At 35.9% G+C, this 86620-nt stretch carries 88 protein-coding genes, 1 tRNA gene and 1 other annotated feature (1 of these 90 cut by a window edge); of the genes, 16 read left to right on the top strand and 73 right to left on the bottom strand.

Features of this window, described 5'->3' with window-relative positions; all coding sequences use genetic code 11:
- Nucleotides 1-131: 131 nt before the first annotated feature.
- The 11 genes from U8521_RS02845 to U8521_RS02795 all read right to left on the bottom strand — a co-directional run bounded on the left by U8521_RS02845 (nt 132) and on the right by U8521_RS02795 (nt 10642).
- Nucleotides 132-1001: a DegV family protein gene (locus U8521_RS02845; protein ID WP_334351807.1), complete on the bottom strand. Its 870-nt coding sequence runs from the start codon at nt 999-1001 to the stop codon at nt 132-134.
- A gap of 352 nt (nt 1002-1353) precedes the next feature.
- Nucleotides 1354-2181 (bottom strand): SLAP domain-containing protein, encoded by an 828-nt coding sequence (locus U8521_RS02840; protein WP_334351806.1) that lies wholly within the window; start codon nt 2179-2181, stop codon nt 1354-1356.
- Nucleotides 2182-2272: 91 nt separating this feature from the next.
- On the bottom strand, nt 2273-3070 hold the full coding sequence (locus U8521_RS02835) for a CAP domain-containing protein (RefSeq protein ID WP_334351805.1): 798 nt from the start codon (nt 3068-3070) through the stop codon (nt 2273-2275).
- A 26-nt stretch (nt 3071-3096) separates the two neighbouring features.
- Entirely contained in the window at nt 3097-4884 is a 1788-nt protein-coding gene (locus tag U8521_RS02830) for an SLAP domain-containing protein (protein ID WP_334351804.1), read from the bottom strand.
- A 46-nt stretch (nt 4885-4930) separates the two neighbouring features.
- Nucleotides 4931-5719, bottom strand: coding sequence for an SLAP domain-containing protein (locus U8521_RS02825; protein ID WP_334351803.1), 789 nt, complete (start codon nt 5717-5719; stop codon nt 4931-4933).
- 185 nt (nt 5720-5904) lie between these two features.
- On the bottom strand, nt 5905-7434 hold the full coding sequence (gene yjeM, locus U8521_RS02820) for a glutamate/gamma-aminobutyrate family transporter YjeM (protein ID WP_334332730.1): 1530 nt from the start codon (nt 7432-7434) through the stop codon (nt 5905-5907).
- A 35-nt stretch (nt 7435-7469) separates the two neighbouring features.
- On the bottom strand, nt 7470-8900 hold the full coding sequence (locus U8521_RS02815) for a C69 family dipeptidase (RefSeq protein ID WP_334351802.1): 1431 nt from the start codon (nt 8898-8900) through the stop codon (nt 7470-7472).
- 9 nt (nt 8901-8909) lie between these two features.
- Nucleotides 8910-9236 carry a heavy metal-binding domain-containing protein gene (locus U8521_RS02810; protein WP_334351801.1) on the bottom strand — a complete coding sequence of 109 codons (327 nt, stop codon included), beginning with the start codon at nt 9234-9236 and terminating at the stop codon, nt 8910-8912.
- 378 nt (nt 9237-9614) lie between these two features.
- On the bottom strand, nt 9615-9791 hold the full coding sequence (locus U8521_RS02805) for a CsbD family protein (protein WP_334332733.1): 177 nt from the start codon (nt 9789-9791) through the stop codon (nt 9615-9617).
- A gap of 348 nt (nt 9792-10139) precedes the next feature.
- A tRNA-Gln gene (locus U8521_RS02800) sits at nt 10140-10211 on the bottom strand.
- Between the two features lie 140 nt (nt 10212-10351).
- Nucleotides 10352-10642 carry a hypothetical protein gene (locus U8521_RS02795; RefSeq protein WP_334333237.1) on the bottom strand — a complete coding sequence of 97 codons (291 nt, stop codon included), beginning with the start codon at nt 10640-10642 and terminating at the stop codon, nt 10352-10354.
- Nucleotides 10643-10917: 275 nt separating this feature from the next.
- On the opposite strand from U8521_RS02795, the gene U8521_RS02790 reads away from it, so the two are divergent.
- Together U8521_RS02790 and U8521_RS02785 are read left to right on the top strand one after the other, a co-directional pair.
- Nucleotides 10918-11802, top strand: a complete 885-nt coding sequence (locus U8521_RS02790) for a hypothetical protein (protein ID WP_334351800.1) — start codon at nt 10918-10920, stop codon at nt 11800-11802.
- Between the two features lie 77 nt (nt 11803-11879).
- Entirely contained in the window at nt 11880-12488 is a 609-nt protein-coding gene (locus U8521_RS02785) for a histidine phosphatase family protein (RefSeq protein ID WP_334351799.1), read from the top strand.
- 22 nt (nt 12489-12510) lie between these two features.
- On the opposite strand, the gene U8521_RS02780 is transcribed toward U8521_RS02785, so the two are convergent.
- Both U8521_RS02780 and U8521_RS02775 read right to left on the bottom strand, forming a co-directional pair.
- The gene (locus tag U8521_RS02780) at nt 12511-12753 is read right to left on the bottom strand and encodes a GlsB/YeaQ/YmgE family stress response membrane protein (protein WP_334333240.1); all 243 of its coding nucleotides are present in this window, start codon (nt 12751-12753) and stop codon (nt 12511-12513) included.
- A gap of 52 nt (nt 12754-12805) precedes the next feature.
- Nucleotides 12806-13318, bottom strand: coding sequence for a DJ-1/PfpI family protein (locus U8521_RS02775; RefSeq protein WP_334351798.1), 513 nt, complete (start codon nt 13316-13318; stop codon nt 12806-12808).
- A gap of 188 nt (nt 13319-13506) precedes the next feature.
- On the opposite strand from U8521_RS02775, the gene U8521_RS02770 reads away from it, so the two are divergent.
- Nucleotides 13507-14688: an acetate/propionate family kinase gene (locus tag U8521_RS02770; protein ID WP_334351797.1), complete on the top strand. Its 1182-nt coding sequence runs from the start codon at nt 13507-13509 to the stop codon at nt 14686-14688.
- 236 nt (nt 14689-14924) lie between these two features.
- On the top strand, nt 14925-15191 hold the full coding sequence (locus U8521_RS02765) for a SemiSWEET family transporter (protein WP_442885998.1): 267 nt from the start codon (nt 14925-14927) through the stop codon (nt 15189-15191).
- Nucleotides 15192-15244: 53 nt separating this feature from the next.
- On the opposite strand, the gene U8521_RS02760 is transcribed toward U8521_RS02765, so the two are convergent.
- The 4 genes from U8521_RS02760 to asnS all read right to left on the bottom strand — a co-directional run bounded on the left by U8521_RS02760 (nt 15245) and on the right by asnS (nt 20248).
- The gene (locus tag U8521_RS02760) at nt 15245-16771 is read right to left on the bottom strand and encodes an ABC transporter permease/substrate-binding protein (protein ID WP_334351796.1); all 1527 of its coding nucleotides are present in this window, start codon (nt 16769-16771) and stop codon (nt 15245-15247) included.
- Nucleotides 16771-17703 carry an ATP-binding cassette domain-containing protein gene (locus U8521_RS02755; protein ID WP_334351795.1) on the bottom strand — a complete coding sequence of 311 codons (933 nt, stop codon included), beginning with the start codon at nt 17701-17703 and terminating at the stop codon, nt 16771-16773. Before U8521_RS02755 ends, U8521_RS02760 begins: the two co-directional genes overlap by 1 nt.
- A gap of 136 nt (nt 17704-17839) precedes the next feature.
- A complete protein-coding gene (locus U8521_RS02750; protein WP_334351794.1) occupies nt 17840-18700 on the bottom strand; it encodes an SDR family oxidoreductase in 861 nt (286 codons plus the stop codon).
- 159 nt (nt 18701-18859) lie between these two features.
- Complete coding sequence (gene asnS, locus U8521_RS02745; RefSeq protein WP_334351793.1) at nt 18860-20248, bottom strand: asparagine--tRNA ligase; 1389 nt, start codon at nt 20246-20248, stop codon at nt 18860-18862.
- Between the two features lie 54 nt (nt 20249-20302).
- Nucleotides 20303-20538, bottom strand: a binding site (T-box leader).
- Nucleotides 20539-20616: 78 nt separating this feature from the next.
- Here asnS and U8521_RS02740 point away from each other — a divergent pair.
- Nucleotides 20617-21333, top strand: coding sequence for an alpha/beta hydrolase (locus tag U8521_RS02740; RefSeq protein ID WP_334351791.1), 717 nt, complete (start codon nt 20617-20619; stop codon nt 21331-21333).
- Between the two features lie 82 nt (nt 21334-21415).
- Complete coding sequence (locus U8521_RS02735; protein ID WP_334351790.1) at nt 21416-22093, top strand: hypothetical protein; 678 nt, start codon at nt 21416-21418, stop codon at nt 22091-22093.
- Nucleotides 22094-22716: 623 nt separating this feature from the next.
- Here U8521_RS02735 and U8521_RS02730 read toward each other — a convergent pair.
- The 11 genes from U8521_RS02730 to U8521_RS02680 form a co-directional block, all read right to left on the bottom strand.
- Entirely contained in the window at nt 22717-23886 is a 1170-nt protein-coding gene (locus U8521_RS02730; protein WP_334333252.1) for a MalY/PatB family protein, read from the bottom strand.
- 15 nt (nt 23887-23901) lie between these two features.
- Nucleotides 23902-24753, bottom strand: a complete 852-nt coding sequence (locus U8521_RS02725; protein ID WP_334333253.1) for a DUF3737 family protein — start codon at nt 24751-24753, stop codon at nt 23902-23904.
- Between the two features lie 105 nt (nt 24754-24858).
- Nucleotides 24859-26655 (bottom strand): ABC transporter ATP-binding protein, encoded by a 1797-nt coding sequence (locus U8521_RS02720; protein WP_334351789.1) that lies wholly within the window; start codon nt 26653-26655, stop codon nt 24859-24861.
- Complete coding sequence (locus U8521_RS02715) at nt 26648-28408, bottom strand: ABC transporter ATP-binding protein (protein ID WP_334351788.1); 1761 nt, start codon at nt 28406-28408, stop codon at nt 26648-26650. The genes U8521_RS02720 and U8521_RS02715 overlap by 8 nt, the downstream gene beginning before the upstream one ends.
- A gap of 197 nt (nt 28409-28605) precedes the next feature.
- Nucleotides 28606-29703 carry a lactate oxidase gene (locus U8521_RS02710; protein WP_334351813.1) on the bottom strand — a complete coding sequence of 366 codons (1098 nt, stop codon included), beginning with the start codon at nt 29701-29703 and terminating at the stop codon, nt 28606-28608.
- A 92-nt stretch (nt 29704-29795) separates the two neighbouring features.
- Nucleotides 29796-30956 (bottom strand): cation:proton antiporter, encoded by a 1161-nt coding sequence (locus U8521_RS02705; RefSeq protein ID WP_334333256.1) that lies wholly within the window; start codon nt 30954-30956, stop codon nt 29796-29798.
- Nucleotides 30957-31691: 735 nt separating this feature from the next.
- Nucleotides 31692-32861, bottom strand: coding sequence for an MFS transporter (locus U8521_RS02700; protein WP_334351812.1), 1170 nt, complete (start codon nt 32859-32861; stop codon nt 31692-31694).
- 28 nt (nt 32862-32889) lie between these two features.
- Nucleotides 32890-33417, bottom strand: coding sequence for a PadR family transcriptional regulator (locus tag U8521_RS02695; RefSeq protein WP_334351787.1), 528 nt, complete (start codon nt 33415-33417; stop codon nt 32890-32892).
- Between the two features lie 105 nt (nt 33418-33522).
- On the bottom strand, nt 33523-34710 hold the full coding sequence (locus tag U8521_RS02690) for an NADH-dependent flavin oxidoreductase (RefSeq protein WP_334351786.1): 1188 nt from the start codon (nt 34708-34710) through the stop codon (nt 33523-33525).
- Between the two features lie 107 nt (nt 34711-34817).
- Nucleotides 34818-35144, bottom strand: coding sequence for an AzlD domain-containing protein (locus tag U8521_RS02685; RefSeq protein ID WP_334351785.1), 327 nt, complete (start codon nt 35142-35144; stop codon nt 34818-34820).
- Nucleotides 35131-35838: an AzlC family ABC transporter permease gene (locus U8521_RS02680; RefSeq protein WP_334351784.1), complete on the bottom strand. Its 708-nt coding sequence runs from the start codon at nt 35836-35838 to the stop codon at nt 35131-35133. The genes U8521_RS02685 and U8521_RS02680 overlap by 14 nt, the downstream gene beginning before the upstream one ends.
- Before the next feature lie 109 nt (nt 35839-35947).
- Between U8521_RS02680 and U8521_RS02675 the strand changes: the two genes are divergently transcribed.
- The gene (locus tag U8521_RS02675) at nt 35948-36748 is read left to right on the top strand and encodes a fumarylacetoacetate hydrolase family protein (protein ID WP_334351783.1); all 801 of its coding nucleotides are present in this window, start codon (nt 35948-35950) and stop codon (nt 36746-36748) included.
- A gap of 24 nt (nt 36749-36772) precedes the next feature.
- Here U8521_RS02675 and U8521_RS02670 read toward each other — a convergent pair whose 3' ends face one another.
- The 3 genes from U8521_RS02670 to U8521_RS02660 are packed head-to-tail and all read right to left on the bottom strand — an operon-like array spanning nt 36773 to nt 38267.
- Complete coding sequence (locus U8521_RS02670; RefSeq protein ID WP_334333262.1) at nt 36773-36916, bottom strand: hypothetical protein; 144 nt, start codon at nt 36914-36916, stop codon at nt 36773-36775.
- Between the two features lie 44 nt (nt 36917-36960).
- Nucleotides 36961-37755, bottom strand: coding sequence for a DNA/RNA non-specific endonuclease (locus tag U8521_RS02665; RefSeq protein WP_334351782.1), 795 nt, complete (start codon nt 37753-37755; stop codon nt 36961-36963).
- An 11-nt stretch (nt 37756-37766) separates the two neighbouring features.
- Nucleotides 37767-38267 (bottom strand): ATP-binding cassette domain-containing protein, encoded by a 501-nt coding sequence (locus U8521_RS02660; protein ID WP_334333264.1) that lies wholly within the window; start codon nt 38265-38267, stop codon nt 37767-37769.
- A 995-nt stretch (nt 38268-39262) separates the two neighbouring features.
- On the opposite strand from U8521_RS02660, the gene U8521_RS02655 reads away from it, so the two are divergent.
- Nucleotides 39263-39574 (top strand): DMT family transporter, encoded by a 312-nt coding sequence (locus U8521_RS02655; RefSeq protein ID WP_334333266.1) that lies wholly within the window; start codon nt 39263-39265, stop codon nt 39572-39574.
- 56 nt (nt 39575-39630) lie between these two features.
- Here U8521_RS02655 and U8521_RS02650 read toward each other — a convergent pair whose 3' ends face one another.
- Together U8521_RS02650 and U8521_RS02645 are read right to left on the bottom strand one after the other, a co-directional pair.
- Nucleotides 39631-40677: a WxLIP family cell surface protein gene (locus tag U8521_RS02650; protein WP_334351781.1), complete on the bottom strand. Its 1047-nt coding sequence runs from the start codon at nt 40675-40677 to the stop codon at nt 39631-39633.
- A gap of 65 nt (nt 40678-40742) precedes the next feature.
- Complete coding sequence (locus U8521_RS02645; protein ID WP_334333268.1) at nt 40743-41360, bottom strand: WxL domain-containing protein; 618 nt, start codon at nt 41358-41360, stop codon at nt 40743-40745.
- 218 nt (nt 41361-41578) lie between these two features.
- Here U8521_RS02645 and U8521_RS02640 point away from each other — a divergent pair, with 218 nt between their 5' ends.
- Nucleotides 41579-42334 carry an NUDIX hydrolase gene (locus U8521_RS02640; protein WP_334333269.1) on the top strand — a complete coding sequence of 252 codons (756 nt, stop codon included), beginning with the start codon at nt 41579-41581 and terminating at the stop codon, nt 42332-42334.
- A gap of 156 nt (nt 42335-42490) precedes the next feature.
- A complete protein-coding gene (locus U8521_RS02635) occupies nt 42491-43651 on the top strand; it encodes an MFS transporter (RefSeq protein ID WP_334351811.1) in 1161 nt (386 codons plus the stop codon).
- A gap of 261 nt (nt 43652-43912) precedes the next feature.
- On the opposite strand, the gene U8521_RS02630 is transcribed toward U8521_RS02635, so the two are convergent.
- From U8521_RS02630 to U8521_RS02605, 6 genes are all read right to left on the bottom strand, one after another.
- The gene (locus U8521_RS02630) at nt 43913-44437 is read right to left on the bottom strand and encodes a GNAT family N-acetyltransferase (protein ID WP_334351780.1); all 525 of its coding nucleotides are present in this window, start codon (nt 44435-44437) and stop codon (nt 43913-43915) included.
- A complete protein-coding gene (locus tag U8521_RS02625) occupies nt 44434-44886 on the bottom strand; it encodes a MarR family winged helix-turn-helix transcriptional regulator (RefSeq protein WP_334351779.1) in 453 nt (150 codons plus the stop codon). The genes U8521_RS02630 and U8521_RS02625 overlap by 4 nt, the downstream gene beginning before the upstream one ends.
- Nucleotides 44887-44998: 112 nt before the next feature.
- Nucleotides 44999-45274 carry a hypothetical protein gene (locus U8521_RS02620; protein WP_334333272.1) on the bottom strand — a complete coding sequence of 92 codons (276 nt, stop codon included), beginning with the start codon at nt 45272-45274 and terminating at the stop codon, nt 44999-45001.
- A gap of 132 nt (nt 45275-45406) precedes the next feature.
- Nucleotides 45407-46054, bottom strand: coding sequence for a DUF6198 family protein (locus U8521_RS02615; protein WP_334351810.1), 648 nt, complete (start codon nt 46052-46054; stop codon nt 45407-45409).
- A 93-nt stretch (nt 46055-46147) separates the two neighbouring features.
- A complete protein-coding gene (locus U8521_RS02610; RefSeq protein ID WP_334333273.1) occupies nt 46148-46330 on the bottom strand; it encodes a hypothetical protein in 183 nt (60 codons plus the stop codon).
- Between the two features lie 2 nt (nt 46331-46332).
- Nucleotides 46333-47034 carry an NAD(P)H-dependent oxidoreductase gene (locus U8521_RS02605; protein WP_334351778.1) on the bottom strand — a complete coding sequence of 234 codons (702 nt, stop codon included), beginning with the start codon at nt 47032-47034 and terminating at the stop codon, nt 46333-46335.
- Between the two features lie 116 nt (nt 47035-47150).
- Between U8521_RS02605 and U8521_RS02600 the strand changes: the two genes are divergently transcribed.
- Nucleotides 47151-47585 (top strand): ACT domain-containing protein, encoded by a 435-nt coding sequence (locus U8521_RS02600; protein ID WP_334333275.1) that lies wholly within the window; start codon nt 47151-47153, stop codon nt 47583-47585.
- Nucleotides 47586-47865: 280 nt separating this feature from the next.
- Here U8521_RS02600 and U8521_RS02595 read toward each other — a convergent pair whose 3' ends face one another.
- The 8 genes from U8521_RS02595 to sufC form a co-directional block, all read right to left on the bottom strand.
- Entirely contained in the window at nt 47866-48633 is a 768-nt protein-coding gene (locus tag U8521_RS02595) for an alpha/beta fold hydrolase (protein ID WP_334351777.1), read from the bottom strand.
- A gap of 165 nt (nt 48634-48798) precedes the next feature.
- Nucleotides 48799-50226 carry a C69 family dipeptidase gene (locus tag U8521_RS02590; protein WP_334333278.1) on the bottom strand — a complete coding sequence of 476 codons (1428 nt, stop codon included), beginning with the start codon at nt 50224-50226 and terminating at the stop codon, nt 48799-48801.
- A gap of 69 nt (nt 50227-50295) precedes the next feature.
- Nucleotides 50296-50616, bottom strand: coding sequence for a metal-sulfur cluster assembly factor (locus U8521_RS02585; RefSeq protein WP_334333279.1), 321 nt, complete (start codon nt 50614-50616; stop codon nt 50296-50298).
- A gap of 12 nt (nt 50617-50628) precedes the next feature.
- Complete coding sequence (gene sufB, locus U8521_RS02580; RefSeq protein ID WP_334333280.1) at nt 50629-52020, bottom strand: Fe-S cluster assembly protein SufB; 1392 nt, start codon at nt 52018-52020, stop codon at nt 50629-50631.
- Entirely contained in the window at nt 52013-52459 is a 447-nt protein-coding gene (sufU, locus tag U8521_RS02575) for a Fe-S cluster assembly sulfur transfer protein SufU (protein ID WP_334351776.1), read from the bottom strand. The genes sufB and sufU overlap by 8 nt, the downstream gene beginning before the upstream one ends.
- Entirely contained in the window at nt 52456-53685 is a 1230-nt protein-coding gene (locus U8521_RS02570) for an aminotransferase class V-fold PLP-dependent enzyme (RefSeq protein ID WP_334351775.1), read from the bottom strand. The genes sufU and U8521_RS02570 overlap by 4 nt, the downstream gene beginning before the upstream one ends.
- Nucleotides 53654-54850, bottom strand: a complete 1197-nt coding sequence (sufD, locus tag U8521_RS02565; RefSeq protein WP_442886113.1) for a Fe-S cluster assembly protein SufD — start codon at nt 54848-54850, stop codon at nt 53654-53656. The genes U8521_RS02570 and sufD overlap by 32 nt, the downstream gene beginning before the upstream one ends.
- A complete protein-coding gene (sufC, locus tag U8521_RS02560; RefSeq protein WP_334351773.1) occupies nt 54843-55634 on the bottom strand; it encodes a Fe-S cluster assembly ATPase SufC in 792 nt (263 codons plus the stop codon). Before sufC ends, sufD begins: the two co-directional genes overlap by 8 nt.
- Nucleotides 55635-56058: 424 nt before the next feature.
- Here sufC and U8521_RS02555 point away from each other — a divergent pair, with 424 nt between their 5' ends.
- On the top strand, nt 56059-56895 hold the full coding sequence (locus U8521_RS02555; RefSeq protein ID WP_334351772.1) for a MerR family transcriptional regulator: 837 nt from the start codon (nt 56059-56061) through the stop codon (nt 56893-56895).
- Nucleotides 56896-56974: 79 nt separating this feature from the next.
- On the opposite strand, the gene eutM (U8521_RS02550) is transcribed toward U8521_RS02555, so the two are convergent.
- Genes eutM (U8521_RS02550) through eutM (U8521_RS02465) form a run of 18 tightly spaced genes read right to left on the bottom strand, consistent with a single transcriptional unit; the run spans nt 56975 to nt 70915 of the window.
- The gene (gene eutM, locus U8521_RS02550) at nt 56975-57256 is read right to left on the bottom strand and encodes an ethanolamine utilization microcompartment protein EutM (RefSeq protein WP_334351771.1); all 282 of its coding nucleotides are present in this window, start codon (nt 57254-57256) and stop codon (nt 56975-56977) included.
- Nucleotides 57257-57288: 32 nt separating this feature from the next.
- Nucleotides 57289-57951, bottom strand: coding sequence for a phosphate propanoyltransferase (locus tag U8521_RS02545; protein WP_334351770.1), 663 nt, complete (start codon nt 57949-57951; stop codon nt 57289-57291).
- 8 nt (nt 57952-57959) lie between these two features.
- Nucleotides 57960-59495 carry an acetaldehyde dehydrogenase (acetylating) gene (locus tag U8521_RS02540; RefSeq protein WP_334351769.1) on the bottom strand — a complete coding sequence of 512 codons (1536 nt, stop codon included), beginning with the start codon at nt 59493-59495 and terminating at the stop codon, nt 57960-57962.
- Between the two features lie 21 nt (nt 59496-59516).
- A complete protein-coding gene (locus tag U8521_RS02535; RefSeq protein WP_334351768.1) occupies nt 59517-60014 on the bottom strand; it encodes a BMC domain-containing protein in 498 nt (165 codons plus the stop codon).
- A gap of 20 nt (nt 60015-60034) precedes the next feature.
- A complete protein-coding gene (locus tag U8521_RS02530) occupies nt 60035-60607 on the bottom strand; it encodes a hypothetical protein (protein WP_334351767.1) in 573 nt (190 codons plus the stop codon).
- A gap of 11 nt (nt 60608-60618) precedes the next feature.
- A complete protein-coding gene (locus tag U8521_RS02525) occupies nt 60619-60882 on the bottom strand; it encodes a EutN/CcmL family microcompartment protein (RefSeq protein ID WP_334351766.1) in 264 nt (87 codons plus the stop codon).
- Nucleotides 60876-61184, bottom strand: a complete 309-nt coding sequence (locus tag U8521_RS02520; protein ID WP_246013772.1) for a BMC domain-containing protein — start codon at nt 61182-61184, stop codon at nt 60876-60878. Before U8521_RS02520 ends, U8521_RS02525 begins: the two co-directional genes overlap by 7 nt.
- 3 nt (nt 61185-61187) lie before the next feature.
- Nucleotides 61188-62030 (bottom strand): ethanolamine utilization protein EutJ, encoded by an 843-nt coding sequence (eutJ, locus tag U8521_RS02515; protein WP_334351765.1) that lies wholly within the window; start codon nt 62028-62030, stop codon nt 61188-61190.
- A complete protein-coding gene (locus tag U8521_RS02510; RefSeq protein ID WP_334351764.1) occupies nt 62027-62542 on the bottom strand; it encodes a hypothetical protein in 516 nt (171 codons plus the stop codon). The genes eutJ and U8521_RS02510 overlap by 4 nt, the downstream gene beginning before the upstream one ends.
- A 4-nt stretch (nt 62543-62546) precedes the next feature.
- Complete coding sequence (locus tag U8521_RS02505; protein WP_334351763.1) at nt 62547-63671, bottom strand: 1-propanol dehydrogenase PduQ; 1125 nt, start codon at nt 63669-63671, stop codon at nt 62547-62549.
- A 26-nt stretch (nt 63672-63697) separates the two neighbouring features.
- Nucleotides 63698-64648 carry a choline TMA-lyase-activating enzyme gene (gene cutD / locus U8521_RS02500; RefSeq protein ID WP_334351809.1) on the bottom strand — a complete coding sequence of 317 codons (951 nt, stop codon included), beginning with the start codon at nt 64646-64648 and terminating at the stop codon, nt 63698-63700.
- A gap of 24 nt (nt 64649-64672) precedes the next feature.
- On the bottom strand, nt 64673-67213 hold the full coding sequence (cutC, locus tag U8521_RS02495) for a choline trimethylamine-lyase (RefSeq protein ID WP_334351762.1): 2541 nt from the start codon (nt 67211-67213) through the stop codon (nt 64673-64675).
- A 24-nt stretch (nt 67214-67237) separates the two neighbouring features.
- Complete coding sequence (locus tag U8521_RS02490) at nt 67238-68665, bottom strand: aldehyde dehydrogenase family protein (RefSeq protein ID WP_334351761.1); 1428 nt, start codon at nt 68663-68665, stop codon at nt 67238-67240.
- Between the two features lie 16 nt (nt 68666-68681).
- Entirely contained in the window at nt 68682-68987 is a 306-nt protein-coding gene (locus tag U8521_RS02485; RefSeq protein ID WP_334351760.1) for a BMC domain-containing protein, read from the bottom strand.
- 18 nt (nt 68988-69005) lie between these two features.
- Nucleotides 69006-69302 (bottom strand): BMC domain-containing protein, encoded by a 297-nt coding sequence (locus tag U8521_RS02480; protein WP_135371212.1) that lies wholly within the window; start codon nt 69300-69302, stop codon nt 69006-69008.
- A gap of 17 nt (nt 69303-69319) precedes the next feature.
- Nucleotides 69320-69601 carry a hypothetical protein gene (locus U8521_RS02475; protein ID WP_334351759.1) on the bottom strand — a complete coding sequence of 94 codons (282 nt, stop codon included), beginning with the start codon at nt 69599-69601 and terminating at the stop codon, nt 69320-69322.
- The gene (locus tag U8521_RS02470; RefSeq protein WP_334351758.1) at nt 69601-70617 is read right to left on the bottom strand and encodes a DMT family transporter; all 1017 of its coding nucleotides are present in this window, start codon (nt 70615-70617) and stop codon (nt 69601-69603) included. The genes U8521_RS02475 and U8521_RS02470 overlap by 1 nt, the downstream gene beginning before the upstream one ends.
- Before the next feature lie 13 nt (nt 70618-70630).
- Complete coding sequence (gene eutM / locus U8521_RS02465) at nt 70631-70915, bottom strand: ethanolamine utilization microcompartment protein EutM (protein WP_334351757.1); 285 nt, start codon at nt 70913-70915, stop codon at nt 70631-70633.
- Nucleotides 70916-71561: 646 nt separating this feature from the next.
- On the opposite strand from eutM (U8521_RS02465), the gene U8521_RS02460 reads away from it, so the two are divergent.
- Complete coding sequence (locus U8521_RS02460; protein WP_334351756.1) at nt 71562-72275, top strand: VIT1/CCC1 transporter family protein; 714 nt, start codon at nt 71562-71564, stop codon at nt 72273-72275.
- Nucleotides 72276-72467: 192 nt separating this feature from the next.
- Here the strand turns inward: U8521_RS02460 and U8521_RS02455 are convergent, their stop codons facing one another.
- The 4 genes from U8521_RS02455 to gnd form a co-directional block, all read right to left on the bottom strand.
- Complete coding sequence (locus U8521_RS02455; RefSeq protein WP_334333284.1) at nt 72468-73169, bottom strand: DPBB and LysM peptidoglycan-binding domain-containing protein; 702 nt, start codon at nt 73167-73169, stop codon at nt 72468-72470.
- A 239-nt stretch (nt 73170-73408) separates the two neighbouring features.
- Entirely contained in the window at nt 73409-74761 is a 1353-nt protein-coding gene (locus U8521_RS02450; protein ID WP_334351755.1) for a gluconate:H+ symporter, read from the bottom strand.
- A gap of 73 nt (nt 74762-74834) precedes the next feature.
- Complete coding sequence (gene gntK, locus U8521_RS02445; RefSeq protein ID WP_334351754.1) at nt 74835-76370, bottom strand: gluconokinase; 1536 nt, start codon at nt 76368-76370, stop codon at nt 74835-74837.
- 83 nt (nt 76371-76453) lie between these two features.
- Nucleotides 76454-77353, bottom strand: coding sequence for a phosphogluconate dehydrogenase (NAD(+)-dependent, decarboxylating) (gene gnd, locus U8521_RS02440; protein WP_334333287.1), 900 nt, complete (start codon nt 77351-77353; stop codon nt 76454-76456).
- A gap of 140 nt (nt 77354-77493) precedes the next feature.
- Here gnd and U8521_RS02435 point away from each other — a divergent pair, with 140 nt between their 5' ends.
- A complete protein-coding gene (locus U8521_RS02435; protein WP_334351753.1) occupies nt 77494-78351 on the top strand; it encodes a MurR/RpiR family transcriptional regulator in 858 nt (285 codons plus the stop codon).
- Nucleotides 78352-78436: 85 nt separating this feature from the next.
- Here U8521_RS02435 and U8521_RS02430 read toward each other — a convergent pair whose 3' ends face one another.
- From U8521_RS02430 to U8521_RS02420, 3 genes are all read right to left on the bottom strand, one after another.
- On the bottom strand, nt 78437-78634 hold the full coding sequence (locus U8521_RS02430; RefSeq protein ID WP_334351752.1) for a hypothetical protein: 198 nt from the start codon (nt 78632-78634) through the stop codon (nt 78437-78439).
- 39 nt (nt 78635-78673) lie between these two features.
- The gene (locus U8521_RS02425) at nt 78674-79201 is read right to left on the bottom strand and encodes a GNAT family N-acetyltransferase (RefSeq protein WP_334333290.1); all 528 of its coding nucleotides are present in this window, start codon (nt 79199-79201) and stop codon (nt 78674-78676) included.
- 183 nt (nt 79202-79384) lie between these two features.
- Nucleotides 79385-81352 carry a PTS sugar transporter subunit IIABC gene (locus tag U8521_RS02420; RefSeq protein WP_334351751.1) on the bottom strand — a complete coding sequence of 656 codons (1968 nt, stop codon included), beginning with the start codon at nt 81350-81352 and terminating at the stop codon, nt 79385-79387.
- Nucleotides 81353-81554: 202 nt separating this feature from the next.
- Here U8521_RS02420 and U8521_RS02415 point away from each other — a divergent pair, with 202 nt between their 5' ends.
- On the top strand, nt 81555-84251 hold the full coding sequence (locus U8521_RS02415; protein ID WP_334351750.1) for a glycoside hydrolase family 65 protein: 2697 nt from the start codon (nt 81555-81557) through the stop codon (nt 84249-84251).
- Nucleotides 84252-84632: 381 nt separating this feature from the next.
- A complete protein-coding gene (locus tag U8521_RS02410; protein ID WP_334333293.1) occupies nt 84633-85991 on the top strand; it encodes an MATE family efflux transporter in 1359 nt (452 codons plus the stop codon).
- Nucleotides 85992-86056: 65 nt separating this feature from the next.
- On the opposite strand, the gene U8521_RS02405 is transcribed toward U8521_RS02410, so the two are convergent.
- Nucleotides 86057-86620: the 3' portion of an alpha/beta hydrolase fold domain-containing protein gene (locus tag U8521_RS02405; protein WP_334351749.1), read on the bottom strand. It continues 480 nt past the right edge of the window; the window shows 564 of its 1044 coding nt (coding positions 481-1044); its start codon lies off the right edge, out of view — the gene reads right to left on this strand; its stop codon occupies nt 86057-86059.

The raw sequence follows: 86620 nt of genomic DNA, 5'->3' as shown, positions 1-86620 counted from the left end.
CTTAAATTATAACAAAAAAGAAAGCGCTATCTAATCTTTGGAACGATTAGATGCGCTTTCTATCAAAGAAACTACTTTTTCAGCAGCCTCCAAAATTTGTGGAGGTTTTTTTACAATAATAACTAAATAATTTAATTTCTGAATTCAGGACCCATAGCGAAAGCCGCTACGCACCCAACTCCAGTATGGCTCGAAATTGTCATCCCAATTGGATAAATCTGAATATCCGCTTGGCTGATTTGGTCAATTATCCGCTCCTTAACGATTTTAGCAGCATCATAATCGCCACTGGTCGTGATAATAATTGGTTGTCCCTGATCACTTTGCATAGCAGCAACAATTTTATCCGCCAATTCGAGTAACGATTTCTTCCGTGTCCGCGTCTTTGAAACCATTCGTAACTTGCCATCAGCATCCACGTCCAAAATGGGTTTGACTTTCAACAGAGTCCCCAAAGCGGCTGAGGTTCTTGAAATACGACCACCGTGATACAGGTAATTCAAGTTGTCAACAGTAAACCACTGTTGTAAGCGTAATTTATTTAAGTCAAACCAGTTAACTAATTCATCCAGCGTGGCACCAGCTTTTTGGAGTCTAATCGCGGCTAAAACTAATTGCCCTTCACCACCACTAGCAGCTAAAGTATCAACAATTCTAATATCAGCTTGGGGATTTGATTCCAAAAGAATTTCTCTAGCTTGATTGGCGCTGGACAATGAACCACTTAAACCACCAGAAAATCCTACATAGACAATTGGAATATCCTTTTCGACATATTTTTTAAAGAATTCCAAATATTCCCCAACATTTACTTGCGTTGTCGTCGGCATTGCGCCAGATAAAATTTCTTGATAAAAATCATTAATGTCTAAACTTTGACCCAAGTCGTTGGCGAGATCTCGATCACCAACTTTGGTATGAAAGTAAATTACGTCTACCCCACTGTCTTTCAAAGTTGCCAAGGGTAAATCACATTCAGAGTCTGTCAGTATTTGATACATCTTTTCACCTCTTAAAATTAAGTTCATTTAAGCTAAATAGGTCACCGACTAATAATACCATTTATTTTAGTTATGTAAACCATATTATCTAGTTTTTAAAACTAGATTGTTGACAATTTAATATTTTAGCACAACAAAAAAGCCCAGAAATCAATTGATTTCTGAACTTTTAACTTGTACTACGGACACGGGCATGTCACATAGTCATAAACGATATAGAGGAAATATTCGGAATCATCTGATTCCATTAACAGTATACGACTTGCCCTCGTCACGATATGTCAAAATCCCAGTTTATCCGAAAATAATTGGATAAACTGGAACTTTTTGACTTTTAAACTCTAAACCTTAATTATTTAACATCGAATGATGAAAGCCATTCGTTTGTAGCAACACGATACATTGTCTTACCGTTAATAGTAGCAGTTTGGTCAGTTAACCAAGAAGTATTACCGGCTAAGGCACGATTATTAATCTTTTTGCCATCTTTTGTAAACAAAGCAGAATCCCACTTTGTAGTTACAACATTTTTACTATCTTTTTCTTGAACACCATATCGACTATCAATCCAAATATTTGTACCAATACGGTAATATGTTTCACCCATTCTGTACATCTTACGATCTACTTTCCAAGATGATCCAGCTGGAATATAAGTATACTCATCTGTTCCTGGCACGTTAATTCCATTTCCTTTATCATCCCAAGCAAATAACTTACGAGTCAAAGTTACTGTAGCTGAATAAGGTGTACCGAGAGTTTTATTTTTATTAATAGTCTCGGTAGTAGTTGGTATATAAGTTGGTGTGGTATATACATAAGCACCATCGTTATCAAGATCTAGTTCATAATAACCATCAGAATTATTTTTATAACCATCAATCGTTGGTGCAGCAAATCTAACAATACCTTTAGAATTTACTTTTAATCCTTCAACAGAAATAGGAATTGCATTTCCACTTTCAAGACTGTCCTCTGAAGTCCAAATCTCAGCATTGATAGTTCCATGTAAAGTGTAGGTTCCATCACCATTGTCAGTATAAGTTGCATCTGGTTTATCTAGAGTACCATCTGGTTCTGAGTATGCTTGAACAGTAGTCGTCTCGATAGGTGCAACAAATGGCGCAACAGTTAAAAGCATAGCTGCAGTAACTCCTAAATATTTAACAAATTTCTTCATAATGAAATTCCCCCATAAATATATAAATTTTTAACACATTAAAGATAACATTTGACCACGACACTACTTGTCATTGGAAAAAATAATTTAATTATTTTACAGAATCTTTGGAGATAAATTTGGTATTTGGATTTGTACCGATATAATTATAAACACTCATATATCCAGAATAATCATTTGTCCATTCAGAATTAAACGCAACTGCATTATCTGACATACCTAATGCTGCTGGTGAACCTGTATATATTAGCTCAGCACGATGCCCAAAATGTCCAACTTGATTTTTGGAAGTTATATTATTATATTCGTCATACCAAGCCTGAAAAATTTGCCAGGCAGTATCTTTATCAGAAACTCCCATCGCTAGGTAATAATCGAAGCCAGGTAAGTGTAAATTTTCACCCACGTTTCTTGTCCCAGTAGAGTGATCTAACGTATCACCAACTTGTTGATAAGCACGAAGATTAGCGTATTCAAACATATCTTCCGAAAATGCAATTTGTGGTGTTCCATTTGCAGCATGTAAGGCATTAACATATTTAATAAAATAGTCATTTATTCTACGAATATTAGGAATGTATTTAGGATTTGGATTACTTTTATCATAGATTTTTGTTGTAGATGATGATTTTAAAAACTCATTGGTTGCTACACGATAATACGTTTCACCATCGTGATAGAACACTCGATCAACAAGCCAATTTGTTCCTGGTGCTAAAGCCCTGTTTGTAATCAAATCACCTTTCTCAGTATAAAGCTTTGAAATACTGTTTTTAGTACTTGTAACTTTTGAAGCAGCAGCGGAGACGTCTTGTTGTGAAACAAACAATGCTCCGGTTAAGGCAATTGTCAATGATGCAGCAAGCGTGATTAGTTTATTAAATTTCATGGTTATCCCCTTTTCACAAAATTTTATTATTTAATATCTCTAGCAGCAATCCATTCGTCAGTTGCGACACGATACATCAATTGATTGTTGATTGTAGCCGTTCTGTCGGTTCTCCAAGCGCTGTTTGAGGCAAGGATGCGATTTGTAATCTTCTTACCTTGTGAATCGTACAATGCTGCATCGTTCTTAGTTTCGATAACAGAATTTATAACATTTACTTCTAGGCCTTTTTCTTCTTTGACCCATTCGTTTGTTGCTACACGATAATATGTTTCACCGTCGATAGTCTTTTCTTGGTCAACTCTCCAAGTTGAATTTGCACTAAGTTGACGGTTGGTGATCAATTTACCATCAGCTGTGTACAACTTTGTACTTGAGATTGTTGCATATACTGCGTGATGTTCTACAGCTGGAGTTGTTTTGTGTTCATCTTTGTTTGTTTCTGTTGTTTCGTTTTTATTATTATCTGTTGTTGGTTTTGTATTTGTATTAGTATTGTTATTTGTGTTTGTAGTTGTTCCTGTAGAACTACCTGTATTCGTATTATCTGCTACAGTTGTTCCGGTTGATCCTTCTGTTTTAATATTTGTGGCTTTACTGCCAGCTGGCAATACTACAACATCTTTTTTGGCGATTTGTTTTGACTTACCTTCTAAGTAATAATTCCAAGTACCATTTCCTTTAACAGGATTTTCTTGATAATGAATCCCAAAATGGAATGTAACTCCTTTTCCACCTTTTTGTAAGATAAGTGTATCAATTTCAGCAGCAGAAAGATTTCTTGTGAGATTGCCATCATTAGCTGTTGCTGTGGCAAATACCTCATAATGATCATTATCGAAGAATGGATCATTCGTATTATTAAATTTCATAAAGAATTTAGTAGAATCACCGAATTCTCCATAAAAGTCACTCTTTGGGGTTAAAGCATTCGTTGGCATATGGAACCAGCCATCTGATCCTACAATATAGATTGTATGGTAGTCATCCATGGTTAGAAAATCATCTTTGGAAAGAACGATAGAATCTTTCATATCATTAATCCATTTTTGAGCATGAGTCTTTTGTTCAGCTGTAATATTAGAAGAATTTGGAAGACTTTCTTGTCCCTTTTTATCTGAATATATTGGATCTACTGGATAGGCTTCTAGGTTCTCTGTTGAGGTAGATGTTGATGAATCATTTTTTGTGTATGTTGGAACTCCACCGGGTAATGTGATGCCTGTTGGCTTATTTGTTTTAGGATCTCTAACGACATTAATTTTTATATATTCTTGATCTGACTTGTATCCTTGAATATATGGTAATGCAACATATTCTCCTTCATAAAGAGTATTACCAACGAATCCCAATTCATCATAAGAAATTTGAATTTGCTTATTTCCTAACATTACTGGAAAGGTACCAGTAAGATAATTTATAGGTTGACCATCTTCGTCAGTATGATCTTGGCTATACCCTTTTGTATACGATGTTTTATAAACTCCACCAGCAACTTCATTACTTTCATTTGTTTCAGTAGTATCTTTTGTATCTGTATCTACTTCATTATTTGTATCTGATTCAGTACTATCTTTTTCTGAATCGGTAATAGCATTCGAATTAGTGTCAGTATTTTCAGATACATCCTTAGCATTATCATCTTTAGTTGTATCAACACTAGAATTACTTTCCTCAGTACTCTTAGCATTGGCATTTACTGTTGTATCAGCATTATTATCAGCAGCAGAAACTGTCATAACTGGTGCAGCGATTGGAGCAACTGCCAATAGTGTTGCGGCTGCGATTCCAACATATTTAACTCTTTTATCCATAAAAATAATCCCCCAAATTAACTTTTAATAATTTTTTAATAATTTTCTAAAAGAATCTAGCAACATTGCTAGAACTTAACCATTCATTGGTAGCGACACGAAACATTTCTTTTCCGTTAATCCATGCTCGTCTGTCGTACTTCCATCTAGTATTAGCTGCTAAAGCACGATTCGAAATCTTTTGACCAAACGAATTGTACAGGGCTGATTGTCCCTTAGTTTCCACAACATGTTTCTCTAAAGTCACAGTCAAGCCATCGTTAGAACTCAACCACTCATTTGTGGCAATTCTATAATAGGTAATACCATTAATACGTTTTTGTTGATCAACATGCCAAATAGTTGAATTCGACAAACTTTTTGATGTTGGATTACCATTGTCATCAAAGACTTTAGCATTCCTTGCAAGCTCAAATATGAAACTAATTTTAGTAGCCGCATCATTTGTAGTAGACACGTTGCCATTTCTCGTATAATAAAGATTAGTTATTAACGAATATCCTTTTGACGTTCTTAGAAAGGCAATTTGTTTATAATTTGGTACATATCCATTAATAAATGGTGCTGTCACACTATCAATTTCTCCAACTTTTGAAGCATAAACCCAAGTAGGTGTCCAAACTTTTTTGCCACCATCATCAGTCGAGGCATAAAATCCTAAATTAGCTGGTCCATTTTCAGCGACATCAATATCAAAATCCAAATAACTTTTCACGCCCGTGTTAGTAGCTTGCGTAATTGTTTCTGCGGAAACATTTGTTATCGGTGTTATAATAGGTGCAACCGATAACAACATTGCAGCCGCAACCCCTGCATATTTAATACGTTTATCCAATACTTAACCCTCCAATCATTTAAATTACACTAAGATATTAGCATTGAGGGTCGTCACTATATGACATTTGGAAATCAAAATGAAATTTTTTTTAAAAAAAACCAAAAAAATTGCTAAATAATTTTTTAAAGCAAAAAAAAGACCCAGAAATCATATAGATTTCTGAGTCTTTTTATATATCTTGGTTAATTTGTTGCATCTGCAGTTTCGGATGCTTTTTCTTTAGTTTTATGTTCATATCTGTAATACAGAATGAACCCGATTAATCCAAATACTACCGGTCCAATGATTGTCCAAAGGGCATCTGTATAAGCTCCTTCAACGATTGGTTGTACCAAGGTAAAGATGATAGCAAATGCGAGAACTAAGAACACGATAATACTTACGGTCCACATAGCTTTTTTATTCTTATAGAACAAATATGGCTTTTCGATATCTTTGTTTAAATTAAAGAATGGATAGGCACCAACTAAGAACAAATATGGAACTGTTGTTGAAACGTTAGCCATCAATGTCAAAACGTTGTATAGGGCTTTAGCATTCTTACCACCCATATCAACGATCAAAATCAAAACGATAACAACAATAGCTTGAATCCACATTGCATAAGCTGGCATACCGTGTTTGTTTAATTTAGTAACCTTTTCAGGCCAAAAGTCTTTTGGTGTACCTAACACGAATGACTTCAATGGTGAATAAATCAACACAAAGAAGGAACCCATGTAAAGGATAAACATGTCAAAACCTGTGAAACGTGCTAACCACTTACCAAGCGTTAAGGCAGCAGTTGTTCCCATTCCGGTATGGATACCAAATTGATATCCAAGGTTACTCATCATAACATAAGTAATATTTCCTAAGTTAACGTTACCTTTAGAAATAACTGAATTCCAGTTGGCACTCATAGCCCAACAAAGAATTGTCAATGAATAAAGTACGGTAATGATAATAGCTGAGATCAAAACACCACGTGGAAAATCACGTTTAGGATTCTTCATACTATCAGTCACACCACCGACTGATTCCATACCACCGTATGCGAAGATTGCATAAACGATGAATGAGACCATCCCGAGTGGTGAGGCAAAAGCAGGATTAGCCGAATGGATAAATGTATCTAATCCTTGAATTGGTTCTGCAGTGTGAAAGCCTGACATGAAAAGAACTGCCAAACTCAAAACGAAGAAAATAACTTGTAATAGGATCATCATGATACCACCGAAGTTAGAAACTTTAGTGATTTTTTCGATTCCTTGTGTAGCTGTAAATGTAACAAAAATGATCCAAAGAACGGCTAAAATACCGATAACTTGTGTGGCGCTAAGACCAAACATCCCCCAAGTTTGAGTTGTATCATGGCCTGCAAAAGTTGTAGACAACGGAATCCAAACTTTAGAAGAAGTTGAAACTAGCCAAACTTCCCATGAAGCTAACCACATGAATGTACCGATAAAAGCCCATTTTGCTCCAACAGCTCCATCGATCCAAGAATAAATTCCACCTTTTGCTTCATTAAAAGCGGAACCATATTCGGCCATCATAAATCCTACTGGTAGGAAGAAGAATACAGCCGCGAAAACGTACCAAATAATACTTGCCAATCCCATCTGTTCATAAGCAACAGTTGTATTAGCGAAACCAAAGATTGCCGTGAAAATCATCATGATCAAACTAAATAGTGTGATTGATTTTTTTGGCGAAACACTATCATTCATTTTTTTAAACCCCTCATTTATTTAAATGTATGAATCTATAGATTCATATCTGTTTTAAAGTTAAGAGGTGAAAAATCAGTCGAGTCCGTAATTAACTGAGCAATAAGCTCTTTATAGCCATCAAGTGAGATTTTTGCCATCTCAAATGAAGCCTTAGTTAAGTAATTAGGTAATTTATCATCATCTATTTTTAAGCTTTGGTTATCAAAATCCAACAACTTCTTGCGAAGCGTGATATTGATCTCCGCTTGCTTATCTTGGAACATTTTTCCAAGTTCTTTATAGTGGCCGTCCAATAAAACCCCAGCCAATTTATATGTCCAATAAGCTGACTTACTGTCGTATGGCAACTCACCTAGTTTGTATTCTTCTGGTGTGTCGGTGATTCCCATATAGAAAGGAACATAGACACTTTGCGAAGCTACACCCATGGCTAACCATTGCACACATCCAACTTCAGGTGCCAAATTAGGTCTGATTTGTAGAACATGTGATTCTTGAGTTTTAGCCAAACTAATTGGACGAAAACGTTTATTATCTTTTGATTCATTCAATGGATCATAAGGCGTCTTTTGGAAATGTGAAGACAAGAAGTATTGAGCATCGTCAACACTCAACAAGCGATTGGCTTTCTTGATGAAAGATAAGTTTTCACTCTCAGGACTTTCATCCGTCTTGCCAGAAAACTCTTGTTGTCCCCACCAAACACGTGGCGTACTATAAATCTCATCGGATAAATCATGTGTGCCAAATATTTCACGGAAGTTGAAAGTATTTGGACAGCTATTCAAATGATTTTTTTCAACAAATTCTTTAATATCTTGACGATATAAGAAATTATTTTCGTCATCAAAATCAATCTCTTGAATAGCTAATTGGTTGGCTACCACAGCGTAGCTATCGTCGGGAATACGCTGTGCTACCCAATAATGACCTGATCCACTTTCGAAGTACCAAACCTCATCTTTATCTGAGAATAAGACTCCGTTAGTTTCACAAGTTCCGTATTGTTCAATAATCTTACCTAAGCGTAAAACGCCTTGTCTTGCAGTCTTTACGTAAGGCAAAACTACCGTGATCATTGCTTCCTCACCAATACCATTTTCAACAAGGGGATCAACGCCTAAAACACGTTGGTTCGAATAAGCACTTTCGGTCGCACTCATACCAACGCCAAATTCGTTAAATCCATCCTCTTCAAACAATCCTTCTTTGAAGGTCCATTCAGGAGTGGCAGAATATTTATTGCGAATTTTAGGCAGGTCCATTTGAAAATCATTGGCTTTAGAAACAAATTTTTGTTCATCGGTATATTCTTTGTGAGCATGAATCACAAAATGTTTAGGCCAGGAAGCTTTAGCATCTTCATTTCGGCCAATAATAGTTGAACCATCAACTGTAGCTTTCTTACCTATTAAAATGCTCGTACATGCTGACAAAGAACTTTTATTATATTCTAGAGCCATTCAATCACCTTACTTAAATTTTACTGCGGTACCATATGCTGCAACTGTTTCCATATCTGCACTGATCGAATCGGAATCAAAACGCATCATTACTACGGCATCAGCTCCCATGTCTTGCGCGTTTTTTCTCAAACGACTAATTGCAATATCACGGGCTTCAGTTAGTAATTCTGTGTAAGCTTTGATTTCGCCACCGACAATGTTTTTGAATCCAGCACCGATATTTTTAACTACATTTTTGGATTGTGTTGTTAGTCCAAACACTTCACCAATAATTTCGTAATCGTGTCCTGGGATATGTTCAGTTGTAGTCACTAATATCTCGCTTTTCTCCATTAATTCACCTCACAAAAATATTTATTTCACTCCATTTAATAATGTAACACAATCTTTTGATTTTATGAGCAGTATCATGAAAAAACAAGCAAAACTTGTTGTTCTTTATTGAGGGGTAGTTAGATACCGTCTTCCGCAACAGACTAGATCCTATTCTTTGCTGTTAATTAGTAAATTTCTAAATAGATTCGACTCTATTCATAATTTGTACTTGAATAAATTTAACAGTACATAAGAATCAAAATTATGTATCTTCAATAAATATTTTTTACTTCTAAATTAATAAAACAAAAAAATCGTACTAATAAATTTCATTAATACGATCTTTTTGCTGTATTGCATAATAGATTAATCTAAAGAAAGATAATCCATATTTAATTATTTCTCATTAACTTTTTGGGCAACTTTATCAACTACCTCATCAGCTTTATCTTTAGCCTTGCCGATAGCCTCTTGAGCTTTACCCTTTAATTCTTTTTTATCATCACCAGAAGCTTTACCTACTACTTGATTCGTCTTACCTTTGACTACATCTTTTTTACTTTCAATACTCATAATAAAACTCCTCTCATATGTTTATGATTAAAGTTTATCAAGTTACCAGTAAAACGAGCAAAGTTTCTGCACAGACCTAATTGATTGTCAGGACAGCTTGACAAATGAAATAAATCACCACGACAACAATAAAAACTTTTACGATCATCAAATTGAAATTGACTCTCTCGGCCTTTCTTCTGCGATGTAATCTATCAACTCTCGTCATCTGTCACACCTACTTTCCTTATACAACTTTATTTTATAATAGTTATATTTTAACAGTGCTTTTTTAAAGAAAGCTTAAAAATTTCAATCAAAAAAATCGCTAGCTTTAACTAACGATTTTGAAATCACGCTTATTTAATATTGGGCATATTGGGTTCGAACCAATAAATTGCGGATTCAGAGTCCGCTGCCTTACCATTTGGCGAATGCCCATTAACAACAAAATGTTACAAAAAACACACTTCAATGTCAATAGAAATTCGTTATTAGGTATAAATAAAACTGTTTTTAGGTTAAAAATTACAAAAAAAAGGACCCTCATGACCTCTCAGTCAGATGAATCCTTCAAAAAATCACTTTTTATCCTCATTTGTATCACTTGCTGCATGTGAATCCAATATCTTAATTGATTTATCGATTGATTCAAATATATCGGTATTCAAAAGTTCAATAATTGGACTCAATCTTTTATATTCATTCGCTAACATATTTTTATTTTCATGCTCATCGTCAACGCGCTTCAGTTTTAAATTGTAATCCATCAACGCATTGATTCTGATCTTCGAGTCATCTAATTCACATAAAAGATCATCAATTTGATCCATATCATAAGTCCTGGTTGCTCTTTTTTCTTTAGCATCCATAATATAATTCCTTCTTTTATCTTCATTTAGAAAATTTAGGCTTCAGGTTTTCCTCCCTCATGTCTTTACACTTTCATTCTAGTATCTGATAGTGAGATGTCTAGACCATTCTCCATATTGTAAACTTACAATCAGTTTTAAGATATCAGTACTAATATTCCAATAATATATTAAAAATATTTACAATAATTATTTCTATATGTTAGAATTAGCTAGTTTTGCTGAAAAAATAAATTATTTTTTCAAGATTTTATTCAAAAGGGATTGAAAGAGACATGGATTTAAATACAATCGAGAAAAGAAATTATCTGATTGGATTCTTACTAATTATCTTTATGGTTGCCAGTGCAACTTTCTTAAATGACTTAGAAATTATTTTACCAGAAATTGGTGCTTTAACTGCCGGGACCTGGATTTACCAAAATGGCGGCTGGATCAATCAACCTTCGAAAATCTTCTTTGCCCCTTCCGGGACTGCCATTATCGGCTTCTTGATCAATCAATTGTCAATTTCATACGCTCAAAAAGTTCTTTTAGGTTTGATCCTAATGCTCTTGCTCTTAAAAGTATTGAAATCAAATTTGGCGCCATCATTTGCGACTGGACTACTACCTATAATTATCAACGCGACCCACTGGTCTTTTATCGTAGCTATTTTGTTATTTACTTTAATACTAACTTGCGGGGTCTTCATTCAAGGAAATTACAAACAAACTGACCCTAGCGCCGCTATCAAAAAGCACCATATGGCGCTCTTTTCAATCATGGCCGTCATTTGGGTCAGTGGCGTTTGGTTCTTTGGTTTCTCTCAAATGGCCGCTATCCCACCTGTGATGGTAGTTTTCTTTGAAGTCCTGCAAAAGCCTTCATACAGTTGGCAAATGGGAATCAAACACTTTATTGCACTAGTTGGTGCGGCAAGTATCGGCTTTTTAGTGCATAGCGTAATTGCTTCCTGGTTAATTACGACAATTATTGCTTTACCATTAGTTTTCTTATTATTACAATTACTGAAGATCAAACTTCCAGCTGCTTTTGCCTTTCCACTACTCGCTTTAGTTTTGCCAGCGAAGATGTTTTCGATGTTACCAATCACTGCAGCTGTCGCAGCACTCTTCTTTTTGGGCTCAGTTGTCATCATCAAAAATATTTCTAATTAAAAAATTAATTGCTAAGAAGTTTGCAATGTAAGCGTATTAATGAAATACTTAAATCATATTAATTAAGGAGAGGTATCATGGTCGAATTATACATTGTCAGACACGGTGAAACTGACACTAATTACACCGGTCGAATCAACGGCTCAGCAACAGACTTGAATTTAAACGAAACTGGTAAAAAACAAGTTAATTATTTGAAAGAACAATTGAACATTGCAGATTTTGATGAGATTATTGCCAGCCCCCTCAAACGTGCTCAAGAAACTGCGGAAATTTTGAATCAAGATAAATTAAAGATTCAAACCGATGACCGCCTGCGCGAAATCAATTATGGTGACTGGGACGGAGCCGTCGCTGCTGAGGTCGAAAAAGATTATCCACAGTGTTTCAGCGAAAATGGCTACTTCAAGAGCAATTACTCTGACTACACAAAGAATGCTGAAACATATCAGGAAGTTTTAGAACGCCTCCAATCATTCATCGATGATATGGCAAAAAAAGATAGTGAGAAAATTCTTGTCTCGTGTCACGGATTCGTTACTCGTTCGTTCATTCAATTAGTAACAAACGCCCCTGATATTGATGATATCCTAGAGGTTCCAAATGCTTCCGTAACTAAAATTAAAATTTCTGATAAAACGCATCGTACGTACTTAGGCTATGTTGGTCGTTTAGAAAGCATCTAAAAAAGGTAAATCCATTGTGGATTTACCTTTTTTCAAATATTACAGAAACAACTGCTACTAAGATAATCGAACCAATCAATGAAGGAATCAAATACATTCCTGCCAATTGTGGTCCCCAAGAACCGAGTAACCACTCACCTAGTGCTGATCCAACGATACCAGCAAGTATATTACTAAAACAGCCCATCGATTCACCACGATTAGTAATACCGCCAGCAATGGCACCAATGATAGCACCAACAATTAAGACCCATAACCAATGCATAATTCAGCCTCCTCAATGTTCTTATAATAGAATATTAATAAATTTCTGTAAACTAGACTGTAATACCGTATTTTTGACAATATTCAAAATAACCATTGTCGTAAAACTCAGCCAAAGCCTTGACCGTCTTATCTGAAGTGAAATCAACCATCTTTAAGACAGCATCAGCAAATTCGTTCCCCAAAGCAGTTTTAGCGGCAACCAAGTTTGACTCAGCGTACAGTTCATCTGTTAGTAAACGTTCACTCACTTGGTGATTGCTAACTAAGTAGTCAACTACTTCTCCGATTGCTGCGAGTGGTTGTTGTTTTTTGATTCTTAAATCGATTATTTCGCTCAAAGCAGGATCAAACTTGCCGCCAATTAGAACTAACAAGTCACAATCCTTTGGTAAATCTTCAATTGTATAATCGACCTTAGTTTTGAATCCCCCCGTTGAAACTATTTCAGAATTTGTGGCAGCCGTTTTGACTGTCCATTCTGAGTTTTGATTCAAACGACTAGATAAATATGGTCCCTCCCAGTCGACATTTTCATCTAGTACGAAAAAAACTGCGGTTTTCATTGTTAATCTCCCAAGATAAGTTTTTATAGCGCAATTTTAACTATAATAAACTTTTATGATTTTACGCAAGTGATATTGTTCGAAAAACAATTTTTTCATCAGTGACAATTGTTGCAATGATGAAGAGATTTATATAACATAATTACTGGTTAGATTTTCATTAAATAAAAGAAAAGAGTGGTTTTGTAATGCAAAAAAACTTAATTGTCAATGCTGGTAGTTCATCGTTAAAATGGAAATTATTCGAAATGCCCTCCGAAACAGTCCTTGCCAGTGGCGATGTGCAAAGAATCAACTTACCTGAGTCATTATTTAGAATCAAATATAATGGTAAGAAGAGTCAAATGACCAAAGATAAATTAACTCAAACACAGGCCGCTCAACTGGTCTTTGATGAATTACAAAAGTTAGCAATCATCCATGATCTTTCCGAAATAACTGCCGTTGCTCATCGAGTTGTTGCTGGTGGTCAAATCTTCAAACATGCCGTTGAGATCACTCCTGAAGTTTTAACACAAATCAAGCAACTCAGTGACTTCGCTCCATTGCACAATCCGATGGAAGCTAAAGGGATTGAAACAATGGCTCAGACCCTACCTAATGCAGTCCAATATGCCGTTTTCGATAGTCAATTCTTTACCGATCTACCTGAGAAAAACGCGATTTACAGTTTACCTTATGAATTGACTAAGAAATACCAAATCCGTCGTTATGGAGAACATGGAATTTCTCACACTTATTTGACCGGACGTGCTAGTGAATTATTAAAGATCTCACAAGATAAAATCAATTTAGTTACGATGCACTTGGGTAGTGGTGCCTCACTCGCCGCCGTCAAAAATGGAAAAGCTTATGATACTTCAATGGGATTCACGCCTCTAAATGGTGTTACGATGGGAACACGTTCCGGAGACATCGATCCAGCATTGATTCCTTATTTAATGAGAGAATTAAATTTAAGTGATCCTGAAGAAGTAATGAATATTTTCAATCAAAAATCAGGATTGCTTGGAATTTCAGAATTTTCTTCTGATATGCGTGATATCAAAGCTCAAGAAGATACTAATCCTCAGGCAAAATTAGCTATCGACGTGTTCATTAACCGAGTTGTCAAGTATGCCGGAAGTTTTCTAGCTGAACTACAACAAGCTGATGCATTAGTCTTCGCCGGTGGAATTGCCGAACACAATCCATGGCTACGAAAAAGAGTTATCGATGAGCTTGCAATTTTTGGTGTAAAACTTGATGACAAGCTCAACGAAGCAAATGATGAAGGCATCATCAGTAGCCCTGATTCAAAAATCAAAGTTATGTTAATTCCAACTGACGAAGAATTAATGATGGTTCGTCAAGTTGCTGCATTGCAATAAACATGTGATAAATTAATAGACCAAGGTAATCAAAAAAGATTATCTTGGTCTATTTTAATGGCCCCAGCTTTTGTTTCATGAAACATCGTCTTGATTGACAATACGATATGTCTAGTTTATATTGCATGGTGTAGTCAATATATTGGATTTAATTGTTAAAATAATGACTCGGTCCAAATAATCCTGAAGACAAAAAAAGCTGTGAATTCGGAAAGGAAGTCAATTATTTGCAGAGGATTAGTTCAGAAAAAGTAGATAGAATTGGAACGATTGCTAGTGCCATGTCCGTTCTAATGTATGTTTCATACATTCCACAGATTATCTCTAACTTGTCGGGGAGTAAGGGAAACCCTATTCAACCACTCGTTGCTTTTATAAACTGCACCATTTGGACAGCCTATGGCTTACTCAAAAAAGAAAAGGATTGGCCAATCATTTGGGCTAACATCCCCGGAATCTTTCTTGGAGCTGCAACATTTATCACAGCAATTTTTAATTTTTAAGAGCAAAAATGGAATCGATTTAGGAAGAAACTCCTAATTGATTCCATTTTTTATTATTTCAATAAACCATGTTTAACAAGATAATCTCTTGCGACAACACTGGCTTTTTTATTTTTAACTGTAACTTGATAATTCATATCTTGCATATCTTCCGTCGAAATCTTTCCGGCTAATTTATTCAAACTCTTAACGATACCAGGATTTTCTTTAGCAAATTTTTCATTCATCAAAGGTGCGCCTTGGTAAGGTGGAAAGAAATGTTTATCATCTTTTAAGACAACTAGGTCGTATTGTTCAACTTGTGGGTCAGTCGTATAACCATCGACTAAATTAACCTTCTTGTTGGCAATTGCCTTATAACGCAAACTTGGTTCCATCTTCGTGATTTGAGCAAAGTTAAGATGGTATTTCTTCTTCAAACCTAAATAACCATCTGGTTGATTAGAAAAATCGGGGTCAAAAGCAGCATGAACTTTATTATTGACCCTTTCCAAATCACTCAATTTAGTAACGTTATACTTCTTGGAAAATTCTTTAGTAACAGCTAAATCATAACCATTTTCATACTTCATCGGACGCAAGAAACTCATATTCTCTTGGGTTGCCAGCTGTTTTTTAGCAATCTGATAGATTTTTTCTGGGTCTTTTGGAGTCTTTTTATCGTATTTAACAAGTGCCTCCAAAACTGTTCCCGTGAATTCCGGATAAATATCAACTTGATTTCGTTTTAACGCCTTGTACAAGAATGTCGTTCCACCGAAGTTCGGTTTCAAAGTGATATCAACATTCTTATTGTCTTGTTCAATCAAATCTTTATACATATTCATCAGGATTTCTGGTTCACTACCGAGTTTCCCGGCGATGGTAATCTCAACTGGTTGCGGTTTGACAGCTTGATAAATTTTACTGCCACCAAGGCCAAGAATTAGTAACAAGACTACTATCCCACCAGCATAAATGTGTTTTTTTGACGAACCCATAAATTTTAATAAAGCACTGAAAATAAAAGCTAATAGTGCTGACAAGACACCACCAATAACTAAGTAGTAATTATTGTTCTGTTGAATCCCCAACATGATGTAATCACCTAAACCGCCTGCTCCGATAAAGGCAGCCAAGGTGGCAGTACCAATAATCATGACTAACGCAATTCTGATACCGGAAATTATCATCGGCAAAGCTAATGGAAATTCTAATCGTTGAAGCCTCTTCCATTTTGATAGGCCAAAGGCGACCGCTGCTTCTTCAAGGTTAGGATCAATATTAGTCAAACCAGAATAAGTATTTTGATATAGTGGCATGATTGCGTACATCGTTAAAGCTACCACAGCAGGGACTGTTCCAATTCCGACGATTGGAATCAGTAATCCTAACAGAGCAAGACTAGGAATCGTTTGAATGATCCCGGCAATTTGTAAACCAATTTCTCCAAAACGACGATGATTTCTCAATAAGATTGCTAATGGAATCGCAATCAGCATCGCAATTAATAGTGAAATAAAAGAAATTTCAATATGTTGATACAACGCTTTGAGAATTTCCCCTCGCTGCTCAACAATTGTCTGCATCAACATTTGCATTAGCGACTACCCCCTTCTTGTCCTAAATAAGCAACTAATTCTTGGGCAGTCATGGAATAACTAACATTCTTATATTGAAATTCAAAATGATTTACCTCACCCAATTGATTCATCAGTTGTTTAAATCCAGTAACCACAGGTAATGCATCATTATGAGGAATTTCTGTTAACAAACCTGATTCAATCAAAAATTCCATATCCCACCAATGTGGCGTCTTCGTATCGAAGAATTTTCTAACAAAGTCCGTTGCTGGATGTTGCATGATATCGTGTGGCGTACCGATTTGTTGAATCACACCTTTATTTAAAACCGCAATCCGTTGGCCCATCCGCAGAGCTTCTTGCATATCATGAGTCACAAATACAATCGTCGTTTGAAATTGTTGATGTAGTTTTAAAACTAAATCTTGCGACTTCTTTCTCAAAACTGGATCCAAAGCACTGAAAGATTCATCCATCAAAATTAAACTCGGTTCTGTCGCCAAAGCTCTAATAATAGCAATTCGCTGTTGCTGACCACCAGATAGTTCCGAAGGCATGCGCTTAGCATATTTTTTTGGATCCAACTCAACTGATTCTAGGAGTTCCGCTGCCCGTTGATGACGCTTAGCCTTAGAAACCCCCTTTTGTTCGAGTTGAATAGCAATATTATCTTCAACATTTAGATTGGGAAATAAACTGCTATCTTGGAGAACATAGCCCATATCCAGGCGTAATTTCTGGACATCGTAATCCTTAATTTTACGCTCATTGAAATAGACATCCCCATCAGTTGGAACCGTCAACTGGTTCAGCATTCTCAGCAATGTCGTCTTACCACTACCAGAAGGTCCCACGAGGACAAATAATTCACCGTCATTAATAGTTAAATTGATATCACGCAAAATTGTATTCTGGCCATATCTCATCCCAACGTTCTTATAAGTTATCAATTTATTTCCCCTCTCTAAACTTACTTACTTTCAATAATAAATATCTTGGAACTATTAAACAAAAAATTAGCACATTAATATTTCATTCATTTATTCTAAACAGAATAAACTATCCCCAAACGTTACAGTCAAGAATTTATTTATTAAATTTACTATCTAAGAAATCAATTAAATTAGTGGCTGAATGCCCCATGATTTTTTGATAATCATCACTAACTTCATTCAATAAACCGCGACCGCCAGCATCATACATTGAGGCTAACATATGTCCTTCATTTCCCTCGTTGTAAATCTGAGCAAATTTCTCAAGCGTGACTGGTTGATAACCAATCGATTTTTTTGCTACTTTGGACAAAACTTCTGCTAGTTGTGGCATCGTGTAATTGCGGTCTTGAGTTAGAGTGTAAATTCGACCGTTTGTGAGTAAGTCCTTACTTGAGGCGACTTTAGCAAAAGCTTTAGAACTATCCTCTAAGCTGATAAAACTCAAGGCTTGATCTTTCATTGGATAAATAACATTTTTACGTTCTACTAATTCGGGTAAATATGGTACCAAGGGATCGGCGTATAAAGCGTTACGAACGATAGTATAGGAAAGATTCGACTCTGCCAAACGACGTGGCAAATATCCATAAAAGGCTGATAAAGCAAAAGGATTATTGACTTGATCTGCGATAAAGCCCATTGCTAAAATATGCCCCACTTCAGCTTTTTGAGCCGCATTAATGACATTTTCCAATTCACTGACCCGACTAAAACTATCGTGACTCTTACTTGGCACATAAATTAAAACATCTTGATTTCTAAAAGCGGATATTAATGAATCCTCGCTGAAAAAATCAATTCCGACGACTTTAGCCCCAGTTTCCTCAAGGTGCTTTGCCTTCGATACTGTATGAACTGCTGCCGTTATATCGCCGCTAGGAACCAATTTATCTAACTCTTTAAAAATATGACCACCCAAGTGACCAGTTGCTCCAGTAATAATGTATTTCATTTTAATTACCTCAACTTTCTAGTACATGTTACTATATAATTAACAAGTATACAAATATTAAATTCCATTTCGTTGCTGATATACGAAAATAGCACCGGGTAATCGTTCTTTGATTACCCGGTGCTATTTGCCTTAATGCGTTATGTTCCGCTCTCTGTCTTAAAATTCAGCGTTTCCTGGTGTTCTTGGATATGCGATGACATCTCTGATATTTTCCATACCTGTGATGTACATTACTAGTCTTTCAAAACCGATACCGAAACCTGAGTGAACTGTACCACCGTACTTACGTAATTCTAAGTACCACTTGTAGTCGTCTTCGTTCATATCAAGTTCTGCCATTCTAGCTTCTAGTTTGTCCAAACGTTCCTCACGTTGTGAACCACCGATCAACTCACCAATTTCTGGAACTAATAAGTCTGCTGCAGCAACGGTCTTGCCATCGTCATTTGCACGCATATAGAATGCCTTGAATTCCTTAGGATAGTCAGTGATGAAGACTGGTTTCTTATAAACTTTTTCTGATAGATAACGTTCATGTTCTGATTCAAGATCTAATCCCCAATAAGGTTTAACTTCAAAATCAACATCGGCTTTTTCAAGAATATCGATTGCTTCTGTATAAGTAACGTGGGCAAATTCTTCACCAGCAGTTGCTTTCAAGCGGTCGATCAAAGTATTATCAACGTTTTCGTTCAAGAAGTCTAATTCTTCTTTTGCGTGATCCATCACATAGTTGATTACATATTTCAACAACTCTTCTGAGCAGTCCATCTCATCTTGAAGATCAGCAAATGCAAGTTCTGGTTCGATCATCCAGAATTCGGAAGCGTGACGTCCAGTATGGGAGTTTTCAGCTCTAAAAGTTGGTCCAAAAGTATAAACATTTCTGAATGCTAAGGCGAATGGTTCTACTTCTAGTTGACCAGAAACTGTTAAGTTAGTTTCTTTCTTGAAGAAATCTTGGCTGTAATCAACCTTGCCATCGTCTGTCTTTGGTACATTGTTCATGTCTAAAGTTGTTACTTGGAACATTTCACCGGCACCTTCAGCATCGGAACTAGTGATAATTGGTGTGTGAATATAAACGAAATCATGATGTTGGAGATATTCGTGAATAGCAAAAGCTGCTAGTGAACGAATTCTGAAAACTGAATAAAATGTGTTAGTTCTTGGACGCAAGTGAGCTACTGTTCTCATAAATTCATATGAGTGAGCTTTCTTTTGTAATGGATAATCTGAGTCTGATGAACCTTCCTCGATTACCTCTGTTGCGTGAATTTCAAATGGTTGTTGAGCTTTAGGAGTAAGTGCCAATTCACCGACAACTTTAATTGTTGTACTGATTGGATACTTAACTACTTCGGCATAGTTTTCCATGTCACTTGTGATAACTACTTGTACGTTCTTGAAAAATGAACCGTCATTTAATTCGATAAATCCTACTCGTTTTGAACCTCTAATAGTACGAATCCAGCCAGAAACAGTGATTTTATCACCGTCAGCAAATTCTTTTTTGTATAAATCTTTAACTAAAACTTCTTGCATAACTTTCTCCTTTTCCGGAATACTGTAAACAAAAAAAGATCTTCCATCCCTAATAAAAGGGACGAAAGATCTTTCCGCGGTACCACCCAAGTTTTTTGTTAAAAAACACCTCAAAAGTACATTAAATATACTCTCCAATGGTAACGTATTGGTTACGTCTAGTCCTACTCTTAAAAATTTCAGCTAGAGAAACAAAGATGTTTTTCCTGCATACCGACACGTTAAGTTTTCACTCACCTTAACTCCCTGTGGATAAAGTATACAGTACTCCTTCTTTTTAATATCTTTAGATATTTTAATTTTCTTAAATGTAGCATAGAATTAGCCATTTTGTAAAGTAAAATATAGATAGATTTAGGAGGGAACTTATGAAAAAAATATATAAATGGCTGATTGGAATCCTTATCACGCTACTAATAATCTGTGCTGGTTCTTTTTTCGTCATTAAAAGTAAAGAATATCAACCAAGCACTGCCGCAATGTCTGCCAGTAAGGTATCTACTACAACTGACAATATTACGAAATTTTCTGGAAATAATGCTAATCCAAATATAATTTTTTATCCAGGCGCACTCGTAGAACCAAAAAGTTACAGCATTTGGGCTGAAAAAGTCGCCGAAGCTGGCTTTAACGTTTATATCGTCAGATTTCCACTCGACTTAGCAGTCTTGAAAGTAAATTTAGCTGATAAGGTAGAGCAAACAAATGGATATGTCATCGGAGGTCACTCACTCGGAGGAACTATGGCCAGTCGCTATGCACACAGTCATCAAAAAAATCTCAAGGGAGTTTTCTTCCTAGCAAGTTATCCTGAAACTAAAGGTGATTTACGGAAAACCAACGTCCCTATTTTATCAATTACTGCCTCAAAAGATGGTGTTTTGAAATGGAATAACTATAAAAAAGCCAAAAAATTACTGCCAAGTAATACAGTTTATGAACAGATTTCAGGTGGCAATCATGCCGGTTTTGGAAGCTATGGTAAGCAAAAGGGCGACAATTCTGCAACAATCAGTAATCGTCAACAGCAAAATATTGTAAGTAAACTTTTAATAAATTGGTTAAATCACGAAATAAAAAAATAATTTAAAGCGTTTTCAATAATTCCCACAAAAGCGCATACATTTTTGTTATACTATCGTTAGTCGTTATATTTTTGGGGGAATTATGACTATTCTATTTAATAAAAAAATCACGCTGAGTGAGGATGCTCCAGCATTTTTTGAAAAATACATCCATTACGTTCATACAATCAACCCACAAGATTTATTTGAGGGTAAAAAGAACAAACAAATTCTAAAAAATAAATTCATTTTTAAAATTCATCAACTTGCTAACTTGGATTCAGCTAATCTTAGTCTCAAGACAACCGACAAAAATTTGGAAGTTTACGCAGAATTTCCTAGACAAGTTGCTGTTAAAATTGGAACTTATCCGATCAACCGTTACTTAAAACGAATCCTTGTTCAAGGTGCCTACCCTACTGTTCGCATCATGGGCGGTAGATTCAAAAAAGTAGTACCAACTGACTTTGACAAGGATATTATTGTCGATGGTGTTGAACCTTACGGAATCATTTTGGAACTGCATCAACCTGAAGTGGCTAATGAAAAAATCAGAAAAATCGATACACTCTATCACTATGTTTTCAAATCTGAGTATAGTTTGGTTAGTGTTTCAAAGATCTTAATGTGCTGTTTTGCTATTTTTGGTCTGGCACTTGGTTTAGGATTTATGTTTTTAGGTTTCTTTATGACTGGTCTAATGGTAATTGTTGCTTTCTTCGGGGTTAACTCTTACACTTTGATTTTGTCGGAAAATTATAAGCCTAAACGAATTGAATAGTTTTAAAAAGAAGTATGTCTGAAGCGGCATGCTTTTTTATTGTTTTTGGGTGTAGTATGTTGTCCTCCATAGCAAAGCCGATTTTGGCTGGAACGTGGTGGGCCGACTTGGAGCCAATTTCAAAACCGGAAATTGTCTTCAAGCTCGACCTTCTGCTAAATGCTAAAGCATTAAGCAGAATTTCACCACTGAGCCAAATCGGCTTTGCTATTCCGGACTGAATTTCACTCTTTTTGGGTATTTGCTTTCCATTCCTTTAAAAATAGTAATTCTATTCCGATTTAGGATTTTATATTTTAATGGATTATTGTGTCGCCTTATTCAAAATAGACATAATAATTCAAAAAGAAAGAGGACCTTACTAGACTGCATAATCTGCGGTTCTAGTAAGATCCTCTATTTTAATATCAATTTAAATTAATTAAAAATTGAAAAACCATAACGTATCCAAACTATAAACCAGTTCTTCGTCCATTTTAAGTAGAATAGTACCCACTTCAGAATTTACTGATCAACTGCAAAGAATCGGATTTAGTCTGGAGCAACAGCTCTGGAAAATGCTCAGTCGTGCCCACATCGTTCCAGCAATTTCCCAGAGCTGTTGCGGAAGACGGCATCTAACACTATTTCTTATAATCACTTACACCTTTTTGCAAACGATTTAAACCATCTTGAATCATTTCGGTTGGGCTTGCGATATTCATTCTGACAAAGTGATAACCGTCACCACGATAAACACTACCTGGCGTTAAGATCAAACCGGTATCTTTTTGGATGAAGTCGGTTAATTCTGTAACGTTTTCTGTTAATTCTGATACGTCAAACCACAATAGATACGTTGCTTCGCCTTTGACCCACTTGAATTCTGGCACATTAGTAGCTAGATAGTCTAAAACCAGCTTTCTGTTGGCCAATAGCTTTTCTTTTAAAGCCTTCAACCAGGCACTACCCTGTGTATAAGCAGCTATCGTTCCTGGAATCGCTACAATGTTTGGTTCTGCCAATTCCTCACTGTTGAGTCCTCGACTGACTTGTGCACGCAAATTATCATCTGGGACAATCACTGTTGAAGCATGTAGAGCGGCCACATTGAAGGTCTTACTTGGGGAGACGGCAACTACAACATTTTTTAATAATTCAGCCGGCAGTCCAAAAATTGGATTGTATCCATTTTCGGTGAACGTAATATCGCCGTGGATCTCATCACTGAATAATTTCACATCGTATTGCAAACACAATTGAGCAATTCTAGTTAATTCTTCTACTGACCAGATTTTACCAACTGGATTGTGGGGATTGCACAAAATCATCATGTTCGTCAATGGATCACTTAATTTCTCTTCTAGATCGGTGAAATCAATTGAATAAGAACGATCAGTTTTATCATAAACTAAATCATTCGAAACCACATGACGACCAGAATTTACGATTGAATTGTAAAAGATATTATAAACAGGCGCTTGTACCAAAACATTATCGCCTAAGGAGGTCAAACGACGAACTGCTGAAGAAATCGACGGCACGACCCCTGTGGCAAAAATCATCCAATCCTCTTGCGGGCGAACGTGGTGTTCACGCTCATACCAATCGGCGACCGCTTTTTTATAGTCATCAGGGATCTCTTCATAACCGAAAAGGCCCATTTCAATCTTTTTTTGGAGTGCTGAAATAATTTCTGGAGCGGTCTTGAAATCCATATCAGCAATCGTCATCGGTAATTCATTGGCACCAACATCCCACTTAGCTGAATTTCCTGCACGTGTTTTGTTTAGAGTTTCAAAATCGTACTTCATTATCATTTTCCTCCATTAAACTTTTTGTGACACACTAATAATAGTTTTATCTTTATCAATTTCTGGATCATCAAAGATGATTTTGTCGACAGACTTCACTTTGATTGAACCACTGATGGGATTTTTAATGCTCATAACATTTGTCGTGATTTCAGCATCGATATTAGAACAATATTCAAACGCTAAATCAGTTCTCAAAAGTTTGCAGTTGATCATCTTTAAGCCATCAAGATAACAAAGTCCTTGGTCACTTTCAATCGTGCAATTGACTAAAGTCAAATTCTTCGTGTTCCAAGCTAAGTATTCACCACTGATTTTTGAATCATAAATTGTAACATTTTCACAATTCCAAAAAGCATCTTTTGAGACAAAAGTCGAATTGTGAACTTCAATATTCTTAGCCCCATCGAAGACATAATTACCAACTACATTTAAATTCTCAGCATAAATATTTTCACTATCTTTGCCAAAATAATTTCCGTTTACTTGAACGTTATTCATCTTGATATTATTACAAGTCCACAAAGTTTCTTCAGCATCCGCAAAATGAACATTATTTAAAGTAATATCAGAAGCACGACGGAACAATTTTGGTGCTTGTAACGCTGAATTATTAATTTCAATATCCTCGGTATACCAAATACCAGAGCGTGACATTGTTTCAAAAATTGTATTATCAACTACGACATGTTTTGAATACCAAAGTGGATATTTCCACTTGAAAACAACGTCTTTCAAATCAATATTACGAGATTCTTTTAAAGGTGATTCTCCTTCACCAAATGTTGTATCAGAAATTTGGGCATCGTGCTCTTTAAAGAGTGGACGTTCACCATCAAAATATTCTTCATTTATTTGTTTTTTCATTAAATACCAAACCTTTTTGTTTTATTTACAAATACAATTGTTAACTAAATTGCTTGATATGTTAAATACTTATTTCAAATACTCTTTCATGCATATAAGTTATAGTTAATCATTTTCAACTGATTGTAACGCATACAATTCAGCATACTTGCCACCTAAAGCAAGTAATTGTTCATGAGTTCCCCGTTCAACGATTCGACCAGCACTTAAAACCAAGATCTGATCGGCATCTTGAACTGTTGACAGACGATGGGCGATTGAAATTGTTGTTCGATCGTCGCGCATCTTTTTCAAACTCTTAGTGATACTTTGCTCAGTTTGCGGATCAATATTAGCTGTTGCTTCATCCAAAATTAAAACTTTAGGATTTCTAACAATAGTTCTAGCAAACGAGATCAATTGACGCTGTCCAGTTGAAAAACTACCACCACGTTCTGTAACAGGTGCGTGATATTTTTCAGGAAGTTTTTGAATGAATTCATCAGCATCAACAAATTTTCCTGCTTGTTCAACTTGCTTGTCAGTGATCGAGTCATCAAACATCCGAATATTCTTAGCAATATCACCATAGAATAAATAAGGCTCTTGAATGACCAACCCGAGTTTCTGACGTAATTCCTTCGTTGAGTAATCACGAATATCATGATCATCAATCAAAATTTGACCTTCACCAAATTCGTAAAAACGCAACATGATATTAATAATTGAACTCTTACCACTACCTGTGTGACCAACAAAGGCAATGTTTTCACCAGGTTGAACTGTAAAGGAAATATCCTTCAAAACTGGTTCATCTGGATCGTAGCCAAAAGTAACGTGACGGAATTCAATTTTTCCCTCTGTGATTGTCTGTGAACTAGCTTCATTTTGTTTAGGAGCTAGTGTTTGATTATTAAACATACGCATAATTCGGTAACCAGCAACTAATCCATCTTGGAAAAATGACATGTAATTCATCACATTTCCTAATGGATTAAAGAAGTTTTGCTGATATGAGATAAAAGCATAGATCACACCTGCTGCTACGAAGGCATTCATACTCTGCAAACCAAAACCTAACAACGCAATCAATTCTGCCAAAGTGAACATCAAATTGATCATCGGATTCAATAAGAACGAATTAACATTGATCATCTGACGACGCATTTGATAATAAGCATTATTTTTATTTTCAAATTCAGAAGTTTTACGACCTTGTTGTCCGAACTGTTGAATAATACTGATACCCATCAGGGACTCGTTTAATTTAGTGTTGATTTGACTTAAATATTCACGCAAACGTTGATAGATTTTCGAACTGATATGTTGATAAACCCAAACGACTAAATAGAGCAAAACAACAAAAAACGCCGTTACAATAGCTAGCCAAATATGGACTGAAGCCATGGCAATAAAAGCCGAAATCATCGAAAATAGTGCCACGATGATCATTAAAAACAACGTCCAAAAATTATACAGTGTCTTTGTATCATTAGTTACACGAGATACGATTGAACCCGCCGGTGTAACATCAAAATACTTTAATCCCAAAGTGTGTAACTTATGAAATAATTTGCTTCTAATTCTTTCCAAAGTCCGTTCAGCACCCATCGCAAAGAAGAAGTTCTGCACAAATTGGACAATAGCTTGAATAATAGTTCCTAAGGCATACAAAATTGCAAAACCGACAATTAAACGCAAACCTGTACTCTGGTCAGTCAAATAATTATCCATATAATATTGCAACATTCGTGGCAGGAAAATATTAATCACACTCAAAACTAAAGCAAAACCAATTGCAATCGCAAATTGAATTTTGAACTCCCACGCAAAACTGAACAACCATTTTAAAATGTTATTGCGATCTTTTCGAGATAGAGAACGAACTTTTTTAAGTATATTCTCTTGTTCATTTTTATCCATTATTTAGCCTCCCCTCTAGCTCAGCTGTCTTTTCTTGAAGATGGAAAGTACTATAGTACCAACCCTTCTGTGCCAATAATTGTTTATGTGTACCCTTTTCAATAATAGTTCCGTTATCAATAACTAAAATTTGATTGGCATTTTCAACTGAACTCAAACGACTTGCAGCGATAATCGTTGTTGCTTCTTTTCTATTTTTAGCGATCCGTTGTTCAATATTACGTTCTGTTTTAAAATCGACCGCTGACAAAGAATCATCCAAAATCAAAAGTTTCGGATTACTCAAAATAGCTCGTGCAATTGCCAGACGTTGTTTTTGTCCACCTGAAAGAGATACCCCAAGTTCACCGACCTCAGTGTCATAACCATTAGGCATCTTTTCAATATCAGCATCCAAGTCGGCCACCTTACTAGCTGCTTCAACTTCCGCTTGACTAGCTTCAATATTGGCAAAACGAACATTATCACGAATATCCGTTGAAAATAGGAAGTTAGTCTGTGGAACGTATCCAATCGTATTCAAATAATTGTCAAGATTATATTTACGAATATCATATTGACCAACTTTAATAGAGCCATCATAATGATCGAAATCACGCATCAAAAGACTGATGATAGTTGATTTACCACCACCAGTTGGGCCAACAATTCCTAATGTCTGCCCTTCTTTTAATTGAAAGTGAACATCTCGTAAAGCTGTCGCTTGATCATCATCTGGATAATGAAATGAATGAATATTAAAATCCAAAGTACCATCAGGAACTTCTTCAATTTCGTGTTTTGGATGAACCAAAGAGGACTTTTCACCCAATAGTTCGCTAATACGATCATAACTAGCAGATCCACGTTCCAAAACATTAAACAAACTTCCAACCGCATACATTGGCCAAGTCAATTGTGTCATATAAGTAATGAAAGAAACCAACTGTCCAATTGTAATCTGATTGTGTAAGACTGATAAACCACCAAAAATGATTGTGATCACATAAGAAATCCCCATGATTAGAGTCGTCAGTGGATCAAACAAAGAATCTAAACGATAAGAACGTTTGTTAGCCGCAATGTTATCGTCGACATATTTATCGAAATCCTCTTCATCTTCACGTTCCTGGCCTAAAGCCTTGAGAACTTTTATTCCAACGATACTTTCTTGAGTTTTATTATTGATATTAGAAAACTCAGCTTGTGACTTAGAAAATGCATCGTGAACTTTGCCACCTAGAATATTAGCCATAATCCCTAATAACAATAGTGGTAAAACAGCCCAAAGTGTTAACTTCCAACTGATCATTAATCCCATGGCTAAAATTGTTGAAGTACCAGTAATAATTGAATCAGCTAAGGTCAAAATGCCTGGCCCGGCAACTTCACGAACAGCATCAATATCATTAGTAGCGTGAGCCATCAAATCACCAGTCCGCCATTTCTTATAAAAAGTCGCATCCATTTTCATGAATTGGCGATACAGACGACTTCTTAATTCACGTTCCAAGACAAAAGAACTGCCGAAAATCATTTTTCGCCATAAATATCTTAATAAATATTGTGCAATCGCTGTCACCAAAAAGATCGACATACTGATAATAAGAAAACGAACAGTCATATTTTTCTTACTGACGGCATCGACAACATCCCCAATAATTCTTGGTGGAATAACATTGAAGATAGCCACGACAACTAATGCCAAGACACCAATCAAATATTGTTTCCATTGGTTTTTAAAGAACCACTTTAAACGAGAAAAAATCCCCATATTTATCTCACCTTCAAATCTAAAATACTATATTAAAAAAAACGCATTACTAACACTTTACACCCTAAAGTTCACTCGAGGTCAAACGTTATTTACTTTCTTGCATTTTTTCTAATCAAATTACAAAAATTAGCGATATTCTCATAATTAAATAAGAATACCGCTAATTTAATGTTTTTTAAACTGTTTCTAATAAATTAATCTAGTAATTGTGTATTTTTTACATCATTAATTGTTTTAGTACCTGCCAATTGCATCGTAATCGACAATTCCATGTTGAGATGTTCAATTACATCAGTAACACCTTGGGCACCACCAAGATTTAAACCATAAATAATTGGACGACCGATAGCGACCAAATCAGCTCCACTTGCCAAAGCTTTGAAGACATGTTCACCACGACGAACACCACTATCAAAGACAATTGGAACACGTTTGTCAACAACACTGGCAATTGCTGGCAAAACATCAAATGATGCTGGTCCACCATCAAGTTGACGACCACCGTGATTAGAGATCCAAATTCCATCAGCACCAAAGTCGATAGCAAGTTGAGCATCGTCTGATGATTGAATACCTTTGACGAAAACTGGTAAACCTGACAAATCCTTAATCTTTTGAATATCTGAAGGTACGATACCTTGTTTGGCAGCCGCATAAATTTCAGAAATTCCTTTACCTTCGCCATCACCATTTGAATAGGCAGCTAAGTTTGGCATTGGTAGTGGGAATTGGAACTTGTTGATGATATCTTCTTCACGATATCCACCCAAAGTTGAATCAACTGTTAAGATAATTGCCTTAACTCCAGCCTTAACAGCTTTCTTAATCAAGAATTCATTAAAGTTATCATCTTTACTCATATACAATTGGAAAAATTGTGGAGCACCAGGAGCAGCAGCCGCACCATCTTCCAAACTAGTACTGCCATAAGTACTCATTGAAAAAATTGAACCAGCTTTGGCAACACCCTTAGCCGTATCAACTTCACCTTTGGCATGAGCTAAGCCATGTGCAGCTGATGGAGCTTCAATGATAGGAGTTTTTAAATCAATATCCCATAATTTGGTACTCAAATCTGCGTGATCGATACCTTGCAAGACACGAGGCATTATTTTCTTCTTATTAAAGGCTTCCGTATTTTGCTTCATCGTCCATTCATCTTCTGAACCGCCACGAATGTACCCAAAGGCACCTTTTTCATTACTCATGTGGTCACGAACACGATTTTCGAGACTAGCAACATTTACGATTTCGATATGTTTTTCTTCAGTACTTGCTTCATACTTTGCCATCATATCACCTTTCTATCTGTTACTTTTTATTTAACAGGTATAGTGTAACGCAACTTTATAAAAAAAGCACAAATTTGTTCTAAAAAGTATCATTATTTTTCTGTTACCGGTTCATGACTTAGTATTTTATTGAATAAAATTGGACAAATCAAGCAAGTGATAATTGCCGCCAAAGTGATTGCCCCTGACTGCGCTGTTGTAATCAATTTTAAATTGCGGCCAACTTCCAAAATTGGCAAAACTAGTGTGATGGTCGTTGAAGTCAGAACTGCCGCTGCCACTGAATAACGCTTGCCAAATTTTTTGCGGAATACTAGATAAACAATCGTCTTACTCAAAATAAAGGCAATGAAAAACACTGGAATTAATAGCAGTGCTTCTTTATTTGTCAACAGAGTCCGTAAATTCAATTTAACCCCTGTCGTAATGAAGAACACTGGGATAAAGAAACCATAACCCATTGAACTAAGTTTTTCCTCGGTGTCCTCTTTCGGACGCAGTAATTTCATAACTGCTCCAGCTAAAAAGGCTCCTAAGATATTTTCTGCTCCGATTTGTTCGGCAAAAGTTACTAAAGTAAAAATCAAGAAAAATGCTAATCGAATATCTAGTTGTGTCGTTGATTTATCGATTTTATCAAAGAAAACATAGATCCGATTGAAACGGCGTAACAAGATTATGGCAATCAGAAAAATCACCGGTAATCCAAAAACGGATATGTAGTTTTGACGTTTAATCGCCGCATAAACTGTTAAGGCTAACAATGGAATAAATTCCCCCATTGCCGATGTTAAAAGAATCGTCTGCCCATAGTTAGTTTCGAGCAATCCAACTTCTTTTAATAAGGAAATGATCACTCCCATGGCAATCGTACTGAATAAAATAACTGCCAAAATAAACTCATTAAAGACTCCAGTCTTATAGACTACTACACCCAGAATCAAGGACATGAACAAAATCGAACCGAATCCTGCTAAAGAGGTCCCTAACGGTGAATATTGATCCTTTTTAGGCTCTAATAAGGAGAAGTCAATCTCCATTCCTCCTAAGAAAATCAGCATAATAACACCCAAATTAGCGACATATTGCAAGCTAGAATCTGGTTGAACGATATTTAAACCGGTCTTCCCAATTACTATCCCCATCAAAATTTCAGAGATTGCTGTTGGCATCCTAGTCAAGTGGAATTTGGCCGTGATTAGCGGTGTGGCTAAAGCTGCAAACAAAACAATTAATAACGAAAATTTTTCCATATTTATACCCTCATTTATAAACGTTCGCAAAAATAATATAACAAATGGAATAATTTATAAAATAAAAAGGTTTTTGGAGGTGTGTGTAGTATGCCGTCCTCCATAGCAAAGCCGATTTTGGCTGGAACGTGGTGGGCACGACTTGAAACTACCGCAAAGTGCGCGGCATTTCCAAGCTCGGCCTTTTACGTAAGCGCTAAAGCGCTAAGTAAAATTTCACCACTGAGCCAAATCGGCTTTGCTATTCCGGACTGAATTTCACTTTCTTTAGTTATTTGCTTTCCATTCCTTTAAAAATAGTAATTCTATTCTGATTTAGGATTTATATTTTGATGGATTATTGTGTTCCCTTATTCAATAATTCAAAAAAAGAGGATCTTACTAGACTGCAGCAAATCTGCGGTTACTAGTAAGATCCTCTTTTTTTTATAATTTAAATTAATTAAAAATTGAAAAAGCATAACTTATCCAAACTATAAACCAGTTCTTCACTCATTCTAAATAGAATAGTATCCACTTCAGAATTTACTGATCAATTGCAAAGAATCGGATTTAGTCTGGAGCAACAGCTCTGGGAAATTCAGAAGCGAAATTTGTCTTGGTGCTTTAGCACCTAGACAAAGGCCAATCTTGGAGACAATTCCCGGGTTTGGAATTGGCTTCAAGTTGTGCCCACATCGTTCTGCGATTTCCCAGAGCTGTTGCGGAAGACGGCATCAACAACACCACTTTAAATTAGGCTTCTCTATTCAATTTCTCAGGTTCACCTAATACAAAATGGTCGATAACTGCAATAATTAAAAATACTAAGGCGACTAAGCAGACTCCGGACCAGCCAGCGTGACTCCATGCCCAGGTAGCGAAAAGTGTCCCGAAAGAGCCACCTAAAAAGTAACTGAACATGAAGATGGAATTATTACGACTGCTCTGTTTTCGATTGAGTGATTGGACAATTGCCTGGTTCGACACTTGACTAAATTGTGTCCCTAAATCTAGTAAGACGATTCCGACGATTAATCCTATCATCCAAAAACCGATTAGCCAAAATACTAAGAATCCTAATCCTGAGAGGATCATGCTTAAACCAATAGTTAGTTTTGGTGATCGTTCATCGACTAATGTTCCAACCCATGGTGCTACTAAAACCCCGGCAATTCCTAAGAGGCCTAGTAATCCGGCGACACTGCTGCCTAAATTATATTGGTCAGCTAAATAGAAGGCTAAGGTTGACCAAAGAACGTTTGACATCCCAAACATGCAGAATCCATTGACAGCTGAACTTCTCAGAGCTTTTTGAGTAGTAAACAACTTTGGTAAAGTTTTGATAACTGGTAAATACTTCAAATCTTGATGTCCTCGAGCATCTTTTGGTAAAAACAGATGCACAATTACTAGAAATACCAAATCGATTCCAGCCGCTAACAAATAAATATCTTGCCATGGCATTACACTACCTAATAATCCACTGAAAGACCGTGATAACAAGATTCCTGTTAACAAGCCACTCAAAACGATTCCTAAAACTTTCCCTCGTTGCAATGACGGTGCTAAATAGCCAGCGTAAGGAATAATAATTTGTGGTGCAACTGACGTGATTCCGATTAAAGCTGTGGCAACTGCAAAGACGGCTGCGTTTGGTGCTAGAAAAGCTAATAATAACGAAATAATTGATAAAATCATCATAAATTGAATTAAATTGTAACGATTAAAAATATCTCCCAACGGTACGATCAATAATAAACCCAAGGCGTAACCTAATTGCGTCACCATCGCCAGCATCCCAACAACTGATTTTGAAACACCAAAATCATTCGCAATTAAATTTTCGATTGGTTGAATAAAATTTAAATTGGCAACAATAACCCCAGTTACGACTGCCATTAATAAAATTGTCTTTTTCGACATAATTCGTGGTTCTTCCAAAATATTCCCTCTATTTCTCAAGTTTGTTTAATGAATCATTTGCCCATTTTAATGCAGCCTCAATTTTGACAGCTTTTAAATCATTGACCCACAATGCATTTTGCAGATCCGACTTCGAGATATTAGTCCGCGGCAAATCAGCCATCTGTTTTTGGAGCAAAGTTTTTTCCTGCGTTAAATATTGACAGTAATCACGCAATATTTGTTGACGTAAATTCTCATTTATTTGATGAAAATTACGAAACTTTACATTATAGGTGAATTCCAAATTAGAATTTACAGGAATCTTCTTTTCCATTAATTTAAAAAACTGTTGGCGTCCGTTCTCGGTTATCGTCGCAACCTTTTTAACCCGGCCGGATTCTTTGGTTTCATGCAATTCGATAAAACCGGCTTCATCCAAGCGCTTAAATAATGGATAAATCATTCCAAAACTAATCTTACGACTAGATCCGACTAATTGTTGCAAAATTTGCCGCATCAAATATCCACTCATTGATTCGTCCATCAACTGTCCTAAAACAAACAAGTCATACATTTTTCTCTCCTTGATATGTAACTAATTCAATATATATCAGCTTGATATATGTGTCAAATGCAAAAAAATAGCCCTGCAATCACAGGACTATTTATTTTAATGTATCTATTCGCCGCCACCAAAAATATGATCTAAGGCGTTATTAAATTTCTGACGACTTTCTTCAGTAATAGGTTCACTACTCAATTGCAACCCATCATGGAAGCCTTGCATCAAGAATTCCCAATAAGTTCCAACTAACCCTAATTCTTCATGATCTTCTGGTGAAATTTTGTAACGAATAGCTTTTTCATCACCTGCTTCAACTTTTTGAACCCACTTAGGTTCACGTAACATTTCACGACCCAAAGCTGCAAAGTCGATGCCTTCATCAAGAACTTTTTGTGCATCTGCTGGTGTTTGAATATCGCCAACACCGATCAATGGTAAATCTCCGATATGTTGTTTAATCGTCAAATTCAAAGGAGTCGTAATTGACTTGTCATTCAACGATTTTCTCCAAACATTACCCATTGAAACGTGTAAGTAATCAATCGGTGTTTCTTTTAAAACATCAATGAATTTCAAAGTATCATCGAAACGAATTCCAGGTGTTTCGATCTCTTCTGGAGAAATACGATACCCCATCAAGAATGGCTTGTCAGCATACTTATCAATAATTGCTTGAACTTCTTTGATAATTGCCAAAGGAAAAGCCATCCGCTTTTCAAGACTGCCACCCCACTTGTCAGTCCGACGATTTGAATTTGGTGAGAAGAATTGTTGAATCAAATAAGTATTGGCTCCGTGAATTTCTACCCCATCAAAACCTGCCAAAATAGCACGTTTTGCCGCTTGACCGAAGTCCTTAATTGTTTGTTCAACTTCTGCTTCACTCAAAGCTCTAGGAGTTTCGGAGTTTCTTCTGGTAGCCTTAACTGCACTGGCACTAACTGGTTGTTGCCCTCTCAAAATGGCCGTTGAAGACATTCTACCGGCACTAAAGATTTGCAAAATAGCTTTAGTACCATCTTTATGCATAGCATGTGCTAATTTTGTCAAACTAGGAATAAATCTATCATCCTCAGCACTAAGTTCACCCTCAAAACCTTTACCTAGTGCATTAACATTAGCCACACCGGTAATGAACATCCCTGCTCCACCACTGTGCAAATGATAATAACGGAGTTCATCAGTTGTAACTTCACCATTAGAAAAGCTCATTTCTTCTGTCATTGGTGGAATAACAATCCGATTCTTAACTGTCACGCCTTTTTTAAACGTAAATGGTGTTAAAAAATTATAGTCTGCCATCACAATAACCTCGCTTTCTAGTTCAGATTATCACAATGATGACAAATGTAAACCTTTTCATTCGAATGAGACAAAATTTTATAAACATCGCAAATATTGTTAAATAACTAAATAATTAGTCGAACTAACCCTAGTGAAACTATTCCCACGATGACAATTAGAAGTAACTTCTTAGTTAAGACTGCCGTTATAACGGTTGGGATTGATGCTAACAAATTTGGTAAATCAACTTGTGGCAGATGACCGATTTGCTGATGAAATAAGTTCTCAAACCATAACGCTGCCATAATGGTGATTGGCACAAAGCCTAAGAATTCTACGACTTTGGGTGGTAATGTAAATTTTTTTAGTAAAACGAATGGTAAGATCCGTGATAGCCATGTCGCCAGTCCGCAAAAAATCATTGTCCAAATAATAAAATTAGTCGATGGCATGTTTCAACACCACCCCAATTGCGCAACCTATTAAGGTTACGATTAAAATTAATAAATTACTTGAGATAAAAACTAAGCCAAAATAGACTAATGGCAGCATTATCAAGATTACTAATAATTGAACTTTTAATGATATCGATTTATCGCTAATCAATTGTAAGTATAACAACCCGATAAACATTGCCACTAAAGCAAAATCTAGTCCTAATTGCTCTGGATCAGTAATGACCTTGCCGAGCATTGCCCCGACAAAAGTTGATGCAGCCCACACTAAATAGGCTAAAACATTTACCGTATTGAACCACTTAAACGACAATTTACCATCAGTATAATTTAATTTATTCATACTCAGAGCAAAACTTTCATCGGTTATTAGACTTCCTATTAGGATATTTTCTAACATGGTATTTTTTTTGAAAAATGTGGCAGTCGTCATACTCATGAGAATCATCCGTGAATTGACCAAAAAAACTGACAAAACGATTGAAACGATTGGTGTCCCGATCACTAACAAACTAACTAAAATAAATTGTGCCGAACCAGCATAAACGATCAATGACATTAAAGTCGCCATTAAAACGTTTAAACCACTGGCTGCCGCAACGATGCCAAAAGACATGCCGATACCGATATATCCAAATACCGTTGGTAGAGTATCTTTAATTGCTGTCTTCATACTTAGACTGTTATCCATACGTATCTCCCTCCTCATTTATAAATAATTATAATAATTTTAATTTGATTATATGTCAATTACAGAAGTAAGTTATAGAATAGAGGTATTTAACGATAAGAGGGATAACATGAAATTAGCTATGTATAAAAATCGCGTTGCTCTGGTCAACGACGATAATATTCAATTAGTAAACGGCGTCAAGAATCTCCAAGAATTGCTACCACATCTGAATGATAAATTGTTTTTCAGTGAGAAAAGAGCTAAACCAAATATGCGTGATTTCTCACTACCAATTGCTGAGCCAAAACAAATTTTTGCCGTGGGGTTTAATTATCGTGACCATATGAAGGAGTTAAAAACTACGGCTCCAAAAGCACCCAACATTTTTACTAAATTTGTCAGTTCGTTGACTGGCCCTAATCCAACCGTTAAAATTCCCAGTCCCCAAACTGATTGGGAAACAGAGCTCGTAATTGTGATTGGTCAAGGCGGCCGCGACATAAAAGTAAAAGAAGCCTCTCAACATATCGCCGGTTTCATGGTCGGACAAGATCTATCAGATCGAAAGCTCCAATTTCTGAATGCCAATTCACAATTTTCACTTGCCAAGTCGTATCAAAACTTTTCACCAATTGGACCATGGCTAACGACTCCAGACGAAATAGACGATTTAGGAAGTCTAAGTATTACGACTCAAGTCAATGGTGTAGAAAAGCAGCATAGCCAGTTGAAAAACTTAATTTTTGACACGAATGATTTAGTCAGCTACCTTTCAAGTATTACAAAACTATATCCCGGCGACCTCATCTTCACCGGAACTCCTGGTGGTGTCGGTTCAGGTAGAAATCCACAAGAATTTCTTCAGCCCGGTGATCAATTGATCAGTAAGATCGACCAACTGGGACAATTGACGATTAATTTTAACTAAAAAAGCTTGATTCTTTTTTGAGAATCAAGCTTTTTTCTTCAAATCAATTAAATCACGCAAATTGTCAGTCTTAGCTAATTGAGCTTGGTACTGCGATTTAGTCTTAGAATCAACCAAATTTTTACCAGGAACGAAATGAATTTTCTCTATTTTTTCTAATTCACTCATACTTTCACCTCAGGTGTACTTTAACACTTAAACATATGTTTAAGTCAATAAGAATTACGATGATAGTTCTTTGACTGATAATGTTGTGTTTTAACTTCCGGAACTTGAAAATCTCTTTTCACTTGTGATCTTCCAGTTGCGTAATCAAATTGTACCTGGTCTTGAACATTCCAAAGATAGCGATTGAACTTAACACTACCATCATTAGAAATTCCTTGAACCCAAACACCACGAGCCATCAATTCTTGTCCTCGAAAAATTGGTGTCACTTGATAAACCATCTTTTTATTTCTTGCTAAAGCATTACGAACAGTCTGTTCTATTTCAACCATAGTTTTTTGATTTGAAAATTCAGTTTGAGTGAATAAATTATAGGGATTATCGATACTCCCTAATTGTCCTTGTTCAGCTTTACCATCTCTATTCAAATTAAAGGTCATCGTATAAGCAATCAAATGACCCCGATTTTGAGCAATCACTCTGCGACCATTAATATATTTCGGTTGGTTGTGCCAGCCAGTTGGTCGCCAAGTTTGTTCTGTCCGCGTGTACGAACGTCCTAAATTATTGCGAGTTAAGTAAGCAGTAGCTCTCTTAGTCCGATTTAAATTATCTAAGCCACCAAAATCAATGTGTGATTGCTCAAAAGATTTATAACTGATGGTCGGCTTATCCCCGTTGATTATTTTAACGGGTTTATCACCTGAATGATACGTCCACTGGCTGATTGTCTGAGCACTCACTTGATTAGTGGTATTTGTCGATTGATTGGGCGTTAAATTTGTACATCCAGTCAAAAACAGTGGCAACATCATAATAAATAAAATTGCTTTTTTCAAAATATTCTCCCCTAAAAAGCCATGCGTGACTTAATTTTTAAATAATTATCAGACAAAATTTCTTCAGAATTTTTTATAAAATTGACATTATCGGTATCTAAAATATTATCCAATTTATTAGTGGTCAGGATAACTGTCTTATCCTCTTTAATTAAAGTACGTAACCAATCGAAAATGATTTTTGAATGTGTCAAACTCAATCCCATCTCTGGTTCATCGAACAAATACAGTTGTTTATCAACCAATAAATTTAAATACACTAACAAAATTTTTCGATCACTGAAGACCAAATCACAGTATTTTATATCTAAAATTCGTTGTAGCGTTTGTGGCAGTGCCAATCTTCTAGCACTGCCCAATTGTTGAACAAATTCAATTATTTCTCGAACTGTCAACCCTATGCGAAAATGATTCTCTTGTGCTAAATAGGCAATCTCCCTAGCTTTAGGAAAACCTGTAAAATTAGAATTTTCTGCCGCAATTTGATCCAAAATGATTGATTTTCCACTCATTTTCTCTCCCAAAATGAAATTCAATTTTCCATCTTCAAAATAGAAATTAGCATCATGAAAAATCACATGCTTCTTATAATAATAACTAAAATTTTCTATCTTCATTTTAAATACCGATTAATTGAAATTTTTGGAAGTAAGATCCCAGCTATTGTTAAATACAAAATTGTACAACCACCAATCAAAAATTTTAACGTACTTGATGAGCAGTGAACAATATAAAGTTCGTAAATCATTTGGAAAGGATTTAAGATTGTTAAAAAATATTCCAAAATCCCATTTGGACGCAGTCCTAATAAGACAATCCCTAAAACGAATAAACTCCCAATTAAGAAATTAAACGAGTCCTGTTTCATCTTAATAAATAAGAACAAAACCATCATTGCTGCTGACAACAATGTGGCCAAAAAGGATGTTAGAAATCCATATAAAAAAGTTATTAGAGAAAGATGAGTAATGAATAAGGTCACAAAGATATTGAATAGTAAAATTTCTAATTGGACGATTATTAATTGAACAAAAATATTCGAAAATAAAATTATATTTTTCGACTCAACTAGAAAAATCAACGTTTTAAAAAAGCCACTTTCACGCAATCTAACAATATTTATCAAAAAGCCATTAAAAACCGTGGTTACAACAATGTAGGACCAATAAATATAGAGTGAATCATCATCTTGAAAATTTAAATTTTTATTCAAAAAAACCATAAAGATTGGTAATAGCAATGTATAAACAAAGTAAAATTTCTCTTTTAAGGCAATTTTCATTTGAACTTTAAAAATCGCCAGATCATTTTCAAATAACAAACTAATCCCCTACCCCCGTCAAAAGTCCTAATAAAATTAATATAATTTAATACTAATGTCAATCATAATTTGAATATAATTAAACATGATGAATTTAATATTAAATCATCAAAAATAATTGGTGTTTTTTTACAAAAAAGCGTGTATGATTATGAAAGAAATTTTTTTGATGCTGAGGAAAAGCTTATGAACTACTTACTATTATTGGTTTCAATTGGATTTGAAGTTCTAGGAACTTCTTTATTAAAGAAAACTAATGGTTTTACTAACTTATTACCAACACTGGGGACGCTTTTGTCATACTTTATTTGTCTATTCGTACTCTCCCACGTGTTGAAACGCCTGCCACTAAGTCTTACTTACGCTACTTGGGGAAGCGTCGGTCTGATATTAGTAACCATTGCAGGCATCGTCTTCTATCAAGAAACGCTCTCAATTTATTCAATTATTGGCTTATTTTTAGTAGTTACTGGTACAGTTTTAATAAATGTATTTTAAAAAAATCCTCAGCAATCAATCTTGATTACTAAGGATCTTTTTTTGTGTCACACATTTTAATTCAATTTGTGCTTTCTGTAGTACCAAATTACCAATCCACTAATTACTACTAAGCCAGCGATGATTCCGATAATTAAATCTTTAGAACCACGATCAACTGGAGTCTTCTTATTAATAGCTTTAGTTTCTTGACTTGTGACAGTAAATTTACGTTGTAAATTCCAAATATCTTTACCATTATTAGCTTTGATGTTTAAAGTCATTTGATAAGTTCCTGGCTTTAACCGCTTATTCTTATTCGTACCTACGACGGTATTAATATTGACCGGATAATTGAAATAGCTATTAGGTGCTAAATCCATATTAGCTTTTTTCGATTGTAAAACAACTTTTTGATTACTGTCTGTAACTTTACTATTGATTTGAACCCCGGATTCGATTCTTGGGACATCATTATCCAACAGTGCGTTCACAAACACCTGTCCATTTTTAGTTGTTTCATATGCCTTGATAAATTTTAAATTAGCCTTAACAGGTTTAGTATTTTGAAGTAGCTGTAAACCTAAGACATAATTATACTTATTCTTAATTGTGACACCTTTAGGATTCTTCTTATTAACTTGATCATCTTGTTCAACAAGAATACCTCCTAGTACGACTCCATTAAAAGTTCCACTCGGAGCATTAATGTTAACTGTAACTTCTTTAGAAGTTTTAGGCCCAACGGAAACCTTTTTAGGATAGCTAACTAATTTCTGGATATCATATTTCAAAGATTTATCAGGTTCTACTTTGCTATCGTTATATGCGATAACACCATTAGTATCAGTCGATGCACGATTTATCATAACGGTATAAGTATGCGCTTTAGTATCGTTATTGTTAATTTTAAAGCTTACAGATAATTTTTGATTAGGTGTTACTTTTAAATCAAAGTAAGTAACTTTCTTATCAAATTGATACTGAGATTGAATTGGCGTGACACTGTAATTAATTACTGGTTGTGCTGGAGTTTGTGCTGCTTTCACATCTAGTGTATTAAAAAAAACAAGCCCTAAAATACCAACCAAACATATCATGAAAGTCTTAAAGTATTTTTTCAAAATATCATCTCACCTGAAAAAAAGAGAGCGTGCGACAAATTGTCACAAGCCCTCAAAGATTTTTATTAAGCTGTTGTTGATGAAGTTGGAGCTGTTGTTGGTGCATTTGACAAAGTCCAAGTCAATGTTGAACTATATGATCCACCAATATTACCAGCTGGTACCTTCAATAAAGCGTCGCCGTCAGCATACGATGCAGTGTAAGCACCAACACCAGAACCACTAGCGGCACTCAAGACGTTAACTGGTGAATTAGACAACGTCAAATTAGCAATCAATGTAGGTGGAGTTGATACGTTATCTGCATCAACGGCCTTCACAGGTGTCGTAACATTATTATCAAGACTCAATTGAGCGTTCTTCAAAGAAGAACCATCAGTTGCCGTAAATGGACTAGCTGCAACACTAACCGTATAACCGGCTCCTGAACCAGCATCAGCCAAGGCAATGTCTCCTGTTACTGACGTTGATGTATACGTTGCATCGTCAGCTGAAGCAGGAACTGTACCAAAGCTAAAACTAGGAGCTGAGCTCAATGAAATTGTTCCAGGTGTAATATCTGCTGTAGCAGAACTGCTTACTGGAGTAGGAGTAGTTGTGGCAGCATCAACTACACTTCCTACTGAACCAACTCCGAGCACAGCGGCTCCAAGTAATAAGCTATTTCTTAAAAGTTTTTTCATATATGTTTCCCCCTCATGATCGATCTTTATCGATATGAGCAGAACCATCGATGATGACAATTTTGATTCTGCGGGTTTAAAAACTAATCATCACCTTAGAGACCTTCCTCGGTCTCTACTTAAGTTATAGATGGTCCTAACAAATTACACAAGGAAAAGTATTGGAACTATACCACAAGTCAATTATAATGGTGACAAATCAACAATGGAGGATGTCAATGAGTAATATTACAATCAATGAACATTTAAAAATCAGTATCGTCAATATTATTTGGAGTTTTGATACCGCCAGCAAAAAAATTCTAATTCTGTTAGTTAAAAATTCTCTGGGGCCTGAAGTCAATCGATGGTCACTCCCAGCAACTATTTTGCGAGCCGACGAAAATGCTGAACAAGGTTCATTACGATTGATAAAAGATAAAATTGGAATTAACTTACCTAATTTTTACACCGAACAATTGGCAACTTTTAGTGATATCAATCGATCAATCAAAAACCGTGAAGTTGCCCTTAGCTACATGACCTACTTGCCCTCAACGCCAAAACTAGTAGCCGGATTTGGAGCTAGCGATGCCAGATGGTTTAGCGTGGACTACGCTGATAATTTCTTCACTTTAAAAAATGGTGATCTGAGCTTCCAAACGATTAAAAAGCAAATTTCTGATGAAGACTTCTATAAAAATATTTCTCAGTACCGCAATGAGCAACATTTGAGTAGTGATCACGAACTGATCTTGCGTCACGCTTTTGAACGAGTAACTAATCGGCTAAATTATTCGCCAACCATCCTACTGATTTTAGGAGAAGAATTTACCTTAAAAGAAGCACGCGAAGTATACGCAACTTTTTGGAAAGAACCATATCAAAAAATCGACAATTCGAATTTTCGCAAGACTCATGCACCGTTATTTATAGAAGTTGGGATTGAGCATGGCAAAAGTGGACGTCCGGCAAAACTGTACAAATTAAAGTGAGTACTTGACCAATTTCAAGACTAATGATAGTCTTGATTTTCATTATTAAAGGTAAATTTTACCTTTAATAATTATATTTATTTTATATCATAATTTTGGGAGGTACTTTTTGTTTTGGATGCACAAGTAAAGGATAAGAGTGGCCTAAAGTTACTCATGGTCATTGGTACTGCTTGGCTCTTCGACGCTGCCGACGTAGCGTTACTTTCATTTATCATGCCATTAATAAAAAAAGAATGGCTCTTGAATGACAATCAAATTGGATTGGTTAGTTCAATCACCACCGTCGGTATGATGATCGGTGCGATTCTCTTTGGCTATTTAGCTGACAAATTTGGCAAGAAAAATATTATTATCATTACTCTATTATTATTTTCCGTCAGCAATTTAGTTTTATCTTTAACGGCTAACGTAGGACAATTCATGTTCGTCCGTTTCATAACTGGTATTGGTCTAGGTGGTGAACTACCAGTTGCCACAACGATCATTGCCGATTCTTTCTCTGGTCATAAGAGATCTAAAATGCTAATTTTAGTCGATAGTTTCTGGGCTATTGGTTGGATTTTAGCATCCCTTTTAGCTTTTATGTTCATGCCGATCTACGGTTGGCGTTTCACAGTCATTATCACTTCACTGATGGCACTTTATACGCTAGTTATTCGACGCCACTTACCTAAACAGACAAATACCAAGAATGAACGCTTGAATTTAAAAAAAGCGATGTCACAAATATTTTCACCTGAATATCGTCGAGCTACTATTTGTCTAAGTCTCTTGTGGTTTATCATCATGTTTACTTATTACGGAATGTTTCTTTGGCTACCGAGTGTTTTGATCAAACGTGGCTTCTCCATTGTCCACAGTTTTCGTTACACACTAGTGATGAGTTTTGCTCAATTACCAGGATATTTCCTAGCTGCTTATTTGATGGGTAAATTAACTCGAAAACGAGTACTAGAAATATACTTAGTTGGAACTATCATCGGAGCCTTTTTATTTGGAACTGCTCAAACAACTTTCTGGGTTGTATTCAGTAGTTGCCTATTATCTTTCTTTACACTTGGAGCTTGGGGCATCTTAATTGCATTGACCCCTACTCAATATCCCATTGAAATCCGTGGTGTAGGAATTGGTTTCACTCAATCCATCGGCCGCATTGGTGCAACCATCGGACCTTACTTAATTGGTTTTTCATTAAGTATCAATTTAAGTATCACCACAATTTTCTTTTACTTCGTCGGTTCACTAATTGTTGGAATACTGATCTTGATCTTCGGTATGATAGATAATGATCAAAAAGATTTGATTTTAAATTAAGAAAAGCGAAAGCGGGACATAACAGGGTCATTCGAGCATTAAGGCAAATATCACCGGGTAATCAAAGAACGATTACCCGGTGATATTTGTTTAAGAAGAGATTGCTATGTTATGTTCCGCGTTTATGCTGCAAATTTAGTAGTAAAAAATAGTTATGTCCCAAGCTCGTTTTTCAATTTGACCAGTAACTTGAAAGTACCCTTCTGATAATTTCTTTAATTTTTCAATCACTTTAGAGGAAATAGTTTCCAAAAACTATCGTCAATCATTAGTTGATCTCAACTCCTTTTTGAGTAAATAATCGGTTTGATTTGAATCCCCCATAACGAAATGATGCTGACTAAAACGTTTGAAACCTAATTTTTGATAAAATTTTTGAGCGGGATAATTATTTTCCCAAACACCCAACCAAATATACTTTTTCTTTAAATCACGTGCTCGTTGTAAGGCAAATTCAAATAATTTAGTTCCTAATCCAAGATGCTGAAACTCTTTTTTAAAGTAGATTCGTTCTATTTCTAAATAATCAGCTGGCATTGATTCAGATTGAGCATCCAAAATATTTAATTTCAGATACCCTGCCAATTTATCTTCATAGTAAACAAAATAAAAAGCAGAATGTGAATCACTCAATTCTCTAGTAAGAACTTGGCTGTTATAAGCTTCCTCTAAATACTCTTGCATATTTTCTTTCGTATTATCTTTTCCAAAAGTTGCTTGGAAAGTTTCTGAACTTAATTTTTGTAAATCCGTTAAATCATCTAAATTACATTTTCTAATTTTCAATATTGTCGTTTATTTCCTTTCTTCACGTATTCCCAGTCACTAGCAATATTTTCTTCGACTTTTTTTAACAACACAAAAATTTCTCTTTGTTCATTTGTGGTTAAACCATCTAATGCTACTTGATTTGAATAGAGATTTTCCCGATGAATAATTGGATAAGTTGTTTTACCTTTTTCCGTTACAAATAATTTCTTTTCCTTTTTATTATCAGATGACTGACGTCTTTCAATAAATCCATTTTTTTCTAATTTTCTAATAGCACGAGCGGCTGTTGTTTTATCAACCTTAATCATGTTAGCCAATCGTTCCTGTATTATTCCAGGATTTTCATAGATTCTGACTAAATATAAATATTGTCCTTTGGTTAAATCCAATTCTTTAAATTCGATATTACTAATTGAATCTAATGACCTTGCAATGACACCAATCGAACGTAAAATTTCTACCAATTGACTTACCTCTTTTCATAATAGAAATATTCTACTTCATTTTTGTTGCATTTACAACAAAAATATTAGTAAAAAAATAGCAGCTCCTTATGGCTGCTATTATATTCAAATTTTAGTTGATCGCGTAATTCAAATTACGGGAGAGTTGATCAATCTGCTCACGATATTCTGAACCATTATCCATACGTTTCAGAACTGATTGAACTTGACGATCATCTCGAAGTCGTCCAAATAAATATGCTTCTGAATAATTCTTATCTAATAATTTATATGTTTTCAAAACAAAATCTTTACTATAGTCATTTTTATCGAGTTCTTTTTCATTATTAATATCGGTATACAGCTCCGATAAAATTCTCTTTGCCTCTGTATTGTCTTTTAGTTTCATCAATACGCACCACCTAATTAATTATTAAAACTTCTCACAAGATACCGCTCAAATGTAAGCGCCTCCTAATCTTGTATATCCATTATACGACTTATAGTAAAAAAATTCAGCGAAAAACAAGATATTAAGATATTAATCTGTTTGTGTTTTAAAATTATGTTTTAATTGTGGCCAAATATATTTATCCGACATTGCAATTAAAATTCCATTAAAAATAAATGAGAACAATGTTGCAACATTCACCGAATAAACTGCGTGAATTCCAAAGGCAACAATAATAATGATAATAATTGGTGGCAAGAAATCAATAATTTGGGCCTTAGTTGAATTCCCCTTCAAATAGAAAAATCGTAAAATATTAGTCGTATCATCGTTTGGATGCATGACAATATTAGCTCGTTGATAAAGCGAAATTGCCACACAAAAGAAGACTACTCCTAAGCAGGACAAAAACATTCTTACCAGCATTGGCAAGTTAGGAACACCAATTGCTGTCAGTAAATTTGTAAAAACATTTACAAAATAACTAAAGAACATTACATATAAAATTTGTCCAACTAGTCGTTTTCCATCAAATTTTTTAATTAAAACTTGGTTAGTTAATGCATTGATAACTCCAAAAATAAATAAGATCAATCCAGTATTCCATGCAAACCATTTATTTAAATTAACCGCTGCAGCAGTCCAAAGACCACTTCCCATGTCAGCAGATATGCATAGGCCATTTCCAAAAGCGTTCAGGATCAGTCCACTAACTAGGCCGATGACTCGCGCTTGCATTGAATTTTTAATAAATATCACTCCTCACAGTATGTTTTTAATGGTACAACATTTTTGTGCCAAGTGACAAAAATTCTTGTTTTTTTTCAGAAATTACCACTGTTCATGATTCCAAAGTCGACCATCAACTTCACCTTTTAATAGCCTTAAACGATCATTTTGTTCTTCGACTGCTGTTTTCATAGCAATTAAAAAAGCTCTATTTTCATAATCTTTTTGTTTCTTAGAAAGTGCTTCGATCTGCTCTGCCAACCAAATACCAGTACTCTCTTCCATAACTATTCATCCTCCCCTTGTTTAATTAAGTCGATAGTGCTTCTTAATTGTTCTAAATCTTCCTTTTGTTGAATAAAAGTATCCAGAATCGTTTCACATTCCGAATAATTAGTTTCATCAAAATTCTTAAAGCGGTCGCTAAATTCGCGAATGAACCAATTCTGACGATGTTTAAGTGAATTAGGATATTTTTGAGTTAAATATCTTTGATAATCTATTAATAATTGCATTTGTTGGTTTTCTTTTAAATATTGAAATTGGGCAATTGTAAAGACTGGCAAAACTTGCATTTTTGCCCGATCGGCAATGGCTCGTAGTGGTGCCATTATTTGATCGATAGTGATATTTTCGCTACCACCTCTTTGAAAATCTTTCAAAGGCATCCCGGTAGTCACAACAATTCCAAATTCTTTATCCATTAAATTATCATTACCATCACCATAGATAAAATTTCTTGTCAAAACTTTATCTTCCCAGTCTTTTAAGCCAGCCGGCGCAGCGTACCAATACAGAGGAAATTGGAAAATTATTCGATCAGCTTCCATTAATAACTTCTGCTCTTTATCGACATCAATTTTTTCCAATCCTTCAACATGATGCCAAACAACGTCAAGCATTTTTGCTCCCTGCATCAAAAATTGTTGAGTTTGGGAATTATTTATCTCCGGATGAGAAACCACAACTAACGTTTTCAAAATTAACATCTCCAATCAATTTTAGAATAGCAGAAAAGCGCTGACATATACAGTTTCTTGTCATAAAATCACTAAATCAAATTGGCAAATGATATAATTTATACAACACTGTTAGGAGGGAAACAATGGAAAAATATTATATTGTCGATAGTTCAATTTTGCCCGAGTCATTCGATAAAGTGATTCAGGCTAGAAATCTACTTGAAACAAAAAAAGTTCATAACGTTAGTGAAGCTGTGAAAGTTGTTGGCATCAGTCGTGGGACTTATTATAAATACAAAGACTTAGTTTTCTTACCTGATGAAGAATTAAATGATCGAAAAGCTGTTATCTCAATGATGTTACACCACCAGCAAGGTATACTTTCCAAAGTTTTAGTCGATATTTCAGAATCCAATGCCAGTATCTTGACCATTAATCAAAATATCCCTATTCACGGAATCGCCACCGTTGTAATTTCACTAGATATTAGTCACTTGAATGGAACAATTGATGACTTATTAGACAAATTAAAATTATCAGATTTTGTTGATAATGTTCGACTCATCTCAATAGAATAAAAAATCCCATCTCCTAATCATTTGATTAAAGATGGGATTTTATTTTGGCCAGGCGATATACATCGCTAAAAGCACACTGAACGTTCCAATAAAGTAAAAAATTCGGGAAATTATCGTACTCTTGACGTGACTGCCCGACATCAAGAAGAAAATCCCCAGAACAAACACAATTGCCATAATTAAGAAATTCATCCTGTCACCTATTTTTCTTATTTTTACTTAATACTTTAAAGAACAAATGTGATGAAATAATGAATTTGTTATGTAGTTTATGTGCCTATCACTCTTGCCTATTCCATAAAAAATTTTCAATATCATGTAAAACCTTGGGATTCCTTCTAGTCAACGCACTGTGCTCAGCTTCAGGTCCAGTAAAAATTCGTGCTTGGTAAGTTTGATGTGGACCACGAAAAATTTTTTTCAACGATTTGGCCGAAGAAACCGGTACGGCTTTGTCAAAATGATCTCTTTTAGAAAGTTGTCCAATAATATTTAATTCACGAATGTGTAATCGCCTAATAGTCGAATCTGGAGTTGTATACTTTTGAAAATCCCTCGTCAATTGGTTCGAATAACGCCAATCATTTCGACGATAAATCTCACGACTCAAGACTTGCATTGGGGCGGCAATATTTACCAAGGAATCAATTTGAGGCTGATTTTTTCGTGAACTATATTTTTGTAAATAATAAATGATGGCATTATTACCCCAAGAATGTGCAACCGCATTGAAACGAGTCACACCATACCTTCTTTGCAACATTTTAACGACTGAATTGATCCACTTAGCCGTATGATGATAGTCCGATTCATGATTATTACCAAATAACACTTGAATTTCCGGATTCTTCGCATTTTGAGGCCAATAACCATCAATACTCAATTTTCCTTTTCGTGAAACGAAAATTGTCAAAGTTCGAGTTGCAAAGCCATCGGCCTGTGACTGATCAATCAAATAATCCATCGAATGCACTGTTCCTCCAAAACCATGGAAGAACAACGTTGGCATCTGCCTTTTTGAGCTAGCTGTTACCTTCTGCTGATTCAAAGTTAAGGCTCCAACACTAACTAATAAAATGCAGATTACTCGTAATATAAATCGATTTTTTTCATCTTGACCACCATTTTTGATTTATCTAGAATAATAAATCATTTAAGCATTTAGTCAACAAAAAAGCAGAGACATATTTTCTCTGCTTTTTGTTTCGCTATTTTATAGGTTTTGACCCTTTTCCCAAGTTGTCTTTGAAAGTAACAAACCTTTCTTGACTAGATCATTGAACAATTGATGTGTTCTCTTAGTAACCTCTTGGGCTGTCTTACGATTACTATCGGTCAAATAATGTGATGGTGATTCAGTAAATTCATCGATCACAACATCAGTTTCAGCGACTCTTTGACGGGCATATGATTGACATCCATCTAAATATGCGTGAATCATATCTGAATACTCGTGATAATGAGGTTCAATCATAACTGACAAAGTCTTTTCTAGCCAATAAATATTGTCGAGTGAAACTTCATTAGTAGTATTCTTATAATTTTCAGGTGTATCAGTGATGTTGGTATAGAAAGGAACATATGGACTATATGCGAAAAAGCCCATTGCTAACCATTGAATGGCTGCATGATCGTCATCGACATCATTTCTAATTTGTAAAATTGATGAAGCTTGATTTCTATCCATGGCAATGGAACGGAATTGCAATTGCTCCTTCTTAGTTCCTGAAGCAAACGTCCCAAATGGATCATACTTTGTACCATTATAATGTGATGACAAGAAAGCTTGAACATCTTCAATAGCTATCTTCTTAGCTGGTTTTCTAAGTAATGGCATGTCCTGTGAAGTTGGATCTTGTTCAATTTCAGGATTGAACATTTTTTGACCGTACCAAGTTCTTGGTGTGTTGTAATATGCATCAGCTTCACTTTGTGTACCAAAAATCTCACGGAAATTGAAGTGACCTGGTTGTGGATTTAAATGATTTTTTTCGACAAACTCAACTAAGTCAGTTGCTACTAAGAAATTATCTGTATCATTAACATCAATTTCTTGGACAACTGTTTGGTTAGGCACAATTGCATAAGTGTCATCAGGCAAACGCATAGCACCCCAATGATGACCACCAGCAGTTTCCAAAAGCCAAATCTCATTTTTATCATTGAAAGCAATACTATTGCATTCACCGGTACCATATTTTTCTAACAACTTACCAAGACGAATAACACCCTCCTTGGCACTCTTAATATATGGCAAAACTAACGTCAACATTGCTTCTTCATCAACGCCATCGTGAACTAGTGGATCATAACCTAATACACGGGCATTTGTAGCAGTAGTTTCAGTTGAACTCATACCAACGTTGAATTCATTGATACCAGCTTCTTCATAAACACCATCACTCTGGTCTGCCTGTGGTGTAGCAGTATAACGATATGCGTGCTCAGGTAGTGGTACTTTCACACCAGTAGTCTTTGACACATAAATGGCATCTTTTTGGTTTTTAGCTTTATGTGCGACAAATTTAATTGGATTAATTGGGCCATAACCGTCTTCATTGCGGGCGACAATGGTAGAACCATCCATACTAGCGGCTTTACCGACTAGGATTTCCGTACAATCGGAATTAGGATTTTTCATTTTTGCTTCCCCCTCTTTGACTACTAGTATAAGATTAACGATTATTTTATTCTAGTGGTTGAAATGGAATTATTCTCTGATTCCTAAAGAAATTCGTGCATATCGACTCATTTTGGAAATATCCCACATTGGATACCAAACTAACTCAACTTCACATTTATCAATTCCTTCAACCGATTCAGCAGCTTCGATAATCGAATCATTCAACATATCACTCAGAGGACATCCCATTGTTGTTAAAGTCATCGTGACAATAGCTTCATTGCCATTTCTAATTTCAACGCCATAGATCAAGCCCAGATTAACTAAGTCAATACCTAATTCTGGGTCAATCACATCCTCTAATTCAATCATAATTTGGTCTTTCTTTACTTGATCTTCTTCTGTCATAAATTTTATCCTTTAGCCGATCGAACCTTCCATCTCATAGCTAATCAAACGATTCAACTCAACGGCGTATTCCATTGGCAGTTTTTTCGTAAATGGCTCAACAAAGCCCATAACAATCATTTCAGTGGCCTTTTCTTCTGAAATACCTCGACTCATCAAATAGTACAATTGCTCTTCAGAAATTTTTGAAACTCTAGCTTCATGTTCCATCGAAACATTGGCATTGTCAATTTCATTGTAAGGCACCGTGTCTGATGAAGATTGGTCGTCCATAATGATTGTGTCACATTCAACGTGGGCCTTTGATCCGTCAGAATGTTTACCAAAACGTACAGTCCCTCGATAATCAACAGAGCCACCAGTTTTCGCAATCGATTTGGAAACGATCGAACTAGAAGTGTTCTTGGCATTATGGATCATCCGTGCACCAGAATCCTGATGAATTCCGTTACTAGCGACTGCAATCGACAACATCGTACCCCGGGCATTATCACCGTTCAAATAAACACTCGGATATTTCATCGTAACTTTTGAGCCAAGATTTCCATCGACCCATTCCATTGTGGCATTCTCCTCCGCAGCAGCACGCTTAGTTTCCAAACTGTAAACATTATCGGACCAATTTTGAATGGTGGTATATCGACAATAAGCGTCACGCTCTACGTTGACCTCGACAACTGCCGCATGCAGACTGTCGGAAGAGTAATTGGGAGCCGTACAACCTTCCACATAATCTACTTTGGCCCCTTCATCAACGATGATCAAAGTTCTTTCAAATTGACCGGAATTTTCCGAATTCAAGCGGAAATACGATTGAATCGGAATATCGCACCGAACACCTTTAGGAACATAAATAAATGATCCACCTGACCACACGGCTCCATTTAAAGCCGCAAATTTATTATCAGCTGGTTGAACCAATTTCCCAAACCATTGCTTGAAGAGTTTCGGATACTTCTTCAGTGCCGTATCAGTGTCCGTAAACAAGACGCCAATTTTTTCAAACTCATTGCGCATATTGTGATAGACCACTTCTGATTCGTATTGAGCTGATGAACCAGCCAAATACTTCCGTTCTGCTTCGGGGACTCCAAGACGATCAAAAGTTTGTTTCATCTTATCAGGAACATCATTCCAATCACGATATTTCTTATCAGTCATCTTTTGATAGTAGAGCATGTGCTCCAGATCAAGATCAGACAAATCAGGTCCAAAATGAGGCATATCAAGTTTTTTATAAATTTCATACGATTTTAAGCGGTAATCTAACATCCACTGAGGTTCATTTTTTTCTGCCGAAATTTTGCGAACAGTTTCTTCAGTCAATCCCCGTCCCGTAGAAAATTTAGGCTCAATATCATCATGAAAACCGTATTCATATTCTGTATCGTTTAAATCAATCATCGCTCTTTTCTCCTAACGATTTTCTCAAAGCCCACCAACAAAGGGTGGCACACTTGATTCGAGCTGGAAATTGCATAACGCTTGAAAGAATTGCCGCATCACTCAATTTTTCTAAATCAGTCGATGAATGCTTCTTTCCCATGACCATGTCGGAAAAAATATGGGCCATTTCTAAAGCTCTCGCACAACTTTTGCCAATAATAGCATCGGTCATCATACTAGCTGAGGCTTGACTGATCGTGCAACCATCACCAGTAAAAGCTGCGTCAACAATTGTGTCATTTTGAATCAACAATTCTAAGTGAATCACATCACCACAAGTTGGATTCTTCAAAGTCATATCCTGAGTTACTTTTTCCAATTTTTGTTTATGATGTGGATTCTCTGAGTGATCCAAAATCACTTCACGATATAAGTTACTCATTCCCATTAAACTCATACTTTGAAAAACTCCTTTGTATCTAAAATTGCTTGAATTAATTTATCAATATCTTCCTTGGTATTGTACAAATAAAAACTAGCCCGAACTGTAGCAACTACACCTAAATATTTCATCAATGGTTGTGCACAATGATGACCGGCACGAACGGAAACTCCATCCATATCAAAGGCTGTTGCCACATCATGTGGATGTAATCCATCGATATTAAATGATATAACGCCGTTATGAAGGTCAGGCTCTTTAGGTCCATATATTGTTAAACCGTCAATAGCTAATAATTTCGGTAAAGCATAGGCAACTAATTCATGTTCATAGTTGGCAATTTTTTGCATGCCAATCGACTGCAGATAATCAATCGCTTGACCTAAGACAATTGCTCCAACAACATTTTGAGTACCCGCTTCAAATTTCAGTGGAATATCTGCCCAAGAGCTTTGATATTCTTCGACAAAATTGATCATTTCACCGCCAAATTGATAAGGTGGCATCGCTCTTAAAAGATTTTCCTTACCATAGAGAACACCAATCCCCATTGGACCAAGCATTTTATGTCCAGAAAAGGCATAAAAGTCTGCATCTAAGTCCTGTACATCTACTGGAAAATGTGGAACTGACTGAGCTCCATCAACAACTATAACGGCGTTATGTCTGTGAGCTAATTGGGCAAGTGTCTTAATATCATTAGTCACTCCAAGTACATTACTAGCATGTGCTACAGCAACAATTTTAGTCTTATCAGTAATCTTTGCTTTAGCATCTGCCATATCTAATTGTCCATCTTCAGTCAACTCGATATATTTCAAAACAGCCTTCTTTTGTAAAGCTAATTGTTGCCACGGAATTAAATTACTATGGTGTTCCATATACGTGATGACTATTTCGTCACCGGCTTGGATATTGCTTTGCCCATAGCTTTGAGCAACTAGATTCAAGCTATCTGTCGTTCCTTTAGTGAAAACTATCTCTTCAGCATGTTTAGCATTGATGAACTTAGCCACCTTAACACGAGCGGCTTCGTATTGATCGGTTGCTTGTTGTCCCAGTGTATAAACTGAGCGATGAGTATTGGCATTTATCATTTGATAATATCGAGTGATTCCATCAATTACCGCTTGTGGTTTTTGTGAGGTCGCAGCACTATCCAAATAAACTAATGGTTCATCGTGGATCTGTTGATTGAGAATCGGAAAATCATCTTTGATCTGTTGCTTTATTTTGTCCATCAGCCAATTTCCTTTCAATAGTTTGGATTAATTCTTGGCGAATTGGTTTAGAAGGAATCGAGACTAGAACATCTCCTAAGAAACCACGAATAACCAATCTTTGAGCGGTCTTTTGATCAAGCCCTCGACTCATCAAGTAATAAAGTTGATTTTGGTCTACTTGACCGACACTAGCCGCATGACCAGCTAAGACATCATTTTCATCGATCAGCAAAATTGGATTTGCGTCGCCATGCGCATCACTAGACATCATCAAGACACGATTTTGTTGTTCAGCGTTGGCACCAGATGCACCTTTGATAATATGGCCAATTCCATTAAAAATCAGTTTCGACCTATCGGCGATAACGCCACGCTGATTAATGTTTCCTATCGAATGTTTACCATAATTAGTAACTCGCGTGTTGACTCCTTCTTGTTGGTCTCCAGTAGTAATATCGACGACTTTTATTTCTGAATGGGCCCCTTCACCAACTAAATCAGTATCGAAATCAGCTACAGTATTGCCTTCATTCATCAAGCCAATTGACCAATCAACATAGGCATTATCATCAACAAAAGCGCGACGGCTCAAATAAGAAGTGACGTTTTTACCTAATTCATCAACGGCCGCATACTTAACTTCACTATTTGGCAAAGCCACAACTTCAACCACGCAATTGGCAACTGATTGTTTATCGCCTTTAGTCGTCATCCTTTGAATAAAGGAAAATTGCGAATTTTCTTCAGCGATAATTAGGATGTGTGACACAAATGGCTGCAGTGAATCTTGATTCAATTCAACCTCGATTGGTTTTTCCACAATAGTATTTTTAGGCACATAAAGCAAAATTCCCTGATTCAAATAAGCTGTGTGATAGGCCGTTATTTTGCTTTCATCAAATTTAATCACTTTATTCATGAAATATCGCTTAATTAAATCAGGATACTCATTCATCGCTTCAAAAATATCCATCAAGACAAAGTCGTCTGCTTTAGGGAGTTTAGTTCTAATGATCTTCGTAGTTGGCGGTGTCAATTGCCAGTCGTGAAAATCAAATCGTTGCATCTTGGGCAATGGTAATTTCGAAATTAATTTCTGTGCTTGTTGTCTTTTTTCAGTAAACCAAGTTGGTTCGTTTTCTACTTTCACTAAATTATTCAATGTCCAATACCCCTCATTCATCAACCAAATTAACATCAAGACCTAATTCATCGCGCAAACAGGCATAGCCTTCATCTTCAAGTTTCTGAGCCAACTCTGCGTCACCAGTTTTAACAATTTTTCCGTCCATCATCACATGAACGACATCAGGTGTAATATAGTTCAAAAGTCTTTGATAATGAGTAATGATCAAGGCACCAAAATTATCACTACGCATCGAGTTGACACCTTTTGAAACGACTTTCAAAGCATCGATATCAAGACCAGAATCAATTTCATCCAACAAAGCAAAACTTGGTTTGATCATCAATAATTGTAAAATTTCATTTCGTTTCTTTTCTCCACCAGAGAAACCTTCATTCAAATAACGTTCAGTCATTTCTTCACTCATATCAAGTAATTCCAAATTTTTATCGAGTTCTTTTAAGAAATCCATTACGGAAATCTTGTCATCCTCGGCTCTTCGAGAATTAATAGCTGCTCTTAAAAATTCAGCGTTGGTAACTCCTTGAATTTCAGCAGGATATTGCATCGCTAAAAACAAACCCTTGCGAGCACGTTCATCGACTGGCATATCCAAAATACTTTCACCATTTAATAAAATATCTCCATCAGTGACATGATAGTTTTTTTGACCCATGATTGTTTGCGATAAGGTAGATTTACCAGTCCCGTTAGGTCCCATGATTGCATGGATCTCCCCCGTCTTCATTGTCAAATTCACACCTTTTAGAATCTTTTTACTAGTTTTAGTTTCCTCATCAACAACTTCAACGTGAAGATTTTTAATTTCTAATTCTGCCATTTTTAATTTCCTGCTTTCAGTAGTGATTAATTCAAAATCCATTTATAGGGTTATAAAATTTATCAAAAGTTAGTATGTATCATTCTTATTGATTCGTTAAAAAACATGCATCATCATTGAGTATTGTGATTTATTTCTCAATTTTAAATCCATAGAAAAAATTTTTACTTATTTTCCCCCTCACTTTTAATCAATTAAATAATCATCCTTTACTTAGTATTTTACAACAAGCGCGAGTAAGAAAGAACACTTTAAAGGAAACGGATACATAAAATTGATAAATTTTTAGATAATTTGGTCAAAATAAAAAATAAGTAAAATTTAGTCTCTGCAAAGCTAAAAAATCACAATGTGTGTAAACATTTCCACAAAAATTGTTATATAATAAATATTGAGGCTGATCGTTACACTACGGAGGAAAATAATGCTTAATTTAGATAATTTGCATACCATAGGTGAAACGGCAAAAATATGTAAAGTTTCGCGAAAAACTTTATTATTTTACGAAGAGCTGGGAATACTTAAACCAGATTATATTTGCCCTACCAACGGTTATAGATACTATAGCGATTCAACGGTTCAACTGATGCCAATCTTAAAATATTACAAACAGATGGGCTTCAAATTACAAGAAATGACTGGAGTTGGAAAAAACAATAGTTGCCTTTTCCATGAAAGAAACTTTTTAAATCAAATATCTTTCCTAGAAGAAGAGGAAAAACGTATTCAAAATTCACATCAGGCTTTAGTTGACTGGCTTGAACTTATTCATGAGGGGAATAGTGTCAAAGACAGTGGTTTTGAGTCGATTAACATCAAATATATCCAACCAAATCAATATTTTTATTTAAATCAGGAATTCAAATACGATTATAAAGATTCTATAATCAATGTTCCTTGGATCAGATACTTGGAAGAACATGATGCTGAGATTACTGGGCCAGTGATTTTAGCCTTTGATGATTGTCAAAAAAGGTCACTTGAATTAACCAATCGAGCCACAATTATGCAAAAACCGGTCAGAAATAATTCTAGCGATCTACCTTTAGATAATATTGGTGGCAGTACCTTTATTTCTTCCTATTATATTGGAGACCATGCTAATATGTACAAACGTTACGTAGATATGGAATATTGGGCTAAGGAAAATGGTTATTCTTGTGGTCCGAAAGTTTACGAGCGTTTCGTAGTCGATTATTGGACTACTACCGATATAAACATGTTCGTAACAGAACTTTTGATTCCTGCAAACAAGAAATAATAAAAACCCCAAGGTAATAACTTCGATTGCCCTGGGGTTTTTACATTCATATTCGAAAACTAATTTATGGGTTAAACTTTTATTCGGCTGCCTTTGGCAAAATGTTTTCAACTTCTGCATGTGGACGAGGAATAACGTGAACTGATAGTAATTCACCAATTCTTTGAGCTGCGGCTGCACCTGCGTCTGTAGCTGCCTTAACTGCCCCAACATCACCACGAACCATAACTGTGACGATACCGCCACCTACACGTTCTTTACCAACCAATGTAACATTAGCTGCCTTTACCATAGCATCAGCTGCTTCAATTGAACCTACTAAACCTTTTGTTTCGATCATTCCTAATGCGTCAGATTTCATTATAAATTCCTCCAAATTAAACTATTATTTTATTATTTTTTTATACAAATTTTACTCTTTGAATTCATTCCTAAAGCATTGGCTTCTTCAGTATCAATGTGACACTCTAAACCAGAATTATTCTTGGCTCTGATGGCAACATTATTCAATTCACCACCGCGATCACCTTCAACCACGATTGTTACGATATCACCATCTTTAACACCAAACCTTTGTGCATCACTTGGTAGCATGTGAATGTGACGTTGGGCAACGATTGCTCCTTCGTTTAATTCAATTGATCCGTTTGGACCAATAACGGTAACTTTTCCAGAATTATCCAAATCTCCTGAAAGTCTTAACGGAGCTTTAATACCAAGCTTATAAGTATCACCTCTCAAGACTTCAACTTGAGTTCTACTTCTAACTGGGCCAAGAATTCTAACCTTACTGATTGAACCCTTAGGACCACAGAGTATCACAGTTTCCTTACTTGCATATTGTCCTGGTTGAGATAGATCTTTTAATGGATTTAACTCATATCCATGTCCAAAGAGTTTTTCCAAATCATTTTGGCACAAATGAATGTGACGATTGGAAACTCCGACTGGAATACTTAGATCATGATCGTCATTTTTTTCCTCAAAAACACTCGTCTGATTTTCTGAAGTTAAATTAATGACTAATTTTTCTAAAAGCTTTTCATAGTCTTCCATGTAAACACCTACGCTTTCATCTCAGATAAAGTTTTTCTAACTAATTCAGTTAGTAATTCCAAATCCTTATCTGACATATTCTTAGTTGCTTTTTCAACTGTGTGATCACACTTGTGGTCATTTAAACATTGTTTAACTTCATTCTTTAATTCTGGATGATTGAATGATTTATCATCTTGAACCAAAGTCGTTACATCTTTCAAACCATATGCAACTTTCTTGATGTTCAACAAATGTTTTGGACTAACATTTTCAGAAACAGAGCTTCCACCAAGTGTTCCACATCCCAATGTAAATGAAATTGGTAAGCCTGTACTAATACCAGTACCACCTTGGCTACCACCTGTGTTTACAAGGATTCTTGATGCAGGTTTAGCAGCAAATTTGAGTACAATATCTTCGCGATTAGTATGTAGATTCATTGTATGACCAATTCCGTTTTGTAATAGGTCGATACTCAATTGACAAGCTTCTTGCCAATCTTCAACTACATAGAACGCCAAAACTGATGTTAATTTTTCATATGATAATGGATTACCCTCACCAACACCTTTTTGGCGACCAATCAAAATCTTAATTGAATCTGGAACTGTAAATCCGGCCGCTTGTGAAATAACTTGTGGTGATCTACCAACAAATTTAGCGTCCATAGCATGTCCACCATTTTTAAACAACAATTTGCAGACAGCTTCAGTTTCAGCTTCACTCATGAAGTATCCACCTTGTTTTTCTAATTCACTAACAACTTCGGCTTCATTGCAGCTTTCACAAATAATTGATTGTTCTGAAGCACAAATTGTTCCATAATCAAATGATTTACTTGCGATAATCTTCGCAACAGCATCTTTAACATCGGCGCTACGTTCAATATACGATGGAGAATTACCAGCTCCAACTCCAATTGCAGGTTTCCCTGAACTGTAAGCTGCCTTTACCATTCCTGGGCCACCAGTTGCAATAATCAAGCCAACCTCTTTAGAATGCATCAATTCATTTGTTGATCCCATAGTTGTTGTAGAAACGCATGTAACAACATTGTCTGGTGCACCAGCAGCTTTAGCAGCATCATTCATAATTTCCGCAGCTCTGAAAGTACATTTAGCAGCTGCTGGATGTGGTGCAAATACAATCGCATTTCTACTCTTTAAAGCAATCATTGACTTGAAAATAACGGTTGAAGTTGGGTTAGTTGAAGGAACGATTCCCATAACCAATCCAATTGGTTGAGCAACATCCATCGTCTTTAACTCAGGATCTTTTTTAATAATTCCAACTGTTTTTTCATCTTTGATTTGTTCATACAGCAAAGTTGAAGCTGCATGATTCTTATAAGTTTTGTCGGGAACATTACCAAAACCAGTATCTTCCACTGCCAATTTGGCTAATTCGACGGCATGTTCTTCTCCAGCAATACTCATTGCTTTTAAGATAGCATCAATTTTTTCTTGGCTAAATGTGGCAAGTTCTAGTGAGGCTTGGTGACCTTTCTTGGCAAGGTTTCTGGCTTCTTGAATAGATGTTAAGTCTTTATCAAAATTCTCCATTTTTGTACTCCTATACGATTACTAACCTTCCTTATCAGCGTTTAGAATTTCTGTGATAATTTGCTTTTTGCTCATCTTTTGAATGTCAGCATCGGAAATCTTTGCTGTCGTATTCTTGAGCATTGTTCTCAAGTCGTTAATTCGTTTTGATTCAAGTTCAGCTAATTTTGGATTTGTTTTTTCAGAATTAGTAACTTGTTGAGCATTAACTTCTTGTGAATTTTCTACGGAAGTGTCTGTATCTTTTTTATTTTTAACAATTTTATCAATTTCTGAATCTGGTCGTGCAATTACGTGTTTAGAAACAAGTAGATTTTCGCCTAACTGATCAACTGCACTAGCTCCAGCGTCCACGGCCGTTTTGACCGCTCCAACATCCCCACAAACTGAAATGGTTACCAGTCCACCACCGACAAATTCCCGGTTTATCAAACTGACTTCGGATGTTTTCAACATGACATCGCTAGATTCAATGGCAGCTATTAATCCGTTTGTTTCTATTAGGCCCAAAGCTTGCATAACTACCTCCAATTACAACTTTATTCGTTAATTGAATAAACAAATTTGACTTCTTTTAATACTTTAATCGTGACATGAACTCCTTTAGGGATAAAAATGATGTCGCCTTGTTTTGCTACGCATGAGTCCTGCCCAATTGAAATATCGAAACAACCTGAAGAGACATATAGGTAAGTATTTGCTTTGACAATATTAGTAAGTTCAGTATTATTCAACTTTACTAGACCGAATTTTGTTTGATCCGTATCACGCAAATGAAAATTACAATACTTTCCAGTTCCGTTATTTAAACAATTGGGAATATCTTGAAACACAAGACTGTCACCGTCGATTACCTTTAAACCATTGGAATCAAGTTTTGTTAGATAATTATCGTTCAATATTTTCTTTAAGATTGATAGAATCAATTCTTTTGAAATACTGTTGGGATTCAATCTTTCTAACTGTACTTGTTTAACTTCAACGTTTATTCCGTACTCATCGATTAAATCTTGGGCTAAAGGGGTAATAATTGTTTCCGAATCAATTTCGATATTATTTTTGTTACTTGTGTATGCGCTTTCAATTTCGCGCGCACAAAGTACTTTTTTCATCTTCACACCCCCTAGACCGTCGTACAATTTTCATCAATAATTCCTATTACGGCTGCATCTATCGGTATATCATTGTCACCCAACATTCTTCTGGCTGCTGAACCACTGGCAACAATGACTCGATCACCAATTCCAGCTCCAATTACGTCGCAAACCACTATTTGTTCACCAGCACGAGTTCCACCAATTACTTTAGCTAGCATCAACTTTAAACCGTTGAGATTATCAGCTTTTCTAGTTGCCCAAACATTATCAATTAATTTAGCTGTTACCATTCTGGATTGTCCCACTGTTTCTTAATTTCTTCGATGGCTGAAGTAACGGATGCAGTATCACCAAAAACCGCTAGCATGATCATATTTTGGGGGCAACTACCTCTAATATCTTCAACAGTGACACCAACAGCTTTTTCAGCAATATCAGATGCAACAACCATTTCAATCAATCGGCCCTGGACTAAACCAACGGCATCAACATTTTCAATCTTATCCCTAATTCCGGAACCTTTACGACGATTTAAAATTGCCATGGTGCCTTCGCTAGGCGATTTGATAATTCTACAATCCACATTACTCATCTCCTAAACTGTGATAATATCGGTACAACTTTTTGCGATTCCCAGGGGAGTAACAAACATTGGATTAATTGGCTTATGAGTTGTTATTCCAGTTCTCTTTTCGATTATCTTTTCAATTCCAGCTAAACAAGCGGTTCCACCAACTAGATATAAATCGTTAACGTTATATCCAGAAACTTGATTGGTAATGATTGTGGAAATTTTCTCGATCACCGGTTTCAAAATTGGTAATAATTCTTGATGATGGGCTTTATTTCTCTTAAACAATTCGGCTTCATCAAAGGTTTTATGCATGGCTCCAGCAACAGTTAACGTTAAATGTGTTCCACCTGTAGCTTCGTCGGATACTTTGACTACTTTGCCGTTATTAATAATTGAAATACCAGTTGTTCCTCCACCAATATCGACGATGGCTCCATCCTTAATTTTCAATACATTATTGGCTGCTGTCGGTTCATCAAGAATCGAAGTAATTTCAAATTCAGCACTTTGAATAACATTTTTGATTGCTCCACCGTCCAGTGATTCAGTGTCCGGTGGAATTGCAGAAGCTGCATAAAGTAGCTGTGTTCCCAATTGTTCTTCCAATTTAGCTTTCAATTTTTTAACTAAGGTAATGGCACCAAAGTAATCAACAATCATTCCATCTTTAACGACATCAGAATATTCATATGCTCCAGCAACTGGTTCATATTTCTCGTTCATAACTACTAGAACTACACAAGCAGTTCCTAAATCGACCCCGGTATAATAAGTTTCGTGTTCTTTGATTATTGGATTTGTGATGACGGATTCAAACTTTGCAACCAATTCATTACATGTTTGTAGATTCTGTTCCATAATCATTCCTCCATTAATTTATTAATTTGATTAACTAACTCTACTTTAACTAAATTCAATCGATCTTTTGAATCGACCTGGATTCCACACAATCTGGATAAACATTTTTTCAGTAGAATAATCACTTTATACTTAGGGTTTCTAAACATTTCTTTTGTTATAGTTTTACTAAGTACTTCTTTGGCATCACATGAATAAATGTGTAAATTTGGTGGCATTTCTTGATCAAGCAACTCATATGTTTCAAAAACACTGTCGCCCAATCGTAAATCAATTTCGTAAGCTTGTGTTACGGCTGACTGTAAGTCTAATCTTAAAAGTTCAATCGTTGTTTTATCATTCGTGACACTTTGTTGGCTACTAGTAGGATTCTCTTGCTCAACTTCTACTAGTTTTATTTTCTTACCTGTTAAAAAACTTTTCGCTTCAGGAGTTAGTCGATCTCCTTTAGCAACTTTATACTCATGAAAGGCTGCTTGGTGATAAAGTCCCTGTAATTCTCTTTCAGTAATAAACATTTCTCTAGCTTCCCTTGACTAGCCTTAGATAAATGTCTTCCAAATCCTTTTGTGTTGGAACAACTGGATTGGTCTTGGTACATCTATCTTTTAATGCTGCTTTAGCCATTTCAGGAACTGCTTTCTTATATTCTTCGACATCAACACCTAATTCATCGATGGTCTTTGGAATCGATAACTGACTAGTCATTCGCTTGATTCCCCCGATCAGCAAGTTAACTGTTGATTTGTCTGAATATGATGAAATATTTAGCAACCTTGCAATCTGAGCATAGCGGTGTAAAGTTTCTGTTTCTTGATTTGAATCTAATTCTGAATTGTATTGAATAACATATGGCAAAAGCATTGCATTCAATCGACCGTGTGCCTTATGGAATCTTCCGCCAAGCGCATGGGCTAAACTGTGACAAATTCCAAGAGATGCTTCACTGAAGGCCATTCCAGCCATGCAAGATGCGTCATGTACCATCTTTCGAGCTTCCATGTTGTCACCATTTTTGACAACAACTGGTAAATCCTTCCAAACAATACGAATTGATTTTTCGGCAAATGCGTCTGAAAAATTAGTATGATTGCATGAAACATAAGCTTCTAAATCGTGAGTGATTACATCCATCCCTGTGTCTGCGGTAATTGTTGGTGGAACACTCTTAGTAAGATTAGGATCAAGAATTGCAACATCAGGAATCATCTTGTCATCAACTAAGGCATATTTACCATTGACTGATGGATCTGAGATAACCGCAAAAGATGTAACTTCACTACCAGTACCACTAGTACTTGGAATACAGATCAATTTGGCTTGGAAATTATCAAGTAACTGTCTGATAACTTTTGCTGTATCCATGGCTGATCCGCCACCTAAGGCAATAATTGTATCTGGTTGAACCGAAATTCCTTTGATCAAGCCACTTGAAACAACTTCGATACTTGGATCTGGGACAACTCCAGAAAAAATATCATAATTGACTTTTAATTCGTCCAAAATATCAGTAATGTCTCTTACTTTGCCTGATTTTTCCATGAATGGATCACAGACAATCAAAGCATTTTTAATTGTCATATTTTTCAATTCACTGATTGAATTATCACCACTATAAATTTTTGTTTTAATGCTGAATTTACTCATATAATTCCCTCCCTTCACTTAAATTTTTAATGTCTAATGACCTTAACTGGGAAATCGTATGCTTTAATCCATCCCTCAATGCGATCCAAGTCTTCATTTGATAAACTAGGATCACCTTTAACTGGATAATCAATTCCTAATTGTCCATATTTATTAACACCTAATTTGTGATAAGGTAATAAGTCAATTCCATGGAAATTAGGATAATCACGATATGGCATTAGAAAATCAATAATTTGTTGAATTTCTTCTTTACTATCATTAACTTCTTTAAGCATTGGCATTCTGATTTTCACTTGATATCCACGTTCAAAGAGTTCTTTCAAATTAGCTAGAATTCTTTCGTTACTAATTCCAGTCAGTTCATTATGTCTAACTGGATCCATGTGTTTCAGATCAAATAGGAACAAATCAATATAATCTGCCATTTCCATTAATCGATCCATTCGGCTATGGCCACAAGTCTCGATTGCAGTATTGATTCCATCTGCCTTGCATGCTTTCAATAAAGCTAAAGCAGCATCAGGTTGTGAAGTACATTCACCACCACTTAAAGTTACGCCACCACCAGATTGTTGATAAAAAGCATCATCTTCATGAATAACTTTCATTAATTCTGGGATTGTCTTGATAGCGCCAGTGATATGAAGCGCATTCATAGGACAAACCTCTTCACACTTGTGACAACCAATGCAAGATCTATCTCTTCTAACTCGGTGATTTCCATTTTCGTCAATGTAGTGGATTCCTCTTGGACAAACTTCCACGCAGGCCATACAATCACTACACAAACTTTCCTTAAACATAACTTCAAATTTTCTATGCATACCTTCAGGATTAGCACACCATCTGCATCTTAATGGGCAACCTTTCATGAATACAATGGTTCTTATACCAGGCCCATCATACAAACTATATTTCTGAACGTTGAAGATCATTGCCTGACGTTCGATTCCATTATCAATATCTGTAGCCATCATATCCATCTCCTGATTTGTTAATTAAAAGTGAGTCAATACTGTACGACTAATGATTTCGTCTTGAACATCCTTACATAACTCAACGAAGAAGGCACTGTATCCGGCAACACGGACGATCAAATCACGATATTGTTCAGGATGCTTCTGAGCATCTAGTAGGGTCTTGTTATCTAAGTAGTTGAATTGCATTTGTCCATTACCTAAAGCACAAGCTGTTCTAAGTAACATGATGAGACTTTCTTCACCTTCTTGAGTATCCAGTAAGCTAGACATAATCTTGAAGTTGTGAACCATACCAATATTCATTGAATCATTTGCCATCTTGGAGACAGATTTGATAATAGCTGTAGGTCCTTTGTAATCAGCACCTTGGGTTGGACTGATACCGTCTGATAATGGTGACCAAGCTTTTCTACCATTAGCTGAAGCACCTGTCATTTGTCCAAATGGAGTGTTGTTTGAAATTGACAATGTACCATGGCTCAATGTTGAATAAAGTGTCTTGTACTTTCTGTGTTCTTCTTCGGTAAAAGCAATAATGTCAGCGGCAATTAAATCGGCGTAATCATCATCGTTACCATATTTAGGAGCTGACAAGCAATCTTTACGAGCTTGATCGTGACCTTTGAAATCATCAACAAGAATTTGATTTAATTCTTCCAAAGTATATTTCTTATCATCGAAGACAAGTTTCTTAATGGCAGCCATTGAATCGGTATAAGTAGCAAGTCCTGACCAAACAACACCAGGTCCAAAGTTATACATTGCTCCACCACTTGAAACGTCCTTACCGTGTTCCATACAGCCTTCATACATGATTGACATCAATGGTTTTGGAGCTAAGCTTCTGTGTACTCTTTGTGAAATAACTGTTGCAACATCAGTCCATTTAGTAATGTATTGAATTTCACCCTTAACGGCTTTATCAAATTCTTCATACGTCTTGAATTGTGACAAGTCACCCATATCTGGACAAACTTTCTTGCCATACCAGAGATCAACACCATGATTTAGAACTAATTCAATACAGATTGGCCATTGTGTATAGGCTGTTGAAGTCCATTGATATAGTCGACCAGATTTTTGAGGTTCAACACAACCCATCAAACAATAGTCACGAGCATCTTCAATGGAAACTCCTTTAGCGAGCATCATCTTGATATGAGTATCATCAAAGTGACAAGCTGGGAATCCCATTCCGGCTCTGACAACATCCACGATCTTCTTGAGGTATTCACGTGGTGATTTACTGTGAATTCTACATGCAAGCGATGGTTGGTAAACTTTGACGTGTCTAACGGCATCCATTAGTAAGTAAGTTAAGTCATTAGTAGCATCGAGCCCTTGACGTGTTACACCACCAACACACATGTTAACGAATGGTTGGTATCCAGCGAAGAACTTAGAACCACCTTCACTAGTGATCCACATCATTTCTGACATCTTAATCAACATACAACCAGCAAGTTCAAAGGCTTGGAATTTAGTAATATTTCCTTCTTCAATATCCTTCTTGAACATTGGATACATATATTGGTCAACACGTCCAATTGACATACCAGTTTGATTTTCTTCGACTACTAGAAGTGATTCGATTGTCCAAACAGCCTGAATTGCTTCCCAGAATGTATCTGGTTTATGAGCAGGAACTTTGGCATTGATTTCAGAAATCTTCAAAAGTTCTGCTTTTCTCTTTGGATCACTTTCTTTATTAGCCATTTCTTTGGCATATTCAGACATTCTCTTGGCATAAATCATTACACCATCAGTTGTATCGATAACTGATTTGTAGAAGTAAATCTTGTCGATATCATCTGGATTTTCGTAATCCAATTTTTCAAGATGAGCTTTAGCTTCATTTTGAATATCGATCATACCTTTTTTCATTAAAATAACATCATAACCAGGATTGGAATCTCCACCACCATTTAATTGGTGATATGAACAATCGGAAACAAATGATTCACCAGATAATTCCCAAACTCCGGCTTCACGATATTGATCTTCACAATATTCATCAACTGACTTACCTTTCCAGAATGGGAAAAGTTCTTCACGCATAATCTTCTTATCTTCATCAGAAATATAGAACGGATCTTGTGGACGAGTACCGATTGTATCAATTTCATCTTCCATCCATCTCCAAGCAATATCTGGTGAAAAAGCACCGGCTCTAGGAGCACCATTTGGGGCACCAACGATTAATTCATTATCTTGAATTACTAAAGGAGCAGTTTCACAACAATACTTGAAACATTTAGCACGCAACATAATTTTTGGCATACCAGGATTTTCTTTGGCAATCTTAGTAATAGCACGTGCACGATAAGTTGTGATCGATGGAACTTGTTTTAAGTAGTTATCCTTTAATTTTCTAAGTCTTGGAGTGATATCATCTGGGATTTCTGTTTCAGTTTCTTCCACTAAAGTAGCTTTTGGAGCTGTATCTTTAACTACCTCATTAGAAACTGAAGAGAACATTTTTACCAAAGCTTGACGTTCTTCATCACTTAGATCTTTAGTTGCTTCAGATAACTTGGCTGAAAAATCTTTAATATCCATTTCATTCCCTCACTTCTTGCGGAATTATTTTTCTAAAATTTTTGTTATTAATTTCTTTAAAACTTCTTCTTCAATGGTCCTATCTTTAGTCGAGTGATTTGAATTATCTCCGCAATAATAAATTGCTCGTTGATAAGTTAGGTCTTTGGCAACAATATTTTCTGCCGTACAACCTCGCCCGGTAGTTTGTCCACCTAAAAACATTGATAGAGGAAAATCAGAACCGATTCCTAAACTTGATAGGTAAACTGAATCGTTAACAATCATTCGCCCAACTGGTTTTTGAATCGCATATTCTTTAATTACTTCATTATTATTTGAATGGATCACTAAGGTATGTCCACTACGTCTTTCTTTCAAAAGATGAATACATTTTTGACAAGCTCGTTTCCAATCAGGTTCTTGATAAAATGCCATCACTGGACATTTTAGTTTCACTGTAAAAGGATTTTCTTCAAAAATATAAGGTTGTTCTGAAACCAAAACAACTGCTCCATCCGGAATTGTGAAACCAGATCGATTTGCAATCCAAGTTGCATTTTTACCAATGTATTCTTGATTAACTTCAAGTCCCCTGAATAAAGTTTTTCTTAACTTAGCTTCTTCTTCAGGTGACATGAAGTAGGCACCCTTTTGAATCAATTGTTCCTTTGCATCATTAGCTATCGAACTTTCTGCTACGACAAACTGTTCCGAGGCTGGGGTTAGACCATTGTCAAAAGCACGACTTCTGATAATTTTAGAACTAGCTTCGTCAATGTTAGCCGTCTTTTCAATGAAAACTGGCGTTGATCCAGTTTCTGCATAAAGTACCGGTTTACTTGGAATTTCAATCTGGTCATAGTAATCTGGACATCCCACATTGATGACGACTGCTACATTTGAACTAGCAGTTAGTTCTTTGATTCCGTTAAACGTTACATTGTTCATATAACTCAAGAATCCTTGTGGCAATCCAGCTTCCAAACAAATTTGTTGAATCTTTGGATAAATCTTTTCTGAAATTGCAGACATCTTTGGATCAGGCACCACAATCAAAGAATTCCCTGACTTGATTGCCATGTATAACGCATAAGCACTATACAAAACCGTATTTTCAATTGGTAACAATACTGCCATTGGACCTAATGGAATTCCCATTTTTTCAATTTGTTTCTTTTCATTAAATCGTAATGGTCCAACGACTGGCTTATTATCAATATCATTTCTGTATAATTGAACAAATTTGTTATAAAGTTCTAGTTTGTCTTCACAAACTCCGATTGCTTTAGTTGAATTTTCAAGCTTCAATAAATCGGGGATGATCTGACTAACTCCATCGACAACTTTTTTCAAAATACCGTCCAACTCAACTTGACTGTATCCCGTTAACAATCCAAATGAATCTCGAGCAGTTTCTGAAACGATCCTCGCTTCTTGTAACGACTTCAAATCATTGTCTATTAATTGCATAATTATTGCTCCCTTGTTATTCAGGCAATAGCTTACTCAATGCGTATCGATCAATAATCTTACTTAGGTCGCGATGAGGACTGGGGATAACTACTGAGCTATAAACTTCTGCACCCATGTTTTCCACAGCTTTGATTCCCGCAGCCACTGCACTTTTGCAAGCTGAAACATCACCTTGAACAATTACCGAAATATATCCGGAAGCAACATTTTCATATCCGACGACATCAACATCCGCAGCTTTGCACATTGCATCTGCAGCTTCTAAAACAAACACTAATCCGAATGTTTCAATCGAACCAATTGCTTTATAATTCTCCATTTTTGTTTACTCCTAAAATTATTGATCAACGTCATGAACCGAAACGATATCGCCAACACTAGGTATTGGACGTGGCATTACATTTTGGGCGGTAAGCTTACCAATTTCTGATGCTGCTTTGGCTCCAGCTTCAACTGATGATTTAACTGCTGCAACATCGCCTTTAACAATGACAGTAACTAAAGTAGATCCGATATTCTCATATGAAATCAATTCGACTTCAGCTGCCTTTAACATTTCATCTGCAGCTTTTAATGCTGGGACTAATCCGACTGTTTCGATAAGTCCCAGAGCTTCATTGCCTCTATATCTCATAAAATTTACCTCATGCTCTAGTTCCGATATTTTTTATCGACGTATTTTTCTACTGCTTCACGGCCATCATTATTAATTCGATAATTCATGATCAAGTTTTCTTTATCATCGAGATTATAACTATCTAACTCAACCAATCCATTTGCTTCGAGAGCCATAAAATGTTCTAAATATAAATTTTCATTAAATTGTTTCTCATTACCGTAAAAAGGTTTCAAAGCTTCCATAACACTTTTTACATTGACTGAATCATGTTCATTCATATAATTGAGTACTGCCATTCGGCTTGGTAAGGACATTATTCCACCGCTCCTTTTCTAAAAAGATCTAAAGGATTCATTGTTACGATAATGGCTCCAAGTACGATAACGACTGAACCAATCACAATTGTTGGAGTTAATGTTTGTCCTAAGAAAAGAACACAGAACAAAACACCCCAGAATGCATAAGTAACATTCAGTGACATACCAATTGCACAACCTACCGTAGCATTAGCTTTGTACCAAGTTACGAAAGAAATAGCGGCACTAAGACCAGCAATTGCTAACCATAGTAATGGTGTTCCAGCGGCAATTGTGCCACCAAGTAATTTAAGAGCTCCAACTGCAGGAACTAAGAGAATTAAAACAACTAAACCAGAAATCAATTCTCTCAAGTTAACTGCGACATCTGTATCGATCATTGCTCCACCGAAACTTGAAAATACTCCTTCAAGTCCCCAGCAAATAGCGGCAATCAATGCACAAATAATTCCAAGAGTAAAGTTTGGTGCACCTTCAGGTTTAACAAAATTAATAATGATTGCCCCCATTACGCAAAGGACCATTCCCAAAACTACTCGCTTAGTAGGTTTTTGTTTTAAGAACATCCAAGCAAATAATGCTCCAAACAAACTACATGTTGCTGAAATCGGAATTGCATAGGCACCAGCCATTGCTAAACCAACCAAGTATGCTCCGTTAGCAATTGGACCTCCTAAAAGGAATCCAATAACTAACATTTGACCAGGTTTAGTTTTAAGTGTTCTACCTAATTCCTTTAAACGGCCTTTCTTAGCGTTGTAAAATAACAGCCAAATTCCGGCAATAAAATCGTTTAAGCCTGAACAAACGAATGGTGCGGCTAAGAATCCCGCTGCACTTACCAACGGATCATATCCGCTCGCAACCATGACTAATGTTGAGTAGATACCGTAGGTCAAACCCGAAACTACACCGTTGATCAGGCCTGTCGTTTTGAATTTCTTCGTCAAAGCATTCTTCTTATTATCAGCTAAGGAAAGCTGTCTCTTCATAACTCCTTTTTCGATTTCCATCTTCAATTACTCCCTATTTAGTATTTGGGGTTGGTAAAATACTTTCAACCTCTGCATGTGGACGAGGAATAACGTGAACTGATAGTAATTCACCAATTCTTTGAGCTGCGGCTGCACCTGCGTCTGTAGCTGCCTTTACTGCCCCAACATCACCACGAACCATGACTGTAACTAAACCGCCACCGACAAATTCTTTACCAATCAATGAAACGTTGGCTGCCTTAACCATGGCATCGGCCGCTTCAATAGAACCTACAAGTCCTTTAGTTTCGATCATTCCTAATGCATCGTATTTCATAATAATTTCCTCCTTGTAAAGCGTTTACATTTTATTGTGATTTCATTATATTTATTGACCCTATGGTACAAGTCAACCTAGTTTGGAGAAAAAGATTAAAAAAGGCTTTTGAAATGAGCTTATTTGTTGACAACTGTGGGTTTCTGAATTTTTTAGGAATTGAAAAGTCAAAATATGACTACAAATATAAACTTTGTTTCATGTATATTTTTTCACAATGAATATTATCTTTGTCATTATTCCTAAAATTTATTTATGATTAATTTCATATTGCCTATTTATAAGCTTTTATTCCTCTCAAATTACCCTCTACCCTTAGGTTTATCTTGCAATCATCAATAATAATTTCAGAGTTTTATATTCCTTTAATAGATAGTAATAATTATCCAATTGATCAGGAATAATTTTTATTTAATGAAAAAAAGTGAGTTTTTTTAAGAATAAAACCATCTTGATTAAGTGATGTTTTTTCCCATAAAATCGGCATTTTTTAAAAAAATATTAAGGATCATTTTTAAGTTTAGAAATGATACAAGAGAAGTCTAAAAAATTATTCATCTTTATTTCCTAAATTCTATATAGTATATTTAAGACAGCGTTTACATTGGTTGCGTAACTTCTGATACTAAAAGCAAAGGGGAAAAACATGAATAACTATTTAAAAAATTCACTCGTACCAAGTAAAATCGAAAAACTTCATCTATCAGAAAGATTAAATGTAATTCGTGCTGGTGTTCTAGGAGCTAATGATGGAATCATCTCAGTTGCTGGAATCGTAACCGGTGTAGCAGGTGCTCAGCAGAGTCAAATGACACTTTTCATCTCTGGTTTTGCCGGAATGTTAGCCGGTGCTTTATCTATGGGTGGTGGCGAATATGTTTCTGTCAGTACTCAAAGAGATACACAAAGAAATTTAGCTAAATTACAAGAACAAATGATTTCAGTTAATCCTAATCGTGAAAAAAATGAATTGATTAATTATTATGTCAGCAAAGGTCTAAGTTACGACTTATCGACTGAAGTAGCCTCAGAATTGATGGAAAGGGATTCTTTAACTTCTACTTTGAAGGCCAAATTTAATCTTGAGCTTAAAAACTATTTAAGTCCTTGGCATGCCGCTTTTTCATCGTTCTTTTCATTCATTCTTGGTTCACTTCTACCGTTGATTGCCATTACCTTTATCCCTTATCCGTATAAAGTTTCTGGTACCATGTTTTCAGTAATTATTGCTTTAACATTTACAGGTTATATCAGCAGTCGCTTAGGAAACTCAAACGTAATCAAAGGTATTCTTCGAAACCTTCTGGTTGGTTTAGGAACGATGGTCGTCACCTATTTTATTGGAACTTTTATGTCATAAAAAAATAAGCTTAGGACATAACTGTTTTTTTACTCCTAAACTTGCAGCATAAATGCGTGATTGAGCATAACTCTTTCCACTTAAAACACAAATAGGCCGTGGTAATTTTTCAATTACCACGGCCTATTTGCCTTAATGATTGAAAGCTGACCATGCTCAGTCATGCTCTCTTATTTAATTTAATTTTTAAAATTAAAGTACTTCAACAGATGCTGTTGTAACACCGTATGAAGGGATTTGGTTATTTGGCATAGCAACGTCTAATTGTCTAGGGTTACTGTATGCAAATGTACCTGTATCATTAACTGTTCTGATCAATACTGTACCATCAGAAAGTGTAATCTTAAGTGTTGTACCTTTAGGGAATACGGAAAGGTTAGCAGCAACGCCACCGTAACCCATGTTTGAACCTAGTACAGCTGGATCATAGAATGAAATCTTGAATGAACCTTGTGATGTACCAGTTGTTGATGTAGTTGAAGTAGCTGTTTGTGTTTGACTTGCACTTTGTGTTGTAGCTTGTGCTTGACTACTTGTATCTTGGGTTGTTGTTTCTTGTGTTGTAGCTTCTTGTGCTGGTTCTTGGTAGCTTGTTTCTTGAACTTGTGTATCTGTTTGTGTTTGTTGTGTTGCTTGTGTATTAGTTACACCAGGGATTGTTACAACATCACCAGGGAAGATCAAGTCAAATCCACCAATTTCGCGGCCGTTTGCTTGTTCTAGTTCAGCGATTGTTACACCGTTATTAGCAGCGATACTCTTGTATGTATCTCCTGCTTCAACTTGAACATGGTTACTGTCGAGTGAGACTGCAGCTTGAGCTGTCTTTGATGTTGCTGTGATAGCTGCTAGTGCTGTAGCACTTACTAAAGCGATAGATAAAACTTTTTTCATGAATTAATTACATCCTTAATGTTTTTATTTAGCCCTCATTTGCTAATGTAGATATACTAACAGGTATTTATTACACAACAACGTCTGTCAAGTTACAAAAGTGGACTTTTATGTAATTTTAGTAATACTTCTGAAATAAATATTCTATCTATCGTTGATATAAAGCTATTTTGATTTTTATTAATTTGAAAATAATTAAAACTTATTCTGAAAATATGAGATTATTCTTACAAAAATCATTAAATAAAAATACTCAAGATCATTACACAGATGATTCCAACCACGGAAATTAAGGTTTCTAGCACTGTCCACGTCATTAATGTTTCCTTAACCGTTAAGTCAAAATACTCTTTAAACATCCAAAAACCAGCATCATTGACGTGTGAAGCAGCCAGTGAACCTGCACCAATTGCTAAAACCATTAAGGCAGGATTTACACCGGCAGATGTCATCAATGGTAAGACTAAACCAGCCGCCGTTAGTGAAGCCACAGTTGCTGAACCTAAAGCAACCCTTAGGACAACGGCAATTAACCAGCCTAATAATAATGGGGAAACATTAACTCCCGTAAACAGCTTCATTACGGCATCCCCTACTTCACCGTCGATTAGAACCTGTTTGAAAGCTCCGCCACCACCAATTACCAATAGCAACATAGCAATTGATTTAACAGCTTCTTCAAGGCTTTTCATAATTTCTGGTGTCTTAAAACGTCTAGCCCAGCCCATGGTATACATTGAAACTAATAATGAGATTGTCATCGTAATCGCCGGTGTTCCGATAAAAGCAATGACTGAATCGAGTAAAGTTGGATTTTGTGGAACTTTACCATCATTAAAAACTAATTGATAAACTGTGGTGATAGCCATCAAAATTACCGGAAATAGTGATGTTAAAACACTGATTCCAAATCCCGGTGTATCAGCTAATTTAAATTCTTTTTGAGGACCTAAAGCTGTTAAGTTACCTTTTCGGTTAAAAGCATTTGGAACCAATTTTTGAGCAATTTTAGTATAGATAGGGCCAGCCACGATCACCGCTGGAATAGCTACGATAATTCCATATAACAAGACGTGTCCGGCATTGGCATTCAAAACTGCACTGATAGCTGTTGGTGCTGGATGAGGTGGTAAAAAGCCGTGTGTAACTGACAATGCAGCTGCCATCGGAATTCCCAAATAAAGAATTGACACTCCCGCTTCTACGGCAATTGCAAACACGATTGGAATCAATAAAACCATTCCGACCTCAAAGAACAGAGCAATTCCGATAATAAATGAAGCTAAAACAATAGCTAATTGTAATCTCTTTTTACCAAATTTCTCGATCAAAGTGTGAGAAATTCGATAAGCACCACCGGCATCGGCAACTAACCGACCTAGCATGGCACCAAAGCCAAAGACAATTGACAATTCTCCTAATTGACCGCCAATTCCATCTTGAATACTCGTGGCAATTTTAGTCATCGGAATTCCTAATCCAATTCCTACTACTATAGAAGTGATAATTAATGAAAGAAAAGTATTTAATTTTAATTTGATAATTAGAAATAACAATAAAGCTACTCCTAAAATTAATACTAAGAAAGCCATGGTAGTTTCCTCCTCTTTTGTTACCGCTTACAAAATTTCTGATAAAGAAAGTGCGTCATTGGCGCACTCTTTTTTATTTCATGTGTTTTTTCTGGAATTCAGCAATACTCTTGTATTCTGGTTCCAAAACTTTTGATAGTCTTATCCAAATTGGTAGTAGTTCACGATAAACTTCAAAATTTGCTTCATTAGGTTTGTGAACATCAGTTACACCGACCATCCCTTTGACTGCTGATAGATCATCAACATATCCTAAGGCATACATACCTAAAACGGCAGCTCCTAAACATGAACTTTCAAAACTTTCCGGAATAGTAACATCTTGTTCAAAAATATCAGCTAACATTTGTCTCCAAAGTGCGGAACGGGCAAACCCACCTGTGGCTTGGATACTCTTTGGTTTGCCGGCAACTCCTTCAATCATTAGCATAACGATGTACAAGTTATAGACAATTCCTTCCAGAGCAGCTCGAACCATGTGAGCTCGAGTATGTTTACGAGTTAACCCGAAGAATGAGCCCCTGGCATAGGCATCCCAGATTGGAGCCCGTTCTCCTCCAAGATAAGGATGGAAAAGCAAGCCGTCAGATCCTGCAGGAATTTTTTCAGCGATTTGTGTCAAAATGTCATACGTTGAAACTTGCATCTGTTCCGCGGTAATTTTTTCTGGAGCAAATAACTGATCCTTTACCCAGCGAAAAACGATTCCACCGTTATTGACTGGACCACCAACGACCCATTTGTCTTTGGTCAAAGCATAACAGAATAAATTACCATTTGGATCAACCACTGGTTTATCAACAACTACCCGGACTGCTCCAGAAGTTCCAATTGTTACAGCAACTACTCCTGGATCAATCGCATCAACACCTAAATTAGACAGAACCCCATCACTAGCTCCAAAAACAAATGGAATATCACTAGAAATTCCTAGAATCTCACCATATTTTGGATTTAATCCGGTAATATAATCCGTTGGTTCAACTAATTCTGGCAGCTGTTCTTCAGTAATCCCTAATAAGTCTAGAGCCTGCTTATCCCATTTTAATTTAAAGATATTGAACATCCCGGTAGCTGAAGCAATCGAATATTCCATCTTATAACTGCCGAACAGACGGAAGAAAACATAAGATTTTAAATCAATAAATTTTTTTGTTTGTTTGAACAACTCTGGCTTTTCATTTTTGATCCAAAGAATCTTTGATAAAGGAGCCATGGGATGAATTGGCGTCCCAGTTTTAGCGTAGATTTGTGCACCAACACCATTTTCTTTTAATTCTTCACTGTACTTAGCGGCACGATTATCAGCCCAAGTAATTGCTCGAGTCAATGGTTGGTCATCTTTATCCATCAAAATCAAACTGTGCATAGCTGATGAAAACGAAACTCCTTTTAACTCACCTTTTTGAACTTTTCCTTTACGAATAACTTGACCTAAAACTTCAATCACTGCATCAAAAATATCATCTGGATCTTCTTCTGCCATATCTGGTATATCTTGATACAATTGATAACCACTATTAGCGTATGCAATAACTTTACCTTTCATGTCATATAAGACACTCTTGGTACTAGTCGTTCCAATATCAACGCCAATCATATATTCCATAATCAAACTCCTTGTAAACTTTTTCTAGATAATTAACATTATTGCATATTTTAACAATTTTTTTTAGACATCGTGATATATCGTTACTTCTTATCGACGGCGTGACCACCAAATTCGTTGCGCAAAGCGGAGACTACTTTTCCTGTGAAGGTGTCATTCTCTAATGAACGATAGCGCATCATTAAAGACATTCCGATAACTGGGGTTGGGACTTGCAACTTCAGAGCTTCATCAAGAGTCCATTTACCTTCTCCGGATGAGTGCATAACCCCTTTGATGTGTTCCAAATTCTTGTCTTTTGAAAAGGCATCTTGCGCTAGTTCCATTAACCAACCACGAATAACTGAACCATTGCTCCAAACTTTGGCAACTGCTTCATTATCGTAATCAAATTGACTATGTTCCAAAACGTCAAATCCTTCTGCTATGGCTTCCATCATTCCGTATTCAATTCCATTGTGGACCATCTTCAAATAGTGACCACTGCCGGCTTTACCTGTATATAAATAACCGTCTTCCATGGCAATGCCTTTAAAAATTGGTTCGATATATTTGAAAGTTTCGTAATCATCTCCACCAATCATAAAGTTACCATCATGATTAGCTCCACTCTTTCCACCAGAAGTTCCACAGTCAAAGAATTTAATTCCTTCGCCAGTCAAAATTTGATTGTGCTTGAGTGAATCTTCATAAAATGAATTTCCACCATCAATCACGATGTCGTCATTATCCAAAAGTTGACTTAATTTATTGATTGTTTCATTAGTAGGTTTTCCTGCTGGCAACATCACCCAAATGATTCGAGGTTTCTTTAAAGCAATTACTGCTTCCTCCAAACTATCAACTGTCTTAGCACCAAGTTTAGTTGCTGCTTTTTTAGCGTCGTCATTTAAATCAAAAGCCACCACATGGTTGTTATTTCTAAGTAAGTTCTCAACCAAATTGATACCCATTTTTCCTAAACCGATCATTGCTAGATCCATGTGTAAAATCTCCTTTTGTAAAAACGTTTTCATTTATTGACTATATTATATGAAAATTATTTTTAGAAATCAATAATATTTTAGAAAAATCTTTTCACACGATTTAGATTGTGTTATTTTATTATTGTGAGGTAAAGCCTATGCAAAAGAATATTAATATGTTGATCAAGTCGTATTACGACAATTTGAATGGGACATCAAAAGATATTGCGGATTATTTATTAAAGCATCCCCAAACCAGTTCTGCCTTAACGATTACTGATTTGGCTAAAGAAACCAATTCATCGATTTCTTCCATTTCAAGATTCGCAAAAAAATTAGGTTTTAACAATTTCCAAGAATTAAAAATCAATTTATTAACATCAACAAGCGAAAAAAAAGAAGCTAACAATCTCTTTCAGGAAATCAATCCTTCTGACAGTTTGAAAGATATGGCGAAAAAGATTTTCACTTCTAATATATCAGCTCTGAATGCAACGATAGATACAATTAGTCAAAAACAACTGGAAAATGCTCTGAAAATCATCACTCCCAAGACTTCAATTGCTTTCTTCGGTTTAGGAGCTTCGGCAATCGTAGCTTTAGATGGTTATCATAAATTTTTAAGATCTGACAAAACACCTTTATTTGCCAATGACTATCACATGCAATTGATGATGGCCACAACTTTACAGGATAGTAGCTGTGCAGTCATCATTTCTCACAGTGGGGAGAACAAAGATGCATTAAGAATCGCTCAAAAATTGAGAGAGAAAAACATTGCAACTATTGGTATCACTAGTTACGGTAATTCTTCATTAACTAAGATTGTCGATGTCACCCTCCTTTCAATTTCAGAGGAGACTAACTATCAAGATGAGGCACTCCACGCTATCATTGCCCAAATTTCTTTAATAGATACATTATTTGTCTTAACTGCTATGACTGATGATTTACAGACAACTGACGTTTTCCAAGAAATTCGCGCTACTATTAATGATACGCGTTTAACTAAATAAAGAACCTTCGATTAAAATAGTCCAGGATAATCATATTTTGATTACCCTGGACTATTTGCACTTATTCTGTAAGTTCAGAAGAAAATTAGTTATGTCTGAAATTCATTTTGCGTTTGAAATACCACAATTGAGCTAAATACAAGATTACCAATCCGCCAAAAACCAACTTGCCGTTAAAATTTTTGGTCATCACATTAAATGTGATAAAAGCAAAATAAATCACACCTAAAATTACTAATTCATATACGAACATTAAATTCACTTTTTTAAAAACTTTATACATACTGAACTCCCAATAAAAGATGTGTCCATTATACTAGTTTTACTCCCATTCTTCTCTTAAAATACCATATTGAACAGAATCATAGTATTTCCCTTCGTAAAATCTAACTTTTCGAATACGGGCTTCTTGTTTCAAGCCAATTTTGGTTGCAAGATGCATCATTCGGGGATTTCCTGACCATGTGGTTAATCCTAAATGTGGGATATCATAAATTTTGAACAAATAGGTTATAAATAGTTTTAGAGCTTGTCCGCCGATATGTTTATCCCACATTTCGGGATCATAAATGGTAATTCCCATATCAAGCCATTTGGCCAGATCACCATCTTTAAAACCCGCTCCAACTGAACCAACAACTTTCTCATTATAAGTAATTAGTAAATGATTTTGGTTATTCAACCAAACCTTATCGGCTAATTTATTCAAAAATTCTTCCTTACTTGGTAGATCATCATGAAAATATGGCCCATTCAGTTTTGTCCAGGCCGCATTAGAATCACTAAAGGCTAATTGCCAAAAATCTTCAAGATCTTCAGGACGTGCTTGTCTTAGTTTAACTTCATTCATTATTTCTCTTCCTTAATTATCTATAATAAAATTAGTATAGTTCTAACCTTAGAAACTGTAAACGCAAACCGATTACTTCAAATTTAACAATATAAAAACCCAATAAAGAGGCCGTCCTAATCAAAAATTATTAGAACGGTCTCTTTATTCATTTTAAGTTAAATTGCTTTTACCAAAAATCTCTTAATTAACTTCAACAGGTTCTCTACTACCTAATCTAACTTTTTCTACAGCGTGACTTGCTTTCAGATCATCTTCTTTAAATCCAAAGAGATAAGTACAAATGAAGGCTACAACAATTGTTGCTGCAGAAGCGATTAAGTAACCGGTAAAGCTTGAGTCGATTCCTTGAGGATTAATGAATGAAGCAAACCCGATCAATGACCCAGCAAAGCCCCACATATCAACATGCAAGAGTCCAGTCAATAAACCACCAACAGCACTACCAATATTAGCAGTCCAGAAGATACGACCATATTTCAAATTGATACCATACATAGCCGGTTCAGTAACTCCAGCAAAAGCTGAAAGTGCAGCGGCACCAGCAATCTGTTTCATTTCAATATTTTTCTTAGTTTTAAAGAAGACTGCCAAGGCAGCGGCACCTTGGGCAACCATAGTTGCTGAAACAATAGCATTTAAAGCTGAATGTCCAGTAGTTGCAATTTGACTGGCAACGACTGGAATTACTGCCCAATGGAGTCCAAAAATTACTAAACATTGATACAATCCACCGATGATCAAGCCTGAGATTGCTGGACTAAATTTCAATAAAGCCACGATTCCATTAGCTAAATAAGAACTCAATAACGTAATGATTGGTCCAACTACAACGATAATAATCGCACTGACAATAAATACTTCTAACAAAGGACTAAGAATCATTCTCAATGATGCCACGATATGTTTCTTCAGCCAAGGTTCAATTTTTGAAGCTAACCAAGCTGCCGCAATCATTGGAAAAATTGAATAAGTATAATTGGCGATGTGAATCGGAATACCGAAGAAATCACCATTGATATTCATTGCAGTACTAGAAGTCTTAGTTGCTACAGCAACTAAGGTTGGATAAGCTAATACACCACCGATTACACCCATGATAATCTGATTAGCACCTAATCTTTTGGCAGCTGTGAACCCAACCAAGATAGGCAAGAAATAAAAGACTGAATCACCCATAGCATTAATAATCATGTAGGTCGAACTAGTTGTAGAAATCCATTTTGCTGAAACTATTAAAGCTAGTAGACCTTTCAAAATACCAGAAGCTGCCAACAAACCAATTACCGGCATCATGCTGGCTGTGATAACACCAATTAAAGCACTGAAATAGAATTTTGTTTTTGGCCAAAGCCCCTTTGGAGCAACAGCTTTTTGAGTCTTAACTTCTGAAGAACCACCAAAGTTTGGTCCCAAAGCTTTTACTACTGCGTCATAAACATCTTCTACCGCTGGTCCAATAACAACCTGATATTGACCACCAGCTTTAGCAACGTCTAGCACGCCTTGCATATTCTTGATCACATCATCATTAGCTTTACTCTCGTCCTTCAAATAAAAACGTACTCTAGTAATACAGTGAATAACGTTTTCGACATTAGTAACACCGCCAACGTTTTTAACAATATCTTGGCCTAGTTGATCATAATTAACTTTTTTACTAGGTTTTGCATCTAATTCTTCTGGCAATAGCAAGCCAATTTCCGCAACATCTTGACCGGCTTTGATATCACCTTTAGTTACGTTGATTTCTTTGACCAGTTTATCAGTATTCGTGATGGCTACGATAACATCGGTCACCTTGCCTGCTTTCTTAATAGCTTCAAAGTCCATTGTGGCAATTTTTTGACCAGCTTCAACTTTATCGCCTTCCTTAACGAAAAGTTCAAAAGGTGTGCCATTCAATTCAACTGTATCGACACCCATGTGTAACAAGACTTCTAGGCCTTCTTCTGTCTTAAAGCCAATCGCATGTTTAGTGGAAGCGACTAACATGACTTCCCCTGAAACTGGAGCAACTACCTCTTGATTATTGGGGATTACTCCAAATCCTTCTCCCATGGCTTTTTCAGAAAACATTGGATCATGGACTTCAGTAATCGGAATGGCAGTCCCATCGATTGGGGATAACACTTTAACTACTTTCTTCATAAAAATGCACCTCCTTGATGATTTTGTAATCGTTTGCATTTTTGATTATCACTATAATACAATACATCTTGTATAAACATCAACTTAGAACATTTTTTATTATAAAATTCGCATTAATTAAGCATTAAGTGGGTGTATAATACATAACGTATGAATATGTTTAAACAAATAAATAGATGTTTAGTTTATGGAGGAATTATTTATGAAACCCTTATATCTAAAATTTATGGGTAACAAAATTACCTATTCAACTGATGTAGAATCAACAAATGAAAAAAATTATTCACTTAATTCTGAACTAGAACTGAAAGAAAATCTTCAAAATTTTGCAAAAACTATTTCTGCTCCACTCGATGTATTAGTACTTACAGACACTAATGAAAGTTTACTAAATAAAAATTTAATCGAATTCAATCAAAAAAAAATTGATTGTACTAATGATTTGGAAAATGTCTTCCACACCCCCGTTGTTAACTTGAAGGATGTCAAAAATTCCAATTTGCCACTGGCCACTAACGAAAGAGTTAAATACGCCGGTTGGCATCTTGACTACCTGGGAATCGATCATAAAAAGCGCCAATACGGTCAAGAATCTATGCAAACCATTGGTAACGGCTTTTTAGGACTACGTGGAACTTACTTAGAAGCTAAATACAATCAAGATAACTATCCTGCTACTTATGCTGCCGGTGTTTTCAATCAATTATCCACTCCCATCAACGGCCGTAACGTTATTAATGAGGATTTGGTCAATTTACCAAATTCGCAATATATCACCTTCAAAATCAACGACGGACAATTCTTTCAAATCGACGAAAATTTAATCGAGGAATCAATCCGATCACTCGACCTGAAACACGGAATATTAACTATCACGATGATCGTCAAATTAAATGACGGTAAAAAATTACGTATCGTTGAAAAAAAAGCCGCTGATTTAAAAAATTTTCACGATTATTACTTGCAATATGCCATCACGCCACTCAATTTCTCAGGTAAAATCACTCTTTTAACTCAAACCGACGCTACAATTACCAATGAAAACGTCGAAAGATATCGTAATTTAGCTAAGAAACACTTAGTAGTAGATAAAATTGAAAACAACGATAAAGACGTGCTCGTTTCCACACATACGAGTCAATCAAAAATTCAAATTGGCATCAAAACAAACATCACTTATCTCGATATTGATAACCCAACTTACTATTCCAAAAATAGTACTGAAATTGCCAGCCAATATTTAGAATTTAAAGCCAATATCAATCAGACATATACTCTCGAAAAAGCTGTAACGATCTACACTTCTTTAGAAACGAAACAAAATGTACTCGTGGCCGCAAAAAATCACAAGTTCCTCCCAACTTTTGATATGGCCAAAGCAACCATCGCAAAAGAATGGCAACAGATTTGGCAAAACGAAAGTATTTTTGTATCTGGAGATATCACCGCTCAAAAACTGTTGCATTTAAATAGTTATAACATGACTATCGCCGCTCAACTCAAAGCTAATCAGCATCTCGATGCCTCAGTCGGTTCTCGTGGCCTGACTGGCGAAGGTTATCGTGGACATATTTTCTGGGATGAGTTATTCGACATGGATTATTACTTACTACACTCGCCTCAGTTAGTTAAAAATCTCTTAATGTATCGTTACAACCGCTTGAGTGCAGCTATGGATTATGCAGCCGACAGTGGGCACAAAGGGGCAATGTTTCCTTGGCAAAGCGGGATGTATGGCGATGAGCAATCTCAAGAAGTCCATCTCAATCCCATCACCAACACTTGGGACCCCGATAACTCAAGAAAACAACGCCACGTTTCTTTAGCCATTGCCTACAATATTTTAAATTATTACAATGCCACAAAAGATGAAGAATTCATGAGCCACTATGGACTTGAAATGCTCTTTAGAATTGCTCAATTTTGGATCAGCATGGCAACATTTGAAGATGGCAAATATACCATTTCAAACGTCATGGGTCCCGATGAATTTCATGAAGATTATCCGAACGACCAAGAAAATCAAGGTCTCAAAAACAACGCCTACACTAATATCATGACTAGTTGGTTCTTTAAAAAATTAAGTGAGTTGATCAAACAAGAACCGGCACAAGTGATTGAAGATAACTTCAAGCGGACTAATTTTACTGAAGAGGACGTAAGCTCACTAGATAAGATCAGACATAACCTCAAATTAGATTTCAAAGGCGATATTCTCGGACAATTTGAAAATTATTTTGATTTAAAAGAAATCGATTTTGACAAATACAGTCGAAAATACGGCAATATTTCAAGAATGGATCGAATCTTAAAAGCACATCATGATACACCTGATAAATATCAAGTCTCCAAACAAGCTGATACCTTAATGGCTTTATTTAATTTAAGAGAAACTACCTTTTTACAGATCATGGCTGATTTAGGTTATCCAATCAATGATCCTAATAAGTTCATTGCTGATAACATCAAATACTACTTAGCCAGAACGACTCATGGTTCAACTCTTTCCAGGATTGTTTACTCGATGCTTTGTCTAAAAGTAAACGACCAAAAAACTGCTTGGCGACTATTTTATGAAGCTCTAACAAGTGACTACGTCGATATCCAAGGTGGAACTACCGCCGAAGGAATTCATCTCGGCGTAATGGGAGCAACATTAAATGTAGTAACATCGTATTTTGCCGGCGTCGATTATCGTGGTGAAATGTTAGAAATTAATCCTAACATGCCAAAACAGTGGGAAGAAGTAGCCTTCAAGATGAACTTCAGAAATGTTAACTACAGTATCCGCGTAACCAACAACACCTTTATCATAATGACCGATAAGGATACTGAAGTATTATTCTTAGGTAAGAAATTACCATTGATAGCAAACCAGGAAATACAATTGACATACTAAGTTCTATTCAAATTTAATATGTCCTTAAATATTCTGATTGATTTAATTTGATATAGAGAATAAAAAAAGAATCTTACTAAAGTTGTAGTAGAAATGCTGCACTGATAAGATTCTTTTTCTTTTTAAATAGGGACGAACACGATAAGTTATCAAAGTACAGAATTCTGCAATCAGAATAGAACTAGTATTTCAAAAATGAATGGAAAGCAGATATAAGAAAGATATACTATTTAGTCCCGAATAAAAGCTGATTTCGTTTGGAACGGCATTTTTCCTAGTAACAAGTCACCAAAAAAATAACTGAATTTTCACCAGCCCCCTTACTAACGAAAATAATAATGATAGAATATTCTTAATCTTTATAAAGGGGATAAAAATACTATGATAGATCTGACAAATGGCAGACCTATAAAAGTAATTTTTCTGTACACTATTCCTTTACTATTAGGTAACTTTTTCCAACAATTTTATAGTTTCATTGATACTCTAATTGTCGGAAAAACTATCAGCGTCAATGCTTTAGCGAGCGTTGGTGCAACTGGGGGGTTAACAGGATTAGTAATTGGTTTTGCTCAGGGTATGACTAGTGGTTTAACTATTTTGACCGCTAGAAAATATGGAGCTAATGATGAAGATGGCGTAAGAAAAAGTTTCGCATCTGGAATAATTATTTCGTTGTTCATTATTGTTGTATTTACTGCTTTAGCTTTACTAGTTGCTTATCCACTACTAGTTGCCATGCAAACGCCAAAAGTATTGTTACATGATTCTTTTATCTTTTTGGAAATAATTTTCGCAGGAATTTTTTCTTTTGTAGGTTTTGATTTTCTAGGAAATACTATGCGAGCTTTAGGAGATTCCCGAGTTCCACTCTTTTTCCTAATTGTAAGTACAGTTCTCAATATCTTATTGGAACTAGTCTTTATTCTTTATTTGCACATGGGAGTTGCCGGTGCTGGTTTGGCGACAGTTGTTGCACAAACGATCACTTTTGTAATTCTTTATTTCTATATACGTAAGCACATTCCATATTTAATTTTATCCAAAAGTGATTTTCGAATTGATATGGAAGAAATCAAAGAACTATTAAAAATCAGTTTGCCAATGGGATTTCAATCTTCAATCATTGCCATTGGTTCAATCATTTTACAGTTCATGTTAAATACATTGGGAGCCAATGCAGTCGCTGCCTACACAGTTGCCGGAAGAGTTGAACAGATTGCTACCTTACCAGCCTTCAGTTTTGGCTTAGCATTAGTCAATTTTACCGCTCAAAATATGGGGGCACGTAAATACAAACGTATTCTTAAAGGTGTTAAAGATGGGATCATGGTATCAGTTTTATCCAGTTTAGTCATCGGTGTCTTTTTGATTTTATTTGGACGCTCAATCTCACACCTATTCATGAACGGTAGTGAAACTGCAGTTTTGAACTTGATTCAAATCTACTATTACTTCAACGGTTCGACTTACTTCATCCTGTCGATTCTCTTTATAGTCAGATACACACTACAAGGTTTGGGCAATCAAAAAGCTCCTACTATTGCTGGTGTAGCTGAATTATTGATGAGAGTTTTCGCAGGTTTAGTCTTGATTCGCTTCTTTGGTTTCTACGGAGCCGCTATGGCCAATCCATTAGCTTGGACCGGGTCAGTCTTAGTTCTAGTAAGTACTTGGAATTTTGAAATCAAGAAATTAAAAAACATGCAAAATATGCTCGACGAAACAGTTCAAGAATAAAAAGGACCCTTCTATTTCAATTGGATTTTACCAATCGTTATAGAAGGGTCTTCTAGTTTAAAATATTAATTTAAAAAATCAGCGAATTCTTGAATCGAATCTTCCACTGCCGGAATACGACCGGTATAATTCAAAAATGCATGGGCTAAACCGCCATAACGGATATATTTTGCCGAGCATCCCGCCATACCAACTTTTTGAACAAACGCTTCGTCCTGCAATCTGAATGGGTCAAATTCCCCCGTCATGACTAGAACTTTTTTAAAAATTAACGGATCAGCATACATTGGCGATAAAATTGGGGCTTCCAAGTCAATTTTTTGACCAGCAAGATAATATTTTGTCATAATCTGATCTAATTGCTTGAACTGCGTGTAATTATTATGCAAAACTTGTTTTTGCCCAGGATTGATTGGAATCAAGTGGTCGTTCCACAATGAACCATCATAGTCAGAACCATGAACAACTGTTGGATAATACAAGACATGTTTATAAATTTCACAAATACCCATGTTGTGGCACATTTGACTAACTCCCAATGCAATCGCCGCACCGGCAGAATCTCCTGCTAAAGAAATTTGGGAGTGTTTTCCGACTACGTCCATCACCACAGACAAACAATCCTCAAT

The sequence above is a fragment of the Companilactobacillus miaonis genome (assembly GCF_036913615.1).
Classification (GTDB): domain Bacteria; phylum Bacillota; class Bacilli; order Lactobacillales; family Lactobacillaceae; genus Companilactobacillus.
Note: the sequence above shows the minus strand (reverse complement) of the source record. Positions and strands in the feature narration are given on the sequence as shown.

Bases quoted from the DNA above. Each gene is read 5' to 3' on its own strand.
- U8521_RS02510 (WP_334351764.1), bottom strand. From the start codon at position 62,542: ATGTTTATTACTGAAAGAGAATTACAGGGACTTTATCACCAAGCAGCC.
- U8521_RS02410 (WP_334333293.1), top strand. From the start codon at position 84,633: ATGATAGATCTGACAAATGGCAGACCTATAAAAGTAATTTTTCTGTAC.
- U8521_RS02460 (WP_334351756.1), top strand. From the start codon at position 71,562: ATGAATAACTATTTAAAAAATTCACTCGTACCAAGTAAAATCGAAAAA.
- U8521_RS02635 (WP_334351811.1), top strand. From the start codon at position 42,491: ATGGTCATTGGTACTGCTTGGCTCTTCGACGCTGCCGACGTAGCGTTA.
- U8521_RS02670 (WP_334333262.1), bottom strand. From the start codon at position 36,916: ATGAGTGAATTAGAAAAAATAGAGAAAATTCATTTCGTTCCTGGTAAA.
- U8521_RS02770 (WP_334351797.1), top strand. From the start codon at position 13,507: ATGCAAAAAAACTTAATTGTCAATGCTGGTAGTTCATCGTTAAAATGG.
- U8521_RS02470 (WP_334351758.1), bottom strand. From the start codon at position 70,617: ATGGAAATCGAAAAAGGAGTTATGAAGAGACAGCTTTCCTTAGCTGAT.
- U8521_RS02520 (WP_246013772.1), bottom strand. From the start codon at position 61,184: ATGAGTAATGTGGATTGTAGAATTATCAAATCGCCTAGCGAAGGCACC.
- U8521_RS02545 (WP_334351770.1), bottom strand. From the start codon at position 57,951: ATGGAAGACTATGAAAAGCTTTTAGAAAAATTAGTCATTAATTTAACT.
- eutJ (WP_334351765.1), bottom strand. From the start codon at position 62,030: ATGATTATGGAACAGAATCTACAAACATGTAATGAATTGGTTGCAAAG.
- U8521_RS02435 (WP_334351753.1), top strand. From the start codon at position 77,494: ATGCAAAAGAATATTAATATGTTGATCAAGTCGTATTACGACAATTTG.
- U8521_RS02805 (WP_334332733.1), bottom strand. From the start codon at position 9,791: ATGAGTATTGAAAGTAAAAAAGATGTAGTCAAAGGTAAGACGAATCAA.
- U8521_RS02640 (WP_334333269.1), top strand. From the start codon at position 41,579: ATGAGTAATATTACAATCAATGAACATTTAAAAATCAGTATCGTCAAT.
- U8521_RS02750 (WP_334351794.1), bottom strand. From the start codon at position 18,700: ATGAAATACATTATTACTGGAGCAACTGGTCACTTGGGTGGTCATATT.
- U8521_RS02845 (WP_334351807.1), bottom strand. From the start codon at position 1,001: ATGTATCAAATACTGACAGACTCTGAATGTGATTTACCCTTGGCAACT.
- U8521_RS02675 (WP_334351783.1), top strand. From the start codon at position 35,948: ATGAAATTAGCTATGTATAAAAATCGCGTTGCTCTGGTCAACGACGAT.
- gnd (WP_334333287.1), bottom strand. From the start codon at position 77,353: ATGGATCTAGCAATGATCGGTTTAGGAAAAATGGGTATCAATTTGGTT.
- U8521_RS02660 (WP_334333264.1), bottom strand. From the start codon at position 38,267: ATGAGTGGAAAATCAATCATTTTGGATCAAATTGCGGCAGAAAATTCT.
- U8521_RS02620 (WP_334333272.1), bottom strand. From the start codon at position 45,274: ATGAAACTAAAAGACAATACAGAGGCAAAGAGAATTTTATCGGAGCTG.
- sufU (WP_334351776.1), bottom strand. From the start codon at position 52,459: ATGAGTTTAATGGGAATGAGTAACTTATATCGTGAAGTGATTTTGGAT.
- U8521_RS02810 (WP_334351801.1), bottom strand. From the start codon at position 9,236: ATGGAGAAAAGCGAGATATTAGTGACTACAACTGAACATATCCCAGGA.
- U8521_RS02425 (WP_334333290.1), bottom strand. From the start codon at position 79,201: ATGAATGAAGTTAAACTAAGACAAGCACGTCCTGAAGATCTTGAAGAT.
- U8521_RS02705 (WP_334333256.1), bottom strand. From the start codon at position 30,956: ATGGAAAAATTTTCGTTATTAATTGTTTTGTTTGCAGCTTTAGCCACA.
- U8521_RS02610 (WP_334333273.1), bottom strand. From the start codon at position 46,330: ATGGAAGAGAGTACTGGTATTTGGTTGGCAGAGCAGATCGAAGCACTT.
- U8521_RS02450 (WP_334351755.1), bottom strand. From the start codon at position 74,761: ATGGCTTTCTTAGTATTAATTTTAGGAGTAGCTTTATTGTTATTTCTA.
- U8521_RS02555 (WP_334351772.1), top strand. From the start codon at position 56,059: ATGCTTAATTTAGATAATTTGCATACCATAGGTGAAACGGCAAAAATA.
- sufC (WP_334351773.1), bottom strand. From the start codon at position 55,634: ATGGCAGAATTAGAAATTAAAAATCTTCACGTTGAAGTTGTTGATGAG.
- sufD (WP_442886113.1), bottom strand. From the start codon at position 54,850: ATGAATGAGGGGTATTGGACATTGAATAATTTAGTGAAAGTAGAAAAC.
- U8521_RS02790 (WP_334351800.1), top strand. From the start codon at position 10,918: ATGGATTTAAATACAATCGAGAAAAGAAATTATCTGATTGGATTCTTA.
- U8521_RS02430 (WP_334351752.1), bottom strand. From the start codon at position 78,634: ATGTATAAAGTTTTTAAAAAAGTGAATTTAATGTTCGTATATGAATTA.
- sufB (WP_334333280.1), bottom strand. From the start codon at position 52,020: ATGATTGATTTAAACGATACAGAATATGAATACGGTTTTCATGATGAT.
- U8521_RS02760 (WP_334351796.1), bottom strand. From the start codon at position 16,771: ATGCAAATGTTGATGCAGACAATTGTTGAGCAGCGAGGGGAAATTCTC.
- U8521_RS02540 (WP_334351769.1), bottom strand. From the start codon at position 59,495: ATGGAGAATTTTGATAAAGACTTAACATCTATTCAAGAAGCCAGAAAC.
- U8521_RS02690 (WP_334351786.1), bottom strand. From the start codon at position 34,710: ATGGCAGACTATAATTTTTTAACACCATTTACGTTTAAAAAAGGCGTG.
- U8521_RS02815 (WP_334351802.1), bottom strand. From the start codon at position 8,900: ATGGCTCTAGAATATAATAAAAGTTCTTTGTCAGCATGTACGAGCATT.
- U8521_RS02740 (WP_334351791.1), top strand. From the start codon at position 20,617: ATGAAAAAAATATATAAATGGCTGATTGGAATCCTTATCACGCTACTA.
- U8521_RS02535 (WP_334351768.1), bottom strand. From the start codon at position 60,014: ATGCAAGCTTTGGGCCTAATAGAAACAAACGGATTAATAGCTGCCATT.
- U8521_RS02590 (WP_334333278.1), bottom strand. From the start codon at position 50,226: ATGAAAAATCCTAATTCCGATTGTACGGAAATCCTAGTCGGTAAAGCC.
- U8521_RS02735 (WP_334351790.1), top strand. From the start codon at position 21,416: ATGACTATTCTATTTAATAAAAAAATCACGCTGAGTGAGGATGCTCCA.
- U8521_RS02485 (WP_334351760.1), bottom strand. From the start codon at position 68,987: ATGGAGAATTATAAAGCAATTGGTTCGATTGAAACATTCGGATTAGTG.
- U8521_RS02775 (WP_334351798.1), bottom strand. From the start codon at position 13,318: ATGAAAACCGCAGTTTTTTTCGTACTAGATGAAAATGTCGACTGGGAG.
- U8521_RS02785 (WP_334351799.1), top strand. From the start codon at position 11,880: ATGGTCGAATTATACATTGTCAGACACGGTGAAACTGACACTAATTAC.
- U8521_RS02700 (WP_334351812.1), bottom strand. From the start codon at position 32,861: ATGTCGAAAAAGACAATTTTATTAATGGCAGTCGTAACTGGGGTTATT.
- U8521_RS02455 (WP_334333284.1), bottom strand. From the start codon at position 73,169: ATGAAAAAAGTTTTATCTATCGCTTTAGTAAGTGCTACAGCACTAGCA.
- U8521_RS02420 (WP_334351751.1), bottom strand. From the start codon at position 81,352: ATGAAGAAAGTAGTTAAAGTGTTATCCCCAATCGATGGGACTGCCATT.
- U8521_RS02695 (WP_334351787.1), bottom strand. From the start codon at position 33,417: ATGTATGACTTGTTTGTTTTAGGACAGTTGATGGACGAATCAATGAGT.
- U8521_RS02505 (WP_334351763.1), bottom strand. From the start codon at position 63,671: ATGAGTAAATTCAGCATTAAAACAAAAATTTATAGTGGTGATAATTCA.
- U8521_RS02720 (WP_334351789.1), bottom strand. From the start codon at position 26,655: ATGGATAAAAATGAACAAGAGAATATACTTAAAAAAGTTCGTTCTCTA.
- U8521_RS02530 (WP_334351767.1), bottom strand. From the start codon at position 60,607: ATGAAAAAAGTACTTTGTGCGCGCGAAATTGAAAGCGCATACACAAGT.
- U8521_RS02710 (WP_334351813.1), bottom strand. From the start codon at position 29,703: ATGGCAAAGTATGAAGCAAGTACTGAAGAAAAACATATCGAAATCGTA.
- U8521_RS02840 (WP_334351806.1), bottom strand. From the start codon at position 2,181: ATGAAGAAATTTGTTAAATATTTAGGAGTTACTGCAGCTATGCTTTTA.
- U8521_RS02475 (WP_334351759.1), bottom strand. From the start codon at position 69,601: ATGTCCTTACCAAGCCGAATGGCAGTACTCAATTATATGAATGAACAT.
- U8521_RS02730 (WP_334333252.1), bottom strand. From the start codon at position 23,886: ATGAAGTACGATTTTGAAACTCTAAACAAAACACGTGCAGGAAATTCA.
- U8521_RS02715 (WP_334351788.1), bottom strand. From the start codon at position 28,408: ATGGGGATTTTTTCTCGTTTAAAGTGGTTCTTTAAAAACCAATGGAAA.
- U8521_RS02795 (WP_334333237.1), bottom strand. From the start codon at position 10,642: ATGGATGCTAAAGAAAAAAGAGCAACCAGGACTTATGATATGGATCAA.
- yjeM (WP_334332730.1), bottom strand. From the start codon at position 7,434: ATGAATGATAGTGTTTCGCCAAAAAAATCAATCACACTATTTAGTTTG.
- cutC (WP_334351762.1), bottom strand. From the start codon at position 67,213: ATGGATATTAAAGATTTTTCAGCCAAGTTATCTGAAGCAACTAAAGAT.
- U8521_RS02680 (WP_334351784.1), bottom strand. From the start codon at position 35,838: ATGGATAACAGTCTAAGTATGAAGACAGCAATTAAAGATACTCTACCA.
- eutM (WP_334351757.1), bottom strand. From the start codon at position 70,915: ATGAAATACGATGCATTAGGAATGATCGAAACTAAAGGACTTGTAGGT.
- cutD (WP_334351809.1), bottom strand. From the start codon at position 64,648: ATGGCTACAGATATTGATAATGGAATCGAACGTCAGGCAATGATCTTC.
- U8521_RS02780 (WP_334333240.1), bottom strand. From the start codon at position 12,753: ATGCATTGGTTATGGGTCTTAATTGTTGGTGCTATCATTGGTGCCATT.
- U8521_RS02645 (WP_334333268.1), bottom strand. From the start codon at position 41,360: ATGAAAAAACTTTTAAGAAATAGCTTATTACTTGGAGCCGCTGTGCTC.
- U8521_RS02585 (WP_334333279.1), bottom strand. From the start codon at position 50,616: ATGACAGAAGAAGATCAAGTAAAGAAAGACCAAATTATGATTGAATTA.
- U8521_RS02655 (WP_334333266.1), top strand. From the start codon at position 39,263: ATGAACTACTTACTATTATTGGTTTCAATTGGATTTGAAGTTCTAGGA.
- U8521_RS02605 (WP_334351778.1), bottom strand. From the start codon at position 47,034: ATGTTAATTTTGAAAACGTTAGTTGTGGTTTCTCATCCGGAGATAAAT.
- U8521_RS02570 (WP_334351775.1), bottom strand. From the start codon at position 53,685: ATGGACAAAATAAAGCAACAGATCAAAGATGATTTTCCGATTCTCAAT.
- U8521_RS02415 (WP_334351750.1), top strand. From the start codon at position 81,555: ATGAAACCCTTATATCTAAAATTTATGGGTAACAAAATTACCTATTCA.
- U8521_RS02600 (WP_334333275.1), top strand. From the start codon at position 47,151: ATGGAAAAATATTATATTGTCGATAGTTCAATTTTGCCCGAGTCATTC.
- U8521_RS02615 (WP_334351810.1), bottom strand. From the start codon at position 46,054: ATGCAAGCGCGAGTCATCGGCCTAGTTAGTGGACTGATCCTGAACGCT.
- U8521_RS02830 (WP_334351804.1), bottom strand. From the start codon at position 4,884: ATGGATAAAAGAGTTAAATATGTTGGAATCGCAGCCGCAACACTATTG.
- U8521_RS02725 (WP_334333253.1), bottom strand. From the start codon at position 24,753: ATGAAAAAACAAATAAATGAAGAATATTTTGATGGTGAACGTCCACTC.
- eutM (WP_334351771.1), bottom strand. From the start codon at position 57,256: ATGAAATCTGACGCATTAGGAATGATCGAAACAAAAGGTTTAGTAGGT.
- U8521_RS02490 (WP_334351761.1), bottom strand. From the start codon at position 68,665: ATGCAATTAATAGACAATGATTTGAAGTCGTTACAAGAAGCGAGGATC.
- U8521_RS02525 (WP_334351766.1), bottom strand. From the start codon at position 60,882: ATGGTAACAGCTAAATTAATTGATAATGTTTGGGCAACTAGAAAAGCT.
- gntK (WP_334351754.1), bottom strand. From the start codon at position 76,370: ATGGAATATATGATTGGCGTTGATATTGGAACGACTAGTACCAAGAGT.
- U8521_RS02685 (WP_334351785.1), bottom strand. From the start codon at position 35,144: ATGCCATCGACTAATTTTATTATTTGGACAATGATTTTTTGCGGACTG.
- U8521_RS02835 (WP_334351805.1), bottom strand. From the start codon at position 3,070: ATGAAATTTAATAAACTAATCACGCTTGCTGCATCATTGACAATTGCC.
- U8521_RS02480 (WP_135371212.1), bottom strand. From the start codon at position 69,302: ATGAGATATAGAGGCAATGAAGCTCTGGGACTTATCGAAACAGTCGGA.
- asnS (WP_334351793.1), bottom strand. From the start codon at position 20,248: ATGCAAGAAGTTTTAGTTAAAGATTTATACAAAAAAGAATTTGCTGAC.